Genomic DNA, 115,343 nt, shown 5'->3' with positions numbered 1-115,343 from the left:
CGATGTGCCGGAATCCGCCGACTGGTACAACTCCGGCTACATCATTGCCTGGGGCTCCAACGTGCCCCAGACTCGTACTCCGGACGCTCACTTCTTCACCGAGGTGCGTTACAAGGGCACCAAGACCGTCGCCATTACTCCGGACTACGCCGAAGTCTCCAAGCTGTCCGACGAGTGGATGAACCCCAAGCAGGGTACCGACGCGGCTCTCGGCATGGCCATGGGCCACGTGATCCTGAAAGAGTTCCACGTCGACAAGCCCAGCGAGTACTTCACCGACTACGTGCGTCGCTACACCGACATGCCTTACCTGGTCATGCTGGAAGAGAAGGATGACGGCAGTTTCGTGCCGGGCCGCTTCCTGCGCGCCAGTGACCTGGTGGACGGGCTGGGTGAAGAAAACAACCCCGAGTGGAAAACCATCGCCATTGATGAAGCCTCCGGTGAGCTGACGGCTCCCAATGGTTCCATTGGCTACCGCTGGGGCGAGAAGGGCAAGTGGAACCTGAAGCAGACCGCCAAAGGCTCCGACGTCAACCTGCAGCTGTCCATGGTCGAGAAGCACGATGACGTTGTGGACGTCGCCTTCCCGTACTTTGGTGGTATCGAGCACGACCACTTCAAGCACGTGGAAATCAAGGACATCCTCAAGCACAAGCTGGGTACCCGTAAGGTCAAGCTGGCAGACGGCTCCGAAGGGCGTGTGGTTACCGTCTATGACCTGATGGTCGCCAACTACGGCATCAGCCGCGGCCTGGGCGAGGATGACGGTGCCACTTCCTATGACGAAGTTAAGCCTTACACCCCGGCCTGGCAGGAAAAGATCACCGGCGTCCCCGCCGAGAAAGTGATCCGCATTGCCCGTGAGTTCGCCGATAACGCAGACAAGACCAAAGGCCGTTCCATGGTCATCGTCGGTGCCGGTATGAACCACTGGTACCACATGGACATGAACTACCGCGGCCTGATCAACATGCTGATCATGTGTGGCTGTATCGGCCAGAGCGGTGGCGGCTGGGCCCACTACGTTGGCCAGGAAAAACTGCGTCCGCAGACTGGCTGGCAGCCGCTGGCCTTTGGTCTGGACTGGCAGCGTCCGCCCCGGCACATGAACTCCACCTCCTTCTTCTACGCCCACTCCGGTCAGTGGCGTTACGAGAAGCTGGGTGTCGACGAGATCCTGTCGCCGCTGGCAGACAAGTCCAAATTTGGCGGCAGCCTGATTGACTACAACGTGCGCGCCGAGCGCATGGGCTGGCTGCCGTCTGCTCCGCAGCTCAACCGAAACCCGTTGGGTATTGCTGCTGAGGCGGAAAAAGCCGGAATGGAAGTGTCGGACTATGTGGCGCAGTCCATGAAAGACGGTTCCCTGGCGTTTGCCAGTGAGGATCCGGAAGCGCCCCAGAACCATCCGCGCAATATGTTTATCTGGCGATCCAACCTGCTGGGGTCCTCCGGTAAGGGCCATGAGTATATGCTCAAGTACCTGCTGGGTACCAAGAGCGGCCTGCAGGGCAAGGATCTGGGCCATGAAGGTGGCGCCAAGCCGAAAGAGGTCAAATGGCATGACGAGGCGCCGGAAGGCAAGCTCGACCTGCTGGTGACCCTGGATTTCCGCATGTCCACCACCTGTCTGTATTCAGACATCGTTCTGCCGACGGCCACCTGGTACGAGAAGAACGATCTGAATACCTCCGACATGCACCCGTTCATTCACCCGCTGACCGCAGCCACCGATCCGGCTTGGGAAGCGCGCAGTGACTGGGAGATCTACAAAGGCATTGCCAAGGCGTTCTCCAAGGCCACCGAAGGCCACCTGGGTGTCGAGAAAGACGTGGTCACCCTGCCGCTGCTGCACGATGCGCCGGCGGAGCTGGGCCAGCCGTTCGATGTGAAGGACTGGAAGCGGGGCGAGTGCGACCTGATCCCGGGCAAGACCGCGCCCAACTTCATTACCGTTGAGCGGGATTACCCGAACACCTACGCGCGCTTCACCTCCCTTGGCCCGCTGATGGACAAGCTGGGTAACGGTGGCAAGGGCATCAACTGGAACACCGAGAAGGAAGTGAAGTTCCTGGGTGATCTGAACTACAAGCACATCGACGGAGCCAACGCCGGCCGTCCGAAGATCGAGAGTGCTATCGATGCCGCAGAAGTGATCCTCACCCTGGCCCCGGAAACCAATGGCCAGGTGGCGGTAAAAGCCTGGGCGGCATTGTCCGAGTTTACCGGCCTGGATCACACCCATCTGGCAAAGAACAAGGAAGAGGAAAAAATCCGCTTCCGGGACATCGTGGCGCAGCCGCGCAAGATCATTTCCAGCCCGACCTGGTCTGGCCTGGAAGACGAACACGTGTCCTACAACGCCGGATACACCAACGTCCATGAGCTGATCCCCTGGCGCACCCTGACCGGTCGTCAGCAGTTCTACCAGGATCACGAGTGGATGCGTGCCTTCGGCGAAAGCCTGCTGGTGTATCGCCCGCCGATCAACACCAAAACCGTGAGTCACATGATTAATCAGCGCAGCAACGGCAATGCCGAGAAAGCGCTGAACTGGATCACACCGCACCAGAAGTGGGGTATTCACAGCACCTACAGCGACAACCTGCTGATGCTGACCCTGTCGCGCGGTGGCCCGATCGTGTGGCTGAGTGAAGACGACGCCAAAGAACTGGCCATCGAGGACAACGACTGGATTGAGCTGTTCAACGCCAATGGCGCCATTGCAGCCCGGGCGGTTGTGAGTCAGCGGGTGATGCCAGGCATGGTGATGATGTACCACGCCCAGGAGCGGATCGTGAACATTCCGGGCTCGGAAATCACCGGTACCCGTGGCGGTATCCACAACTCGGTCACCCGGGTGTGCCCGAAGCCGACCCACATGATCGGCGGTTACGCCCAGTATTCCTACGGCTTCAACTACTACGGCACCGTAGGTTCCAACCGAGACGAATTCGTGGTGGTTCGCAAGATGCACAACGTCGACTGGCTCGACGGTGAAGGCAATGACACTGTTCAGGAGGCTGTAAAATGAAGATCCGTTCCCAAGTCGGCATGGTGCTGAACCTGGACAAGTGCATCGGTTGCCACACCTGTTCAGTAACCTGCAAAAACGTATGGACCAGCCGTGAAGGCATGGAATACGCCTGGTTCAACAACGTCGAGACCAAGCCAGGTATTGGCTACCCGAAAGAGTGGGAGAACCAGGACAAATGGAAGGGCGGCTGGATGCGTGACAGCTCCGGCAAGATCCGCCCGAAGATCGGTGGCCGCTTCCGAGTACTGGCGAACATATTCGCCAACCCGGACCTGCCCCAGATCGACGACTACTACGAGCCGTTCGATTTCGATTATCAGCACCTGCATACCGCCGGCGACATGAAACACCAGCCGGTGGCCAGGCCACGCTCGCTGATTTCCGGCCAGCGCATGCAGAAAATCGAATGGGGCCCGAACTGGGAAGAGATTCTCGGTACCGAGTTCGCCAAGCGCCGCAAGGACAAGAACTTTGACCAGGTGCAGGCGGATATCTACGGCCAGTTCGAAAACACCTTCATGATGTACCTGCCGCGCCTGTGCGAGCACTGCCTGAACCCGGCGTGTGTTGCCAGCTGCCCGAGTGGTGCCATCTACAAGCGTGAGGAAGACGGCATCGTCCTGATCGACCAGGACAAGTGCCGTGGCTGGCGGATGTGTGTCTCCGGCTGCCCCTACAAGAAGATCTACTTCAACTGGAAAACCGGCAAGTCCGAGAAGTGCATTTTCTGCTACCCGCGGATCGAAGCCGGCATGCCCACCGTGTGCTCCGAAACCTGTGTTGGCCGGATTCGCTATCTCGGTGTGTTGCTGTACGACGCAGACCGCATCGAAGAAGTGGCCAGCGCCCCGGGCGAGCATGAGCTTTACGAAAAGCAGCTGGAAATCTTCCTGGACCCGTTCGACCCGAAGGTGATCGAGCAGGCGAAGAAAGATGGCATTCCGATGAATGTGATCGAAGCTGCCCAGCAGAGCCCGGTGTACAAGATGGCGGTGGACTGGAAGCTGGCCCTGCCTCTGCACCCGGAATACCGCACCCTGCCCATGGTCTGGTACGTGCCGCCTCTGAGCCCGATCCAATCCGCGGCGGAAGCCGGCAAGGTCGAATTCGACGGCATACTGCCCAAGATCGAAAGCCTGCGGATCCCGGTGAAGTACCTGGCCAATCTGCTCACCGCTGGTGATGAGAAGCCGATTGTCCGGGCCCTCAAGCGGATCATGGCCATGCGCCTGTACAAGCGTGCCGAGACAGTTGAAGGCAAGGAAGACCTGCGCGCCCTTGAGGAAGCCGGTCTGACCAAGGCCCAGGCGGACGAAATGTATCGCTACCTGGCCATCGCCAACTACGAGGATCGCTTCGTGATTCCCACCAGCCACCGTGAGCTGGCGAAAGAAGCCTTCCCCGATGCCACCGCCCATGGTGAGCGCAACGGCTGCGGCTTCAGCTTCGGTGAAGGCTGCAACGGCGACAGCAAATTCAACATGTTCGGTGGACGCAAGCAGACCACCAGCATGGTTCAGAAGCTGTCGACCGTGAAGCAGGTTGACCCGAAACAGCTGCAGGAATAAGGAGGCCGAGATGCAACTTTTAAAAGTACTGGCACGGGTGCTTGAGTACCCGACCGAAGAACTCCAGGCCTCCAAAGACGCCCTCATTGCAGCTGTCCTCGAGGACAGCCGGCTGCCGAGGCAGAACAAGGAGCAACTGCTGCGCTGTGTGGAAATGGTCTGCGATGGCGACTTGCTGGACGTGCAGGAAAACTACGTCGGCATGTTCGACAAAGGCCGGGCCACGTCCCTGCTGCTGTTCGAACACGTGCACGGGGAATCCCGGGATCGTGGCCAGGCCATGGTGGACCTGATGGAGGAATATCGCAGCAACGGTCTGGAAATCGACGCCAGGGAACTGCCGGACTACCTGCCACTGTTCCTGGAATACCTCTCCACCCGTCCCTGGGACGAGATCCGGAACTGGCTGGAGGACATCCACCACATCCTGGGCTTGCTGGGTGAGCGTCTGTACCAGCGTGAAAGTTTCTATCACGTGGTGATGGATTCGCTGCTGACCCTCTCCGGGCGCGCGGCAAACCGCCAGGAGCTGGCCCGGATCGTCGCCTCGGAAGAGCGCGACGACACCCCGGAGGCTCTGGACAAGGTCTGGGAAGAGGAAATGGTGAAGTTTGTTGATGATCAGGGCAGCTCCTGCAGTACCGGCAGTGTTGTAGGCCAACGCCGCCGGGAACTGGAACAGACCCAGACCATTCACCTGAGTGATCAGCTGATGACGGACGCAACACCCCGTCAGGCAGGGCGCGCCTGAGGGCGCAGGAGGAAACGGAAATGATGTCCTATCTCAATACACTGTTGTTCGGGGTTTATCCCTACATTGCTATCGCGATCCTCGTGATTGGCACCTGGGCTCGCTATGACCAGGGCCAGTTCACCTGGAAAGCCCATTCCAGCCAGATGCTGCGCAAGAAAAACATGGTGATGGCCAGCGTGCTGTTCCATGTCGGCGTACTGGTGATCTTCTTCGGCCACCTGGTGGGCCTGCTGACCCCGCACGCGCTCTATGAGCCGTTCATGACCCCTGGCACCAAGCAGGTGATGGCAATCGTGGTGGGCGGAATCGCCGGCGTGATGGCGATTGTCGGCGGCGGTATGCTCGCATGGCGCCGGCTGACCGACCCGCGCGTTAAGGCCAGCAGCACCTTTGCGGACAACATGATCATCGTCATCCTGGTCATCCAGCTGGCACTCGGCCTGCTGACCATTCTGCCCACCATGGGCCACCTGGATGGCAGCACCATGCTCAAGTTCTCCGCCTGGGCCCAGGGTATTGTCACTCTCCAAGGCGGCGTGGCTGGCTATATTGCCGACGTGCACTGGATCTACAAGACCCACATCTTCCTGGGCCTGACCATCTTCGTGCTCTTCCCGTTCACCCGCCTGGTGCACATGCTCAGCGTGCCGGTGGAGTATTTCGGTCGGAAGTACCAGGTGGTTCGCAAGCGGGCGTAATTGTTTGAGTTGAGGTGACGGTGAAGGTGTCGGATTACGCGTGGCGGGGCCACGCTAATCCGACCTACCCGAACCCGAGAGCACAAATGGAGATCGGATTTACCGTCGAGCGGCACAATGAGCGAAGCGTAATCCGACAACCAGATCAAAAGGTAACCATCATGCAACTGATCCCCGTTGGCGACGCCGAAAAGCCCAGAAACCAGTTCCCGCCGGTCTACGTGGGTGAAACCCTCATCGGCGAAGACGACATCGCGCGGGAAATGCAGCATCACCCGGCCGAAGAAGTGGCCGAAGCCTGGCACGACGCTGCCAGAAGCCTCGTCATCCGCGAGCTCCTCCTGCAACAGGCCAGCCACCTCAAGCTCGACGACATCGCCGACGAAGAAGACCGCATTGCCCGGGTACTGGAACTCGAGCTTAACGTCCCGGACCCCACCGAACAGGACTGCGAACGCTTCTATAACGCCAACCCGGCCCGCTTCCGCAGCCCCACGCTGATGGCCGTCAGCCACATCCTCCTCGCTGCTGCCCCGGACGACGTCCAGGAACGCATCCGCCAGGAAGGAGCCGGCCAACAGTTACTGTCGTCCCTCATCGACGGCCGCTCACAGTTCGCCGAACTGGCCAAACAATACTCCGCCTGCGAATCCCGCCACCAGGGCGGCAGCCTCGGCCAGATCAGCAAAGGCCAGACCGTGGAAGAATTCGAACGTCCCGTCCTGTCCCTGGAAGAAGGCCTTAACCCGGAACTGATCGAAACTCGCTACGGCTGGCACATCGTCCACGTTGACCAACGAATCGACGGCCAGCAGCTCCCGTATGAACACGTCAAACCCCAGATTAGGCAGTACCTGAGCGAGAGCGTAACCCGACGGGCATTCCGTCAGTACCTGCAGGTTCTGGCAGCGGAAACCGGGGTAGAAGGAGTAGATCTCGAGCTGCCCGACTCGCCACTAATGCAGTAAGCAGGATGATCTGAAGGTTAACTCTTCGGTTTGGAGGATGGTGGGCCGATTAGCTTTCCAAAACTGTGCGGAGCCATGGATGGCGGAGCCCAAGCGTCACAGGGATGTGCCGCAAGGAGCGTGTTTTGGAAAGCTAATCGGCCCACCATCCTGTGCTCCCAAGTCTAAGTTTTAGTCCCCGAATAGTTAGCAAAAAAACACTTTGAGTTAGGTCAATTACTCCCGAATAACCCCCAAACTACCCCCATGGGGGGAGCGATTTTCACCCCGTATCCTTCTACTATTTAAATCATGATTTCGAATGCATGAATATGCAGAGAGGATACACCAATGGCACTGACCCAAACGGCCGAAACCCGCTACACCAAACCCGTGCTCGTCGCCATCAATAAACCCTTTGACGACGAAGACGGCCTCCAGGCCCTGCGCAGCCATCCACTGTTCTCGGAACTCAATGGCAAAGACCTGCAGCACCTGATCCATCAATCCCGAAGAATCCGCCTTGGCCATCACCAGTTGCTCTATCGCCAGGACATGCCGGCGCACCATTTCTTCTTCGTGATCTCCGGTCGCTTGCGTCTTTACCGTTTGGACTCCTCCGGCATCGACCGGACCCTCGACAGCATCGCCCCCGGCGACTGCTTCGCCGAAGTCATGATCTACGCCGATCCGCCCCGGTACGCCTGCTACGCCGAGGCCCTGAAATCCAGCGAAGTTCTGATGATCCCCGTCAAGGCCTACCAGGACATGCTGGAAAGCAACCCGAAATACGCCCAGGCAGCCCTGCGGCATTATGCCAAACGCGCGGTTTCCCGGTTCCATGACCTGGAAATCATGACCGTGCAGAACGCCCGTGACCGCCTGATCCGCTACCTGATCGACCTGCTACCCAACGGCGCGGAAGAGGGCGGAGAGGTGGAGTTGCCGCTGCCCAAGTGCCTGGTGGCCTCCAGGCTTGCCATGCAGCCGGAAACCTTCTCCCGGATTCTGGCGGATCTGAAAGCCAACGGCCTGGTTCGGGTTAACCGAAGCCGATTGTTTATTTCAGACCCCCAGCGCCTGATTGAGATCAGCCAGTAACTGACCACATTCAAGCCTCCAGGCTTTTTGGAAAGGAGGATACGTGACCGCGAGAAAGCAACGCCCACTGATCTACTCATGTTCCGGCTGCTCTGATGTGGCGCAGCTGGCCAACAACGTGGCAGTAAGGCTGGACCATGCCGGCGAATTCGAAATGTCCTGCATCTCCGGCGTCGGCGGCAAGGTGCCGTCCCTGGTGAAAACCGCCAGATCCGGCCGCCCGATCACGGTTATTGATGGCTGCCCGTTGCACTGTGCCCGGGCCTGTCTCGAGAACATCGGTGTGGAGCCCGATGAGCATGTCCGGCTCTACGACTTCGGCTTCAAGAAACATTATGGACAGAGCTACGGCGAAGACGCCGTGGAAGAAGTCTGCGACGAAGTTCGCAGGCTCACCTCGTCCGACCAGCCCATTGCCCGCCAGGCGTAATCCGCAGCGGCCCGGTACCAGTAAGGATTCACCAAGATGATCAGCAGTTACAGTGACCTGATTCAGGCCTCCCACAGCCAGCAGGAACCCCAGCGTCTACTATTCGTGTTTTGCCGTGCGGAGTTGCCGGATGAGGCCTCCCCGGAAGAAAAAGCCGCTTTTGAGCGCGGTGAAGGCGGCGCCCTGACGCCGGTGGTCTGCGTCGACAAAACCCCTGATGAAGCACCGGATTTCGATGTCCTGCACGAAGAATCCCGTGCCACCGGCCAAGCCTGGGATGTGGTGTTCGTTGCCGCCATGTCCGGCCGCGGGGGTACGCCTCCATCCACTGACGAAGCGCAGCAGCCGCTGACCATGATGGTGGAGTCTATCCGCCTCGGTCATATCAGTAATTACCTCCCGCTCGATTCAAACGGAAACGCTGTCAGTCTGGGCTGACAGCGTGTACCTGACCGAACCATCAGTCAGGTGTATTCAATAAGAGGTATTTGATTTTCCTCTAATTTGCCTAGGCTTAAGCAATCAGGCGCTTTTTCTCAGGGAGTCTTCCGTGTCTGTTTTTTCCCGCTTCGTTTTCCTGGTTTTCACATCGATCATGGCCATGGCTCTGAATGCAGCGCCTCTGGCCAAATATGAGCCCGCTGCCGGTCGTCAGGTCATCAAGCAGACGTTTCCGGATGTCACCCGGGTCATTCCCCGAAAAGGCAATCGAGCCATCCAGGAGCTCTATGCGCGCAAGGAGCTGGTGGGCTACGCCTATCAGTCCCTGGATTTTGTCCAGACACCCGCCTACTCGGGCAAACCGGTCAATGCCATGGTGGTGCTGGATACTGAAGGCACCATCAAGGCCGCCAAGGTAATTCACCACGATGAACCCATTCTTCTGGTGGGTATTCCCGAGAGCAAGCTGCACGCATTCACCGATCAGTACACGGCCCTGAAAGCCGACCAGCGGGTAACCGTGGGCGGAACCTCTTCGGAACGCAAGGTGGCCGTTGACGGGCTGTCGGGAGCCACGGTTACCGTGATGGTCATCAATGAAGTGATCATGCGCACCGCCCATCGGGTGGGAGTGGAACTGGGCATGGTTGAGGGCGAGGATGGAACCCGTCCGCCGGCGGCTACCGTCGATAAACAGGCCTTCGAGCAGAAAACCTGGCAGGAACTGACCGGTGACGGGTCGGTGCGCCGGTTGATGCTTACCAAGGGCCAGGTGGATGATTCCTTCAAGGGGACGGAAGCAGAGGGTGTTGATACCGCGGGCCCCGAGGAACGCAAAGAGCCGCTGATTGATCTGTATGCCGCTTACCTGGATGCGCCCACCATTGGCCGGAATCTGCTGGGCGAGAGCCAGTACCAGTGGCTGACATCCGAGCTGGAGGAGGGCGAGCATGCCATTGCCGTGATGGCCAACGGTGAATACTCCTTCAAAGGTTCAGGTTATGTTCGCGGCGGCATCTTCGATCGCATCCAGATCCGTCAGTTCGGCGACACCTTCAATTTCCGTGACCTGGACTTCTACCGGCTGAGTGATGTCTATGCCGAGGGCATGCCGGAGTTCACCGAAATGGCGATCTTCATCATTCGCCAGCAGTACAACTTCGATCCCGGTACACCCTGGACACTCGAACTCACTGTGAAGCGCCAGACTGGACCACTGGACAGCGAGTTTCAGGTGTTTCCGTTGGAGTACCAGCTTCCGGAGCAGTATTACAACCGTCCGGAGCCTGTCGTTTCCGAGGAAGAATGGCTGGAAAGCCAGCCCATGTGGGTTCAGGTTTGGTACCAGCGGGAATTCCAGATTGTGGTGCTCGGTATCGGTATCGGCGTGCTGATGTTCATCCTGTTTTTCCAGGACTGGCTGGTGAAAAAACCCAGGATCATGCGCTGGATCCGTCACGCCTTCCTGACTTACACGCTGTTCTTCATCGGTTGGTATGCCATGGGGCAGCTGTCCATCGTCAACGTGCTCACGTTTGCGAACAGCCTGATCAGTGGCTTCAGTTGGGAAACCTTCCTGATCGACCCGGTGATTTTCATTCTCTGGGCTGTGGTGGCAGGCATCATCCTCCTCTGGGGCCGGGCGGTTTACTGTGGCTGGTTGTGCCCGTTCGGCGCGCTACAGGAGCTGCTGAATGAAATTGCCCGCAAGCTGAAAGTACCCCAATACACCGTGCCTTTTGCCGTGCACGAGCGGCTATGGGCCATCAAGTACATCATTCTGCTGGTGTTGTTCGGAGTGTCGCTGGATTCCATGGCGACCGCCGAACGGCTTGCCGAGGTGGAGCCGTTCAAGACCGCGATCACGCTCAAGTTTGATCGTAGCTGGCCGTTCGTGACCTACGCCGTCCTTCTGCTGGTGGTCAACCTGTTCACCCGCAAAGTGTTCTGCCGCTATATGTGCCCGCTGGGTGCAGCTTTGGCACTGCCGACCAAACTGCGAGTGTTCGACTGGCTCAAACGCCGCAAGGAATGTGGCAATCCTTGCCGGCTGTGCGATCACGAGTGTGAAGTTCAGGCGATCCACCCGGACGGCCACATCAACTACATGGAATGCCATTACTGCCTCGATTGCCAGATGACCTATTTCGATGACCACAAGTGTCCGCCGCTGATCGTCAAGCGACGCGGCAAGCGCCGGGGTCATAACGCACCGGGCCACCCGGAGGAAATACCCGTGGTTCAGGTGTCTTGAGTAGTCCCATAAAAAGAAAGCATGAGAAGTAAAACCGCCATTACCAATAACGGAGTTGGATGTTATGAAAAAAAGAGATGATCTGACCAAAGACCTGCAAGAGCTTCCGGAAAGCGGCCAGAGCCGCCGTCGGTTTATGGGGGCTGCAGCGCTGGCGGGTGTCGCCGGTGCAACCGGGCTTGGCACTGCAGTGATGTCGCGTGAGGCATTCGCGGCCGCGGCCGAGGAGGCCCGCAACAAATATGTGATCCATCCGGGAGAGCTCGACGAGTACTACGGCTTCTGGAGCGGAGGTCACTCCGGTGAAGTACGGGTTCTGGGTGTACCCTCCATGCGGGAACTCATGCGTATCCCCGTGTTCAACGTGGATTCTGCCACGGGGTGGGGGATCAGCAATGAAAGCAAGGACGTTCTGGGCCATGATAATACCCACCTGAACGGCGATTCCCATCACCCCCACATTTCCATGACGGATGGTCGTTATGACGGCAAATACCTGTTCATTAACGACAAAGCCAACACTCGTGTAGCCCGGATCCGCCTGGACATCATGAAGTGCGACAAGATCACCACCATTCCGAACGTCCAGGCCATTCACGGCCTGCGTCTTCAGAAGGTTCCCAAGACCAAGTACGTGTTTTGTAATGCCGAGTATGTCATCCCCCATCCGAACGATGGCAGCGACACCAGCCTTGAAAGCAGCTTCACCATGTTCAACGCGGTAGACGCGGAAACCATGGAAGTGGCCTTCCAGGTGATTGTTGACGGTAACCTGGACAACACCGACGCGGACTATACCGGCAAATACGCTTGCTCCACCTGTTACAACTCCGAGAAGGCACTGGATCTGGCCGGTACCATGCGCAACGACCGCGACTGGGCGGTAGTATTCAACATCGAGCGCATTGAGCAGGCGGTCAAGAATGGCAACTACAAGACCCTGGGAGACTCCAAGGTGCCTGTGGTAGACGGTCGCGCCGGTTCGGAACTGACCCGTTACATTCCGGTTCCGAAGAACCCGCATGGTCTGAATACCTCCCCGGACGGCAAGTACTTTATTGCCAACGGCAAGCTGTCACCAACGGCCACCATTATTGCCATCGACAAGCTGGATGATCTGTTCGATGGCAAGATTGAGCCGCGGGATACTGTGGTAGGTGAACCGGAACTGGGCCTCGGGCCCCTGCACACAACCTTCGATGGCCGTGGCAATGCCTATACCACCCTTTTTATCGACAGCCAGGTGGCCAAGTGGAACATTGCCGATGCCATCAGGCACTACAACGGCGAGGACGTGAACTACATTCGCCAGAAGCTGGATGTGCATTATCAGCCGGGCCACAACCACGCGTCTCTGACCGAATCCCGGGATGCCGATGGCAAGTGGCTGGTGGTGCTGTCGAAGTTCTCCAAGGACCGGTTCCTGCCGGTTGGACCTTTGCATGCGGAGAACGACCAGCTGATCGATATCTCCGGCGAGGAGATGAAGCTGGTTCACGATGGCCCGACCTTTGCCGAGCCCCATGACTGCATTCTGGTACGTCGTGATCAGATCAAGACCAAGAAGATCTACGATCGTGACGATCCTTTCTTCGCCTCTGCCGTTGAGCAGGCCAAGAAGGATGGTGTGACTCTGGAAGCCGACAACAAGGTTATCCGCGATGGCAATAAGGTTCGTGTTTACATGACCTCAATTGCGCCGCAGTACGGGATGACGGAGTTCAAGGTGAAGCAGGGTGATGAGGTGACGGTGTATGTGACCAACCTGGACACCATTGAGGATGTGACCCACGGTTTCTGTATGGTGAACCATGGTGTGAGCATGGAGATCAGTCCGCAGCAGACGGCTTCGGTGACCTTCAAGGCGGATCGTCCCGGGGTTCACTGGTACTACTGCAACTGGTTCTGTCATGCGCTGCATATGGAGATGCGGGGTCGCATGATTGTAGAGAAAGCCTGATAGGCCTCTCTTTCGCCGGGACTCCTTTTGGGAGTCCTGGTGATTTCCAACTTCGGAGAAGCAACCCAAGAGGAGAACCCTTTCCAAAACACGCTCCTGGCGGCACATCCCTGTGGCGCTTGGGCTCCGCCATCCATGGCTCCGCACAGTTTTGGAAAGGGTTCTCCTCTTGGCTTGCCGTACCTAGGGCGGTGGCTTCGGGCCTGCTTCACTTATAGAGAATTATAGATGTATCCACTGTTGCGTTATGGAGTGGCCCTGACAGTCGCTCTGTTATCGCTGACCGCGCAAGCGGACCTGCAAGAACAGCTAGATGCCCTGGAACCGGGCGCGAGCTTTGAGCTTCCCCCTGAGCAGATTTCGTCTCTGGCAATCCGGGTGCCCGGGGTGTCTGTGTCTTGCCATGCCGAGACGGTGATTGACCCGGGCGGGCAGGGCAATGCGGTGGATATCGTCGCCGAGGGGGTGACGTTTTCCGGCTGTTCCGTTCGCAACTGGGGGAGCAATCTTAACGAGCTGGATGCGGGGATTTTTGTGGCTCGGGAGGCCAGGGGTGCGGTGGTTGAGAACAACCGTTTGCAGGGGCCGGCGTTCGGGGTGTGGCTGGACGCAACGCCGGATGCGACGGTCCGCGATAATAGGATTCGCGGTGATGACAGTCTGCGTCCGAATGACCGTGGCAATGGAATTCACCTGTTCAATACCACCGGCGCGCTGATAGAGGGCAATGACATTCGTCGGACGCGAGATGCGATTTATATCGAGACGGCGAATAACAATACGATCCGGGGTAATGAGATGGCGGATCTGCGTTATGGCATCCATTACATGTACTCGATGAATAATCTGCTGGAGAACAATGTCACCCGTAACACGCGAACTGGTTATGCGCTGATGCAGAGCAAGCGTCTGAAGGTGATTAACAACCGGTCGGTTAATGATGAGAACTACGGGATTCTGATGAATTTCATTACCCAGTCGGAGCTGCGAGGGAATGTGGTGACGGGTGTGTCCCAGGGGCAGACCGCCGGTGTTGCCATTGAGGGGGCTGAAGGCAAGGCGGTGTTTATCTACAACTCGTTGTACAACACCTTTGAAGGCAATGTCTTTGCCGACAGTAATATCGGTATTCACCTGACCGCCGGTTCGGAAGACAACGAGGTTTTTGGTAACGCGTTCGTGAACAATCAGCGCCAGGTCAAGTATGTCGCCACCCGCACCCAGGAGTGGTCAAAAGACCGGAAGGGAAATTTCTGGAGTGACTATCTGGGCTGGGACCGGAATCAGGATGGCGTTGGCGATGTGCCCTATGAGCCCAATGACAACGTGGACAGGCTGCTGTGGAAATACCCGGAAGCCAAGGTTCTGATGTTCAGCCCGGCGGTGGATACCCTGCGCTGGGTGCAGGATGCATTTCCGGTGGTCAAGTCCGCCGGTGTGACCGATTCCCATCCCTTGATGCGGATGCCCGCAGAGCTTCAACCGGAGAACCGATGAGCTGTTTTCGTCTTGAGAATGTGAGTTACCGGTACGACAAGACCCCGGTCCTTACCGGGATCGACCTGACTCTGGAGCCGGGGGAGATTCTGGGGTTGTTTGGCCATAACGGGGCCGGTAAGACAACCTGTATCAAGCTGATCCTGGGACTCATGACCCCCAACCAGGGATCGGTTTCCGTACTTGGCGGCCATGCCGGCGATCCGCAGGTAACCCAGCACATCGGTTACCTGCCGGAAAATGTGATGTTCTATCCGCAGCTGACCGGTCGGGAAATTCTGAACCATTTCGCGCGGCTGAAGGGCGCGCCCCTGCAACAGGTGCCGCAACTGCTTGAACAGGTTGGCCTTGGTGATGCGATGGATGCCCGCACCAAGACCTATTCAAAAGGCATGCGCCAGCGTCTTGGTCTGGCCCAGGCGCTGTTGGGCAAGCCGAAGCTGCTGATGCTGGACGAGCCTACCGTGGGTCTGGATCCGGTCGCCACGGCAGATCTGTACCGGCTGCTCCGGGAACTGTGTGAGGGAGGCACCGGCATTGTGCTTTGTTCCCATGTCCTGCCCGGTGTCGAACCCTACATTGATCGTGCGGCCATTCTCACCGATGGCGCACTGAAGGCTGCCGGCGATCTGGCCGCGTTAAGGCGACAGGCCAATATGCCGGTAACCCTGTCTCTGGATCCCGCCAACAGTATCTCGGCGCTGGAACACGTGATCGACAGCGCTTCGAGCAGCATTGGCCTGATCATCAAGTCCGATAGCGGGCGCCTGCGGGTGGATGTGCAGCCAAGGGATAAAATGGCCTTGCTACATGCAGTGATGGCGTCGGGTGAAGTGGCAGATATCAGCATTCATCAACCCAGCCTGGAAGACATCTACGTGCACTTTATCGGTTCGGGTGGCCTGGCCCACCGGGGAGGGAGCCAATGAACAGTATCTGGACCATTGCCCGCAAGGAACTCAGTGACAGCCTTCGTAACCGCTGGCTGATGGCCATTTCCCTCGTGTTTGCGACTCTGGCCCTGGGCATTGCCTGGTTTGGCGCCGCCGCCTCCGGCCAGGTGGGATATGCCTCCACGCCGGCCACCATTGCCAGTCTCGCAAGCCTTGGAATCTTCCTGATCCCGTTGATTGCACTGTTGCTGGCTTACGATGCCATAGTCGGGGAAGAAGAGGGTGGAACCCTACTGTTACTGTTGACCTACCCGCTCAGCCGCAGCCAGTTGCTACTCGGCAAGTTCCTGGGCCATGGCCTGACCCTGGCTCTGGCCACCGTGATTGGTTTCGGCGTCGCCGGCGTGGCCATTGCGGTGCTGGTGGAAAACGTTGCCATCGCCAGTCTCGCGGCAGCCATGCTGCGGTTTATTGGTTCCACCGTGCTGTTGGGATGGGGCTTTATTGCCCTTGCCTACGTGATCAGTGTGCGGGTCAGCGAAAAGCCCATCGCCGCCGGCCTGGCACTGGCGATCTGGTTCTTCTTCGTGCTGATCTTCGACCTGATGCTGCTGGGCACCCTCGTGGCGAGCGAAGGCCAGTTCAGCGCGGAACTCTTGCCCTGGCTGTTGATGCTCAATCCCACGGATATCTACCGCCTGCTCAATATCGTTGCCTTCGGCGATACCGCCCAACTCAGCGGCGTCCTCAGTCTCGGTGCCGATCTGCCCATCGGCGCCACCGGCCTGTGGATCGGCCTGGTGCTGTGGTTTGCCATCCCGCTGGCGGGTGCCCTGTTACTTTTCCGAAACCGCCGTATCTGAACGGAGTTATCCCGATGAACAGAAGTAAACTCAACTGGCTCCTCGCCGCCCTGGCAGTCCTCACATTGACAGCCTGCTCAGGTAGCGAGGAACAAACGACTGCCAAAGCCGCCCCGGTCAATTTTGCAACTGGCGATGAATGCCACGTCTGCGGCATGGTCATCACAAACTTTCCGGGTCCCAAAGGCCAGGCGATCACCGAAAAGGACCAGCACGTCAACAAGTTCTGCTCCACCCGAGACATGTTCGCGTGGGTGCTCCAACCAGAGAACGTTAACCGAAATCACACCGTGTACGTTCACGATATGGCCGAGACTGAGTGGGAAAGCCCGGACGACACCGCTCTTATTGACGCCCGTGAAGCCTTCTACGTTGTCGGTTCCAGCCGAAAAGGCGCCATGGGCCCAACTCTGGCATCATTTGCCAGTCAGGCTGATGCAGAAAATTTTGCCAACGAACAGGGTGGCGAGGTAATGGCTTACAGTGAAATCACCATGGATCACCTGAATACCGGCATGGCGATGCATAGCATGGATGGAATGGACCACTAGAAATGAAAAAGGGGTCAGACGAAAGCTTTCATCTGACCCCTTTTGTTGTGCTAGTTGTTGTGCCGGCCGCTTAGCCGCCGGTCATATTCATGAACCGAAGAATCTGCACATCCCCATTGGTGGAGAAGTGATGCCGCTCCGGCTTCAGATCCATGGCATTGATAATGGTTTCCCGCAGCTTGTCATCGGTCACCGGATTGCCCCGCAGAACCCTGCGTAGATCCACCGAGTGCTCGTTGCCCAGGCAAAGAAGCAGCCGACCTTCAACGGTCACCCTTACCCGATTGCAGGTAGAGCAGAAGTTGTGGGAATGGGGGGAAATGAAACCGACCCGGGTCTCGCTATCCTCCATCCGGTAATACCGGGCGGGACCGCCGGAATCTTCGGTAGCGGGTACCAGCTCATGGTGCTTTCGGATAATGTCCCGCACCTCTTCGCTGGTGCACAGCGCCAGACCCCGGTCGTGCTCGGAAATCTCGCCCAGGGGCATCTCTTCAATAAAGCTGATATCCACCTGCTTCTTGCGGGCGAACTCGATCAGCTCGGGAATCTCTTCGTCGTTGCGGCCCTTCATCACCACCGTATTGATCTTGATGCCCCGGAAGCCGGCCTCCCGGGCGGCATCAATACCGTCCAGCACCTGTGAAAGCTTGCCGGTGCGGGTGATGTTGCGGAATTTGTCGGCGTCCAGGGAATCCAGGCTGATGTTCAACCGATGCATACCGGCCTTGCGCAGAGGCTCGGCCATGGTGGTGAGCTGGCTGCCATTGGTGGTCATGGCAAAGTCGCGCAGCCCGTAGGTGCCGATTTCCTTTACCAGCTCCAGGATGTCTTTGCGCACCAGAGGTTCGCCGCCGGTCAGCCGAATTTTTTCGGTACCCAGGTCAACGAAGTTGCGGGCAACGCGGGCGATTTCTTCCAGGGTGAGAACCTGCTGGCGGGGCAGGAAAGTCATGTCCTCGGCCATACAGTACACGCAGCGGAAGTCGCACCGGTCAGTGACGGACAGACGCACGTAGTTAACGGTGCGACCAAAACGGTCTGTCAGCTTGCTCTGGGGCATCGGGTTGGTCCTGTTGCCGATTGTTTTTTAACCTGAGTATAGACCAAGTATTGCAGATCGGATCACCAAATTGCGATACCCCTCGGGAGGTAAGCCTACCATCAGGTAGGTCAGAGTGGGCCTTCCCTGGCCCGCGCTCTGGTCGATCAGGCGCTCAGCTCGCTGGCAGCGCCGCTTTCATCGGTTTCAAGGGCGACCGGCTCCAGATCCGGGAAGAAAACACCCTTCACGACCTGCCAGGTTACGGCGAGGGCGCCGACGATGAAGACAACGTCGCCAATGGTTCTGACCCAGCGCAGGGTTTGCAGGATGTCGCTCTGCATGAAGGCTTCACTGCGTGCATACCACAGGCCCTCGCTGGCGCTGGCAATGAACTGGATAAAGCCGACCGGCAACAGGCTGGTGAACAACATCAGGACCAGCCCAATGTTCAGCCACCAGAAGCCGACTTTCATCAGCCGCTCGTCAAAGACGATGCGCGGACGGATGTAACGCAGGATCATTAGTGCGAAGCCCAGGGCGAGGAAGCCATAGACACCGAACAGGGCCGCGTGGGCGTGGGTGGGCGTGGTGTTCAGGCCCTGAATGTAATACAGCGCGATTGGCGGGTTGATCATGAACCCGAGCACGCCGGCACCCAGCATGTTCCAGAAGGCGACCGCCACAAAGAAGGTTAGCGGCCAGCGGATATTTTCCATCCAGGGGGCACGGGACTTCAGGCGCCAGTTTTCCCAGGCTTCGTAACCGAGTACCACAAGTGGTACCACTTCCAGCGCACTGAAGGTGGCGCCCACAGCCATGACCGGTGTCGTGGTGCCGGAGAAGTACAGGTGGTGGAAGGTGCCGGGCACACCCCCGAGCATGAACAGGCTGGCGGAGGCCAGGCTGGCAGACGTTGCCACGGTGCGGGATACCAGGCCCATGCTGCAGAAGATGAAGGCCAGGGCAGTGGTTGCGAACACTTCAAAGAAGCCCTCTACCCACAGGTGGACAATCCACCAGCGCCAGTACTCCATGATCGAGATATGAGTACGCTCCCCATAGAAGAAGCCGGCGCCATAGAACAGGCCGATGGCAACCACCGAAGCGGTCAGCAGGGCCAGCAGGTTCTTGTCACCAGGCTGGCGAAGGGCGGGAACAATACCGCGCAGCATCAGCACCAGCCAGAACACGATGCCGAGGAACTTGCCAATCTGCCAGAGGCGGCCAAGATCTACATACTCGTAACCCTGGTGGCCCAGCATGAAGCTGAGGTTGGCTGGCATGATCTGGTTGATGGCGAGGAAGTTGCCAATAAACGAACCGGCAACCACAGCCACCAGGGCCCAGAACAGCACATCAACGCCCAGTTTCTGGAATTTCGGATCCTTGCCGCCATTAATGATAGGGGCGAGGAACAGACCAGCGGCCAGGAAGCCGGTGGCAATCCAGAACATGGCAGACTGAATGTGCCAGGTACGCATCAGGGAGTAGGGGAACCACTCAGAAGTCTCGATGCCGTAGAAACCCTGACCTTCAACCGTATAGTGGGCAGTAAAGCCGCCCAGCATGACCTGGAAAGTGAAGAGGCCAACAACCAGCAAAAGGTATTTGCCCAGTGCCTTTTGGGAAGGGGTCAGCCCAGCCTCGCTGAGAGGGTCCTTGAGTGGGGCCTGTGGTTCTTCATCTTCTTTGCGAAGGAAAGCCCAGGCCCAGACCAGGCCACCGACACCGGCAATCAGGAGAACCACACTTATTAACGACCAGACCACGTTCTCGCCGCTCGGTCTGTTATCGATAAGCGGCTCGTGGGGCCAGTTGTTTGTGTAGGTGACGTCACTGTCCGGGCGCTCGGTAGCGGCGGCCCAGGCAGTCCAGAAGAAAAACTCGGTCATCCGCTCACGACGCTCGGCGCTGGGCAGAGTGTTTTCCTTCATGGCGTAGTTTTCGCGGGTAGACTGCAGTTCCGGGGCGTCGCTGAACAGGCGGCTGTAGTAGTCCGCTGTTTTGGCAATAGCTTCGGTCCTGCGCTCGGAAAGGTGCAGGGTGCTGGTACCGGCATCGTAGGTATTGGTGCGGTACTCGTTTTTCAGGTCGTACTGCAGGGCGTTCTGCTGCTGCCCGCTGAGGCTGTGCCAGTCCTGTCCGTACTCTTCCCGGGCTGCGATGTCCAGCCAGGTTTCCAGTTCCCGGTGCAGCCAGTCGGCGGTCCAGTCCGGTGCCTGGTAGGCACCATGACCCCAGATCGAGCCAAGCTGCATACCCCCGACGGACTGCCAGGCAGTCTGCCCGTCAAGAATGCTCTCCTCGGTCATCAGGGTGTCGCCGTCGGCGGACACAACGAGATCCGGAATGGGCGGCGCTTCGCGATACACCTCGGCACCGAAATACCCCAGTAGTGTGAAGGTTACTGCCAGAATCCCGATCAACAAAAACCAGAGTCGGCGGTACTTAGCCATGGTGCGCTCCTCCCAGTCGGGTCGGGTAGGCGTCTTGCTGTTTCATAACACTGTCTCCTCGATAAACATTTATTTAATATAAATCTTTATTCCGGAATTTTGATTTGATGCATTTGAGGTGTCAAATTTATTTTTGGGTATATCGAAAGGCTTATATGGGGGTGAGGGGTGGTTTCATGTGGGTGCAATTCTACGGTTTGATTTTTCCCTGGAGCCGACTTAGTATTAAGATGTATTCAAAGGAAATGTTATAGGTGAGTTCATGAGTGACTACGAAAAGTGGCTTTTCACAGCAAACAGCACCCTGGGACTGTCAGTGTTGGGTTTGATGGTTACAATTCTGCTCGCATACCCGTTGGCGGGCGCGCTTGCGCTGTCTGTGCAAATTGCCGCCCACATCGGAACCCTGATTTTTGCGGTCGGTATCAAGGTTGCCTACGTGGCGCGTCTGGTTTTTCTTAGCCGTTTGGGCAGACCTGTTCATTGAATCCCGGTAGAATAGATGCAGTTATGAACCTTGGTGAGAACCCCGCGATGGGCGACCGTTTTGGGAAAACCGGATTCCGAATTCTTGCGTATATGTCAATTGCGCTGGCTGCTGCCGGAGTGGTGTTGCCGCTATTGCCCACAACGCCTTTCGTTCTGTTGGCCGCATTCTTTGCCAGCAAGGGGTCTCCGGCTTTTGCTCAGTGGCTTGAAGACCATCCCAGGTTCGGCCCTGCCATTGATCAGTGGCGCACACGCAGGGCAGTGCCGGCACGGGCGAAGCTGCTGGCTTGCAGCATGATGGCCCTGAGTTGGGGAATGCTGTTTGCGCTTGGAGCATCAGGGATGGTGTTGGGCATTTCTGGCGTTTTTTTGTGCGGCACCGCGTGTTACCTGGTGACGCGACCCTCTTATTAAACGATTGCGATAACGACTGGAGTTTTGAATGCACATCACCCGCTACACGGATTATTCACTTCGAGTACTGATATATCTGGCAGTTCAGGGTGATCGTCTGGCGACCATTCAGGAAATCGCTGACAGCTATGACATTTCTAAAAACCACCTCATGAAGGTGGTGCACCAGCTGAACAAGAAGGGCTACATTGAGACCATCCGGGGCAAGAAAGGGGGAATGCGTCTGCACCGTTCGCCTTCGGATATCAGTATCGGCATTCTGGTACGGGAAACCGAACAGGACCTGAGCATTGTGGAATGCTTTTCGTCCAAGAATGCCTGCAAGATAACGCCTGTGTGTGGCCTGAAATCGATGTTCGGTGAGGCGTTAAAGGCCTTTCTGGAAGTGCTCGACAAATACACTCTTGCTGACGTCATCCAGGAACAGCACCGGCCGCAGTTGTTGAGGCTGCTGCAGATCGCGTAAGCAGTCGATACAGAAACTTACGAATCAAATCCCTTTTTTACGCCAGGCACCCGGCGGGTCCGATAATATGGACCTGGATTCATAAATTACAATAACAGTTGTCGGGGCCGGTTTGATTCATATTGCCTTGCTGGTGTTGCTGGCGCTGTGTTCGGCAGGGGCGTCTGCAACCGGAACACCGGACAGTTTTCCCGTTGTACTGAGCGAAGGCAGCGGCAGGCTCGATATTTCCCGGCATTTAAGCTACTACGAAGATCCATCCTCCAGCCTCAATATTTCCCAGATCGCCAAGCGGTGGCCGAAAATCGGGTCCAAAGGTGTTCCCGACGACGCCTATAACTTTGGCTTCACCGATTCCACGTACTGGTTTCATACCCGGGTTATCAATAACTCGAGTCCGAATGATCGGTGGGTAATTGAAGGCCTGTATCCGATCATCGATGAAATGGAACTCTTCATCGTTCGGGAAGACGGGAATATTGGCCGGCAGATAGCTGGCGACTCGATACCTTTCTGGCAACGCCCCAGGGATCATCACAACATCAATTTCCTGCTAACGTTGCCGACCGGGCAGAGCGCCGATCTCTTTTTCCGGGTCAAGACTTCCGGTGCTGTTCAGATGCGCACGCTCCTGTGGCATTCGGACAACTTCAGCGCGACGGACCATCAGGAAAGGTTCCTGCTGGGGCTCTATTACGGGCTTCTCGTGGCCATGGCGATATTCAACTTACTGATCTTCGTTTCCTTCAGGGACACTAACTACCTTTGGTACGTGTCTTATATCCTGTCCTATGGCCTGCTCCAGTTCACTCTCAATGGACTGGCGTTTGAACACCTTTGGCCGGATTCGCCGTGGTGGAACAACCGTGCAGTCGCGTTCCTGATTGCTGCCGGCATGTTCTGCGTTCTCGGCTTTTCCCGGTCGTTCCTGGCACTCAAGGAAAATGCGCCCCGTCTTGAGCGGATTTTCGTGGGGCTTATGGCCTTTTTCGTGGTTGCCGGAGCAGGCGCTCTGATGTGGCCGGACTATGGTCCTGTCATTCGGTTGAACACATTCATGGCCGCCATTTCGGTGGGTTTCGTCATTCTTGCGGGTGGCCTGTGCCTCTATCGCAGGTTCCGTCCAGCACGGTATTTCATGGTGGCCTGGACGGCCCTCCTGTCGGGGATGCTTTTATATACGCTTAAGACCTTTGCGATTGTTCCGGCCAACTTTGTTACCGAGTTCGGGATCCAGATTGGGTCGGCCTTCGAAGTCATTCTGCTGTCCATCGCTCTCGCCGATCGCCTCAGGCACATGTCCATGGAAACCCAGAGAATCCAGCGTGAAATGAATGAGAAGCTGGAGTCCAGGGTCGCTGAGCGAACCTCGGAACTGGAATCCGTCAACCAGCAACTGGAGGCCCTGAGCTCAACAGACGGATTGACCGGAGTTTTCAATCGCCGTTATTTCGATACCCGTCTGGCCGAGGAGGCTGCCCGCAGCCGTCGTCAGGGGGCCCTGTCTCTGATCATGATTGATGTCGATCATTTCAAACTGCTCAATGACAACCTGGGCCATCAGGCCGGGGACGCCTGCCTGCGTCGTCTGGCAGATGTCCTGATGACTGTTGTCAGGCGGGAGACAGATATTGTCGCCCGCTACGGAGGCGAGGAATTCGCAATTGTTCTTCCCTATACCGATGCCGCCGGCTCCCGTGCCCTGGCCGACAAGCTCCGCACGATGGTTGAGCGTGAGCTTCGCTTTGAATGGGAGCAGCAACTGGTACCGGTAACCGTCAGTATCGGTGTCGCGACGGCTCCAGGCGGGCTTTTCGTGGAGCCGAACGAGCTGATTGCGGCCGCGGATGATGCCCTGTACGCCTCCAAGCAGGCTGGCCGGAACAAGGTGACGTTCCGGTCACCGGGAGAGCGGCCCTCAGACCGGTTTGAGCCGGCTATGCCGTAGTGGCGTCGCCGGTGAGGCGCTCTGGCAGGGAATGCCGGAGTATCCGCTTTACCACCGTGCCGTACTGCTTCAAAAAACTGCCGGTGTTGTAGTGAATGCCGTGCTTTCGACACACTGCCTGTACCTTCCCGGATATTTCCGGATACCGGTGTGCGGGCAGGTCCGGGAAAACGTGGTGCTCCACCTGATAGCTAAGATGGCCGCTCAGGATATGCATCCAGCGGCCCCCGGTGAAGTTCGAGGACCCGGTGAGCTGGCGCAAGTACCAGTGGCCCTTGCTCTCACCCTCGCATTCCTCCTCAGTGAAGGTTTCCGCATCCTGGGTAAAGTGGCCACAGAAAATCACCGTGGAAGACCAGAGATTTCGGATCAGGTTGGCTCCCACGTTTCCCGCCAGAACAATCGGAGCCACCGGAAAGGTGAGCAGCGGGAAGAAAACGTAGTCCTTGAACGCCTGCCGGCCGCCCTTGCGGGCGAACTCTTTCAGAAAGGGAAGTTTTTCACGCCAGCTGATTTCCCGGCTGCGCAGTTTCTCCGTTTCAAGTTCGTGCAGTCCCACGCCCCACTGGAAAAATACACTCAGCAGGATGTAGTTGATGAACTGCAGCGCGTGCCAGGGTTTCCAGGGCTCGTCATCAGTGAGTCGCAACACGGCGTAGCCATAGTCTCGATCCTTTCCGATGATGTTGGTGTAGGTGTGGTGCTCGTAATTGTGGGTGCGGCGCCAGGAGTCGCCGGTACATACGGTATCCCACTCGTAGGTCTGGGAGTGGAGGCTCGGGTCGTTCATCCAGTCATACTGGCCGTGCATGACATTATGGCCGACCTCCATATTCTCCAGAATTTTGGCAATGCCCAAGGTTGCGGTGGCGGCAACGAACACCGGCGGCAGGAACCCGAATGGCATCATGATCCGGCCGCCCGCTTCGAGACTCCGGTGCAGGCGGACCATCCGCCGGATGTATCGTGCGTCCCGTTCACCGAGGTCTGCAATCACCTCATCCCGGATCGCGTTCAGATCGGTTTCAAGTTCTGCGAGTTGCGCTTCGGTCATCTTTTTCATGGTAATACTCCCTGCGGAGCACTGGGGCTCCGCGATGAAATCGGGTGTTAATTCCTAAAGGTCCAGTGACACCGGGCCCCGCGGGACCGAGATACAAAGCTGGATGTTCTCGTCACCGGGGCCAGAGGCTTTTCCGGTCAGGCGGTTGATGACGGTCCCCGTGGTTTTCCGGCAACTGCATTGGTGGCAAATACCCATACGGCAGCCGTGGCGCGGGGTCAGGCCGGCGGCCTCGGCGATTTCCAGCAAGGTGGCATTGCCTTCGGAATCGACTTCAAGCTGGCTGCCTTCAAACTGAACCTGACCACCGAGCGTTTCGTTATCCAGATTGGCGCTTGCAGCGGAGAAGAAAGTGCTGTGGATATCCGAATCAGCAAAGCCTCGTTTGTAGAGAAGATCCTGGGCCAGATCCATCAGTCCCTTTGGGCCGCATAGATAGACCTGCCGTGCCTTGATGCCCGGTACCGCGTCCAGATCCTGGTCGCGCAGATAGCGAGGTTCTTTTGACTCGTTGGTGGCAATGATATTAAGAGTCAGGGCGCTGTAGCGTGTCTCCAGGGCCAGCAGCTTTTCCCGGGCAATAACGTCATCACTGGTTCGAACGAAATACAGCAATGTCACCGGTGCCCGGTAATCCAGCGCCGCCATGGTTTCAAGCTGGCTCAGCACCGGCGTGATGCCACTGCCGCCGGCGATGAACAGGACCGGCTGGGCCGGTTCTGGTGTCTGAAAGTCGCCAAAGGCCTCGCCCAAACCGATGACTGCACCGGTTTGAAGGTGATCGTGGAGCCAGTTGGTCACCAACCCGCCGGGAAGGCGTTTGATGGTCAGTGTGACCCGTCCCTGCTCCTGCCAGAGCAAGGGTGAGCTTGAGAGACTGAACGTACGGTTGCGGCGGATTCCGTCAACTTCAACACAGATGTTCACATGCTGACCCGCGCGAAAGCCGGACCAGCGTCGGGCCGGCTTCAGAACCAGGGTTTTGGTGTCCCTGGTCTCAGAGAGGATCTGCTCGACCCGGGCCGGTGTGTACTCTTGTACCCACATAGGGTTGATGCGTTCGATCAGAGGGTCGAAAAATGCCTCTGGATCGTTCCGGTTGAACAGCTGCCTGCCAAGCCATTGCAGGGCTTTATGCTGGGTGTGTCTCGCTAACATACTGGGTGCCTCCCTGAGGCTTTCGGTTATCCGTGTGTACAAGTGTTCACTAATGTGTACGAATGTACACACGGATGTCTCCGACTACAACGGTCCGACTGGTAATGGCTCAAAATGACAAGCATTCTGTACTTTTATTTTTTTGGATGTGTACACTTGTGAACCTTGGTTGACGGCAGACGGTACAGACACAAGATGGCGGAAAAACAACGAAGAAAGCCCGGTGAAACCCGTGAGAAACTGATGACTGCGGCGTTGACGCTGGTAGGCAAGGGGCGGCATTTCGCCAGTCTTGGTATCCGGGAAGTGACTCGTCAGGCAGGTGTGGTACCAACCTCGTTTTATCGGCATTTCCGCAATATGGACGATCTGGGGCTTCAGCTGGTGGATGAGCTTGGACTGGTGCTGCGCAGGATGATGCGGGAGGCCCGCGCGAATGTGTTGCAGGCGGACAAACTGATTGAGGAATCGGTAGCCATCTTTATCAGTCACGCCCAGGCCAACCGGAGTTTTTTCCTGTTTATGGCTCAGGGGTTGGCGGGTGAGAGCCGGGCTGTGCAGGAAGGCATTCGCAGTGAGATGCGTTTCTTTGCCAGTGAGCTTGCCAACGATCTGCGCCGATTGCGGCTGGTGGACCACCTGACCGACCAGGATCTGGACATGACCTGTGATCTGGTGGTGCGAAGTGTTGCCTTCAGCCTGACCGATCTGCTCGGTGTATCAGCCGATGACGACTATCAGATTGAGCAGATCCGGAAGCGGACCACCCGCTTCCTTCAACTGATCTTCGTGGGTGCTGCCCACTGGCAAAGCGCGGGCTGATCGTCTGCTCGATCAGTCCGCTTTACTTTTTCTCGTCGCCGGCTTTCGTGGCGTCCTGGGCTTGTCCGCAGTCTTTGCCTTGGCCTTTGGCGGTAGAACCAGGCTTTCCAGTTCGTCCAGTGCCTCGCCGGTATAGACAGCCAGCCTCTGCATGCTTGGCAGGGTGTCCCGGCAACCCGTGTACCCGAAGTTCAGTGAGCCGTCATAGCTCAGACAGGTAATGTTCAGTGCGCCCCCGTGGGCAATCAGGGACACCGGGTACATGGCTTCCAGTTTCGCACCCTCGTAGTAGAGGGTTCTCTGGGGCCCTGGCACATTGGAAATCGTGACATTGAATACCGGCCGCATCCTTCCACCCAGGCCGGACATCAGTTGCAGGATGTAGGGCGACATCAACAGCATGGTGTACTGGGTCAGAGCGCTTTTAGGCAACTTCTGGAGATGCTCTTTTGCCCTGCGGGTGGAGGACTTGATGTTCTGGAGGCGGGTTAGCGGATCCGCCTCGTCGGTTGCCAGGGAAGCGATCATGAAGCTGATCTGGGTGCCCACACCCTGGTCATCAGACGGCCGAATATTGACCGGGATGCCGGCCGTGAGTGGGGTGTCCGGCAGTTCATCCTGTTCCAGCAGAAAACGCCGGAGGGCGGTGCCGCAAAGATACAGAACAATGTCATTCAGGGAGCCGCCGGATATATGGGCAAGCTCCTTGATCCGGTCCAACTGGTAGTGCTGGGTGGCGAACCGGCGCTGGCCGGTGACCCGGTGATTGATCTTGGAAACGGGCCCGGTAAACGGCGCGGTGAGGCCATCCTCGGGATGGCGAACAGAATGCACCAGCCGGTTGCCTGCCTGCCATAGTCGTGGCGCCATGTCGGCTTGCAACTTCAGCGCCTCCATGGCCTGTGAAACTGCGCCGGGCACGCTGGCCTCGGAGTCGGATTTGCTGCCGCGACGACGCTCCGGACGCACCGACCAGGGTGGCGGCATATCCCTTTTATCTGGATCTGTCGTCAGCACCCGTTGCATCAGGCGCACACCGCTGATGCCGTCAATCATGGAATGATGCATCTTGGTATAAAGCGCAAACCGGTTGTTTTCCAGCCCTTCGATAACGTGGCATTCCCAGAGCGGGCGGGCAAAATCCAGGGGGTTGGAGTGCAGTCGCGATACCAGAATACCCAGTTCCCGTTCACCGCCGGGGCGGGGCAGCGCGGAGTGACGCACGTGGTAGTCCAGGTCGATTTTCTTGTCGACTTTCCATGCCGGGGCCAGTACCCGACCCAGCAATCCGGACCAGGCAAGCTTGTAACCCCAGGGAGGTGCTACGTCACCGGTTTCCTTCATGCGGGTCACCATGTCCCGAAGGAAGGTTTCAGGGGCGCCCTCCGGTAGCGAAAAGATCTGCAGGTTGCCCACGTGCATGGGGGTGTCTTCAGATTCTACGGCCAGCCAAGAGGCATCCAGGGTTCCCAGGCGTTTCATTCCTTGTGTGTCTCCACGAGTGTCCAGGTATTTTAATTGTCTGATGCAAGTATACTTGCAACTGCTTCGGGACACGATGCTTGCGGCCAGAAACTTCCCGGTTTTGCAGCGTTTAACCGTTACACGCTGTTGCCGTTGAAGGCTCCCGAAAGGGAGCAGTGTGTGCTACTTTTCATCGGTTGGTCGCAGTAAAAACAAAAACATCCGGAGGCGTTGTGGAATCCAGCCCGCTTATCTCGGCAGGTCTGCCGATTGCTCTGTTCATTATCATGATCGGTATCGGCATGACCTTGACGATACGTGACTTCCGCCAGGTGGCGGTTTATCCGAAAGGGATGATTGTCGGCACCGTTGCCCAGATCCTTGTCATGCCGCTCATCGCCTTCATGCTGGCCACGTTGCTGGCGGTTCCGCCGGCCATCGCCGTCGGACTGGTGATTATTGCCGCCTGTCCCGGGGGCACCACCTCGAATCTGTTTGTGCTGCTCTCACGGGGTAATATTGCGCTCTCCATCGTGCTAACCGTCAGCGCCAGCCTGATCACCATCCTTACCTTGCCACTGTTCACCAACATTGCGCTTCAGCACTACATGGGAACCGAAGAGGACATTGTGCTGCCGGTATGGAAAACCGTGGGTATGCTGATCGGCATCGTGCTCTTCCCGGTAGCCATCGGGATGGTGGTTCGTACCCGCAAGCCTGAAGTTGCCCGCAAGGCCGAGAGCATTGTGAGTATCTTTGGTGGTGTTGTGCTGGCGGTCCTTATTGTGGCGCTGGTGTACGGGGTTCGTGACCAGATCTGGGAGCTTCTGAAGCAGGCGGGGCCGGCCACCATCCTGTTGAATTTGGCTGGTATCGGGCTGGGTCTTGCAGCCGGCCGGGTGGCGGGTCTGACCCAGCGGGAATCGCTCGCGGTTGCGGTGGAACTGGGTGTGAAGAACGGTACCATTGCCCTCATGGTCACCCTGACGCTGCTGGAGTCCAGCGCCATGTCGATCCCTGCGGCGGTATACGGGGTGCTGATGTTCCCGATCGGCTTTGTTCTCGCCATGTACGGCCGGAGCATCATTCCCATTTCGACGGTACAGAGCAAAAACTGACTGGAGTCCTGCGCTATGCAGTTCCTGAACGGCATTACCCTGCTCCTGGTGTATCAGCTGGTGGGGGAGATTACAGTCCGACTGCTGGGCCTGCCTATCCCCGGACCGGTGCTTGGCATGGTGATGCTGTTCGTGACCCTGATGATCCGGGGCAAGGCACCGGACTCTGTGGATCAGGCATCTACGGCCTTGCTCAGCCATCTCTCACTTCTGTTCGTGCCCGCCGGCGTAGGCATGATGGCTCATTTTGGCCGCATCGCCGACGAGTGGGTTCCCATAACCCTGGCGCTTCTGTTGAGTACCGTTATAACCATGGTCGCCACTGCCCTGATAATGCAGGTGACTACCCGTTGGTTTGCCAAGCCCCTCACGGAAAAGGAGGGCGGCGATGAATGAGCCGGGCCTGAAAGACATCTGGGTTTACCTCTCCGCGTCACCGCTTCTCGGGCTTACGATTACCCTCGTGGCCTATGGTGTTGCCTACCGGCTGTACCTGAAAACCAACTCCAATCCGCTGGCCAATCCGGTGGTCACGTCCGTGGCCATGCTCATCATTGTGTTGCTGGCGACAGGCACCTCCTACGGTGATTATTTTGAAGGCGGGCAGTTTGTCCACTTTCTGCTGGGGCCGGCAACGGTGGCGCTGGCCGTTCCCCTGTATCAGCAGTTTTCCAGGCTTCGGCAACTCTGGTTGCCGGTAACGATTTCGCTCTTCTGCGGTGTTGTCATCGCCGCCGGCAGCTCCATTGGCCTCGCTCGTCTTCTGGGTGGATCCACGGAGATCCAGATGTCCCTGGCACCGAAATCGGCAACGGCACCGGTGGCCATGGGGATTTCTGAAAAAATCGGCGGGCTTCCGTCTCTGACGGCCGTATTGGTGGTCATCACGGGTATTACAGGCGCCGTTCTGGGCACCAAGCTGTTTGACTGGATCCGGGTCAGGGACGATACCGCCAAGGGTATTGCCATGGGGGTCGCCGCACATGGTATCGGGACCGCCCGGGCGTTTCAGGTAAGCTCGCAGATGGGCGCCTTCTCCGGCCTGGCCATGGCGCTTTCTGCCTTCGCTACGGCCTTGCTGGTGCCCTGGCTGGTTGATCTGCTTGAAGCCTGGATCCCCGCCTGATTCTGCTACTTTGGAACCACTACCAAGATCCTATAAAAAGCAATTTAAATATTTATTTGAGAATGGCCTTCCGATGGGTTGAATGGGATGACACCATTTCCCCATCGCTGGCGTACCCGTTATCAAGAGAAATCTTGATTGGCGAACCCGGAGGAGGCCCTTTGAACAAGAATAACTACCTGGCAGCGTTTGTTCTGTCACCGGCGTGTATTTCGATCTCGCTTCCAGCGATTGCACAGTCGACATCGAACACCGATGAAGAGCTTGTGCTGCAGGTAACCGCCCCACGACTGGTTCGGGATTTGTATGAAACCCCCGCTGCGGTCTCTGTTATCAACGCGCCTGATATCCGTGAGGGCCAGCAACGTCTGCAACTGGATGAGTCCCTCAATACCGTCCCGGGCCTGTTCTTTCAGAATCGCTACAACTTCGCCCAGAACCTCAGGTTATCCACCCGAGGATTCGGGGCCAGGGCGCCCTTTGGCATTCGTGGTATTCGCATTCAGGTTGATGGCATCCCATACACGCTCCCGGACGGCCAGTCCCAGATCGATGCCATTGATCTGGATTCGGCCCAACGAATCGAGGTCATCCGGGGGCCAGCGTCGGTTCAGTACGGCAATGCCGCTGGCGGTGTCATCGATATTTCCACGGCGTTGGGTGATGAGCTTCCCGAGGGTGGCCGGCTTCGCCTTGACGGCGGCAGTGACGACTATCGCAAGGCGGCAATACAGGGTAACGGCGTTGAAGGTGATACCAGCGGCATAGCCACGCTCTCCTGGCTGACGGTTGATGGCCATCGGGAGCAGAGCGAGGCGGAAAAAGCGCTGTTCAACGCCCGTGTCGCACGGGATCTGGATTCTGGGAGACGGGTGACAGCCACGTTTAACGCCTTACACAACCCGAAATCCGAAGACACGGGCGGGCTCACCCTGGCCCAGGCGGAAGAGGATCCGGAGCAGGCTACCGCACTTGCCAAAAGGCTTGATAGTAGCCAGACCGTAAACCAGCAGACCCTGGGCGTGAGATGGGAAGATTCGGCGGTCCTGCCCGGCCAACTCACTCTCGATACCTTCTACATCCGCCGGGATTTTGCCCAGCAGCTGCCGTTCCCGGGCAGCAGCCGGGTGGCCTACGACCGGCACTTTTACGGTATCAGCTCCGAGTACCAGCAGGAATCGGCAGTCGCCGGGTTGCCCCTGGTGTGGGTTACCGGTCTTGATGTGCACCATCAGTCCGATGACCGGCGCCGCTATTCGGTGTCTATCGATGGCGATATCACCGGCCAGACCCAGGCGGAAAACCAGAGCGCTACTAATGTGGCGGTATTTGGCCAGGGCGATCTGGCGATTAGCGATGCACTCAACCTATCCCTGGGGGTGCGGTTCGACCGGTTGCGCCTGGCCATTGACGACGACTGGCTGCAAGACGGCGAGGATGATTCGGGCAACCGGACTTTCCGGGAGTACAGTGGTGTTGCCGGCATCAGCTACAAGCTGGCGCCCAGGCACCAGGTGTACGCCACCATCGGCACAGCGTTCGAATCGCCCACCTTTACCGAGTTTGCCAACCCCAGCGGCGGTGGTTTTAATCCCGAGCTGGAGCCTCAGCAGGCATTGAATCGCGAGCTGGGTATGCGCGGCATGCTGGGCGCCGGGTTGAGCTATGATATGGCCCTGTTCTCCATCCGGGTGGAAGACGAGATCCTGCCGTTCAATGTGGGTGACCAGACTTTCTACGAAAACGCGGGTGAAACCCGGCGCAATGGTTGTGAACTGGGCCTGGCCTGGGAACTTTCCTACGCCTGGCGGGTAACCAGCGCCCTCACTCTTGCCGATTACGAATTACGGGACTTTGTTGATGAACAGGGCAACGATGCCAGCGGCAATGCCATTCCCGGGTTGCCGGAACAGCTCTGGGTGAACGAGCTGGAGTGGCGCGGATCAGCCGGCCGTTTTGCGGCCCTGGAGTGGCAATATGTCGGGGAGTTCTACGCCGAGAACAGCAACCAGACCCTGGTGAGTGATTACTGGCAGGTCGGCCTGCGTGCCGGCGATTCCTTCCGGATTGCAGACCAGACCCTGAACCTGTATGCCGGCATCCGCAATCTGCTGGATCAGGAGTACTTCAGTAACGTCCGGATCAATGCCAACGCGAACCGCCCGGTGGAAGATCGGGGCTATTTCGAGCCCGGTCCCGGAAGAACTTTTTATGCGGGCCTGGAATGGGTATTCTGAGGGGCGATAACAACACAAACAGTAGGGATTTTTAATTCATGCAAACCAAGTTCCTTCTCGAAGAAAGCCAGATGCCGAAATACTGGTACAACCTGCAGGCGGATCTGCCTGAGCCGTTGCCCGCCGTGCTGCACCCGGGCACCCAGCAACCAGTGGGCCCGTCCGATCTTGAGCCGTTATTTCCGATGGCCTTGATTGAACAGGAAGTGACCACTGAGCGGGAAATCGAGATCCCTGAGCCGGTGCGTGACGTTTACAACCTCTGGCGGCCGGCGCCTCTTTATCGGGCGCATCGTCTCGAGAAAGCTCTCGGTACCCCGGCAAAGATCTTCTACAAATACGAAGGCGTCAGCCCGGCGGGCAGTCACAAACCGAATACTGCAATTCCCCAGGCTTTCTACAATCGTGAAGCGGGCATTCGCACCCTCACCACCGAAACCGGTGCAGGGCAGTGGGGCACGTCGCTGTCCTTCGCCGGCTCCCTGTTCGATATCGACGTAACCGTGTTTCAGGTGCGGGTTTCCTACAACCAGAAGCCCTACCGCAGGGCGGTCATGGAAACCTACGGCGCCAAATGTGTGGCTTCGCCCTCGGAGCTGACCGAGTTTGGCCGCAAGGTGCTGGCAGAGACTCCGGACCACAATGGTAGTCTGGGCATCGCCATCTCCGAAGCGGTGGAACTGGCGGTCAAGGACCCGAACACGAAATATGCCCTGGGCTCGGTTCTCAACCATGTGTTGCTGCACCAGAGTATCATCGGCCTGGAAGCCATGCAGCAGATGGAAATGGCGGACTGCTGGCCCGATGTGATTGTTGGTTGTACCGGCGGTGGTTCCAACTTTGCCGGTATTGCTTTTCCGTTTATGGGCCACGCACTGAGAGGTGGCGAGAAATCCCGGATCGTGGCGGTAGAGCCTTCAGCCTGTCCCACGCTGACCCGTGGCAAGTACGCCTACGATTACGGTGATACTGCCCACATGACCCCGCTGACCAAGATGCATACCCTGGGCTCCGGCTTTACACCGCCGGGTTTCCACGCGGGTGGTCTGCGGTACCACGGTATGGCACCGCTGGTGTCCCACGCCAAGGAACTGGGGCTGTTTGATGCGGTGTCCTACACCCAGCGGGAGTGTTTCGAGGCCGGCGTTCTGTTTGCGAGGAACGAAGGTATCGTGCCGGCTCCAGAGGCCAACCATGCGGTCAAGGGTGCCATTGACGAAGCCCTGCGCTGCAAGCGGGAAGGCAAGGAAGAGGTGATCCTGTTCAACCTCTGCGGTCATGGTCATTTCGATATGGCGGCCTATACCTCCTACTTCGCGGGTGAACTGAGTGACCACGAATACGACGAGCAGGAACTGGCGATGGCGCTGTCCGGGCTGCCCTCGGTCAACGTCTGATCAGTCGTCTGTAGCTCGCTGCTGAAAAACCGTACCCCCGCCGCCGGCATCCAGTTGCCGGATGGCGGTGGGCGCGCCTTCGTCGTCCAGCCGCACGTCTCCAATGCCTGCCCCGTTCCACAAGCGCTCTCCGGCCTCCCGGCCCTCGGGCAGTCTGGGTGAAATCCACATGCGCCGTCTCTTGGTGAACCAGTTCAGGGGCGACCAGGGCGCGAACAGCCAGCGATTGAGCCGGTCCAGCCATTCGAGCAGGGCGTTGGGGAATTCGTTCTTGATACCGCTACTGGTGATCTGCCAGACATGGGGGCCGTTCTGTTTGTGGCGCAGCCGTACATCGTAGGCAAACGAATAGTGGACATCCCCTGACAGAATCACGAAGTGTCTGGGCGTTCGGGGATGGCCGAAAATATTGAGCAGCACACTGGCGGCACCCCGATGTGCCATCCAGTTTTCAGCGTCCACCAGCAGCGGCTTGCCGAAGAAGGTAAACACCCGCTGGATCATTTCAATCAGCTTCACCCCGAACATGGGCGCCGGCGATACCACCACCACGGCGTCCTCGCCCATGATCTCGTGCTGGAAATCGGTCAGTGATTCCCAGTCCATCAGGCCGGACGGGTGACTGCGGCGGATTTCACTGCGCCAGCGATGGGTGCGTGTGTCCAGCACCACCAGTCGGGGGGATGTCGGCAAGCTGTAATGCCAGTGTTGAAAGTGGAACAACTGGTCGATCAGGTCATCATGAATGGCCTTGTCCAGCTCGTGCTGTTCGTTGCTGGACTCGAAAAGCTTCTGACTCTGCCCGATCAGCTCCCGGAAATTGCCCGGCTGGTTGCCCCAGCCCTGGCACAAAAGATAGCCCAGCAGGGCATTGCCGATGATGCGCCGGGAAAAGGGATGCTCGTAAGCGGTTGTTTCCCAAAGCGCGGAAAGGTTCCAGTCGTCCGTCACGTCATGATCATCAAAGATCATATAGACGGGTACGTTGGCCATGGCACGGGCTGCCCGGGGCAGGCTTCCGCGGAACTCGTCGATGGCGGCCTGTTCTTTCCGATAGCGCGCCAGTTCGTCCGGGTCATCTACCGGCTCGGCGCTGGTAACAAAAGCCCAGGGTTTCGGCGACCATACCAGCAGGTACATGGCCATCACCTCGGCAAACGAGATCAGGTGATTGCCGGCATTGGCGGTGGTGAAAACGGGTTTTCGGACGCCGCCGAAAAAACGCTCTGTCAGGTCCTCGTTGAATTCGGATTCCGGCAGCAGTTCATCCCGGTGGTAATAGGCATTCGCTACCGAGGTGAGTTCTCGGCTGTGTTTTAGCGAGGCGCCTTCCAGCGTTTCCTGGAACAGGCCCAGCTGGTGAATCACACACTGGATGGCATGCAGCATCGGGCCGGCGACATCATCGGCGTAGACCTGGTCGCCGGTCATCAGGAGCAGGGACGGAACGTCCTCAAGCTGTTCTGCCTTCTGCAGCTCCTCGTCCACCCGAACCAGCCCATCGCGTGAAGGATGGTGGGGTCTCCGGCAGGAGCCATGGAGTATTCGATCCAGTTTCGACTTCAGGGTAAAGCCCGGGCGTTCCCGGCCTTCGGGGCAAAGGTGGGGAGCCCAGCCCCGGATCCATTCCGGAGCCTCTGATCGCTCTCCGTTCAGTCCCAGGTCGTATTCCAGTCGAGTGTCACGGGGTAGGGCTGAATCCGGTGTGATGCTCAGCAGGTGCAGCCAGGCCCGGGTACCGACCCTTAGCCGTACCAGCTCGGAATCGGTCACCGGACGGTCCAGGAGCAGATGGTCTCCGTTAAACATCCGTACAGCGAGTACGACTGGCTCCTGTGTTACCAGCCATAGAACGATCGAGTCCGGCGCAGCATGACGTAGAACCGGGCCGGCCAGTACCGGCCCATATTTGTCACCAGGCTCCAGTTTCAGTCCTCCTCAACTTCCCTGGGCGGGCAGTGGTGGTCCTCCACGACAGTGCCATCGTCCACGCTCTCCAGATGCACATCAAAGCCCCACAGACGATGTACGTGGCGCAGGACTTCGTCGGTTTCCTTGCCCAGTGGCACGCGGTCTACCGGTATGTGACGCAGGGTCAGTGAGCGATCGCCGCGCACATCCACATTCCATACCTGGATGTTGGGTTCCCGATAACTCAGGTTGTACTGGCGCGCCAGTTTCTCTCGCAGGTCCCGGTATCCGGGTTCGTCGTGGATGGCGGTTACCCGGTACACGTCTTCCTGATCATCATTCTGGATTGCGAAAAGTTTCAGATCCCGCATTACCTTGGGGGAGAGGAACTGCTGGATGAAGCTCTCGTCCTTGAAGTTCTTCATCGCAAAATGCAGGGTTTCCAGCCAGTCGCTGCCAGCGATGTCCGGGAACCACTCACGGTCTTCGTCTGTTGGGTTCTCGCAGATCCTGCGCAGATCCGTAAATATGGAGAATCCCAGGGTGTATGGGTTAATGCCCGAATACCACGGGCTGTTGAATGGCGGCTGGTACACCACCGCCGAGTGGCTCTGGAGAAACTCGAGCATGAAGCCGTCGGTCACCAGCCCCTTGTCGTACATGCGATGCAGCAGGGTGTAGTGCCAGAAGGTGGCCCAGCCTTCATTCATGACCTGGGTCTGGCGCTGGGGATAGAAGTACTGTCCAAGCTTCCGCACGATGCGGATGATTTCCCGTTGCCAGGTTTCCAGTAAGGGCGCGTTCTTTTCAATGAAATAGAGGATGTTTTCCTGGGGCTCTTCCGGATAGCGCTTGCGGCGCCTTACCGGGTCGTCGTCTTCGTCCAGTTTCGGAATTGTCCGCCAGAGATCGTTAATGCGCCTCTGTTGGTACTCTTCTCGCTCTTTCTGGCGACGCACTTCTTCCGACGCCGATATTGGCGCCGGGCGCTTGTAGCGGTCCACACCATAGTTCATCAGGGCATGGCAGGAATCCAGTATTTCCTCCACGGCATCCACACCATAGCGCTCCTCGCATTCTGCGACGTAATGGCGGGCAAACACCAGGTAATCAATGATCGCGCTGGCGTCGGTCCATGTGCGGAACAGGTAGTTACCCTTGAAGAACGAGTTGTGGCCGTACGAGGCGTGGGCAATGACCAGCGCCTGCATCGGCAGGGTATTTTCCTCCATCAGGTAGGCGATGCAGGGGTTGGAGTTGATCACGATTTCGTAGGCCAGCCCCATCTGACCGCGTTGATAGCCCTTGGATGTGCTGAGAAACTGCTTGCCGAAGGACCAGTGATGGTAGCCAACCGGCATGCCTACGGAGCTGTAGGCGTCCATCATCTGTTCGGCGCTGATCACCTCGATCTGGTTGGGGTAGGTGTCCAGGCCGAACTCGGCGGCGCATTTTGCAATCTCGTCGTCGTATTTCTGGATCAGCTCGAACGTCCATTCAGACCCGGTTGAAATTGGTTCCCGGGCTCTGGGTTGGTCACTTTTCGGCAGATTGGGGCGGTCCATGAGGTTAGTCATGCGGCTTTCCTCTCGAACAACTGGCGGAACACCGGGTAAATTTCGCCGGGGTCGGCGATCTGCTGTAGGGCAAAGCTCTGGGGGAATCGCTCCTGGATCTTCTCGTATTCATACCAGAGCATCTGGTGGTCCTGCGGCGTGATCTCTACATAGGCGAAATACTGCACCAGGGGCAGGATATTGTCGGCCAGAATTTTGCCGCACACCGGGGAGTCATCGTTCCAGTTATCACCGTCTGATGCCTGGGCCGCGTATATGTTCCACTCGGCCGGGGAGTATCGGGATTCAATAATCTTGTGCATCAGCTTGAGGGCGCTGGAGACGATAGTGCCCCCGGTTTCCCGGGAATAGAAAAATTCTTCCTCATCCACTTCCTTGGCGCTGGTGTGATGCCTTATGAAGACCACTTCAATCTTCTTGTAGTTCTTCTTGAGGAACAGATACAGCAGGATGAAAAAGCGCTTTGCGATGTCTTTGTGCATCTGGGTCATGGACCCGGACACGTCCATAAGACAGAACATCACGGCACTGGTGGCCGGTTGCGGCTTTTTCACGTGCTGGCGATAGCGCAGGTCGATTTCATCAATGAAAGGAATTCGGCGCACATTCGCTTTCAGTCGCGCGATTTCCTCCTCGAGAACCTGGATCTGGTCCTCGTGGCTGAACGCCGGGTCCAGATCCTCCGGCGCCGACTTCAGCGCTTCCAGCTGCTTTTCCAGATCCCGGATCTTCTTCTTGCGCGCGCCTCCCAGGCCCAGACGTCGGGCATGGGCGCCACGCAATGAGCGCACCACATCCAGCTTGGCCGGTACCCCCTCGGTGCTGAAGCCAGAGCGGATATACTTGAAGGCCTCGGTATCCTTGAGTTTCTTGCGGGCGAGGTTAGGCAGCTCGAGGTCGTCGAACAGGAAATCCAGGAACTCTTCCTGGGTTATCTGGAAGGCGAACTCATCCATGCCCTCTCCGTCCGGGCTGGCCTGCCCCTGTCCGGAACCCTGGCCCCCGCCACCCTCGGGCTTGGGGATGGTGTCGCCGGCCACAAACTCCTTGTTACCGGGGTGCACCACCTCCCGCTTGCCGCCCTGGCCGTGGTGGAAGATGGGTTCCTCGATGTCGCGGGACGGAATACTGACTTTCTCGCCCCGTTCGATGTCTGTGATCGAGCGCTTCTGAACCGCATCCGACACCGCACGCTTGATGTGGTGGCGGTACCGGCGCAGGAACCGTTCCCGGTTCACTGCGCTCTTGTTTTTACCGTTCAGTCGCCGGTCGACTATGTGGGTCATTCCCATGGCGTTACTCCAGCTCAGTGAATGGTCACTGACTTAGTGAGACTTGCGAACCCGCAGGTACCATTCGGCCAACAGCCGAACCTGCTTCTCCGTGTAGCCTCGATCGACCATACGCTCGACGAACTGCTTGTGCTTGTTCTGATCTTCCTGGCTCGCTTTGGGGTTGAACGAGATCACCGGCAACAGATCCTCGGTGTTCGAGAACATCTTCTTCTCGATCACGGAACGCAGCTTTTCGTAGCTTAGCCAGGACGGATTCTTGCCCCCGTTGTTTGCCCGGGCGCGCAGTACGAAGTTGACCACCTCGTTGCGGAAATCCTTCGGATTCGATATGCCTGCTGGCTTCTCGATCTTCTCCAGCTCTTCGTTGATCGAGGAGCGGTCGAGAATTTCGCCGGTGTCCGGATCCCGGTATTCCTGATCCTGGATCCAGAAATCGGCATAGGTGACATACCGGTCGAACAGGTTCTGGCCGTATTCGCTGTAGCTTTCCAGGTATGCGGTCTGGATTTCCTTGCCGATGAACTGAACGTAGTGAGGCGCCAGGAATTCCTTGATGAACCTGAGGTATTTCTCATGGATTTCCGGCGGGAACTGCTCCTGCTCAATCTGTTTTTCCAGAACGTAGAGCAGGTGTACCGGGTTGGCGGCCACCTCTGTGGTGTCGAAGTTGAATACCTTGGACAGGATCTTGAAAGCAAAGCGGGTGGACAGCCCATCCATGCCTTCCATTACGCCGGCGGCGTCACGATACTCCTGAATGGATTTGGCTTTGGGATCGGTATCCTTGATGTTTTGGCCGTCATACACCCGCATCTTGGAGAAGATGCTGGAGTTTTCCGGCTCCTTGATGCGCGAGAGCACCGAGAACTGGGCCAGCATGTCCAGGGTGTCCGGCGCGCAGGGGGCGCCTTCCAGGGAGCTGTTGCTCAGCAGTTTCTTGTAGATCTCGATTTCTTCGGTCACTCGCACACAGTAGGGCACCTTGACGATGTACACTCGGTCAAGGAACGCCTCGTTGTGCTTGTTGTTGCGGAAAGTCTGCCACTCGGATTCGTTGGAGTGGGCCAGGATTACCCCGTCGAAGGGGACAGAACCCATGCCTTCGGTGGTGTTGTAGTTGCCTTCCTGGGTGGCTGTCAGCAGCGGGTGCAGCACTTTGATCGGTGCCTTGAACATCTCCACGAATTCCATCAGGCCCTGGTTGGCCTTGCACAGGCCACCGCTGAAGCTGTAGGCATCCGGATCATCCTGGGAGAAATCCTCCAGCATGCGGATGTTGACCTTGCCCACGAGGGCGGAAATGTCCTGGTTGTTGTCGTCCCCGGGTTCGGTTTTGGAGACAGCAACCTGGTCGAGTACCGAGGGGTACATCTTTACAACCCGGAACTGGCTGATGTCGCCGCCGTATTCATGCAGGCGTTTGACAGCCCAGGGCGACATGATGTTTTTCAGGTAGCGGGCAGGGATGCCGTATTCCTCTTCGAGGATCTGGGCGTCTTCAGACGGATCGAACAGGCCCAGCGGCGATTCGTTCACTGGCGAGCCCTTAATGGCATAGAAGGGCACTTTTTGCATCAGTGATTTGAGTTTCTCTGCCAGGGAGGACTTACCGCCGCCCACGGGGCCAAGCAGGTAAAGGATCTGTTTCTTTTCTTCCAGGCCCTGGGCGGCGTGGCGGAAGAAGGAAACGATGTTTTCTACGGCGTCTTCCATGCCATAGAACTCGGAAAACTCGGGGTACCGCTTGATGACCTTGTTGGAAAAGATGCGCGACAGCCTCGGATCTTTCGAGGTATCGACGAACTCTGGTTCGCCAATGGCAATTAACATTCTCTCAGCGGCCGTTGCGTAGGCCGTTGGGTCCTTTTTGCAGATCTCCAGGTATTCCTCCAGGCTGTATTCTTCTTCCTGGGTACTCTCATACCGGTCTTTGAAGTGCTGCAGTATGCTCATAGATTGCCCTCGCTCGCTGTATCTTCAGCTTTCAGTTCACGCAATTTCCCCGTTGCAGTCAGTTCCGCCCGTCCGGACGGTTTGTTTAGTTATGGGTGGAAGGAATGGATACTTACAAGCCTGTGCACGATCTGGTCGAGGTCGGCTTGCTTACTTTGAGCTTAGTTCACGGTTGGGGAGTTGGACAGTGGGTGAGTGGTTAAGGTTCATTAAATTATGTTAGGCGGGTGTGTTGGTTTTGTAGCTTGCGGGGTTTCTGGGGGACTGTGTGAGGGGGCTGGAGTGCACCGGGTGGCTTTCTGACAAAGAATTGGCAACTCGCTTCGCTCAGACATCAAATTCGTTGTCAGAAAGCCACCCGATACACTCCGATCAGGCCTTCGGGGGGATGGCCCCGGGAAGCTAGAGTTTGGTTAAACGGAAGACGCTTTCTGAGGCGTTTTCCAGGCCTTTTCGCTTGGTAAACGGATGATCCTTGGCCAGGGTGTTGGTCAGGATGTGTTCGATCTTGTAGTCGTCCTGGTAGAGTTCCCGCACTTCCTCGTCGCTGACGTTGAACGGCGGGCCCTTGATTTCAGTGTCGTAGTCCAGGGTGATCAGCAGGATCTTCGTGCCGTCGGGGATGATGGCGGTCAGGTGGTTTACATAGTCTTTGCGCATTTGTGGCGGCAGGGCGATCAGGGCGGCCCGGTCGTAGACCAGTCGGACGTGTTTCAGGTCATCGGGGACCAGTTGGAAGAAGTCGCCGCACCAGAGCTGCAGGTTGTCGTGTTTGAAGGTGATGAAGGGTTCGCCGGGATGAACTTTGGCTTTTTCGCCGGCTTCTTCGAAGAAGTCTTTGCAGGCCAGTTCGCTCAGTTCCACGCCGATAATGGGGTGCCCGCGGTCGTGGAGCCACCACATGTCATGGGCTTTGCCGCAGAGGGGCACGAAGACGGCGTCGGTGCCTTTACCGGCCAGTTCCGGCCAGTGGTCGTGGAGGTACTGGTTCACGGTGCCCTCGTGGAAACCGATTTCCTTTTTAGCCCAGCGTTCGTGCCAGAATTCATGTTCCATGTTTCACACCCTGTTCTTGCTTGGACATCTTGAGTTTTGGACGTTTATCTCAGTCTACCCTAATCTGTGGCCATCTGGATTCAGGAGAAAAGTATGAAAGCGGTGTTCCTTGACGCCAAAACCCTTGGCGATGATGTGGACCTCTCGCCCATCGAGTCGGTAACGGGCGGGCTGAAAAAATACGAGCGGACAGCGCCGGATGAAGTGCTGGAACGCATCCGGGGTTTCGATACCGTGTTGGTCAACAAGGTGGTGCTGAGCCGGGAGCATTTCGAGGCCTGTCCGGAGCTTGAAACCATCGCTGTGGTGGCGACCGGCTTGAACAATATTGACCAGGCGGCGGCGAAGGATCACGACATCAGGGTGATGAACGTGACCAACTACGGCCGCTCCACGGTGGCGCAGCACACCATGGCGCTGATGCTGGCGCTGGCCACCCGGCTGCTGGATTACAACCGGGATGTGCGGGCCGGACGCTGGGGCAAAAGTGACATGTTCTGCCTTATGGACCATCCGATTATGGAACTGGAGGGGCGCACTCTTGGTATTGTCGGCTACGGCGATCTGGGTGAGGGCGTGGCCGAGCGGGCGGCTGCCTTTGGTATGCGGGTTCTGCTCGGGGCCCGACCGGGTCAGGAGGCCGGAGAGGTGGACGGGTATTCCCGGATTCCCCTGGATGAACTGCTGCCTCAGGTGGACGTGCTGTCATTGCACTGTCTGCTCACCGATGAAACCCGGGATCTGATTGGTGCCCGCGAACTGAAAATGATGAAGCCGGACTCGTTGCTCATCAACACCAGCCGCGGTGGCCTGGTGAACGAACAGGCGCTGGCGGACGCATTGCGCGCCGGCGAGATCGGCGGTGCCGGGTTTGACGTGTTGACCGAGGAGCCGCCCCGAAACGGCAATCCCCTGCTGGCGGATGACATTCCGAATCTGATTGTTACCCCGCACTCGGCCTGGGCCAGCCGGGAGGCGCGGCAGCGGATTGTTGGGATTACTGCAGCCAATCTGTCTTCCGTTGCCTGAGCTATTCGCGGCCATACGCCCCCCTGTTCCGCCCTCAAATGATGACAGCCGTATGACGCGGCTGTTGTCCTTTCCTGCTTAAACTGCCCTTGCTCAAACAAAAACAAAAGGGCAATACACTATGTTCAGGAAAACACTGGCAGTTCTGTGCTGCGCGCTGCTTTGTTCCCAACCGGTGATGGCTTTCGAGCGGGGTGAACTGCTTGTCTGGATCAATTCAGACAAGGGATTCAATGGCCTGGCTGAGGTGGGCCGACGTTTCGAGCAGGAAACCGGGATTCCCGTTACCGTTGAAACGCCGGACGATCTTACCTCCCAATATGACCATTACGGCTATTCCGCTAAAGCGCCTGATATTGTGATCTGGCCCCATGACCGTTTTGGCAGCTGGATCAATGAAGGCCACCTGACGCCGATTGAACCTTCAGAAACCATCCGCGATTCAATCGCGCCCTTCGCCTGGCAAGCGGTGTCGGTGGGCGAGCGGGTATACGGTTACCCCATCGCCATGGAAGTCGTGAGTTTGCTGTATAACCGGCAATTGGTCGAGACTCCGCCCCGCACCCTGAAAGATGTCGCCGCTCTGGACCGCCGTCTCAAGAAACAGGGCATCGACGCCATTTCCTGGGATTACCGCAATGTCTATTTTTCCTGGCCGATTCTGGCAGGGTCAGGTGGCTACAGTTTTGGTGCCGAGGGTTTTGTTTATGACCTTTCTGACGTCGGCGTTGCCACAGAGGGAGCCATTGAGGCGGTTACTGGTATCCGCAGCATGATCGAACAGGGCGTGTTGGCCGGCGATGCCGATTACGGATCCATGATGGAAGGATTCAAGGCGGGCGACGTTGCGATGATCATTAACGGCCCCTGGGCCTGGAGCGAGCTGCGGGATGCCGGCATAGATGTGGGCATTGCCGATGTGCCGACCACCACCGGCGAGCCGGGGCGGCCATTTGTGGGTGTTCTGGCAGCGGGGATCAGTGCGGTCTCGACCAACCAGGGCATCGCCAGGCAGTTCCTGGAGGATTACCTGTTGACTGAGCAGGGGCTCCACGCGGTGAATAACGACAAGCCTCTGGGAGCCGTGGCCCATCTGGATGTGGTGAACACACTCCGGGAAGACCCGTTTATCGACCATACGTTTCGTTCTGCCAGTCGGGGCGAAATCATGCCCAATATTCCGGAAATGAAACGGTTCTGGGATCTGATGACCCATCGCTTCAGCAGCATGCTCAGTGGTGAAGACGCGGTGCGGCCTACGTTGATGGAAGCCGCCACGCGTTTGCAGAGGCTGGATGAGATGCGGGGGTGGACTCGCCGGCACTATGTCACCAACTGACAGGCCAGAATGGAAAAGCCCCGGGAATACCGAGGCTTTGGATACTTGCTTGGGCGTGGCTCAGTACTTCCAGCCCAGGCTGACCGCGGCGCCCAGCTGGTACATTTCCAGATCAATGGTCTGGTTCGGTGCCAGCGGGTTGGGACCGGTCACTGTCTTGGCCGGGGAATAAAAGGCCATGCCAGAGACATCGAGGTTTTCGCTGAAGCTGTGGGTGAATCCGCCGGTGAAGTGCCATTCCTGGACACCCGGTGCCAGGATATTGAAAAGTACATCTTCGTCTGAGATCGGGTTCTCGCCGTAGCTTACACCGGCCCGCCACGCGTGAGACGTTGTTTGCTGCCACTGCCAGCCAAGCTTGACGATGGTCATGTCATCCCAGCCAAAGCCGGCACCTGCATCATCGCCGAGCTGGGCGGTCTGCAGGTTGGGCAGGAGCGGATTGCCCACGCTGTTAATCTCGCTGTAGCGGATATGCTGGATATCCAGCAGAAACCAGTGATCTTCAATGCCGGACCAGGCGATGCCCGCGTTGAACATTTGTGGAATGTCGAAGTCGCCTTGCTCGGCAAACAGGCCGCGGTATTTGTCGAACTCGTTCATCTTCAGAATGTTGCGCCAGCTTACGCCGCCGCGGAGGGTGTCGGTGATTTCACCCTGCCAACCAATCTGGTAGCCATATCCCCAGGCGTCGTCAGTGCCATTGTTGGAAAGTGCGCTCGGCGCCGAAGAGAACGGCGCGAAGCTTTGCAGGCCTTCCGCCTCAAACCGCTGATAGGCAATGACTGGCGAAATGCCGATGGCCTGGTTGTCTGAGAATTCCCAGGACCAGGTGGGTGCAATAAAAAGCTGTTCGAGGTTTACGCCTGTACGGCCCGCGTAAAAAGGCCCACCGCTTTCACCGGAGTAATCGGTGTTCATGCCACCGTTGGCAAACACCGAAACGCCGAAGCTTGTGGTATCCGACAGTTCCCGATTAAAACCCAGGTGCGGGATCACGAATCCGTTGCGGCTGCTTTTGTAGGTGCCCGGCTGCAATGAGAACGCGGGGGGAGGAGAGAGCGGCCCCTCTACGGTGTATTCCCGCCTCGGAGAAAATACTTCGAAACCGCCATCAATGCGATTGCCAACAAAAGCCATGCCCGCCGGGTTGGTCGCCGCCGCAATGCTGTCCTGGGACAGGGCAGTGCCGGCGCCGGCCATGCCTTTACTAATGGTGCCATAGCCATGGCTGAAGTAGCCGTTGGTGGCCTGGGCGGTCACGGGAGAGAGGGCCGTCAGTGCGGCAACTCCCAGGGCAAGCTTGATTCGCATGGGCAAATACCTGATCAAAGGGACGTCAATTCGAGAGTGCCGGTCGTTTTACCGAAAATCTGTTATAAGAGGAAGTAACAAATGCTGATATGGTTATATTGGGGGCGGTAGCCTCGCAAACCGCGGCTAATCGACCATACTCTGGTTAGACCGGATATCTGACTGATAATCTGAACAAAACATGGAACGAAAGGACCAAAAGTGGCTTCATTCCAATTGAAAGACCGGCTCCAGGCAGCTGAAAGCTGGATTCTGGCGAATCCCAACCCGCCCCAGAGCTGGCCCTGGACCTGGCTGTACAAGGTCGGGCGCACCGCCTATGCCATGGCCCGGGACGTCCTGAGTGGGCAGCTCACTCTCCATGCCATGAGCCTGGTTTACACCACGCTGCTGAGCATTGTGCCCCTGCTGGCTTTGAGCTTTTCGGTGCTCAAGGCTCTGGGTGTGCACCAGCGGATGGAGCCTTTCCTGTTCCAGTTCTTTGAACCGCTGGGGCCCCAGGGGATAGAGCTCGCCGAGCAGATCCTTGGATTCGTGGATAACATGAAAGTCGGAGTGCTTGGTTCAGTGGGCCTGGCGTTGCTGGTCTACACGGTGGTTTCCCTGCTGCAGAAAATCGAACGCTCCTTTAACATGATCTGGCGGGTGCCAGACATGCGCTCCATGGCGCAGCGCTTCAGCAATTACCTGAGCGTAATCATGGTGGGGCCGTTGCTGATGGTTTCGGCCATTGGCGTCAGCGCTACCATCTTTTCTTCAACCATTGTCCAGAAGCTCATCGAAATCGAACCGTTCGGTTCGGTGATTCTTGTTGCCAGCCGTTTCACCCCGTTTTTCCTGGTGGTTGGCGCGTTCACCTTCGTTTATGTGTTCATGCCCAATACCCGGGTCAAGTTGCGTTATGCGGCCATTGGCGGTCTCGTTGCCGGGGTTTCGTGGCAAGCCGGCGGTATGCTGTTTGCGTCTTTTGTAGCCGGTTCCGCCAAGTACGCGGCTATCTATTCCAGTTTCGCCATCGGCATCATCCTGCTGATCTGGATCTATCTGAACTGGATGATCCTTCTTTTGGGTGCCAGCCTGGCGTTCTATCTGCAGAATCCGGGATCAGTGGCCAAGCGGCGGCAAGTGCAATTGGCACCGGAACTCCAGGAAAACGTGGCGCTTGCGACCATGTGGCTGGTGGCCAAGCCGTTCGCCGAGGGGAAGCCGGCGCCTCAGCAGGAAGTGTTGGAGCACCAGCTGAGAGTGCCAGGCGAAGTAACCCGTGCCCTCAGTGACAAGTTGATCCGGGCGGGATTGCTTAGCCTGGCAGGAAGCCAGGGAGATCGACTTGTGCCAGGGCGGGCACTGGATCTCATTACCGTGGGCGAGGTGCTCAAGGTTGTTCGCTACGACGAGGATCGGATCGTTGACCGGCTGCCGAAGGTCATCCCCGCTGAATTGGTGGGCTCGCGAAAGGTGGAGGAGGCGCGTACATTCGCCGAGTTGTTGCGGGCTGATGGTGGTCAGGAAAAGACCAGATCGTTTGCCGAACCCGAGCCTGTGTCAGCTCCTGACAGTTGAGCGGCCCCCCTCCCGGAGCATCTTCTGAACCGCGTTGCGAACGTTGCTGATTTGCTCTGGAGTCAAACGTACCAGTTTCGGCAGCTCCTCTTCGGCAAGATTCCGCTGGTGGGCGTGCCTGAGTACTTCCCGGGTACCAATGACCATGCCATCGGTCAGGGGCGTGTGCTTTTGCCTTGGCGCGGGCCGTTCCGCCGCCAGGAGATAGGCGTGATACTTGGGGGGAAGGTTCCATTCGTTCGCCAGTAACTGGCAGGTAGCCCACTGGTACCTCGCCAAGGCATGGCGGATAAGCGCAGGCTCCGGTTCGCCGGTGGCAGAAAGTGACCGGCAGATGCGTTGCAGTTCCCGACGGATGGTGATGTACGCAAGTGAAGGCAGCAAACCCACCATGAAGTGTGCACTGGTGTCCTCGCCCTGTGTTCTTGCAATCAATTCCGCTGATCGCGCGCAGGTCAGGCCCCAGCGCCAGGCGCGCTGCCCGAAAAGCGCCTCACGGCTGTTCCTTGCGGCCATCATGGGGCGCATTATTGCCGCGGAAATGACATTCCGGATGCCATCCACTCCAAGCACGAATACCGCCTGGTCTACCGATTCAATAGCATGGTCGCCGGTTCGGAAATAGGGGCTGTTGGCAATCTGCAGTAATTGATCGGTCAGCGACGGATCACCAAGAATGATTTCGGTCAGCTGATGGCGGTCGGTCGATTCATCGGACAGGGCCCGCATGAGCATGGGCAGGCTCATTGGTTGCCGTGGAAGTTCTTCCATCTTGTCGTTGGACAGGCGCTGATGGAGTTCTTCCAGCACCTCATCATAGGATGAAAGATCGGCCCGTAACGTTGAGGGTTCGGCGTCCAGCAGCCAACAGAACAAGTGCTCTTCCAGTTGTTGGGCCAGTTCCGGGCTTGTGTCCGGGGCGTCGGTGGCCGGTTTTTCCGGAGATGGGTTGAAAAGCCTCGCTTCCGGAGCGGGTGGTGCAGACTGTTTGGTTGCGAATAATCCTGAAATCCAGGAGAGAAAACCTGGCATCCGTTGCCTCCGGGTCGAACCTGTTCGAAGTAATGAACCTCCGTTTCTGAGAGTATAGATGTACGACGCATCCTTGCACAGGTTTTAAACCCGTGAATTACTGCGGGAATTTACAGGAACGATTCCCCGAACACGAAGACCAGTTGGCAGATGCCAGCGCCAAAGCCAAGGAAAGCGCCCACAAGAATCAGTTTGATCTCATCCTCCTGAAAACACGGCCGGAGAAGATCCTGGAATTCCTCGGAAGACAGGGCAATCATTCGCTCGACCATGATGGATTCTACGGCCTGGGCGCGATCCTTCTCGAACACCGGGTTGTTGAACGATGTCTGCGATATCTCGATGGCTTTTTCGCCAACCTTGTTTTTGAGGGTGGCAAAGCCGGTGGGCCCAAAGGCCATCTGGGTCAGCGCCTTGCCCATGCCGGCGGTCTCGTCCACCAGCGGTTTGATGTGCTTCTTGACCATGTTGCGGGCGCGGTCGCCTTTGGGGCCGTCCAGAATGGCGTTGATGATGTTGCCAACGGTGAGAATCTCGTGGGTCACGATGTGGCAGAACGACTCTGCCACGGCCGGCTGGCGTTTCAGGAACAGGCCCTGAATCCGGAAGGGACCGACTTTTTTGGCGTGCAGGGGCCGGAAAATCACATTCAGGGCAATCCAGTTGGTCGCCCAGCCCACCAGAAGACCGAAGAACGGCAGCACCCACCAGCTCGGATAGACATACCAGACTGCCATCTGGATCAGGCCGAACAAAAAGCCAAAATAGAGCCCCGAGTTGATGATGAACCGGAATTCCACCTCACCGCACTCGATAAAGATCCGGTTCAGCAGCTCCTTGTCGCTGGCCAGGCGCTCGATGACCATGCCCTTGATATCCAGCAGATCTTCAATGTTATCGGAGACATCTTCCACCAGATTGTCCACGAGCTGGGGCGTGGATTTGCGGACGCGATCGTAGACCATCTTCCGGGCCGAGGCCGGCAGGTTTTCCCAGAAGGTGGGGTATTCCTTGAGCATCATCTCGTCCACATACTCTTCGATGCGGGGTTCGACGGAGTGAACGATATGGGTGGCGAGGACTTTCGGATCGATCTGCTGGAAGATCTCCCGAACGGTGCCGATCTTTGAAATGGTGGCATCGACACTGATGGCTGCCATTTTTCGGGCCTTGGAGGGAATAATACCTTGCCAGCCAAGCAGCGGTGGTTTGCCGATGAATTCCAGAGGGTAGAAGGTCATCTTGATGGCAAGCCAGTTGGTGGTCCAGCCAATCAGGGCGGCAATGACCGGGATACTGAGGTATTGCCAGAATTCTTGGGTGCTTAGCAGGCTTGTCATCCCGTTACTCGCGTGTGATCGTTTTTTTTGCTTTCGGAGTCGACAGGGATAATGTTGTTGGTACCCCTTTATGTCAATGACTTGCGTGCCGACATGAGACGGCGGCACGGTCGGGATGATCAGCTGCCGATGTCACCCCACAGCCATTGGCAAAGCGCCATGGCCGCAACCGGTGCGGTTTCCGTTCTCAGTACCCGGGGGCCGAGGGCCACCGGCAGGAAACCTTCTTTTTCCGCCTGGGCGATTTCCTCGGGGGAAAGTCCGCCCTCGGGGCCAATCATCAGGGCGACGCGTTCGGGGGGAATAATGGACTTCAGGGCATGCTTGGTACGGTGGTGAAGGACAAGACGCACCTTGCAGTCCCGGCTGTGTTCCAGCCACTGGGAAACGGTCATCACCGGCAGGATCTCGGGCACCCGGGCGCGACCGCATTGCTCGGCGGCGCTGATGGCGACGGATTGCCAGTGGCGCAGGCGCTTGTCTTCCCGGTCGCCCTTGAGTTTTACGTCGCACCGTTCTGTGCTCAGCGGCACGATGCGGGTAACGCCCATTTCCACCGCTTTCTGCACTGCGTAATCCATGCGGTCACCCTTGGAGAGGGTCTGGCCGAGGACGATTTCCAGGGGGGATTCGGTGGCGTTGGGCTGGGGAGTGCCCACCTGGACTTCCACATTCTTCTTGCTGGCGCTGGTGATGGTGGCGGGGTAGTCGTTGCCATCGCCGTTGAAAAGCAGCAGTTCCTGCCCCGGCTGCATGCGCAATACCCGGCCGACATGTTGCGCGGCGTTGTCATCAAGTTCTGCGGTGCCGCCCTCGGTGAGGGCGGAATCAGTGTAGATGCGGGGTATGCGCATGGGCTGGTCTCTCAGGTTCTGGGCGGTTGTCAGTCGCGAACCGCGATCTCAATGCCTTCCGTTGCAACCTGGGCCAGGTGGCGGATCTGCTCTTCAGTGATCACGTAAGGCGGCATGAAGTAAACCACATTACCCAGGGGTCGAAGCAAGGCCTGGCGGGTTAATGCATGCTGGTATACGCGAATGCCACGGCGTTCCTGCCAGGGGAAGGGCGTTTTCGAGGCTTTATCTTTTACCATTTCCACGGCCAGGGTCATACCGTGCTGGCGGATGTCCCCGACATTGGGATGGTCTGCCAGATGGGCGACAGACTCGGCCATGCATGTGGAGAGCCCGCGGTTGCTCTCAATCACATTGTCATCCCGGAAGATATCCAGGGTCGCCAGTGCCACGGCGCAGCCGATGGGGTTGCCGGTGTAGCTATGGCTGTGCAGAAACGCCTTGAGGGTTTCGTAGTCGTCGTAGAAGGCGTTGTAGACATCATCGGTAGTCAGCACGACTGACAGCGGCAGGTAGCCGGCGGTAAGCCCCTTGGACAGGCACATGAAATCCGGAGTGATGCCCGACTGTTCACAGGCAAACAGGGTACCGGTGCGACCAAAACCAACGGCGATCTCATCCGCAATCAGGTGCACGCCATAGCGGTCGCAGGCCTCCCGTAGTTTGGTGTGGTAGATGGGATGGTGCATCCGCATGCCGCCGGCGCACTGGATCAGCGGCTCCACCACCACGGCGCAGATTTCGTCGTGCTTCTCGGCCAGCAGCTTTTCCATGGCCTCAAACTGGCGCAATGCATAGGCCTCGTCGGTCTCACCCGGCTCCTTGTTGAAGGCGTCCGGGGAGGGCGCTGTCAGCACTTCCATCAGTAGCGGCTGATAGGTGTCCTTGTAAAGCGATACATCGCCGAGTGCGAGTGCGCCCAGGGTTTCACCGTGGTAGCTGTTGCTCAGGTTCACGAAGTTCTTCTTGCCCGGTTTGCCGTGATTCTTCCAGTAGTGGAAGCTCATCTTCAGGGCAGCTTCGATGGCCGAGGAGCCGTTGTCGGCGTAAAAAACCTTGTTCAGGCCGGGCGGTGTAACTTCAATAAGGCGCTCGGACAGATTGACCACCGGCTCGTGGGTAAACCCGGCCAGGATAACGTGTTCCAGCTCGCCAATCTGCTTCTGGATAGCCGCGTTGATTCTCGGATTGGCGTGGCCGAACAGATTGACCCACCAGGAACTGACGGCATCGATAAAGCGATTGCCTTCAAAGTCTTCCAGCCAGACACCCTCGCCCCGCTTGATAGGCACCAAAGGCACGGCGCCTTCGTGGTCTTTCATCTGGGTGCAGGGGTGCCACACGGACTTGAGGCCACGGGTGACGAGGTCAGCATTGCGCATGATAATTCTCCGTCAGACGGTCTGATTCTGGGTTGTCGCTGTTAACCTGTGCGGATATTACAGTTAACAGCGGATATCGGCCACCCGGATTTCAGGTCGACCTAGCCCGGTATTGCCTGACGTTTCCTCGCTCTTGATTACATCACACTGTGAGATCGAAGGGTTTGGCTGGCAGAGTGCTTCAGTATAAACTGCCGGTTTACAGCCAAAGGGCCAGGATGGCCCGGAAAAACGCAAAGGACGCGACATGAGTAAAGCGATAGTTCTGCTCGGAGACCTTGGCTCCGATCACGAAGATTTCCCGCCCACGCCGGTGATTGCCGGTTCCCCCGATGTGTTGATCGATGGCAAGCCCGTTGCCCGAGTAGGCGACCCGCTGGCCCTCCATTCCAAACCCAAACATCCGCCCCATCCGCGCACCATCACTGGTGGTTCTGCAACGGTCATGATCAATGGCAAACCGGCGGCGGTGACAGGCGGGGCGATTTCGTGTGGCGGTGTGACTATTGGGTCGGGGTCGGTGGTTATTGGTGATACTCACACGCCGGCGTCATTTTCGGGAGTATCCAGCGCCCCTGCGAAGTTAGGCAGGATCTTTGATGCTGCAGAATCCAAGAGTGGAGTTGAGGGTCTTTTGGATGCAGAAATGAAGACTGGCCCGCCTCAATAATTTTGCCAGAGATAAATGAGCCGAGCCTGTCAACGTCGGTAGTTAGCTTTCGTAAGTTAAATGCGTTTCCTCGCGATATCACTGCAAGAGTCGGATTTATAGGATTATTCGATACTGTAGGAAGCTTCTATCTTCCCGGAAATCAAAATAACCTGGATTTTAATGTCAATCTCAGGCCGGACAGTGCCGACAGGATTGTTCATCTGACCGCTCATCATGAGATCCGTAGAAACTTCCCCCTTTCGAGTATCCGGGAACCTGCTGGACTTCCATCCAATTTCTCAGAGATAGCATTGCCGGGTGTCCACTCGGATGTTGGTGGGGGTTATGAAAATCCGGTTGGAGGTATCCAGAATCGCGAAATCTTCACTGTCAGAGTCTTTTCTGGTCACGGTATGAATTATCGGACAATCCAGAGTGCCCAGAAAAAAATTGAAGCGCTTAACCGAAATGATCACCGCAACATCCAGGCTCGCGTTGAGGGCACCGATGTAATCGCGGAGGAGAGGCGAGCAACTCGAAAGGAATTGGCGATTCATGCTCTTCACCTTATGTATGAGATGGCGGTATCAGAGGGCCTGCCCATGTCGCCTATGGATTTGTCAAACGCCAACCACAGAATCCCCGATGACCTTAAGAAAGCTATTGACGCTTGGCAGGAAGCTGGAGCCAACCTCTTTGCTGCTAGGAAGTATTTGGGGAAATACATGCATACCTCACATCGAGAGGATGTATTGCCTCACCTTGCTGAGAACTCTGGTAAGAGAAGGATCTTCTATAACAGGCCCTCGTTAGCCGTCCAACAACAAGAGGTCACTGCACGACCATGACAAAGCACGTTGCAAATTGTCTCGCCATCAGCCGCCAGATGGTGTTGTTGGTGTTGATCACTGGCCTTGTTGCCTGCTCTTCGGAGAGAAAAACCTATGAATACACCGTCATCGTCTCCGGGGGGCCATCCGGGTGGCCGGTCTGGGTTGAAGAGGTAACACTGAACGGCGACCGCAGAATACCCGGTGGAGCAATCAGTTACGGGTATGATCAAACGCCTCCAACTGGCGGCCGAATTGTTATAGACCCGGCACCAGTTCCGGAACTGGTCGAAGCCCGCTGGTTTTCGCACAGGGAGCAGAAATTTTACGAGGTCTCGCTACCCATGCCCGAGGAATTCAGTGAGACCGTTGCCGAGTGGTTCGAAGATTATCCGACGCCGAAGTATGGGCATTACTTTATCGTTGGCTTCTCAGGCAAAGGCCAGGCTCTGGCGTGGTGGCGAGCATCGTGTCGGGATTGCGCGGGTGACGAAGATTCAGGTTTTGCCGCCCCGGTAATCGACGAATCACGTGCTGAAGCTGCAAATGGTGACCCCTCCGGCTATCAAGCGCAGGTGCAGCATTACATTGACAAAGGGGTCATCCCTGCGCCCGCCAGGTAGGACGTTGAGCTGTCGTTACGCAAAAGAGAAATGCGTAGTGAAGGTGACTCCATGATGGGCACCAATATCACTTAGGTCATTGCTGATGATCGAGGCACTCACAGTTATTTCAGCGTTCTTGGGGATTGCCTCCATGATAGGCGGCTTACTGGGAATACTGTTTACAGTGACAGTAGCGTTTTCGAGGATACGCGTGGTAGAGGCCAAGATTGCCGCGCCCGGCGCCTACCTGGATATGACAAAAACTCTGTGGGGCGATGGCCCCTGGGGAAGGTGGATTCGTGCCATGAACGTCTGGTCCTTTTTCACCTACAGGAATCTCCCAGTGATCGGTAGCGAAGTTGCGTCGCGAATGGGTAAAGAGGATGGGGCGACGCCCAGGCATTTAAAGCTGTGGGCGCTTATTCCGGTCACCTTTACTTTTGCATGCGCAATGATATTTGCAATGTCGGCCATTTTTTTGGTTATTGCTGAGTGAAGAGTCGCCTACGGTGAACAACCCCTTTTCTCTTTCACAGTTGAGCTATTAGGCGCGCAACCGTGAGTGAGGAATGGCGAGTCTTTGCAGCGTGTGTGGTGTCAGGTTTATTAGTGCAGTCTAAATAAAACGCTCCCGCTGATGGCAAACTGCGAGGCTTGCCGGCATCTGCCGTGGCGCAAGTGTCCAAGATTTCGAAGTTTTTCAGGACGTGTCAGCAAATTCAAAACTGAAAAAGCAAGGAAGCTTAAACATGATTATCAAAACAATCCTCAACTTCACCGGCCTCTACGCAGCCTTCCAGCTCTGCATTATTACCATTGGTGAGGTATTCAACATCGAGATGAATTCCGGCATGCAAATCGGGGCGATGATCGGTGCCGCCTATGGCGCAATGGCCGCATCGGTTTCGGCGTTTGGTAGGGCGCCGACGCTCCGGGAGAACTGGATGATGTCCGTCTCTGTGAACATCAGTGCGCTGGTTGTCTCTTTCATTTCCCTCATCGCTCTGCTATTCGTTTCAGCCGACGCCCCTGCGATTGATGACCTCATGATAGCTATCTCAGAGCTTCCACTGGGGGTTCTGATGATCGGATTTGCGATTGCCGTTCTCTTGCAGACCTTCGTTTGCTTGTTGATCTTTGGCAAGTTGGCGCGCCGCCACCTCACGAAGCTGAATCCGGCCTAACTTTTCGACACAGCATGATTGTCATATGACAGCCATGCTGGGCGCGCTTCAGCGAGCGAAGAAAGCAGTTCCAGATAGACAACATTGCCTGAGATGCCGTCGCAAGACGGGCCATAATTAAAAAAGCCTCCGCAAGCGGAGGCTTTCGAGGCTGGCCTGGCTCAGTGTGCAAGAACCCTTGAAAGAAACGCCTGAGTGCGCTCGTTCTGCGGGTTGTCGAACACATCGTCCGGTTTACCCTGTTCCACAATCTGGCCCTCGTGGATGTAGATCACGCGGTCGGCCACTTCCCGGGCGAAGCCCATCTCGTGGGTGACGACCATCATGGTCATGCCTTCCTTGGCCAGTTCCCGCATAACGTCCAGCACTTCACCGATCATTTCCGGGTCCAGGGCTGAGGTTGGCTCGTCGAACAGCATCAGGCGCGGTTCCATGGCCAGGGCCCGGGCGATCGCGACCCGCTGTTGCTGGCCGCCGGACAGTTGGCTGGGGTACTTGTCGGCCTGGTTGCCGATGCCTACCCGGTTTAGCAAACGCTCTGCGGTGGCGTTGGCAACGGTTTCCGGAGCATCCTTGACCTTCTTGGGCGCCAGCATGATGTTTCTCTTCACGGTGAGGTGAGGGAACAGGTTGAACTGCTGGAATACCATCCCGACTTCCTTGCGGATTTCAGCCAGAGCTTTCGGGTTGCCGCTCTTGGGCGCGAGCTGCTGGCCGTCCACTTCCAGTGTTCCGGATTCATATTCTTCAAGGCCGTTCACACAGCGAATCAGGGTGGATTTGCCGGAGCCGCTGGCGCCGATAATAACCACCACTTCGCCCTGTTCAACGGTAAGATCAATATCTTTAAGGACATGCAGTTTCCCGAAGTACTTGTTCATGCCCTTCATTTTTACAATCTGAGTCATGGGTAACGTTCCTTCAGACAGAAGCCAGTCCGCGCCGCTCAACGAAGCGGAGAATGATGGACAGGGACAGGGTGATGGCCAGGTAGAGGATCGCCACCACAAAGTACACCTCAAATGCCGTAAAGGTGTTGGCGATGTAAATCTGACCTTGACGGACCAGTTCACCCACGCCGATCACTGAGAACAGAGAGGTGTCCTTGATGCTGACAATGGCCTGGTTGCCCAGTGGCGGAATCATGCGGCGGAACGCCTGTGGCCAGACCACAGACCAGAACGTCTGGGTGCGGGAAAGGCCAAGGGATAGCCCGGCTTCGGTCTGGCCCTTGTCGATGGACTGCACGCCACCTCGGACCACCTCGGATATATAGGCGCCGGAGTTCAGGGCGATGGCCGCGATGCCGGCCGTCAAGGGATCAATGGGACCGCCAATCAGGTCGGGCAGGCCGTAGAAGATAAAGAGGACCTGAACCAGGATCGGAGTGCCACGAAAGATTTCGATGTAGGCGGTTGCCGGCCACCGCAGGAACCACTTCTTGTTGATGCTCAGCAGGCCAAAGAAAATGCCCAGAGCAAAACCGATCAGAAGACCGCCGAAGGAAATCAGCAGGGTGTAGGGGATCCCTTTTATCAGAAAAGGGATAGAGTCGATGGCTGCCTGCCAGTCGAACTGAAACTGGAATTCCACAGTGAAAGTCTCCGCAGAGTTTTGGAGTCACGAATTGCCGGGGCAATGGTGCCCCGGCACAGGGAATCAGACCACTGGGGTCCGGGAGCCCTTACATGCCCTCGGGCATTGGGCCAAACCACTTCTCGTAGATGGTTTTGTAGGTACCATCTTCCTTCATTGCGGCGAGGGCGTCGTTAACGTCATCAACCCACTCACTGCCATTTTTCAGGGCGATGCCGTATTGCTGGCCTTCATACAGCGGGCCAACGGTTTTTACCTTGCCTTCACCCTTGGTGCGGGCAAAGTAGCCCACGTTCGGGGCATCGTAGAAAACAGCATCGATGGAGCGTGACATCAGCGCCATGTACATATCGGAGCTGCCCGGGTAGGGGGTTACGCCGTCATCGGCTTCCAGGTTCTTGACCAGGTAATCGTAACTGGTGCTGCCGATCTTGGTGCCGATTTTCTTGCCTTCGAGGTCGTCGAATTCGCTGACATCGCCGTTACTCTCGCGAACCAGAATACGGAGACCCGAATCGTAGTACGGGTCTGAGAAATCGACGATCTCTTCACGCTCTTCGGTAATGGTGATGCCGGCAATGGCAATGTCTACATTACCGGTTTGCAGGGCCGGTATGATGCCGTTGAAATCCATGGTATTGAGGTCAATCTCGAAACCGGCACGGTCGGCCACCTCGCGGATGATTTCCATGTCGAAACCGATCATCTCACCGGTCTCCTGGTCCATCATTTCAAACGGAACGAAACTGGGGTCAGTGACGACGCGCAGGGTTTCTGCGCTGACGGTTCCTGCGGCAACGGTCAGTGCCAGACTGGCGCTTACGGTCTTCAGCCACTTCGTGCTCATACATTCTCCTTTTCTTTCTTATGAGGCTCCATTTGCCCGGTAAGGCAAGCCGGACCAATCACTGCTGTTGACTGCGATCTCCGGGGAGCGTTGATGGAACTGCATCACATACACTTTAGACTATTACGCAGATGAGCACAGGAAATCAAATGCTTGGCGGGGAGGAGGCGGCCGGGAGGGCTGTTGGATTACGGTCCTGAGGACCTAATCCAACCTACGGATTGAGGCACCGGCAGATTGGTATGGTAGGTCGGATTAGGCCCAAAGGGCCGTAATCCGACACCAGCAAACTACATCAGAAAGCAATCTTCTCCCGCTCACTGATGCCCAGGTTCTTCCAGATGCTGATACTGGGTTCCACCTGGTTGAGGGTATAGAAATGCAAGCCCGGCGCGCCGGCCTTCAACAGCTTCTCGCACATCTCGGTGACCACTTCCTCACCGAACTTGCGGATGGAATCGCTGTCGTCGCCGTAGGCTTCGAGCTGTTTGCGAATCCAGCGAGGAATTTCCGCGCCGCACATGTCCGAGAAACGAACCAGGTTGGAGAAATTGACGATGGGCATGATGCCCGGTACCACCGGAATGGTAACGCCCATCTTCTCCAGCCGGTCGATGAAGTAGAAGTAGCTGTCCGCGTTGAAGAAGTACTGGGTAATGGCGCTGTTTGCACCGGCCTGAACCTTGCGGGCAAAGTTCTTCAGGTCTTCTTCGGCATTGCGGGCCTGAGGATGAAACTCAGGGTACGCCGCCACTTCCAGGTTGAAGGTGTCGCCGCTGTGCTCGCGGATAAATTCCACCAGCTCGTTGGCGTAGCGCAGCTCACCGGCGGCACCCATCCCGGAAGGCATGTCGCCCCGCAGGGCGACAATCCGGTTGATTCCGTGCTCTCTGTACAGATCCAGCAGCTCCCCGATTTCCTGGCGGGTGCCCCCGACGCAGGAAAGATGAGGTGCCGTGGAAATGCCCTGGCTATGCAGGTTGAGCACGGTCTCGATGGTGCGGTCCCGGGTGGAACCACCGGCGCCGAAGGTGACGGAGAAAAAGTCCGGGTTCACCTCGGCCAGCTGGTTGCGCACGTTCTGCAGCTTTTCCTTGCCCTGGTCGGTCTTGGGCGGGAAAAACTCAAAGCTGAAACGGCGCTTGAACTGTTTCTGGGATTGCATCTGTTTACCCGATCAGTACTTGTAGCTTTCTGGCTTGTACGGGCCTTCGACCGGTACACCGATGTATTTCGCCTGCTCCGGCGTCATCTTGGTGATCACGCCACCAAAGCCTTCCACCATGGCGCGGGCCACTTCTTCGTCCAGGTGCTTGGGCAGAACCTGAACGTAAACGCCTTTCTCACGGGCATCTTCCGGCAGGTCGGCGAACTTGCGCTCGAACAGGTACATCTGGGCCAGAACCTGGTTGGCAAAGGAACCATCCATGATCCGTGACGGGTGACCGGTGGCGTTGCCCAGGTTCACCAGGCGGCCTTCGGAAAGCAGGATCAGGTGATCGTTGGTGGCCTTGTCGCGGTAAACCACGTGCACCTGCGGCTTCACCTCGTCCCATTCCCAGTTCTTGCGCATGTAGGCGGTATCGATCTCGTTGTCGAAGTGGCCGATGTTGCACACCACGGCACCGCTCTTCAGCGCCTTGAGCATGTGCGCGTCGCACACGTTCATGTTGCCGGTGGTGGTGACCAGCAGATCGGTGTTCTGGAGAAGATCGCGGTTCACGGCAGCCTCGGTACCGGTGTTCACGCCATCAATGTAGGGAGAGACAACCTCGAAGCCGTCCATGCAGGCCTGCATCGCACAGATCGGATCGGCCTCGGTCACTTTTACAATCATGCCTTCCTGACGCAGTGAGGCGGCAGAGCCCTTGCCCACGTCGCCGTAACCAATCACCAGCGCTTTCTTGCCGGAAAGCAGGTGGTCGGTAGCGCGCTTGATAGCGTCGTTCAGGCTGTGGCGACAACCGTACTTGTTGTCGTTCTTGGACTTGGTGACTGCGTCGTTTACGTTGATCGCCGGAACCTTCAGGGTGCCTTCGCGCAACATTTCCTGCAGGCGGTGCACACCCGTGGTTGTCTCTTCGGTCACACCGTGGCAGTTAGCCAGAATTTCCGGATATTTTTCATGGAGCAGGGCGGTCAGGTCGCCGCCGTCATCCAGGATCATGTTTGGTTCCCAGCCATCCACGTCGGCACCGACGGTGCGGTCGAGGCACCAGTCGTACTCCTCGTCGGTTTCGCCTTTCCAGGCAAACACGGGAATGCCCTGCGCCGCGATGGCAGCAGCGGCCTGGTCCTGGGTAGAGAAGATGTTGCACGATGACCAGCGTACATTGGCGCCAAGCTCAATCAGGGTCTCGATCAGCACGGCAGTCTGGATGGTCATGTGGATACAGCCCATGATGTTGGCGCCTTTCAGCGGCTGCTCGGCTTTGTACTTCTCGCGGAGCTTTATCAGGGCAGGCATTTCGCCTTCAGCGATGTTGATTTCCTTCCGACCCCAGCCGGCCAGGGAAATATCGCGAACTTTGTAGTCGTCAAAGCTGTTCAGCTTTTCTGCGGGAGTGCTCATGGTGTTCTCCTGTCAGTTCAATCAGTTTGGCTTGGGCGTATGCCTGATGACATACGCCCGAAATCGGTTTAGATACCAGCAGCATCCTTCAGGGCCGCGGCGCGATCGGTCTTCTCCCACGGGAAGGCGGTAAAGGTCTTGCCGCCGACCGTCATTTCATAGGGATCGCGGCCGAAGTGTCCGTAGGCTGCGGTCGCCCGGTACATCGGGTGTAGCAGATCGAGCATGTTGGTAATTGCGTAGGGCCGCAGGTCGAAGTTGTCGCGCACCAGTTCAATGATCTTGTCGTCGCTGATCTTGCCGGTACCGAAAGTGTTCAGGGAGATCGACGTCGGCTGCGCCACACCAATGGCGTAGGACACCTGGATCTCACACTTGTCAGCCAGTCCGGCGGCGACGATGTTCTTGGCAACGTAGCGGCCTGCGTAGGCGGCGGAGCGGTCAACTTTGGACGGATCCTTTCCGGAGAAAGCACCGCCACCGTGGCGTGCCATGCCGCCGTATGTGTCTACGATGATCTTGCGGCCCGTCAGGCCACAGTCGCCAACGGGGCCACCGATTACGAACTTGCCGGTCGGGTTGATGTGGAACTGGGTGTCCTTGTGCAGCAGTTCAGCTGGCAGCGCGTGCTTGACGATCAGTTCCATCACCGCTTCTTTAAGGTCTTCCTGGGTCACGTCTTCATCGTGCTGTGTGGAAAGAACCACCGCATCAATACCGGCAACCCGGCCGTTTTCATAGCGGCAGGTAACCTGACTCTTGGCGTCCGGGCGCAGCCACGGCAGCAGGCCGCTCTTGCGGGCCTCGGCCTGGCGCTGAACCAGACGGTGGGAGAAGGTGATCGGCGCCGGCATCAGTACATCGGTTTCGTTGCTGGCATAGCCGAACATCAGGCCCTGGTCGCCGGCGCCCTGGTCTTCCGGCTTCTGGCGGTCGACGCCCTGGGCAATATCGACGGACTGCTTGCCGATGATGTTGATGATGCCGCAGGTGTCGCCGTCGTAACCCACTTTTGAGGAGGTGTAGCCGATGTCCTTGATCACGCCGCGCACCAGGTCTTCCAGATCGACCCAGGCACTGGTGGTGATCTCACCGCCAACGATGGCGACACCGGTTTTTACCATGGTTTCGCAGGCAACGCGGGCATGCGGATCGTCGGTCAGGATGGCATCCAGCACGGCATCAGAGATCTGGTCTGCCAGTTTGTCCGGATGGCCTTCAGAGACCGATTCGGAAGTGAAGATGTTGTAGTCAGCCATAACACATGCTCCTCTGTGAGCGATTCAAATTCAGTCCGGTAAGCGACTTTCTTAAAGCGCTTTCCGGTATCCGGTTTGGTGATCTGTGTAAGGATACGTAAAACTACGTATCCGTATATCAAAATTTGTTGATATTGCGATTCAGGTCGTCAAATCTGGCCGCCGTGTTTCCAGAATTCCCGAACCTGAATCTGAAAACCGTTGCGCAAGCCGATAAACAGCTGTTCTCCGGCAACCAGGCCGGCGTCCGCTGCCCAGGTGGTGAGCTCTTCCGGTTCAAAACCCAGCCAGAGATCACCGCAGTTTGCTTTTGCCCAGTCCTGGTCGTGACTGCACAGGTCGCTGATGACGAAGCAGCCGCCGTTATTCATCAGCGCCGCGGAATCCAGGAAGATGTCGGCGGGGCTGGGTACGTGGTGCAGCACCATGTTGGCAACCACCAGGTCAAAAGCATCGCCCCTGGCCAGCAGGGTGTCGGTAACGCCCTCAATCAGGTCGATGTTGTTCAGCCGTTCATCAATGCAGGTACGGGTTGCTTTTGCCAGCATGTCACGGCTGTTATCCAGGGCGACCACATGCCCGCAAAGCTCGGCCAGCACTGGCAGGAAGGCGCCCTCGCCGGGGCCGATTTCCAGCGCCGCCTGCCACTGGTGTTTGCGGGACCGCTTCCGGATCATTTCCGCCACCGGCTCTGCATAAAGATCAAAGGCGGCAATGAGCTCCTGTTGCTCCCGGAACTGCTCCGCGTGGCGAGCAAAGAAGGCTTGGGACTGATCCGCACGCTGGTTGCGGATGGCTTCAATTCGTTCCTGGAGATGCGGCGGCAGTGGCACCCGGTCTACCGCTTCGAATATCTGGCGTATCGTCTGGTCCGTCGGCTTGTCGCTGTCCAGGTGCAACGGGCGGCGATAGAAAATCGCGTTGCCCTCGCGCTGGGGCTCCAGCAGGCCGGCCTTGTTCATCACTTTCAGGTGGTGGCTCATACCTGACTGGCGCATATCAAACAGCTGGCTGAGCTCCAGAACCCCGAAGGTATCCCTTCTCAACACACGCAAAATCTCCAGACGCAAGGGATCCCCGCTTGCTTTGAAGATCGGGGCCAGTGCGTCCACGGAGGACAGGTTGTCGGCATGCGTGGTCATGGATGTCATGGGAACGAAGTGTAGGGTGCTTCGGGTGGTCAATCAATAGGCATATCAAAAAATTTTGATATAGATTTATCGTTCTTTGAAATCAGGCCCTTTCGGAAATCCGCAGGCAAACAATCGTGAAACAGGCGCATGCCGATTTGCCCCGGCACACACTAATCGGCGAAAATACGCGCCTCATTTTTGATCGCCCTTTAATCACTACGAATTCTTTTCCTGCAAAACACTGGAGAAACGTCAATGCCGTCTCGTAAAGATCTCGCCAACGCCATTCGCGCGCTGAGCATGGATGCGGTTCAGAAAGCCAAGTCCGGCCACCCGGGTGCGCCCATGGGTATGGCGGATATCGCCGAGGTTCTGTGGAACGATTACCTGAGCCACAACCCGGCCAACCCTCAGTGGGCCAACCGGGACCGCTTCGTGCTGTCTAACGGTCATGGCTCCATGCTGCAGTATTCCCTGCTGCACCTGAGCGGTTACGACGTTTCCATCGACGACATCAAGAACTTCCGTCAGCTGCACTCCAAGACTCCGGGCCATCCCGAGTACGGCTACACCCCGGGCATTGAAACCACCACCGGACCCCTGGGCCAGGGTATTGCCAACGCCGTTGGTTTCGCCATTGCCGAAAAGTCCCTGGCAGCGCAGTTCAACCGTCCGGGCCACGAGATTGTTGACCATTACACCTACGCTTTCCTCGGCGACGGCTGCCTCATGGAAGGCATCTCCCACGAAGTGGCGTCCCTGGCCGGCACTCTGGGTCTCGGCAAGCTTGTGTTCTTCTATGACGACAACGGTATCTCCATTGATGGCGAGGTCGAAGGCTGGTTTACCGACAACACGCCGCAGCGTTTCGAATCCTACGGCTGGCAGGTGATTCCCGCAGTCGACGGCCACGACGCCGACGCTATTCGCGCGGCCATCGAAGCGGCCCGTGCCAACACCGATCAGCCCACTCTGATCTGCTGCAAGACCATCATCGGCTTTGGCTCCCCGAACAAGCAGGGCAAGGAAAGCTGTCACGGCGCCCCCCTGGGTGACGACGAAATCACCTTGACCCGCGAGCAGTTGGGTTGGCAGCACGGACCGTTCGAAATCCCGGCCGACATTGCCAGTGCCTGGAATGCCCGTGAAAAAGGTGCCGCTGCCCAGTCCGAGTGGGAGCAGAAGTTTGCCGCCTACGAGAAGGCCGAGCCGGAACTGGCGGCTGAGTTCAAGCGTCGCATGGCCGGCGAACTGCCTGCTGATTTCGCCGAGAAGGCTCAGGCCTACATCCAGGAGTGCCAGGACAAGGCCGAGACCGTTGCCTCCCGTAAGGCTTCCCAGAACACCCTGAACGCCTACGGCCCGCTGCTGCCGGAACTGATGGGCGGCTCTGCCGACCTGGCCGGTTCCAACCTGACCATCTGGTCCGACACCAAGGGTCTAACCAAAGAAGACGCCAGCGGCAACTACATCTATTATGGTGTTCGCGAGTTCGGCATGGCAGCCATCATGAACGGCATCGCCCTGCACGGCGGTTTCGTACCCTACGGCGCGACCTTCCTGATCTTCATGGAATACTGCCGCAATGCCGTGCGCATGGCCGCACTAATGAAGCAGCGTTCCATCTTCGTGTTCACCCACGATTCCATCGGCCTGGGCGAAGACGGCCCGACACACCAGCCGATCGAGCAAATGGCCAGCCTGCGCGCCACGCCCAACATGAGCATGTGGCGCCCCGCTGACACCGTTGAATCTGCAGTGGCCTGGAAAGCAGCTCTCGAGCGCACCGATGGCCCGACAGCCATGGTGTTCTCCCGTCAGGGTCTGCCGGCACAGCCGCGCGATGCACAGCAGCTCGCGGATGTGGCCAAGGGCGCTTACATTCTGTCAGACAGCGAAGGCACACCGGACCTGATCCTGATTGCCACTGGCTCCGAAGTCGGCCTGGCCCAGGACGCTGCCGCCAAACTGCGGGAGCAGGGCAACAAGGTTCGCGTGGTCTCCATGCCGTCCACCGATGTATTCGATGCCCAGAGCGCCGAGTACAAGCAGCAGGTTCTGCCGCTGGACGTGACCAACCGCATCGCCATCGAAGCCGGTATTGCCGACTACTGGTACAAGTACGTTGGCCTGGACGGCCGCATCATCGGCATGACCACCTTCGGTGAGTCTGCCCCTGCTGGCGAGCTGTTCAAGGAATTCGGCTTCACCGTCGACAACGTTCTGGAAGTGGCTGCTGAGCTGCTGGACGCCTGATGACAGACTCTGCGCCTTTTCGTGTCGCCATCAACGGGTACGGCCGAATCGGCCAGTGCGTGTTGCGGGCGCTTTATGAAAATGGCTTCCGCGACCACCTGCAGGTGGTCGCTATTAATGAGCTGTCGGATATCGACACCATTGCCCACCTGACCCGATACGATTCCACCCATGGCCGTTTCCAGGGTGACATTTCGGTATCGGGCCAGGATCTCATGGTCAATGGAGATGCCATCCGTGTGTTGAGTCATGCTGATCCGGCAGAACTGCCCTGGCGTCTGCTGGATGTCGATCTGGTGCTGGAATGCTCCGGCGCCTTCTCTGATCGTGCCACGGCCCAGAAACACATCGATTCCGGCGCCAAACAGCTGCTGTTCTCGCAGCCGGCCGAGTCGGACGTCGATCGCACCGTGGTCTATGGTGTTAACCACGCCGATCTCACGGCTGATGATGTCATCGTTGCCGCTGCTTCGTGCACCACCAACTGTCTGGTGCCGGTGATCAAGGTGCTGGACGAAGCGCTGGGTGTCGAGCAGGGGAGTACCACCACGATCCACGCTGCAATGAACGACCAACCGGTCATCGACGCCTACCACCACCAGGATTTGCGACGAACCCGCAGCGCCCTGCACAACATCGTTCCGGTGGAAACCGGTCTTGCAAAAGGTATTGAGCGGTTACTTCCGAGCATGGAAGGCAAGTTCAGTTCGGTGGCCATGCGGGTACCGACCATGAACGTTTCCGCCATCGACATGGTAGTGAACGTGGCCAAAGCCACCGACGTGGCAGCGGTGAACAAACTGTTAAAAGAGGCCGCCAACGGCCCATTGAAGAGCATACTCGGCTATACCGACGAACTGCTGGCCAGCTCCGATTTCAACCACGACGCCCACTCCGGCGTTGTCGACGGCGGCCAGACCCGGGTAACCGGGGGCACCATGGTGAAAGTGCTGTGCTGGTTCGATAATGAGTGGGGGTTCGCGAACCGGATGCTCGATGTCAGCAAAAGCTGGTTAACCAAACATTCTTAATCTGAAATTTTGTTGAAGGGACGAACGTTATGGCCATCAAGAGAATGACCGACCTTAACCTCGCCGGCAAGCGAGTGCTGATCCGTGAAGACCTGAACGTGCCGGTCAAGGACGGCAAAGTCTCCAGCGACGCCCGCATTCGCGCGTCACTGCCGACTATCAAGGCCGCGAAAGACGCCGGCGCCAAAGTCATGCTGATGTCCCATCTGGGCCGCCCGGAAGAAGGCGTGTACGACGAAGCTTCCTCCATGAAGCCCGTCGCCGACCACCTGACCAAGGTTCTGGGCCAGGAAGTTCGTCTGATCAAGGACTATCTGGACGGCGTTGAAGTGGCCGATGGCGAAGTCGTCCTGTTCGAAAACGTACGCTTCAACAAAGGCGAAAAGAAAGACAACGAAGACCTCGCGAAAAAGTACGCGGCCCTCTGCGACGTCTATGTGATGGACGCCTTCGGCACCGCCCACCGCGCCCAGGCCTCCACCCACGGCGTAGCCAAATTCGCCCCCGAAGCCTGCGCCGGCCCTCTGCTGGCGGCCGAACTGGAAGCCCTGGGCAAAGCCCTGGATAACCCGGCCAAGCCAGTGGTGGCCATTGTTGGTGGCTCCAAAGTCTCCACCAAACTGGACGTCCTCAACGCTCTGGAGAAGGTCTGCGATTCGATCATCGTGGGCGGCGGCATCGCCAACACCTTCCTGGCAGCGGCTGGTCACCCGGTTGGCAAATCCCTGTGCGAACACGACCTGATCGACACCGCCAAAGAAATCGCCAGCCGCGTTGAAATCCCGCTGCCGGTCGACGTGGTTGTTGCCAGTGAATTTGCAGAAACCGCCACCGCAACGACCAAGAACATCGCCGACGTCAGCGACGACGACATGATCCTCGACGTAGGCCCGGAAACCGCCGGCAAGTTCGCCGACGTACTGAAGAACGCCAAAACCATCCTCTGGAACGGCCCGGTTGGCGTTTTCGAATTCGACCAGTTCGGCAACGGCACCAAGGCGCTTGCTCACGCCATCGCCGAAAGCGACGCCTTCTCACTGGCCGGCGGCGGTGACACCGTTGCCGCCGTTGACAAGTACGGCGTTGCTGACAAAATCTCGTATATCTCCACCGGTGGTGGCGCGTTCCTGGAATTCGTAGAAGGTAAGACACTCCCGGCAGTAGCAGTACTGGAAGAGCGCGGCGAGTAAACAAACAAAAGCGGTTCTGATCGGGTCCAACAACAAGACCAGAATCGCAAGGCAGGTGGGGGAACCCTTCCCGGGACTGTCTGCAGCAAGGATGCTGCAGTCAAGCGTACAGGGACGTATTAACAGCGTGTCCCGGGAAGGGTTCCCCCACCTGCCGCAGCAGACTCCCAGGCCAGACCAGAGGAGTCCTGCACAGAAACAGAATTCAACTACCCATAGTCCAAATGAAGGAGACGACCCATGGCCCTGATTTCGATGCGGCAAATGCTGGATCACGCCGCCGAGCATGGTTACGGTGTGCCAGCCTTTAACGTCAACAACCTGGAACAGATGCGCGCCATCATGGAAGCTGCCGACAAAACCGACTCCCCGGTGATTGTTCAGGCCTCCGCTGGTGCCCGTAAGTACGCCGGCGCCCCCTTCCTGCGCCACCTGATCCTGGCGGCCATCGAAGAATTCCCGCACATCCCGGTGGTCATGCACCAGGACCATGGCACCAGCCCCTCCGTGTGCCAGCGCTCCATCCAGCTGGGCTTCAGCTCAGTGATGATGGACGGCTCCCTCGGTGAAGATGGTAAAACCCCCACCGATTATGAATACAACGTCGGCGTAACCCGTCGCACCGTTGAAATGGCCCACGCTTGTGGTGTCTCCGTAGAAGGCGAGCTGGGCTGCCTGGGTTCCCTGGAAACCGGTCAGGCCGGTGAAGAAGACGGCATCGGTGCCGAAGGCACCCTGGACCACAGCCAGATGCTGACCGACCCGGAAGAAGCGGCGGACTTCGTCAAGAAAACCCACGTTGATGCCCTGGCCATCGCCATCGGCACCAGCCACGGCGCCTACAAGTTTACCCGTCCGCCCACAGGCGACATCCTGGCCATCGACCAGATCAAAGCCATCCATGCCCGCATCCCGGACACCCACCTGGTTATGCACGGCTCCAGCTCCGTACCCCAGGAGTGGCTGAAGATCATCAACGAATACGGTGGTGAGATCCCCGAAACCTACGGCGTACCGGTTGAAGAAATCGTAGAGGGCATCAAGCACGGCGTGCGCAAGGTCAACATCGACACCGACCTGCGCCTGGCCAGCACCGGCGCGGTCCGTCGCTTCCTCGCCGAAAACCCGGCCGAGTTCGACCCGCGCAAATTCCTGAAGGAAACCATGAAGGCCATGACCGAAGTGTGCATCGCACGCTACGAAGCCTTCGGTTGTGCCGGCAATGCCAGCAAGATCAAGCCGGTTAACCTTGAGCGCATGTTCGAGCGCTACGCCTCTGGCGAGCTGGACCCCAAGGTCAAGTAAGCTTAAGAGATCGGAACCTGATTGGCCTCCGCATTGCGGGGGCCTTTTTGTTTGTGGCGCCAGGCCGCAAGGAAAATGAGCAGCCCCAGGGTTGCCGTAGTAGCCCCGACGTATCCCGTCGATGACCAGCCGAACCCCGCTGTGATTGCCATACCCGCGAGCCAGGGCCCGAGGGCGTTGGCAACGTTGAAGGCGGCATGATGTGAGGCGGCCGCCAGGTTCTGGGCGCCATGGGCTACATCCATCAGATGGGTCTGCAGTGCCGGTCCCAGAGCACCCATCATAGCTACCAGGAAACAGGCAACCAGCAATATTGGAAGCGTGCCGGTGGTGGATGGAAATACCAGGAGAATGCAGGCGCTCAGCAACAGAATGACGCCGACCGCCCGAAATCCCAACCGATCGAACAACCAGCCGCCGAGCAGATTGCCGGTAAAGCCGCCCAGCCCGAACACTGCCAGGGCCAGGGGAATCCAGTACTCCTCAACCTTTGTTACTTCCAGCAGCGTGGGCGCCAGGTAGCTGAACACGGCAAACATACCGGAGAAGCCGATAGCGCCGATGGCCAGGGCGAACCAGATACCGGCCCGGTTGAAAGCCCGGATTTCGCTGAACGACCCCTTCCGTTGTTCCTGCGGATCCACCGGCAGCACCGAGATCACCATGGTCAGTGTGATCACGGAAATCAGGCCCACGAACATATACACGTAACGCCAGTCCAGCGACTGCCCCATCCAGGCCGCCATGGGGTTTCCCAGCAGCAGCGCCAGAGTCAGGCCCATCATGACGCGGCTGACCGCTTTCGCCCGTTGATGGACCGGTACCAGGGATGCCGCCACCAGGCAGGCTACGCCGAAATACGCCCCATGAGGGAGGCCGGCCACAAAGCGCGCAATCATGACCCCGGTATAGTCTGCCGCCAGGGCGCTCGCCAGATTCCCAACCGCATAAAAGCCCATCAGCCAGATCAGCAACTGGCGCCGGAAAAAGCGGGCGCCGATCACTGCCAGGAGCGGAGCCCCCACCACAACCCCCAACGCATAGGCGCTGATCAGGTGTCCCACCTGCGGTTCGGTGACACCGAGATCCTGCGACACATTGGGCATCAGGCCCATGATGGCGAACTCCCCGGTACCGATGGCAAAGCCACCCAGGGCCAATGCGAATTCGATCAGGAAAATCCGGAGTCGTGTGGCTGGTTCGCTGCTCAAAAAGCACTCCCTGAAGCCGGTGGAAAGAGTAAAACCGGCAATTGTCACCTTTCCCGAAACAAGATGCTATACGAATTACCACAGTGGGCATGGCCACAAGTTCCGCCGCGTTTGATCTATCGCAACTGGGCATCACTGGGTGCTTGTATTTTCGCTGCCAGCGTCAAATATAGGTATCAGAGATCAATAATTGATCATGCATGATGATCAGTAACGAGGAGTGCCATGGACTTCAAAGACTATTACGCCGTACTCGGTGTCAGTGAGTCTGCCTCCGCCGAGGAGATTAAAAAGGCCTACCGAAAGCTGGCACGGAAATACCATCCGGATGTCAGCAAGGAAGAGGATGCCGACACCCGGTTCAAAGAGGTTGGTGAAGCCTACGAAGTACTGAAAGATCCCGAAAAACGGGAGGAATATGACCAGCTGCGTAAATACGGCGCCCGTGCGGATGGTTCCTTCGAGCCACCTCCGGGCTGGCAGAGTGGGGCTGGCTTCGGTGGTGGTGGTTATACCGAAGCCGACGCCCGCCAGTTCAGCGAATTCTTCGAAGAGATTTTCGGTGGTGGCCGCCGGGGCGGTTTTTCCGGTGGCTTTGGTGGGGGCGGTTTCCGCCAGAACATGAAAATGCGCGGTGAGGACGTGCACGCCAGGATTGCGCTGTTCCTGGAAGAGGCGTTTCACGGCTGTGAAAAACAGGTGTCTTTCGCGGTCCATGAGGCCGATGAGCATGGCCGGGTGATTCCCAGGCAAAAGACCCTGAAAGTGAAGATCCCGGCCGGCATGCGCGAAGGCCAGCATATCCGCCTCAAAGGCCAGGGCGCGCCGGGTTTAGGCGGTGGTGAGCCGGGCGATCTGTTCATCGAGGTGGAGTTTGCGCCGCACCCACACTTTGCCGTGGAAGGTCGGGATGTCCTGGTTACTCTGCCGATAGCGCCATGGGAAGCGGCCCTGGGTGCAACGGTGACCGTGCCAACCGTTGGCGCAAAGGTAAATCTGAAAGTACCGAAGGGCTCCACCAGTGGCCGGAAGCTTCGGCTCAAGGGCAAGGGCTTCCCGGGCAAACATCCGGGTGATCAGATTGTCATTCTGCAAATCGCCATGCCCGAGAAACACAGCCCGGAAGCCGAGAAGCTCTACGAGCAACTGGCAGAGGCAGAGAAGAACTTCAATCCACGCAGCAAGCTTCACGTTTAAGCGGGAGTAAGGTATGAGCAAGCAAGATCATATTCTGACGGTAGAGGTGCTCGACCAGGATGGCAGCACCTTCACCCTGCGTGAAATCTGCGAGCGTGGCGAGTGCCATGCCGAGTTTGTCATCAAACTGGTGGACTACGGGATTATTGCCCCGCTTGAGGACTCTCCAGAGGCCCGGCAATGGGAGTTCGATATCGCTGCCCTGAGCCGATTGCGCAAGGCTCAGAGATTACAAAGGGACCTGAAAATGAATCTGCCCGGCCTTGCCATGTCACTCGAGTTGCTCGACGAGGTGGAGGAAATGCGTCGGGAAGTCGGTCGTCTCAATCACCGCATCCGGCAATTGATGGGGGAGTAAACGCTCCCCCGCCTATTTCTTTTCTTCCAACGCCTGAATCTCGGCGTAGATCTTTTCCGCCTCCTCCATGAGCGTTCCATGAGTTCTCAGATCGCCATTGCGCTGAGCATCCAGTGCCTTGGCGAGCTTCGCCTCGTATTCCTTCTGCAGTTTTTTCTTCGGATCGCCTTTCAAGAATCCCAGCATGGTTTTGACCCTGTTTTGACTGACTGTTCAAAGATTTACGTTTTCCACTCCATAAAGTTCACAAAATTTTCATGATCAAAAACTGGACAGCCTCAAAAAATGGGATTAAATTCCCAAATCATGGATTGGGAAAAATATCCCAATTTACGATTGGGTGGTTAAGCGTGGTCGCCCGCGGACGCAATAACAAGCCTGGAGAAGAACGATGAATCGCAAACCTTTAGCAATCGCAGTGAAGTTGGCCATGACCGGGGCTCTGGCCGGTGCCCTTGTCGCTTGTGGTGGCGGTGGCTCCGGAGACACCTCCATCAGTGGCACCTCATCGGGTACCAGTGTTGGGGCGGTTTCCGGCTTCGGCAGTGTTTACGTCAACGGTACTCGCTTTGAAACCAATGGCAGCGTTAGCAGCGACGATGGCCTGGAGCGTGAGGATCAGCTCGAAAAGGGCATGATCCTCAAAGTTGAGGGCGACTGGGATGACCGTGGCCAGGGCCGGGCCGACAGGGTCAGTTACGACGATACCCTGCGCGGGCCTATTTCCGGTATGAGCTGGGACGATGTAACCCGCACCGGAAGCCTCACGATGCTGGGCCAGACAATCTCATTGGACGGCAAAACTGTCTTTCGTGGCGTGACTCCGACGACCCTCGCTGGTAACCCCCAGGGATATCGCGTAAGGGTCAGCGCCTGGCGTCTTGAGGATGGCAGCTTCCGCGCCAGCTTTGTTGGCGCCCGGCAAATCGGCGTGGATTTTGATGATGATAATGAAGTCGAGATTGAAGGCATTGTCGCCAATCTGGATACAAGAGCCGAGACGTTCACCATCAACGGTTTTCTGATCGATTACACCAGTGCTGTCGGCGATGACGACTTCTCCCTGGATGATCTGGCAGACGGAATCGTGGTGGAAGTGGAAGGGACTCTGAACGGCAACACCATCATGGCCGAAGAAATCGACGATGAGGATGACCTCTTCGACGATGATGACGACGTCGAAATCTCCGGAAGCATATACGACTATGACTCTGCCAGCCGTCAGTTCTCGGTAAATGGGGTGCGAGTCCAGATTAACGGGGGTACCGAGTTCGACGATCTCCGCGAAAGCAGCCTGGCCGATGGCCTGTTTGTGAAAGTGGAAGGGGATTTCCGCAATGGTGTCCTTGTGGCTGAGGAGATCGAGGGCCGGGAGTCCGACGCCGAACTGGATGGCCTTATCGAATCCATTGATCTGGCCAATGAATCCATGCTCGTCAGTGGCGTTCGGGTTCAGCTCACCAGCAATACCCTGATTGATGACGACGACGATGATGACGATGAACGGCGCAGTCGCGTTCAGGATGTCCAGAGCCTGCAGGTGGGTGACTATCTCGAAATTGAAGGCCGCCAGCGCAGCAGTGAGGGCGGATTCCTCGAAGCCCTCAGCGTTGAGCGCGAGGATGATGACGACGATGACGATTTCGAACTCGAAGCACGGGTGACTGCGATCGGAGCCGACTCGATCACCATCATGAATCTTGAGGTGCTCCGCAATGGCTATAGCCTATCCGGTGCCCAGGTTGGTGATGAAGTGGAAATCGAGTACCGCCAGACCAGCGGTGGTCAGTACGAGCTGACCGACAATGTTGAAGTCGACGACGATAGTGACGACGACAGTGATGATGACAGTGGTGATGATTGATCAGTGAGCCGAAGGCGCGGGCCGGACTGTTGTCGGCCCGCCTCCTGGCTTTCGACGTGGCTATGGGAATACAATCCCAAACATGAAAAAGTCCAACCCCCTGCATCAAGCGCTGTTTCGCATTCTGCGCCCTCTGGCGAGGTTGCTCTTGCGAAACGGCATTCCCTTCGGGGAGTTCTCCGAGCTGGTGAAACGTGCCTACGTGGAAGCCGCCCTGGAGGACTTTACCGACGGCCGGCGAAAGCCCACGGATTCACGCGCCGCGGTTATGACCGGGCTGACCCGCAAGGAGGTGAAGCGCCAACGGGAGATCCTGGCAGGGGAAAATGCTGGGAGCCGCGATGTAATTCATGCCAACCGGGCGTCCCGGGTGGTATCAGGTTGGGTTCACGATGCGTTCTTCCAGGCCAAAGACGGCGAGCCAGCCATGCTGTCTTTCGACGGCCCGGGGAGTTTCAGTGAACTGGTCAAGCGCTACAGCGGTGACATGCCGCCCCGCGCCGTGCTGGATGAACTGCTTCGGGTAGGCGTGGTGTCGGTAGACGGTGAATCGGGCCGACTGATACTGCAGCAAAGGGCTTATGTACCGGCCGGAGACAGCGAGGAAATGCTCCAGATTTTCGGCGAGGACGTATCAGATCTCATAGCGACCATTGATCATAATCTGGTCAGTGGCGAGTCCGGGCAGCCACCACTGTTCCAGAGAACCCTGACCTACAACAACATTCCTCCGGAAGTGATGGAGAACTGGCGCAAGCATGCTGCTGCCCAGTCCCAGGCATTGCTGGAACAACTGGACAAGTGGCTTGGTCCCCATGATCGCGATATAGCGGGGCAGAAGTCTGGCAGTGACTCCGGGGACCCGGTCCGCACCGGCGTGAGCATCTTCTTCTTTGAAGAGCCTGCCGGGAAAGAGCCGAAAGGAGATTGAGTGCTATGAGTCTCACGAGGCAGCCGAACATCATTTGTCGCTGGGAGCCAACGGAGCTTGCAAGCACAATACTTTCCGCATCGTCCCGGCAGGTGATTCGCTCCTGGATCAGCTCCAGCGAGTTTCTCGATGAGCATCACCACCCTGTCATGCTTATGACCGACAATCGTTCATCGAACTCTTTCAGCTATCTGGTGCGGGCGACCAACCCGGATTTTGCACCGACAGTGGTGCTGAATGAACTGCTTCGTAAGGGCGTAGTTGAGTCCCTGGATAACGGTTACCTCTTGCTTAGACGCAGCGTTTACGCGCCGTCGCAGCCCCGCCTGCATGGTGAGTCACGGATCAACAAAGTGTTCAGGCATGAAGACGAAATTCCTCGCAGGCGTTATAACGATGTTTACTGAAGAGCACCGGCCGGGAACGCCGGGCAGGGAGAAGAAAGCTATGAAACGGCAACTCCGCAATCGTGTTTTCGGGCTGGCAGCCGGTACGGTGGCCTTTGGTGCTATTTCCGCCTGCGGTGGCTCGGGAGGCGGAGGCCTAGATATTGCCGATGGCGGGATCCGGGGTACAGGCTCAAGCGTTGGTCCGGTTTCCGGGTTCGGGAGTGTGTTTGTTAATGGTGTGGAGTTCAGCACCGATGACATTCCGAATCGGGAAGTTGAAAGCAACGATGGCATTACCGCTGAGGGCCTGCTGAGCGAAGGGATGATTCTCAGGGTCGAAGGCGAGTGGCGTGATGATGGAACGGGGACAGCTGAAAAGCTCAGTTACGACGATACGCTGCGCGGTCCGGTAGGTCAGGTGACTCCTGATCCGAGTGGTGCCGGTGAATTCGTTACCCTTGCAGTCATGGGACAGTCAGTGCGGGTAGATCGCCAGACGGTGGTGCGCGGTACAACCTACGCCACTCTGCTTGAAGGATCCCCAATTGCCGATCATGTCCGAGTCAGCGCCTGGCGCCAGGCCGATGGCTCCTATCGGGCTGGCTACATCAGGACAATCGATCCGGATCTGACCGATATTGAATTGGAGGGCAGCGTATCGGCGGTGGATACGGCGATCAATGAGTTCACAATTGGCACGATCACCGTTCAATATGATGATAACAGCGTCAGTTTCGGGTCAGGACTGACAGAGGCGGACCTGATCGATGGAACTGTTTTGGAAGTAGAGGGAACCCTGGCAGGAAACGTGTTGACTGCAGCTACGATTGACCGGGATGACGCTCGACGCTTTAGTCGCAGCAGTGAAGACGATATCGAATTCACCGCGACAATTGATTCCCCCTACACCCCTTCTGGCGGCGCCACGCGGCCGGGCGAGTTTACGATGGGAGGTCTGACAGTTCGGGTGACAGATGCGACTGAACTTGATGACGGTATCACTCTCGAGGACCTCATCGAGGGGCTTCTGATTCAGGTGGAAGGGAAGTTCCTCTCGGATACGGTTATTGAAGCAGATGAAATCGAACTCCGGGACGGTAATGCGAAGGTTAAGGGCGTGATTTCGTCAGCGGCAGATAACACCTTCATCATAGGTGGCGTTGAAGTTCTGATTTCTCCGACCACAGCTTTCACCGTTGAAGACGGCTCCGGTATCTCATTTCAGACTCTCCCCATTGGCAGTACCACAGTGGAGGTCGAGGGGATCGAGAGAGGGCAGGGCGCAGACGCCTTCATCGAAGCTTTGAAGGTGGAGGTGGACGACGAAATCGCTGATTCCGACGACCTTGATCAGTATGAGCTTGAAGGGAAGCTTATGAACATTACCCCCAGCTCTATCACGATTCTCGGTGTGTCTATGGATGCTGGACCAGGAGCCTATGATAATAATTCTCAAGATGAGATTATTGACCGCTTCGATGAGGGTGAGCTTCTGATCCTCGAAGTTGAATATTCCGGGGACCTGAACAACTTCATCGCCGAAGAAATCGAACTCGAAGAAGACGATGACGATTAACTACAAAACCCGTACATAAATGCGGCCCACTCCGGCCCGGGTTTTGCTATACATACGGACATGCTATGCAGGGACGCTGTTGCCGACTGTGCAGGATGCATGAAGCACACATGCTAGCGGAGTCCGTATGTCACTCAGTTTTATCCGGCGGCTGATCTCAAGCAGCCTTCTCCGACCGGTTTTCATCGTTCTGGTGGTCGCCGGTCTGGTTCAGGTGGTGGTGAGCCAGTGGCTGATTTCCAGTCAGGTGGAACGTCTGGTCAATACCGCAGGCTCTGCCCTTGAGGCCAGCAGCCAACAGGTCAGCACTTCCTTCGGGGATACCCGCGAGGATGTCCGAACCCGCCTGGAGACCATGCGGCAGAAGACCACCGAGGAACTCTCCGCCGAACTCACCCGCCAGCAAACCGCACAACAGGAACGCGTTGCCGGCAACGTTCGAACCGCTGTCATGGCCGAAGCCCAGGGGCTGGCCGATGTGCTGGCTGCCGTCGCTGCTCCGCTGATCTGGGATCGGGATGTACCCCGCCTGACCGATCTGGTGGAACTGGCCGACGCCCGGGAATCGGTGCTGTTCGCGGTGTATTACGACCAGTACGGTGATCGCCTGACCCGTTATGTGGATCGCACCGATGACCGCGTGCGCACCTTAATGGAGCAGGGGGAAGGCCGTGGTGCGGCAAATAAGGTCCTGGATGCGGCAAGTCGTGACCCCAACGTGGTCATCATCACCGCTGATATTGCACCCCAGGGTTCCGCCATTGGCCAGCTGAAACTCGGATTGTCCCTGGAAGGCATTAATCGGGATCTGGCCGCCCTGGAACAGGAATTCAGTGCCACGATTACCGGCAGCATTGATGCCCTTCGCGACACTCTGGAGGCGGAAACCGAACAGGTGAACCAGCGCCTTCAGCAGCAGCTGGCAGGCATGGATTCAGATACCCGCTCCAGAATCCAGAGCACGGTTGAAGCGCTGAATGCCGAGGCTTCGAGCCTCTCTGCCAACCTCAGTATGTTGGCGATTGGTTCTGTCGTGGTTCTGATCCTGCTGGTGGCGCTGGTGCTGGGTGGCGGGTTGCTGCCACGAGTGTTCCGTCTAAGCTCCGCGATCTGGGGTATCGCCGATGGTGAGGCTGATCTCACCCGGCGGGTGTCCATGAAGGGCAAGGATGAGCTCACGGAAATGGCGCAAGGCGTGAACCGCTTTATTGCTCGAATCCAGGAGCTGGTCTCCGACGTCAAAGAGTCCGCCGAATCGGCCGCCGGTCAGGCTCAGGCTCAGGGCGACATCAGCCGCAGTGCGGTGGCCGCGGTGAATCGTCAGGAGCAGGAGGTGGCCGAGGTGTCCGGCACCATGGAGGCCATGTCCCACAGTATTTCCGAGGTGGCGGAGAACATTCAGGACATCGCCGGCTCGGTCAGCAATGTCAGTTCCGAAAGCGAGGCCACCGCCGGTATTTCCCGGGAAGTGCGGAACCGGCTGGATCAGGTGGTCCGTAACGTTGAACAGGCAGTAGAAGCCGTGAATCAGCTGGACCACCAGAGCAAGGAGATCGGATCAGTGCTGTCGGTGATTGGCGCCATCGCAGAGCAAACCAATCTGCTGGCACTGAACGCCGCCATCGAGGCGGCCCGTGCCGGTGAATCCGGCCGGGGCTTTGCCGTGGTGGCCGATGAGGTCCGCACCCTGGCAAGCCGGACCCAGGAATCCACCACCGAAATCCAGTCCATCATCGAACGCCTGCAGCAGGGCAGTCGACAGGCGGTCAGCGCTATCGGTGAGGTTTCTGGCCAGGTTGCGGAATCCTCCGCGGAGTTCCGCCGGGCCGATGAACATTTCGATCGGATCAACCAGTTGCTCAGCAGCCTTCAGGATCGGGCCCTGGCGATTTCATCCGTGGCAGAAGAGCAGGGCCGGCATGCCAGTGAGGTCAGCGTGAGCGTAAGCGATATTGCCGGCTCCTCCCGCCAGATGGTTGAAGCCATTGAGCGCTCTGATGAGGCTAGCGGCCAGATTGCCCGGACATTGACCTCGCTGAAGGACAAAGCTTCACAGTTCCAGGTTTAGGAGCCTGAAGATAGCAGGCGTTCCCGGGCGCTTCTGTATTCGTCGGTCAGACGGCCCACCAGGTCCGGGACGGTCAGCACATCGTGGATCTGGCTGACCCCCTGGCCGGCAGACCACACGGTTTTCCAGGCCTTGGCTTCATCATCAATGGGCTTCAGCTTTTCCCCGTAGTTGATCTCGCCGGCCTGGTTTAATTTGTCCATGGGGAAGCCGGCCGCCTCCAGACTCTGTCGCATGAAGCTGGCGGGCACACCGGATACCGCGGGTGTGTGAATAATGTCGCCAGACACCGCCTCAATGATCATGTTCCGGTAGGCTTCGTCGGCCTGGGACTCGAACGTGTTGATAAAACGGGTGCCCAGGTAGGCCAGGTCCGCGCCCAGGGCCTGGGCGGCCAGCAGGTCCTCACCATGGGAAAGCCCACCGGCGAGCAGAATCGTGCCATCAAAGACTTCCCGGATTTCGTGCACCAGAACGAACGGGTTGGTGGTGCCCGCATGGCCACCGGCACCCGCCGCCACGGCGATGATACCGTCAACCCCCGCCTCCGCTGCCTTGCGGGCATGCTTCTGGTTGGTCACGTCATGGAACACTACACCGCCGTAGCTGTGCACCGCCTCCACCACCTGGCTGGCGGCACCCAGTGAGGTAATGATGATGGGTACCTTGTGCTTTACGCACAGTTCCAGGTCCGCCTGCCAGCGAGGATTGGTCCGGTGCACGATCAGGTTAACGGCGTAGGGCGCCGTTGTGACATCCGGATTCGTACTTCGAAAGGCTGCCAACTCTTCATTCATCTGGATCAGCCAGTCTTCAAAGCCTTCGCTGGTGCGTTGGTTCAAAGCCGGGAAACTGCCAACGATGCCTTGCTTGCAGCAGGCAAGCGCCAGTTCCGGTCCAGAGATCAGGAACATGGGAGCGGCTACCAGAGGCAGTGAGAGAGCGTCTTTCAGGGAAGCGGGCAACGGCATGAGGATTCCTTAATTTTTGTTGGAACTTTTGTAGGATATAAAGGATCTTAGCGTGCCACGCCCGATCTGAAAACGGTCGCGAGCTAATTAATTCCGGAAACCAGAAACACAATAAGGAGTCCCTCCATGGGTGAAGCAAAACGTCGCAAGGAAACCGGTGCACCGCCTCCCAAAAAAGCAAAAACCAACAAGCCGCTATATGCAGGCATTGGTCTGCTGGTTCTGGCCGCCGTGCTTCTCGGTGTCTTTTTCCTGACCGCCGCACCCGAGCCGACCTCTGACGAACTGCCAGTCGCGGCGCCCAATGCCGACGATTTCCCAGCCCAACTGGACCAATACGGCGTCTCTGTCGGCCCCGAAGATGCCCCGGTGGTGGTGCGTGAATTTGCTGATTACCAGTGCCCCGCCTGTGGCAACTTTTCCTCTGCCAGCAAGCAGCTGAAACAGGAATACGTGGACGCCGGCAAGGTTCGCTTCGTCTATTTTGATCTGCCGTTGCAGCAGCACCAGAATGCCATGCCCGCCGCCCAGGCAGCACGCTGTGCCGGCGACCAGGACGCCTACTGGGCCATGCACGATCGCCTGTACGATTCCCAGACCGAGTGGAGCGGCTCGAACGATCCGGTTGCCACCTTTACCCGCTACGCCGGTGATCTTGGCCTTGAAGAACGGCGCTTCCGCCGGTGCATGACTACCGAGTTGCACCGTGAAGCTGTCGAGCAGAGCCGCCAGGTTGCCATGCAGCTGCGGGTCACCAGCACACCCACAGTTCTGGTGGATAACATTCGCCTGACACGTCCCGGCTGGGGGCAGCTCTCGGCCGTAGTTGAACGTGAGCTGGCCAATGAGGCGGACTGACGCTGTGATCCCCGGGTAACCCCGAACTTGATTGTGAGCCTGAGTTGGTTAAAATTTGCGCCCTCTCAGGCTCCAGCCTTTGATGAACCCCGAAACCATGCTCCGGATTTACGGTCCGGCCCGCAGGAGAACATGATGAGCAACAACGTTGTCGTCTGCGCACTGTACAAGTTCGCAGTCCTGAATGATTACAAATCCCTCCGCCAGCCCTTGCTGGATCTGATGCTTGAGAAGGACGTGCACGGTACTCTTTTGCTGGCGCGTGAAGGCATCAACGGCACCATCGCCGGCAGCCGTGAAGGCATTGATGCCGCAAAAGCCTGGATCGCCAGCGACGAGCGGTTCAACGGCATTGATTACAAAGAGTCCTTTGTGGACATCCAACCGTTCAAACGCACCAAAGTGAAGCTCAAGAAAGAGATCGTCACCATGGGTGTGGACGGTATCGATCCGAAGCGGATTGTTGGCACGTATGTGGATCCGAAAGAGTGGAACGATCTGATTTCCGATCCGGATGTGGTGCTGGTGGATACCCGCAACCAGTACGAAGTGGAAATTGGCACCTTCAAGAATGCCGTCAACCCGGCGACCGATACCTTCCGGGAGTTCCCGGAATACGTGAAGCAGAACCTGGATCCTTCGAAGCACAAGAAGGTGGCTATGTTCTGTACTGGCGGTATCCGTTGTGAGAAGTCCACTGCGTATCTCAAGGAGCAGGGTTTCGAGGAGGTCTATCACCTCAAGGGCGGCATTCTGAAATACCTGGAAGAGGTGCCAGAGGAGCAGAGCCTGTGGCACGGAGAGTGCTTCGTGTTTGATGACCGGGTAACGGTCAACCATCGGCTGGAGCGTGGCGATTACGACCAGTGCCATGCCTGCCGCAGGCCGATTACCGAAGAAGACAAGCAGCGCCCCGAGTATGAGCAGGGTGTGAGCTGTCATCAGTGCATCGATTCGCTGACCGAAGAGCAGAAAGCCCGGTTTGCCGAGCGGGAACGCCAGATGCGTCTGGCGGAAGAGCGCGGCGAAGCCCACGTTGGCGGTGAAGCCGCGCGCATCATTGCCGAGCGCAAGGCCCGGAAAAAGGCTGAAAGAGAACGTCAGGCCCGGAAAAGCCTGGATGGCGAGAGGGCGAGAAGCACCGACGGGGCCTGACCAACCCAGAAAGGAGACTTCATGGATTTACGACAGGCTGTAGCCATTACCGCAGTTGCTATCGCGCCCTTTGCCAGTGCGCAGGAGGCCGACAACTGGAAGGGCGAAACCGAGCTGGGTGTGCTGATCACCTCGGGCAATACCGAAGAGACCAACATCAAGGGCCGCCTGGGGCTGGTCCATGAAGTCGAAACCTGGCGCAACACCGGCGAATTCCGCACCAATTATTCAGAGACCGACGACGAAACCACCGCCGAGAAATATCTTGCCGCCCTGGAAACCAACTACAAGTTTTCAAAGAATCAGTACTGGTTTCTCCGGGGCTCCTACGAGGACGACCGCTTCTCCGGCTACGATTTCGAATCCTCAGCAACCACCGGTTATGGAAACCGGGTGTGGACGTCCGGCGAGCGTTCCTTCCTGGATCTTTCAGTCGGTGGCGGTTACCGCTACAACAAACTGGAAATGGTGAATGCCCAGGGCGAGGATGCCGAAGAAGAGGCGATCGCCCGCCTGGCCGGCCAGTTTGATTACGCGCTCTCGGAAAACTCCCTGTTCCGCCAGAAGCTGAGCACGGAAATAGGCCTGGATGAGAACAACATGGTGACTGAATCGGAAACGTCACTGCAGGCGAACGTGGTGGGGAATCTCTCCATGAAGGCGGCGTTCCGGGTCAAGCATCTGTCGGATCCGCCCTCAGGCTCTGAAGACACCGACACTGAAACGTCGCTCTCGCTAATCTACGGATTCTGATGGAACTGTCGAACCTGGGATGAAATGAAAAAGGGGTCAGATGAAAATGTCATCTGACCCCTTTTTCATCTGACCCCGATTTCAAACGTTGTTTCTAAGGCCAAGCTCATCCGGGTAAGGCGTGAGATACTGCTGGGCATGCAGGTAGTCCACCGGCTCCCTCCGCTGAGCCATGCGCAGCAGGGTCATCGGCACCACCAAAGGCACCTCGCCCCGGCGGTAAGCTTCCATCTGTTCCATCAGCACCTTGCGATCTTCGTCACCCATGGAATCCCGCAGATAGCCCATCAGGTGCTGCATGGCGTTCATGTGTGAACCCCGGCTCACCTTCTTGCTCATGGCTTCCATGAACAGCTGGATGTAGCGCTCTGCAATGTCTTCCAGCGGTTCGGATTTCAGATCTCCAAGCATTGGGCCCAGCTGGCGGTAAATCCTTTCCGAGTGAGCCAGAAGCTGGAACTTGTGCCGAGTGTGGAACTCGATCAGCGCCTTGGCGGAGAGCTTGTCGCCGACCACGTTCTGCATCCAGTCGTCGTAGGCAAACACCCGCTCAATGAAGTTTTCCCGGATCATGTCATCATTGAGGCGTCCTTCCTCCTCCACCGGCATCAGCGGATAGGCTTGCAGCAGCGCCTCGGCGAACATGCCCCGGCCATCCCGGCGGGTCACGTTGCCTTCCTCGTTATGGACCTTGATCCGCTCCATGCCACAGCTGGGTGACTTGGCCATCAGGATATAACCGCGGAGGTTCGCCAGGGTGGGCATGATCTGCTCGATAAAGCCCTTCATGGCGTCGGTATGATCCGCTGCCCCTTTGGTTTCAATCAGGCGCAGGCCATCGCTGTATTCGCGCAGGTGGATGGCGGGGCGGGGCACGCCCAGGCCGGCTTCCAGCTCCGGGCAGATGGAGCGGAAGTCAAAGTGCTTTGAAAGCACCTGGGTGCAATAGCGGGAATGTTTATGGCCGCCATCATGGCGAACTTCTTTGCCTAGCAGGCAGGTGCTGATTCCGACGGGGATGCCGCTCACGTTAGTCTCCGATAATTCAGTCGGTCCGATGCCTAAAACTGTCTTTTTAATACGTGAATTCAGTCTAGCCCGATCAGGCCGCCGCGAAAAACCGTAACCCTACCTATTCGGATTGGCTTGCCGAGCCTTTCCGTTTCTTGGCAAACATGGCCAGGGTGGTGGCGTAAATGGTGCGAACATCACTGGCAAACTGCTCCACGGAATAGTCCCTGGCAAACTCCAGGGCCTGTGAGGAAAGTTTGTCACGCAGTTCGTCGTCTTCCAGCAGTTTTTTAACCTGCGCCTGCCACTGGTCCTGTTTCTCCGGCGTCTTGAAGCCGTTGAACCCGTGCCGGACCACGTCCTCAATACCGCTGGAACGAACCGCCACCACCGGCAAGCCGGCCGCCATGGCCTCCAGGATTACCATGCCCTGGGTTTCAGATATCGAGGCAAACAGGAAGGCATCACCCAGCCGGTACCAGATGGCCATTTCGTCCGGCGGAACGGCGCCGACCAGGGTGAAGTGTTGTTGAAGCCCAAGGTCTTCAATCTTCTTCTGCAGCCGGTCTTTCTGGTGGCCATCGCCGATCATCAGGAACCGGAACGGCACATCGGTTTCCTGTCTCAGGGCATCAATGGCCTCGATCATGAAGTCGATATTCTTCTCGTTGGAGAGCCGGGAAACGCTGACGAATACTTTCTCATTCTTCAGCTGCAGCTTCTCCCGCAGCTCCTCAACGTCCTTCTCCTGAACCTCCTGGAATTTGTGGTATTCGATGCCCGTGGGCTGCACGAAAGTCGGTGTTTTTACCCCGATCATCCGCAGGTATTCCTCGGTGGAGTAGGTCGGCACAATCACCCCGTCGCACTTGTTGGCAAAGCGCTTGATCAGGGCGTGGGAAATCAGGTTCCGGAACAGCATGCCCGGCAGTGGCACAAAGTGGGCGTAATGCTCCAGACGGGTATGGTAGGTGTAGATGGCCGGTATCCTGAGGGTGCGCGCCACAAACAGTCCTAGCGACCCCAGCCAGAACGGATGATGCAGGTGGATAATATCCGGCTTGAACGCCCGGACCCTCTTGCGGATCCGACCCAGGAAAATATTGGCCAGCCGGAATTCCCGCTTCTCTCCCATGGCCAGAAGTGAGGGTACCCGCAGAACGTGGGGCTCTGCCTCGGGCTGACCCTTGTAACGGGGCGCCACCACAAGCAGTTTGTCGCCCAGCGCTTCCAGGCCGCGCCTCAGGCGTTCGATCGAAATCGGTACACCGCCGATAAAGGGCAGATAGTTGTTGGTGAACATCGCCACCCGCATCGGTTTCTCGAGCCAGGGGGCCGGGTCCAGGTCGTAGTCCGGATAATAATCCTTGCCGATGAAAATGGCGCCGTACAGTTTGATGGCAATGGCCGCAAACACGGCGACGATCAGAATGAAGTTCAGATAACCGGTGTAGAACAGTGAGTAGATAAAGAACCAGAGACTTTCCAGCCGCTTCAGAATCGGGTGCTGGCCCACTTCCAGGCGCTGCAGGCTGTGTGTTACCTCGCCATCGGCGTCTACATTTACCTGCACGTAGTGGTAGAAACTGGTGTCGTTGTTCATGACCAGGCCACCGGCGCCGCCGGTAGTGACAAAGGTGGTATCTCCTACCTGCTCCTCTGCATAGAGTGAAAGATTGGAGGAAAACACCCGTCGAACGTCATGCTCCTCAATTGCCTCCAGGAGTGCGTCCCGGAACTCGGGCGGTGCCAGGTAATCGTCTTTCTGATCGAACGGGGCATTCTCGTCCGGATGAAGGGGAGGGTGACCGATAAACAGGATTCTCGCCTTCGACGAGTCCTGGGCCAGCAGATCTTTCAGCCAGCGGATCTGCCAGCGCCAGGGAGTTTTGCCGGTGCTGTCCAGGAAAATCAGCCGGCTGTTGCCAGCCTCAATACTGAAGAAATGCGGGCCGAAGTGATCGTAGAAACGGAAACTGCCAAAATCCTCGAACTCGTGGGCGCCGAAGGTCAGCAGGTATGGAATCTCCAGATGGCTCAGAGTGCCGTAAAGGGCCCGGTACTTGTCCTCGCCGCCGCCACTGACCGCGTTACCGGCCGAGACCAGAAAATCGAGCCCGGACCGGTTCAGTTCCGGAATAATGCGGTCTTCGAAAATCCCCACCGAGTTGTTGATGTTGCCCACCACTGCAAAGCTGAACGGCTCTCCGGGGTCAAGCTTTCGATGGATCTGCTCTACCTGTTCGGTATGAACGCCCTCGAAATCTTCCGTGAACAGGTTCAGGTAGGTCTTGTAGCCAACCAGCAGAACCACCACCAGAAGACAGAGGTAGAACAGAAGCTTGAGTGGGTTGCGGAAAATCATCCTGCTCTCCTGCGATTGGCAACGAGTTCCTTCTGCAGCACCACCAGCCCGACAATCATGCCCAGGTAAATGGTCAGCAGCCGCCAGCAGACAATGACCAGTATCAGGTGGTTACCGGAGAGGATATCCCGGAAAAAACTCCCGAAAACACCCTCGGAAACGCCAGAGGCACCTGGTGTGGGCGAGAAATACATAACGAAGGTGGTGACAACCAGCAACCCCACCGAAACCACATAGTCCACACTGTAGTCCAGGCTGTGCATCAGCAGCGCGGGGAAGCTGAACAGGCTGAGCAGAAATACCGCAGTGAACAGAACAGACAGCCACACGAACATGGGGGCGCCGCGCAGGTAATCGCCAAAACTTCGGGAAAGCCGCAGCATCTCCCGGCGCGCCTTGAACTGCCAGCGTTGATGGCGGCGTTCGCTGATCAGGTGAAGCCGGCGTGCGGCTGTTAGCAATCGGGTCAACGGGCCGATCAGCCAGCGGGTCCGGAACAGCAGCACCAGGAAAAACCCGAGGTATAGAACAATCAGAAACGCCAGCGCGGTGCCGATATCGCCGACAATCGAGTTGCCGTCCAGGGACTTGAGCGTGAGCAGGAATACCGGCGTGAGCGAGAAAATGAACAGCACCGCCAGTACCGTTCGAATCGTTGTGGCTGCCGTGGCCCTGCCAACCGGAACGCCATGCTGGCTAAGGAACCAGATCTGGGCGAAGCCGCCCCCGGTGGCCATGGGAGTGATGTTGGAGAAAAACAGATTGATAAATACCAGCCGGAACATCGCCGGCAATGGCAGCCGGTGCCCCAGCGCCCGCAAGGTAAAATACAGCCGAAGGCCATCCGAGATGAAATAGACCAGCAACAGGCCAACCACCGATAACAGGGTTTCCGGAGCGATCAGCCTGGCGTCGAAGGTAAGGGTACGCTCGGCAAACAGATCGTAAACGGCATACAGCCCGGCAGCGGTAAGCGCCACGAATAACAGACTGAACATCACCAGCCTTTTACCCGAGGCGCGCTTCGAATAGTTGATGTCCGTGGAGTGAGTCATGGGCTGCCCGTCAGAGTGAGACGGGCAGTTTACAGGGTAGGGTGTGGTTGGTGTCCAGTGTCTGGCTAGTGGCCATACACCATCATGGTGGTGTTGGTGATGGCGAAGTCCGTGAACTGAACGCTTCCAATGCTGGTGCCGCCCATCTTGAAGACCGGCATATCGATATCCGCCCGGAACTCAACATCATGCACCGAAAGCCCTTCGTTGCCTGAGGCAGAACTGGTGCCCCGTGACAGTTTTGCAGTGGCACTTGCCATACCGAAATGCCCCAGCGTGTCATCGCCCCGCCGGTTGTGAATCTGCAGGCCCTCAATACCGACTGCGGCAAAGTTGAACAGCAGAATCACATCCGCTGCATCCCAGTTGAGGCTACCGTTGGTAATCTCGAAATGGGTATCCAGCTGCAGTTCCGAGCCAGACACCTCGTTGCCGTTCGCCAGAGTGCGAGTAGAACTACCCCCGTTACGAATCACCAGATCCGTTGGCCCGATGTGCCCTTGCAGCAGGATATCCGAGAACAGCGTGGCGGAGCCTTCACTGCCTGAGGTGGTCACACTGTCCACCGCCAGCTCAAAATCCACCGCCTGCAGATAATCATCCAGGCTGCTTGGATCGCCATAATCCGTCGCACCCAGGTGCATCACCAGATCACCGCTATTGAACTGCTTGCCAAAAGAGCCCGCGACGGAATACTTCGCCAGAGCATCGGCCACATCCGGGTCATTCTGGTCCAACAACCCCGCCTGTGCCCGCCGGGCAATCTCCGAAAACCCGTGCTCCAGCACCTCCCCATCGCCGGCAATATCGATCGTCAGCTTCATGTTATCCAGCACCGTATCGTTGTGCCCGGACAACCTCAGCCCATTCACATTTAACGACCCTTCATCAATCCAGCTGAACCGATCAATGCTGAGCTTGGTCTCCAGCTCAATCGTTACCCCCGCCTGCCCGGTTACACCAGACAATGCACCATCATCTAACGGCCTGAACTCCGCCATAGCTGGCAGCGGAAGCGACAGGGCGAGCACCCAAAGCGAGAGCGTGGAAGATGTGGTGTTTCGACGACAGGCAAGTGACTGAGTCATGGTGGCCCCAAAAGTCTGGTTTATTGTTTTTAGCGGGGAGTGTTAAACACTCCCCGGGCCGCAGGGGGACAGCACAACCAATGCAGCAAAAACTTTGGTTTGTTACAGACTGTTACGATAGAGGGCGAAACCTTCTAGATCCGTGCTCTCTGTCACAATCGAAGCATCGAAAAGGTAGGGGTGGAGGGGATGGTCGGGCTTTCCAAAACCGTGGAGCGCCAGGGATGGCGCGACCAAGCGTACAGGGAGGTATTCACAGCGTGTTTTGGAAAGCCCGACCATCCGCTCCGCTTGCACCAAACTACGAAGCGAGGGCTTGCTGAATGAGAGACTTCTGGTGCTCCGCAAACTCCCGAATCAACGCCTGCGCCTTATCCGAATCCCTCGCCAGAACCGCCTGCGGCAGATTGGCAAAAAATTCACTGGTCTGCGCCAGACCCCGCCGATACCGATCAGCGCTCAGGTAATAGGCCCGACTGACCGCCGGCTTGAAATTCGACAAAGCCTCCGTGAGATAAGGATTCCCCACCACCTCACAGCAGGCATCCATCACATTGAAACTCGCCTCAACCACCCCGGAAATGTCGCTGGACGAATCCTTTATCTGTTCAACAACGTTACTGACCGCCCCCAGCATCCGCGGCTTATCGCTCTCCTGCCAGCGCTCACAGAGCCGCACCGCCATCATCATAAGCAAATGCATATACACATCGTAAAGCTCGGAAGCATGGGCCGCGTCCAGCCGGGTTGCCGAAGCACCTTTGCGGGGCGTGATCTCCACCAGATGCCAGCGCTCCAGGGTATAAAGAGCTTCCTTGACCGACGCGCGGCTGACCTTCAGCTCGCCAGCCAGGGTGGCCTCCTGAATCCGCTCACCGGGGCGAATCTGCCCGGTCATGATCCGCTCTGCCAAGTAATTGGCAATCTGCTCGGCCAGAGTGTTGGGCACCTGAAAATCCATAAAGGCTCTCTGAACAGGTCGTAAAAACCGGTCGGCTGCTGCGGTTATCCGGCCGGCATGGGAGTGTGTGCGCATGAGTTTATCACAGCCTCTGAGTCTTACAGTCACAACGCCTTGATCCGCCGGGGATTCCTGACAATTGTCAAAAAAACTCCTCTCGAGCGGTTGACGGCTGATGTATTGTAGGACAATAATGCAGAAAACAACAGGTGATCAGAGTTTCACCAACACGCATTCGATGGAGAGAGCCCAATGAGCACAACGCAGTTATCGGTGGACCGCGAGTCCACCCGCCGGCGGATACTGCTGACCCTGAAGAAGTACAGCTACCTGATAGCCATGGTCCCCCTGGCGTTACCGCCCCTGCTGCTGGCCGCCGGCCACGCAACCGATCTGGTAAACCTGTTTTCCTGGGGCGTTCCCGTCGTTGTCTTCGGGATCATCCCGGTGCTGGACATGCTGCTGGGCAAGGATTTCCTGAACCCGGACGAAGAAACCGACGTGCCACGAATGGTCGGCGAGCGGTTTTATAAAGCCATCACGCTTGGCTGGGTCGCCGGTTTCGCGGCCTTGCTGGTCTGGAGCATGCTGGAACTGGCTTCCGACACATTCAGCCTGATAGGAAGTATTGGCTGGATCGTCTCCATCGGCATCGTCGGCGGCCTCGGCATCAACGTCGCCCACGAACTCATCCACAAAGACGAAAAACTCGAAACCCGGGCTGGCGGCTTCCTGCTGTCACTGGTCTGCTACGCCGGCTTCAAAGTCGAACACCTGCGCGGCCACCACGTACACGTCTCCACCCCCGAAGACGCCTCCTCATCCCGCTACAACCAGTCCCTCTACAACTTCCTGCCCCAGGCCTACGTGCGCAATTTCCTCAACGCCTGGAAACTGGAAGCCGAACGCCTACAGCGCAAAGGCCACAAAGCCCTCAGCTGGCACAACGAACTGATCTGGTGGTACAGCATCAGCGCCCTGGTACTGGCCGCCTTCACCATCGCCTTCGGCTGGCTCGGCGCCGTCTTCTTCCTCGGCCAGAGCTTCATTGCCTTCACCCTGCTGGAAATCGTCAACTACCTCGAACACTACGGCCTGCACCGGAGAAAACTCGACAACGGCCGCTACGAACGCACCGGCCCCGAACACAGCTGGAACAGCAACTACTTCCTCACCAACGTCTTCCTGTTCCACCTCCAACGCCACAGCGACCACCACGCCTGGGCCAAGAGACGCTACCAGATCCTCCGCCACCACGAAGTGGCTCCCCAGCTACCGGCCGGCTACTCCGCAATGATCGTCCTGGCAATGTTCCCCCCACTCTGGCGGCGGGTAATGAACCCAAGAGTGGAGGCTTATTACGAAGGAGAAGAACACCAGTTGGCCTGAAAGCGGGCCACTCCAAAGGTTCGGTCGGCAGGGGTGTGAGGGGGTTCTTTCTGCAGGGAAACGACTGTCTGAGCGAAGCGAGTTCGGATTCCCGGAAGAAAGAACCCCCTCATGGCCCTGCCAGCCACAGATCTTCAGAGCGTCTCTGAAGAAACGCCGGCCTAAAAAACCGGCCCTCAAGACCCCGGCGGTTAGTCTCTGGCCCCGGGGGCTTTTTTATGCCCTTGAAATCCCCCTGAAACGCACACAGGTATATTGTTTGAACTCCACGGAAAAAAGGGAAAACCAAAATGCCCAAGCATTTCGAACAGGCCCCCGGCCTACACGAAGACCCCGTTCCCGAAACCGAAGGCTACGTATTCAACCAGACCATGATGCGCATCAAAGAACCCGAGCGCTCCATGGACTTCTACACCCGAGTGATGGGCATGCGCCTGGTGCGCAAACTGGACTTCCCCGAAATGAAGTTCACCCTGTATTTCCTGGGTTACCTGGATGATCGTCAGGCCGGCCTCGTGCCCCACGACGACGCCCACCGCACCACCTTTACCTTCGGCCGCGAAGCCATGCTTGAGCTGACCCATAACTGGGGCACCGAAGACGACAACGACTTTGGCTACCACAATGGCAACGACGAGCCCCAGGGCTTTGGCCACATTGGCGTAGCCGTGCCAGACGTCTATGCCGCCTGCGACCGCTTTGAAAAGCTTGGTGTGGATTTCGTGAAAAAGCCGGACGACGGCAAGATGAAAGGCCTGGCCTTTATCAAAGACCCGGACGGCTACTGGATTGAAATCCTGCAGCCGGACATGCTCGAGAAGCAGCGTAAGGAAGACTGATCCTCCTTAATCCGCAGCGGCCTCCTGGCCGGCTGCGGGTTTACGGCCGTAGCGGGAAGCCACAATCACCGCTGCGGTCAGAATCAAGGCCCCGGCAATACCAATCGGCCCCAGAATCTCCTCCAGGAACACCCAGGCCAGCAGAGCCACAAACAGCGGTTCCAGGGTCACTATGATGCTGGAAAGCGTTGCCGGTGTTGTTTTCATGCCAGTGAAGAAGCACACATACCCGATGCAGGTTGGCACCACGCCCACATAGACCACCATCAGCCAGTGCCCGAACTCCAGGCTTTCCAGCCCCTCGAATCCGCCACTCACGGCCACGACCGGCAACAGAATCAACGCCGCCGTGAAGAAACAGATAAACGCCGTGGTAAACACCGGTGTACCGGCGGAGCTGTAGCGGCTGGTGAGTGTGAAACCGGTATATACACAGGCGGCCAGTAACGCCACCAGAATGCCGGCCAGCCGCAAGGTGCCGCTGGTGTCCATATCACTGAGTACCAGCATGGCCGTGCCGGCAATGGCAGCAAACAGGGACAGAACCGTCAGCAGGCCGGGTTTCTCTCCCAGCAAGGGCGCAGCAAGAATGGCCACCAGCACCGGGGGCAGGCAGAGCGCGATCAGGGTGGCAATGCCGGCCCCGGTCAGATCCACGGCCAGAAGGTAGCTGCCCTGGTAAAACGCCTGGAACAGCCCAAGCGCTGCCAGCGGAATCAGGGTTTTGCGGGTGAGGCTCCGTAGCGAGCTGCCGGGTACACTGGCGCCCGGGTTTGCGCGCTCAAGGCGTGCCTGCTCCCGCCGCATCAACAGCCAGAAAAACGGCAGGGCCACCGCCAGCCTCAGAAACCCCAGGGTGATGGCCTGGAGTTCGGTACCGGTAAACAGAAACTTTGCAACGATGCCCGTGGTCGCCCATAGCAGGGCAGCCAGGGCGATCAACAGGGCGCCTTGGATCATTCAATCATCAACACAATCAGCTCTTTGGGACCGTGAACACCGTAAGCCAGGGTTTGCTCGATGTCGGCGGTTTTGGAAGGGCCAGAGATTAGCAGGGCATTGGTCGGCATGCCAGCGGCCCAGTTCTGGGCCTGCATGGCTTCATGGAAGGTTGTGTAGAGTTCCGAGGCCCTGAGTACGGCGATGTGCACCGGCGGCACCAGGCTCATAAGCCGGGGCTCATCATCGTTCGGCCACAGGATTAACGAGCCGGTTTCGGCAATACCGCCACGTGTGGAAGTAATGCTGGCGTCCACCTCGTTGAACAGGTGGGCCTGCCAGCTTTCGATCGGCTCGTCGTAAATCAGCAGTTCCGGCAGATCATCACGGCCGGCATCGCGAAGGGCCCGGCCGATTTCGTGTTGCTTCGGAATCAGCAGATTTCTGGCACCGCGGGTGTTCAGCACCTCGGCCAGACGATCCATCCACATGTCTTCGGTGCAGTGGTGCACCTCGCCGTGAACCGATTCGATCATCTTCTCGAACCGCTCGATACGCTCCTTTATCGACCAGTCATCCCGAACCAGAACCGAGAAGTCACATTCCGGCACCGTCAGTTCGCCGCCGGTTCGGTTGCGCAGACGCTGAAGAATCGTTTCCCGGGAACTCATTGGCCACGCTCCTTCATCCGCTGGTGCAGGGTTTTGGCGGCCAGTTTGGGCGCCGTGCGGTAATCGGTCCAGGCGCCGGCTTTCGAGGGCTGTAACACCCTGAACTTGCTGGCGGCACCGGTGCCGAAACGGTAAATGCCGGGGCTGGCATGCATCCAGGCCCAGCCCTTCCAGATCATCGCTTCCATGGAACTTCGCTTGGCGCCATGGCCACGGACCTTGGCCGGGTGCAGTTTGTCACCATCCACCGATTCCTGGCGCAGCCGCACCAACAGATCGGGTATGGGAATCTTCACCGGACAGACCTCGCCACAGGCGCCACACAGGCTGGAGGCGCTGGGCAGATGCCGGCCCTCGTCCAGGCCAATCAGGTGCGGCATCAGGATCTTGCCGATGGGGCCCGGATAGGTTGTTCCGTAGGCATGGCCGCCCACCCGCGTGTACACCGGGCAGTGGTTCATGCAGGCGCCGCAGCGGATGCAGCGCAGGGTGTCCAGCAGTTCGTCATCCTGGTAGATGGACGAACGGCCGTTATCCACCAGCACCAGGTGAACCTCTTCCGGCCCGTCCAGCTCCTCGGCCTTGCGGGGGCCGGAGATCATGTTGAAGTAGGTGGTGATGTGCTGACCGGTGGCAGAGCGGGTCAGCAGCGCGAGCAGGGCAGAGACGTCCTCCATGCTCGGTACCACCTTCTCGATGCCGGTAACGGCAATGTGGCACTTGGGCACCGTCGTGGTCATCCGGCCGTTACCTTCGTTTTCCACCAGGCACAGGGTGCCGGTTTCCGCCACCGCAAAGTTAACCCCGGAAACGCCCACATCGGCATTCATGAACTTTTCCCGCAATTGCAGGCGGGCACTGGCGGTGAGGTATTCCACATCGTTGGAGAGATCGGTGCCGGTTTTGTCATGCAATAACTGGGAGATCTCGCCGGTGTTCTTGTGAATCGCCGGCATGATGATGTGCGATGGCGTTTCATCCGCCAGCTGCACAATGTACTCGCCCAGGTCCGATTCCAGGGCTTCGATGCCCTGTTCCTCCAGGTAATGGTTAAGCTCCATTTCCTCGGAGACCATGGACTTGCCCTTGATCACCGTCTTGGCATCCCGGGCCTTGCAGATATCCCTTACGATCCGGCAGGCCTCGTCGCCGTCCACCGCCCAGTGCACCTTGATGCCGTTCTCGGTCAGCTTCTTCTCGAGCTGCTCCAGCAAGTCCGGCAAGTTGGCGAGGGCCCGCAGGCGAACGTTGGCGCCCAGATCCCGCAGGGTTTCCAGGTCCCAGCCCTCGAACGCCGTCTTGCGCTTGGACATCAGCCCGTCCATGGCGCTACGGAAGTTCTTGCGGATCTTGGGGTTGTGAATGGCCGCCTGAGCCCTCGGGTGAAACTGTTTTACATCGATATGATGGCCAGTGTGCTCGGCTGTCTCGCTCATGACTACTGCCCCCCTTTGCCCTGGGTTCGCGCCCACAGGAAACTGAGAATGTGCTGGCCTGAAACCGGCTTCTGGTTCTTCTCGGCGTAGCCGGCAATGTTCATCAGGCAGCCGCAATCGGTGGTGACAAATTCTTTGGCGCCGGTGTCCACAAGGGTGTCCACCTTCTCACTGACCATGGCTCCGGAAATCTCCGGGTGGCGAACCGCAAAGGTACCGCCAAAGCCGCAACATTCCTCCGGCCGAATCTGCTCCACCAGATTCACATTCTTCAACTGGCCCAGGAGCTTCGGCCCCACCTCGGCCACGCCCATTTCACGGCGGGCGGAGCAGGAGGTGTGCATGGCCACCGTGGTGGGCTCGCCCAGGTCTTCCAGCTTGATATGGCAGACGTTAAGCAGAAAATCCGTTAGCTCCCAGACCCGGCCGGCCACCTCGGCGGCTTTCACTTCGTCCGGCGTGTCTTTGAACAGATCCGGGTAGTGCTTGCGAATCATCCCGCCGCAGGAGCCGGACGGCACCACGATGGGCCAGTCGCCGGGAAACAGATCGAGCTGGGCTTTGGCTACTGATCGGGCCTGGTCATGATAGCCGGAGGTATAGGCCGGCTGGCCGCAGCAGGTCTGGTCTTGCGGAAACAGCACCTCAATGCCCTCCCGCTCCAGCAGCTCCACGCCGGCAATGCCCGCATCCGGGTAGAACATGTCCACCAGACAGGTGCCGTAGAAATAGACTTTCGCAGGTTTGGACGGATAAACCTTGATCGGATCAACCATGTGCGGATGCTCAACGGTTTTTGAATTGTTATCCAGCAATAATAGGGTGGCGGGCGCGGTGTTGCCAGACGACTTTATGGGCAGCCGGAAATAGAAAGCGGGGGATGAGGCAGGAAGGGGAAGGGCAGCGGCAGCGAGCCACTGCCCGGGGTATTACTTGACGGTCAGGCGCGCGGCGTTCTTCTCAATGGTGCGCTCGCCGATTCCTTTCACGTTCGCCAGGTCTGCGGTTACTGCAAACGGACCATTGGCTTCGCGATAGGCAACAATAGCTTCCGCCTTGCTCTGGCCAATGCCGTTAAGGCTGGCGAGGGTAGCCACATCGGCGGTGTTGATATTGATAGCGGCTTCCTGGGCGTAAGCAAAACCGGTAACCAGGCTGAACAGCAGAACGAGTGTTGCGAAAAGCGGTGTGCGCTTCATGGGTGTAAGCTCCTGAGGCTAATTTGCGTTATTGGTGTGGTGCCAGGGCGCAAAGCAGCAGAAGCGAAATGTAAGAAGAGAGCAGAAATGTCTGTGGGAGTGGGGAGTGCACGGACGGGACCACTTTCCTTGTGATCCCCGATTCCGTGGCTGACCCCTGCCTGATCCTTCAGGCGTGCGACTCATCCTGAGCGCGTCTTCCCTGTGGTCATCCCTGTAAGCCCTGATCCTTTGGGCAACTCCTGAGCCGTGGAGGACTCTTCCCTGGAGTTCTCGTCCTTGAGCCAACGTTCCTTGCTGGCTTGTCATCCCTGACACTGACCATTCTACTCGGGATCGAATTCCTACCTATCGGAGAATCGCTTCGGGGTTTGTGCGATATGTCTTACAGATTTGTAAGCATTTCGGCGGCGGCGAAAATGAACGCGAGTTCAGTATTTACGCGCCCTGGGAGGCAATTTGTTGCCCGCTGCGATGGGCTTCAGCGGCCTCGCGAATCCGTTCCATGGTGATTTCGCGAACCGCCTTCTGGCTGGCCCGGATATGGCGGGTCAACCGATCCGCCGCCTCGCTGGCCATGCCGTTGCGAAGCGCCTCCAGAATCGCGGCGTGTTCCACGTAGGTGGCGTCCACCCGGTCATCGCGAGTGAAGTCCAGGCGACGGATAATCCGCAGCCGATCGGTGATCTCCCGGTGAATCCGCGTCATCTCCCGGTTACCGGCTGCCGCCACCAGGTCACAATGGAAACTTTCATCCAGCGCCCGAACGGTACTGCCCACGGCTCGCTCAGAGGGGTGATCCGGGTTCCAGATGGCGGTCAGCATGCGGATTGCCGAGGGTTCTTCATCCAGGCCACAGATCTTGTGCATCGCCGCCCGCTCCAGGGTAATCCGCAGGTCATACAGCTCCTCCACCTGCCGGAAATCAAACGGCTTCACCTGCCAGCCACTGCGGAACAAAACCTCCACGTAGCCTTCCCGCTGCAATCGGTAAAGGGCCTCCCGAACCGGCGTGCGGCTGGCTTTCAGGCGCGTGCCTACATCGCCCTCGCTGAATTTGTCACCAGGGATCAGGCGGAACTCAAAGATGTCGTCCTTAAGGGCTTCGTAAACCCTGTCTGCCATGGACTCTTTTCTTTTGGTGTTTGTTGCCATTGTTCTTTCCCTTATTTTCGGGAGGTCTCTTGGTTTGGTCCATTGGCTCGGTGATTGACCGCTGGGCCGTCTGGCGGGGTGCGGGTTTCAAAAGACGCCGTGAACCCATCCATGGGGCTTGATCGCAGCATCCATGCTGCTCACACTTTTGAAACCCGCACCCCACCAGCCGCCCCGACTCCCTTTGCCTGCCCCCATCGGCGCAACTCCAAAGCATGCAGCCAGAGGAGAGCAATCTCCCAAGCCAGACCAAGCCCTAGATCTTGATGCTCAACAAAGGCTCCCCGGGAGTAACAGCCTTGCCAGGCTCCACATGCATCGCGCTGATCTCCCCGGCCTGGGTTGCGTTTATCTCGAATTCCATTTTCATAGCCTCCACGATCACCAGCGGATCACCTTCCGCCACGGTATCACCCGGCTTCACCAGGCATTTCCAGATGTTACCGGCAATCTCCGCACTCACCAGCTCGCCGAACTTCGCCAGGTCGGATATGTCCGCTTTCGGCGGGGCCTTGGCCAGTTTATCCAGTTCCTCGGCTTCGCTGTCTTTCCACAGGGCCACCTCTTTAGCATAGGCCGCTTGCTGCAGTTCGCGGAATTCGGCGATGGAGTCGGCGCTGGCGTCCAGGAAGGCCTGGTGGGATTTCAGGTCGAAGGTTTCTTCCTCGATTTTTACCGTCAGCTGGCCGGCGCGGAACTGGTCGCGCATTTCGTCCAGTTCGGCTTCGGTGACCGGGTAGTAGCACACCTGATCGAAGAACCGTAGCAGCCAGGGGGCGCCTTCAGCGAACTGTGGGTTCTTCAGGTACTTGTTCCAGATCGGCAGGGTGCGACCGACAAGCTGGTAGCCGCCGGGGGAGTCCATGCCGTAGATGCACATGTACACGCCGCCGATGCCCACGGTGCCCTCCGCGGTGTAGGTCCGGGCCGGGTTGTATTTGGAGGTGAGCATTCGGTGCCGTGGGTCCAGCGGAACAGCGCAGGGGGCGCCGAGATAGACGTCGCCCAGGCCCAGCACCAGATAGCGGGCCGAGAACAGGATGTCGCGGACGGCCTCGCGGCTGGGCAGGCCGTTGATGCGTTGCATGAAGTCCACGTTGTTGGGCAGCCAGGGGGCGGTATCACGCACGGACTGGCGGTATTTATCCACCGCTTCGAGGGTGGCGCTGTCTTCGAAGGCCATGGGCAGGTGAATCACCCGGCTGCGGACTTTCAGTTCATCCGTGGGCGGCAGGGTGGCTTCCAGGTCCAGCAGGTACTCCATCAGCGCCGCCTGGGGCAGGATGCGGGCGTCGTACCGGAGCTGCAACGAGCGCACGCCGGGCGAGAGTTCCAGTAGGCCGTTGGGTTGCACGTCGGCGATGGCTTCCATCAGGGCGTGAATGCGCAGGCGGAAGCCCAGGTTCATCACGTTGGGGCCGTATTCCAGCAGGATGTACTGGTCGCCCGCCTGCCGGTAGGTCACTTCCGGGCGGCCGTCGGTTTCTTCCAGATGGGCCAGGATCGTCGCGGAAAGGTCGTTTACCGGAGCCAGGTCCGGCTTCACCAGATCCACCATCGGCGGTGCCATCAGGCTCTTGATAGCCAGTTCCTGGCGTTCGGAGAGTGCCACGGCGGTGTCGTTATCAATGGCCACAAAGCGAATCGTGTCGCCGGGTTTCACCTGGCCGACTTTCCACAGCTCTGCCTTGGCAATGGTCACCGGGCACACGAAGCCGCCCAGGCTGGGGCCATCCTTGGTGAGGATCACGGGCATGTCGCCGGTGAAGTTGATGGAGCCGATGGCGTATTCGCAGTCGTGGATGTTGGAGGGGTGCAGGCCCGCTTCGCCGCCGTCGGCCCGGGTAAACTCCGGCTTGGGGCCGTTCAGGCGGATGCCCAGGCGGTTGGAGTTGTAGTGCACTTCCCAGTCCTGCTCGAAGAACTTCTCGATGGACTTTTCGGTGAAGAAATCCGGCGCACCATGGGGGCCATAGAGCACTCCGATCTCCCAGTGGTCCGGATAGTCCGGAATCAGGTCCGGGTCCGCCGGGGCGGGATCGTGTGTCGGTGCCGTGGTGGTGCAGGCCGGCAGGTTGATCTGGCTGATGCCGAGCATATCGCCTGGGCGCAGGGGCCGGCCACCGTGGCCGCCGAACTGGCCCAGGGCGAAGGTGGAGCGGCTGCCCAGATAAACCGGTACATCAAAGCCACCGCGCACGGCGAGGTAGGTGCGACAGCCCTTGATCGCCTTGCCCACCGCCAGAACCTGGCCGGCTTTCACGGTGATGGGTTTCCAGAATTCCACCGGCTTGTCATCGAGAGTGGCTTCGGTAAGGGCACCGGTCAGGGCGACGACCGAGTCCTTGTGGAACTTCAGGCTGGGGCCAATCAGGGTGGCTTCCAGGCCGGCGGCCTCGCTGTGGTTGCCGACGATGCGGTTGGCAATCCGGAAGGCGTAGTCATCCATGGGGCCACTGGGCGGCACGCCGATGTTCCAGTAGCCCACGCGGCCAGGGTAATCCTGCACTGTGGTGTAGGTGCCGGGTTTGACGACCTCGGCCACGGAGGGTTTGAACTCGAAGCTCTCCAGTGCCCGGGTGGAGACAATGCCATCGGCAAAGCTCTGCTGGGCCACCACCTGGCGCAGGTAATCCAGGTTGGTGGCAATGCCCATCAACCGGGTTTCCGCCAGGGCGGCTTTCAGTTTGGCCAGGGCGTCGTGCCGGTCTTTGCCGTGCACAATCAGCTTGGCAATCATCGGGTCGTAGTGGGCGGACACTTCGCTGCCGTTTTCCACCCAGGTATCCACCCGAACATCGTCTTCCGGCCAGTGCACGTCAGTCAGTTCACCGGGGGAGGGCTGGAAGTCCTTGAGGGGATCCTCGGCATAAATGCGCACTTCCATGGAGGCGCCGTTCAGTTCCGGCTCGAAACCGGCCAGGTCCGGGCTTTCGCCGGCGGCGATCTTCAGCATCCATTCGATCAGGTCCAGACCAGTGACAGACTCGGTCACCGGGTGCTCAACCTGTAAGCGGGTATTTACTTCCAGGAAGTAGAACTCGTCCCGGTCGGCGTCGTAGATGTATTCCACGGTGCCGGCGGAGCGGTAACTCACCGACTGGCCGAGGGAGACGGCGGCATCCAGCATCTTCTGGCGGGTGGCGGCCGGCAGGTTCGGCGCCGGGGTTTCCTCCACCACTTTCTGGTTCCGGCGCTGCAGGGAACAATCCCGTTCGCCCAGGGCCACCACATTGCCTGCGCCGTCACCGAACATCTGCACTTCCACATGGCGGGCCCGGGCGATGAAACGCTCCAGGAACACACCGCTGTCATTAAAGAAGCTCTGGCCCTGGCGACGCACGGTTTCAAAGGCGTCCCGCAGTTCGCTTTCGCTGTTGCAGCGGGTCAGGCCGATACCACCACCGCCGGCGGTGCTTTTCAGCATCACCGGGTAGCCCAGCCGGTCGGCGGTTTGCAGGGCTTCGTCCAGGCTTTCCAGCAGGCCGCTGCCGGGCGCCAGGGGCACACCGGCGGCTTCCGCCAGTTCCCGGGCCCGGTGCTTCAGCCCGAACTCGCGCATCTGGTCGGGCGTGGGGCCAATAAAGGCAATGCCATCGGCCTCGCAGGCCTCGGCGAAGTCGGCGTTTTCGGAGAGAAAGCCATACCCCGGAATAATCGCCTCGGCGCCGGTGTGCTTCGCGGCCGCCAGAATCTGGGCCTTGTCCAGGTAGGTTTCGCTGGCGCCGTTTCCGGTCAGGGCTACCGATTCATCGGCCAGGGTTACATGCAGGCTATGGCGATCCTGGTGGGAATAGACAGCAACACTGCCAACGCCCATGGCCTTGAGGGTGCGAATAGTGCGGACCGCGATTTCGCCTCGGTTGGCGATCAGTACTTTGCTAAACATGATGGCGGTTCTCCTTATGCCGTGCCGGATTTAAGAGCGGTGATGTAGGCGCGCCAGCCGCCGAATTCGGTAACATCCCGGGCGCCGTCGAAGCCGTAGCCCTCACAGATAAAACCGTTTACCCAGCGGCCATCGGCCAGTTCCACGTTGCCGATGCCCAGGGGCGCGGGAATCAGATCCACAAAGGAGCCGAAGGCCGAGGCGGGCATTTCCCACACTTCCACGATGATTTGCTCGCCTTCGCCCGCTGCTACCCGTTTCAGGCCGGGTTTTGGCGGTGTGGTGTTGGGCAGGGCGTAGAGCCGGTAATTGGCGGAGGTGGTGGTTTGCTCCAGCAGCACCGAGAAGCGCTCGGTGAGCTGGGTGTTCAGGGGCATGCCGCTGAGGTGAGCGCCAACCACCGCCACCTGAACCGTGGGCGTTGAAATGACTGCGCCCGGGGTTTCTTCCGGGCGGTCTTTATCGGTGGCGCCCAGGGGCGTCGGGTGGGCGTTCAGCCACTGGCAGGCCAGGTGCTGCAGTTCGGTGTCTTTCCAGGCGCCGCTGATCAGCGTTACGCCAAAAGGCAGGCCGTCGTCCCGGAAGCCGGCGGGGGTCGCCAGGGCGCTCATGTCCGCCAGGTTCACGAAATTGGTGTAGGTGCCCAGTTCGCTGTTGAGGGTAACCGGGTCGGCGTTGACCGCTTCAATGGTGGGTGCGGTCGGTGCAGTGGGTACCAGCAGGGCATCCACATCGACCAGCAGTTCATCGATCTGGCGTTGCAGCTCCTCCTTGCGGTACTGGGCCTTGAAGGTATCCGTGGCGCTGAACTTGCCGGCGTTGCTGATAATGCCTTTAACCACCGGGTTCATATCATCGGCGTGGCTGGCCATGAACGCTTCCACGGCGGCGTGGCGCTCGGCCACCCAGGGGCCCTCATAGAGCAGCGCCGCCAGTTCCAGCATGGGGCCGAAATCCATGGGAACCAGCTCAACATCCAGCTCGCGCCACCGGCTGATGGCGGTGTTCCAGGCCGCTTCCGCCTGCTGGTCACCGAACCACTGCGGATGTTCTGGAATGGCGAGCCGCCTGATCGGGCCGGGGCGACGAAGGGCGGGGCCGTCCAGGGGCAGGGCGTAAGGCGCCTTGCGGGAGAACGCATCGCCGGCGTCGAAACCGGTCATCACATCCGATACCAGCCCGGCATCGTTAACGGTAAGCGCAAAGATGGAGACGCAATCCAGTGAACGACAGGCCGGCACCACGCCGCGAATACTGAACTGACCTTTGGTGGGCTTCAGCCCCACCAGGTTATTCAGCCCGGCCGGTACCCGGCCGGAGCCGGCGGTGTCGGTGCCCAGGGAAAACGGCACCAGGCCCCGGGCCACCACCGAAGCCGAGCCGGAACTGGAGCCGCCGCTGACCACATCCGGCTTGAAGCTGTTGGGCACGGCTCCATAGGGCGAGCGGGTACCCACCAGGCCGGTGGCAAACTGGTCCAGGTTGGTCTTGCCAATTACTACCGCGCCGGCGGCCTTCAGGCGTGCAATGGTGGTGGCGTCTTCTTCCGGGCTATAGGCGAAAGCCGGGCAGGCAGCGGTGGTTTCGAGGCCCTTCGCATCAATGTTGTCTTTCGCCGCGAACGGAACGCCATAGAGCGGCAGCGCGGCCTTGTCGCCGCCGGCGGCTTCCAGGGTCTGTTCCAGTTCAACCAGGGCGGCGGCCAGGCCGTCGCCATCCAGCAGGGAAATCCAGGCCACGTCTGTGGTATCCAGCCCCGTCAGTAACTCATCCAGCAATGACGCGGGCGAAGCGCCTTCTCTATAGGCGTTCTGCCAGTCCTTTATGGTCCATCCGAGTGTTGAAGGCATTGGTCGTCCTCATGTGCGTTATCAACTTGTATACATGTGGAATGGCAATGCCTGTGCCATTTGCGAAAAATTCTGGATAAATCTTTAAAAACAGGTGGTTAGTGATTTCTGGCTCAGAAGTGCTCCGGCGCAGGGCGCCCAAGGCCGGTGCGGGCGCACCAAAACTGAACGGTAAAACAGGGGTTTGGCGGGGTGTTGATGGCTCCGTGGCAGCTCGGGTTCGGCTTGTATACTAGATAACTGTTTGTTTTGTATCGATATACATGGAATGTGGAACAGCAGATGCAGTGGCTCCTGTGCGTTTCAAGACGAACTGCAACCTCGAACCCAAGACCCAACTAAAGAAAAGGACGCACAACATGAGCCTCAAAAAACACGTGAAACTGGGCCTCTCTGCACTCGCACTTTCCATCTCTTTCAATTCCGTAGCCGCGGAAGACCCCATCAAGGTGGGCATCCTGCACAGCCTCTCCGGCACCATGGCCATCAGCGAAACCGTTCTGAAAGACACCGTTGAAATGCTGATCGAGCAACAGAACGCCAAGGGCGGTGTACTGGGTCGCCAGATGGAAGCGGTTGTTGTGGACCCGGCTTCCAACTGGCCGCTGTTCGCCGAGAAAGCCCGGGAGCTTCTGGCCCAGGAAAAAGTCGACGTGATCTTCGGTAACTGGACCTCGGTTTCCCGTAAATCCGTACTGCCGGTGGTGGAAGAGCTGAACGGCCTTCTGTTTTACCCGGTTCAGTACGAGGGTGAGGAATCCTCCGAAAACGTCTTCTACACCGGCGCTGCGCCCAACCAGCAGGCGATTCCTGCGGTGAACTACCTGATGAATGAAATTGGCGTGGAGCGCTGGGTACTGGCGGGTACTGACTACGTTTACCCGCGTACCACCAACAAGATCCTTGAGACCTACCTGATGGACATGGGTGTGGCCAAGGAAGACATCATGATCAACTACACGCCTTTCGGTCACTCCGACTGGCAGAACATCGTCTCTGACATCAAGCGCTTCGGTTCCGCCGGTAAGAAGACCGCCGTGGTTTCCACCATCAACGGTGACGCCAACGTGCCCTTCTACCGGGAACTGGGTAACCAGGGCATCGCTGCCTCCGATATCCCGGTTGTTGCTTTCTCCGTGGGTGAGCAGGAACTCTCCGGTATCGATACCGCCCCGCTGGTTGGCCACCTGGCCGCCTGGAACTACTTCATGAGCGTGGATAACGACGCCAACTACGACTTCATCGACCAGTGGATCGAGCACACTGGCAACGAGCAAGCGGTAACCAACGACCCGATGGAAGCCCACTACATCGGCTTCAACATGTACGTGGAAGCGGTCAAGAAAGCCGGCACCACAGATGTTGACGCGGTAAAAGACGCCATCATCGGCGTAACCGTACCCAACCTCACTGGTGGCTACGCTGCCATGATGCCCAACCACCACATCACCAAGCCGGTATTGATTGGCGAGATCCAGGACAACGGCCAGTTCTCCGTGGTCTGGGAGACCCCGTCTCTGGTTGCTGGCGATGCCTGGTCTGACTACCTGCCGGGCTCACGGGACATGATCGCCGACTGGCGCAAGCCCATGTTCTGCGGAACCTTCAACACCGCAACCGGCACCTGTGGTGCGTCTGCCGGTGAAATGGCGGCTGCTGACGAATAAGGCACAGCAACCGACATCGCAATACAGGCAACCCGGGGGTAGCGATGCTGCCTCCGGTTGCCACCCCGCACCACGCTTTCAACAGACAGGACACACTCATGAGCATCTGCCGATCGCTCACATTGCTGCTTATCGCCCTGGTTTGCCTGTTGTCGCTGCCCGCAACGGCGCAGGAAGACGACCCTGGCAAGGCTCTGCTGATCAACCTGGCAGACGCGCCAGCGAGCAAAGTGGAAGAGGCGGTGAACGCCATCGTCAGCAGCGGTGATGAAAGAGCCAGGGGCTGGCTCGAAGCCTACGGAAACAACCGCCTGAGCCGGGTAAAAGACACCGGGCAGGTGGTACTGGTACTGAATAACCGGGGCAGGGACTGGGAAATCGCCGACCCGCTGACCGGAGAGAACATGGGTGAAATGTCCCGCCGAGAGCTGGACAGAGTCGCCATCAACAACCGCATACGGGGACAGCTTGAAGGCATACTTGCCATGCTGGACCTGAATGCCAAAGACCCGGATGTGCGTGAAGCGTCCGCACAGGACATGATGGGCAAAGTGGATGCCTCGCTGGTTGCGCCCCTGGAAGCGCGGCTGGAGCAAGAAGAAAACGCCGCCGTGCGCAATCGCATTGAAGAGGCCCTGGCCATCTACCGGGTAGGCGAGGGCAACCTGGAGGCGGTGGATGTGCTTGCTGGCAGCCTGCACCCGCGCGCCCGCGCCGCCCTGAACGAAGCGGCCCGCAGCGATAACCAGGAACTGGCGGCAAGCGCCACCAAAGCCCTGGAAAGCATCGAACAGAAACTCAAACTGAACCGCGCCGCCGAGACCCTGTATTTCGGGCTCTCCCTGGGTTCGGTTCTGGTGCTCGCCGCCATCGGCCTGGCCATCACCTTTGGCGTGATGGGCGTGATCAACATGGCCCACGGCGAACTGATCATGCTGGGTGCCTACACCACCTGGGGCATGCAGCAACTCTTCCCCGGCCAGCCTGGCCTGGCATTGATTCTCTCGATTCCCGCCGGCTTCATGGTTGCCGCCACCGCCGGCATCATCATCGAGCGCAGTGTGATCCAGTACCTGAAAGGCCGCCCTCTGGAAACCCTGCTGGCCACCTTCGGCATCAGCCTGATCCTGCAGCAGCTGGTGCGCACCGTGATCTCTCCCCAGAACCGCACCGTGGTAACCCCGGACTGGATGAGCGGCTCCCTGGTGATCAACGACGCGCTTTCGCTCACACTGAACCGCCTGTACGTGCTCGCGTTCGCACTGATTGTGTTCGCGGGCCTGATGCTGATCATGCGCAAGACCCGCCTGGGCCTGGAAGTGCGCGCCGTTACCCAGAACCGCGCCATGGCCCGTTCCATGGGCATCCGCGCCACCCGGGTAGACATCATGACCTTCGCCCTGGGCTCCGGCGTTGCCGGCCTGGCCGGGGTGGCGCTGTCCCAGCTCACCAACGTGGGCCCCAACCTGGGCCAGAACTACATCATCGACTCGTTCATGGTGGTGGTGTTCGGCGGCGTGGGTAATCTCTGGGGCACCCTCATTGCCGGGCTCTCCCTGGGCACCATCAACCAGCTGCTCGAACCCTGGGCCGGTGCCGTACTCGCCAAGATCATCGTGTTGGTGTTCATCATCCTGTTTATCCAGAAACGGCCGAAGGGGCTCTTCCCCCAGAAAGGCCGGGCTGCGGAGGGCTAGGGTGTCCCGTCTAGCCAATTCTTTAATCCACTGCGAGGCGCGTGCGCCTCGCCCTTCGGGAGCCTCTGAACGCCTCGATAGCCGCGTTGCAGCGCCTCGATTTGGAACCACCAAACCTTCGCCACTGCGCCTTGCTCTCAAGGCGTTCAGAGGCTCAGTGAATCAAATAATTAGCCAGAAGGGACACCAGTTATGTGGTTAACAAGACCCTTACAAGAGCGATCCACGCAAGTTTTCCTGGGTGTACTGTTCGCGGCCCTGGTGGTGGTGACCTTCCTGCACCTGTTCATGCCCCAGGACAGCGCCCTGCATGTCAGCGCCTTTACCGTCACCCTGCTGGGCAAATACCTGTGTTATGCCCTGCTGGCGGTGGCGGTGGACCTGGTGTGGGGCTACCTCGGTATCCTCAGCCTGGGCCACGGCGCCTTCTTTGCCCTCGGTGGCTATGCCATGGGCATGTACCTGATGCGCCAGATCGGCGACCGGGGCGTGTATGGCGACCCGGTGCTGCCAGACTTCATGGTATTCCTGAACTGGCTGGAGCTGCCCTGGTTCTGGCACGGCTTCGAAATGGCCTGGTTTGCCTTCATCATGGTGCTGCTGGCCCCGGGCCTGCTGGCGCTGGTGTTCGGCTTCCTGGCTTTCCGCTCACGGGTAACCGGGGTATACCTCTCCATCATCACCCAGGCGCTCACCTTCGCTCTGATGCTGGCCTTCTTCCGCAACGAGATGGGCTTTGGCGGCAACAACGGCCTTACCGACTTCAAAGACATTCTCGGTTTCAACCTGCGCACCGACGCCACCCGCCTCGGGCTGTTCATCGCCACCGGCATTGCTCTGGCCATTGGCTACGTGATTTGCCGGGGCATCGTAACCAGCAAACTGGGCCGGGTGAGCGTGGCCTGCCGGGATGCCGAGGCCCGTACCCGTTTCCTGGGTTACCGGGTGGAGCGGGTGCAGCTGTTCGTGTTTGTGGTTTCCGCCATGCTGGCGGGTGTGGCCGGGGCGCTGTATGTGCCTCAGGTAGGAATCATCAACCCCAGTGAATTCTCGCCACTGTTCTCCATCGAGATCGTGGTGTGGGTGGCCCTTGGTGGCCGGGCAACGCTCTACGGTGCGGTGATCGGTGCCATCCTGGTGAACTACGCCAAAACCGTGTTCACCGGCATCATGCCGGACGCCTGGCTGTTCGCCCTCGGCGGCCTGTTTGTGTTGGTAACCGTGTTCCTGCCCAAGGGCATTGCCGGGCTGCTGCAGAAACGCCGCAAAGCCAAAACCGATAACGACACACCCACCGGGCAGGAGGCCACCGCATGAGCATTTTTCAGGAACTGACCGACCGCGAACACGTGTTCGAGTTTCTGACCCAGGTGCAGTCGCCGGTGGACGTGCGCCACGGCCCCATCCTGTATCTGGAAGACGTGAACGTGAGCTTTGATGGCTTCAAGGCCATCAATAATCTCAACCTCACCATCGACGACGGTGAGCTGCGCTGCATCATCGGCCCCAACGGCGCGGGCAAAACCACCATGATGGACATCATCACCGGTAAAACCCGGCCGGACACCGGCTCGGTGTGGTTCGGCAGCCGCCACAACCTGCTCACCATGAACGAGCCGGACATCGCCTCCCTGGGCATCGGCCGCAAGTTCCAGAAACCCACGGTGTTCGAAGCCCTCACCGTGTTTGAAAACCTGGAACTGGCCATGGCGGCGGACAAGCGCGTATTCCCCACGCTCACCGCCATCATGAAACCCGAATACCGGGACCGCATCGACGAAGTGCTGGAAATGATCGGCCTGAAAGACCTGCGGGACCGCCTCGCCGGCATCCTCTCCCACGGCCAGAAGCAGTGGCTGGAGATCGGCATGCTGCTGATGCAGAAACCCCGCCTGCTGCTGGTGGACGAACCCGTGGCCGGCATGACCGAACAGGAAATGGAACGCACCGCCGAACTGCTCACCAGCCTCGCCGGCAAACAGTCGGTTGTGGTGGTGGAACACGACATGGGCTTCGTGCGCTCCATCGCCCGCAAAGTGACCGTGCTGCACCAGGGCAGCGTGCTGGCCGAAGGCACCATGGACCAGGTCTCCAACGACCCGGAAGTGATCAAGGTTTACCTGGGGGAGGAGGCGTAATGCTGAAGATCCAGAAGCTCAATCAGTTCTACGGCGAAAGCCACACCCTCTGGGATCTGGACCTGGACGTACCCCAGGGCCAGTGTACCTGCGTAATGGGCCGCAACGGCGTGGGCAAAACCACCCTGATGAAATGCATCATGGGCGAGGAAACCACCAAAAGCGGCAGCATTGAATTCGCCGGGGATGTGGGGCTCACCAAAAAGAAAGTGGAAGACCGCTCCCGCCTCGGGATTGGCTACGTGCCCCAGGGCCGGCAGATCTTCCCCCTGCTGACCGTGGAAGAAAACCTACGCACCGGCCTGGCTGTGCGCAAGGACGGCAGCAAGAAGATACCGGAGCGGGTGTATGAGCTGTTCCCGGTGCTGAAGGAAACGCGGCATCGGAGAGGCGGTGACCTTTCCGGCGGGCAGCAACAGCAACTGGCGATTGGACGGGCGCTGGTGATTGAGCCCCGACTTCTCATTCTCGACGAGCCGGGGGAGGGGATTCAGCCGAATATTGTGGCGCAGATCGGGGAGGTTATTCGGAGGCTGATTGAGGAGGATGGGCTGACCGTTCTTCTGGTTGAGCAGAAGTTGCCGTTTGCGAGGAAGTATGCGGATCGGTTTGCGATTTTGGATCGGGGGAGGAGGGTTGCCGAGGGCATTATTGAGCAACTGACTGACGAATTGATCAAAAGGCATCTCACTGTATAGCCGACGCTCCGCCTTCTGAGGACTTCATAGTCCTATCTTTCGAAACACCACGTCCGGAGGTTCCCGACGTGGAGTTTTGTATTTTTGTAACTAACGCAGACAAACTGCTAAGTGATGGTCTAGTGTAGGTAGCTAAGTGCTAGCTATGACCGATTGTTAGGGATGACAACCATAAACCTTTCTACCTCGATTGAAGCCTTTTTTGGAGCTTTGCGGCTTTCCTGTCTTTACTTGCTAAAACCGCATACTGCAAGTTGTGGCGAGCTTGACGATATTGAGCTTTGATTATTCCTTTTTCGCGCTATCAATTAGGTCGATGTAAATACAGTCTGTCCCTTTCGCTGTAGGTTGCTGGCTGTAATTGTGGGCCTCAGATAGAAAACCAGAGGGCGTCAGAGAGATAAGCTGATAGGCTGCAATATAGAATGGAAGGGAGAAAATGTGTCTGTAGATACTAGGTCAACAAAGGTAAAAACAGGAAGCCTGCTTTTAGACCCCAAAAATACGAGGATTCCTTCAGACCGGCGATCGGACAGCCAGCGTCAGTTACTCCACGAACTTCTAGCTCATGAGGACGTGAAAAGTTTGGCAGCGTCGATTGCCAAGATAGGCTTGTTTGCTAACGAGCGCCTGGTGGTCGTGCCCTCGGGCCGATGCTTCACTGTACTCGAGGGTAATCGACGTTTAGCCGCGATAAAACTTTTGCTGAGTCCAGAACTTGCACCAACAACTTCACTGGTTAAATATTTCAGGTCTCTCTCCGCTAAAGCGGACTTGGCTTCCTTGGGAAAAGTCGACGTCGCAGTTGTGCCTGATCGATTGTCAGCTGCTCCAATCATTGCTGCTCTCCACACAGGAGACTCCAAGCGTCGTTGGTCTTCTCTTCAGCAGGCACGGTTCTACCATGAGCTTTTAATGCAAGGGCTACAACCCTCGGAAATTTCAGATCAGTTAGGTATCTCCCTTGCCCAGATCCGCAGCTTTCTACGTACTGAAAAGCTCCACAGAATTGCCTTGACCCTTGATTTAGATGCCGATGTCCGAAAGCGGGTCGAAGATCCGCGCTTTCCTTTGACCACTTTGGAGCGTTTTATCGACTCGCAGATAGGTCGCAAGTTCCTAGGTGTAGAGCTTGATGATGAGAAAGGTTTTGTGGGCGTCGCCCATCCCGAGCGATTCAAAGCGGTTCTTGCTAGAGTCGTCGCTGACGCAACAACCAAAGGGATGACCCGAAAAATAAACGACAAAAAAGGTTTTCAAGATTATATAAAGCAAGCAGAAACGGCGCTGCCAAGAACCAAAAAGCGCGGATCTTTTGATCCTGATGCATTTGTTGTTGACGGCGATGATGCTAAGCGAGACGATTCTGGAGGGCAACGGGAGCGTCAGCATACTTCGCCAAAAACACCCAAACCATCAACATCAATTGTGCCACGAGGTTTTGTTTGTCGATCGAAAACCACGAAAGTATCTTCGATCTTTAAAGAACTTAAGTCTCTGAGAATATCAGAGCAGCGTAATTCAACTGGAGTTATGCTTCGAGTGCTAATGGATGTGGCCCTGTGGAGTTATATAAAACAAGAAGGACATGCAAAAGCAGTTTGTGATCATTTCGATAAAAATGGGAAAAAAAGAAATTATAATCCAGATTGGACACCGCCCCTTCGCGATCTTATAAGCTACGCTGTCGATAAGCGAATTCTACATGGAATGGCGGCTGATGGATATAAAGCCGCAAGATCTCTTGCCGCAAAAGATGGCGACTACTTTATAACCATCGATGGGTTTAATGAGTTTACTCACAATCCGCACGTTACCCCAACGGAGGGAGATCTCCGGGCGTTGTGGGATAGAGCCGAGCCGATGCTTGAGATTATTTTGAGTTAATTTTGTTTCTTAGGATGATACATGGCTGAACATTACAGTCCGCTCCGTTACCCAGGTGGCAAGGCGGTTCTTTCTGAGTTTTTGATTGCGCTGATGGCGCACAACAAGATTATAGAGCCTCACTACGTGGAGCCATACGCAGGCGGTGCGGGTGCCGCGCTTAGACTACTATTTGAAGAATACGTTGAGGCAATTACCATAAACGATGCAGATCCACGGATCAGTTCATTCTGGTTAGCTGTTACTGAGTATAATGAGCAGTTTATTAACATGACTCAGTCTGTGGATTTAAGTGTTAACGAGTGGCGTCATCAGCGTGCTATCTATAATGAATGTTCACTTTCTGACCCTCTTAGTCTGGGCTTCTCGACCTTCTACCTTAACAGAACCACTAGGTCAGGAATTGTTCATAATGGAGGCCCAATAGGAGGCTACGATCAAAGGGGCAACTACAAAATTGATGCAAGGTTCAACAGGGAGGGGCTTTGCGACCGTATCAGAAGGATAGGGATATATTCAGATCGAATTAATGTGTCTCGTCAAGACGGGACTCGGCTGCTCAAACGTATAAATAGAGAGCACGGTCGAGAGCAAGAATATTTCGTCTATTTAGATCCCCCCTATTATGTTAAAGGTGCTGAGCTTTATATGAACCGGTTCTCTGAACGGGAGCATTATGAGCTTTCAGAAGCATTAAATTCTGGAGTCAAATTTCCCTGGATAATGACATATGACGATGTTCAGCCTATACGGGAACTTTATTCCAGTCTGCCTCATCGAGAGTTCTACCTTAGTTATAGCGCATATAAGCGGCGCCGAGGGAAGGAAGTGTTGATTTGGCCATATGAAATTGAGGTTCCGACTAATGTTCGGGCAGCGCTTCCCGCAGTAGCTTAAAAGCTTGCGAAGACAAAAGGGCAATTATAGATAAGGTTTAAGAATTAAAAGCCTGTATTCGGGTGGGCGACTAAGTCTTGTTGTTGAGAGCTATAAAAGCTGAAGTTTTAATGAAATACCTTTCCAATTAAGGGTTAGCATGGATTACATAACCAAAAAAATCGGTGAAAAATCTGAATTGAATGCCTTTACAGGCCGTTACAGAGACGCCGCGACGCAAGAGCAATCAAGGCTAGAGTATGTGTTAATTCTCCTGTTAGCGTATCTTTGGAACAAGAATGTTGATCGTATAGCGGAAGAAAGTCGTGTTCATTTCCAGAAAATGATTGTGCGCCCTTCAATTGGAAGTATTTTGAGCCTTTCAAGATCTTTAGATGTGGATAGTGAGGTTTTTGGAAAAGGTAAGCTTAAAAAATTCCAAGCAAGTATAAACAAATATCCTACTATCAGAAACGAAAAGGTTGGACATGGGTTTTCATTTGAAGATGATTCAGAGAGCCTGTTTCATATATTGTCAGAAATATATAATACTATTTGTGATGAAGGACCTTTTTTTCTAAAAAATGAAGTTGAGATAGTAAGTGTGTTCTCATCTGATGATGTTGCTTCAAAAGGAATATCATACAAACCTAGTGGTGAGTATTCTCCAATTTCTGTTTCTAGAGAGTCTGAGAAGTTGGAAGTTGATGGTGTTTACATTAAGTCGGGTGCGAATTTTTATAAGGTTTCGCCATTCATCAATATTAGTGATATAGATGATTTTTATATCTATTCTTATGTAGAAGATAAGCTTGCGTCGCGAGCGGTATTTAATCAGCTCATAAAAACTGGTAGGAAGTATTTTTCTGTATGCGGTTTAATTGACGATGTTGTCGAGCTAGACGAAAGTAGGGTTAAATCTGCTAACGGAACTATAATCAATAGATTTGAGAATAATTATAAAAAATATATTGATACGCTAATAGTAAAAAAAATTGTTCACTTTTTGAAAAAGAATAAGTCTACTGTTTTTTCTACGTTGTGGGGGCATGGCGGGGTCGGCAAGACGGCTTCAATTCAAAGGGTTTGTGAGACCCTCTTAAATGAAGAGGAGTCTGTTTTTGACTATGTTATATTCATTTCGGCCAAGGATAGGAAGTATAATTACCATAAGGGAGTGATTGAAAGTCTCTCAGGTGGGGTGGATTCCTATGAGGATGTTATTAGATATATAAATAGCATTGCTTTCGGGATAAATAGCTCTGATTCGTCAGGTATTGTTGAGTTTAACGGTCGAATGCTCATTATATTGGATGACTATGAGACATTTGGTTCAGACGAAAAAGATAAACTTCTGGAATTCATAAAGTCTCTTAACATAATTAATCATAAGGTCGTTATTACCACGCGTTCTGCGAGTAATATTACCGGTGAAGAGATAGAAGTAAAGGAGCTGTCACCGAAAGAGTCACTTTCCTTCTTTGATAGTGTTTTAGAAAATGAATTGTCCATTGATAGCCGGCTCTATAAAAAAGGGAGAGATTTAGAGGTATTAGCTAACTCTATTCATGAGGTGACAAGTGGTAGGCCCCTGTTTATATTTCAAAGTGCCATGGTATATGGGCAGGATGGTTCAATATCTGCAATGTTCGAGGCTAATATAAAGGATAATTCGAACGCGATTGATTTTCTGTATGGTCGAATTATTGAGTATTTGTCTCCAAGCGCTCGGAAAATTTTTGGTGCCATGGGGCTTCTTACTTCAGATAATGATCTAAGTAATTTGTTGAGTAAATTGCAGTATATCTTAAATATGGAAAGAGAAGAGCACCTCTTCGATAAATCGATTGAAGAGTTGGTTAAGTTGAAAATAATAACGGTAATTGATGAGAAATATTTTAAAGTTTACTCTAGCGAGATAGTTCCTATCATGAAAGATTCGTTCCAAGAGGATGGGTCTGTCACTAGTAGGCTGCAAATGGTAGGTAGGGATAAGAACTTAGATAATGATCTTTCACTACTTGATGATGCTGACAATTCTAGATTGACGAGAAAACCAAGCGAAGTCAAGCAGAAGTATAGGGCTTTGATTTCCCGTAAAGCTACGCCAGAAGAGATTAGAATTCAAGCAATAATAAATCTTGCCCAATATTTGGTTGAGGATAATGGTAGCTATGACGAAGGGGTGTCGGTTCTTGATGAACATCAGCATGCATATGCCGCCTCTCCCAGATTCATTAAAACCTATGCGACCTACCTTTGGCGTGGTGTAGACCAAGAAAAAGCGAAAGCCGTAGATCTTATAAAAAACCTTCTGAGGCTCGACGCGCTCAAGGACGATAATGAAAGGTTAGAATTTTTATGTATTCTGATGAGGTATGAAACGACGATCCTTATAGATGCGAGAGAGGAGCTTAAGGATAGCTTTCGACTTAAGGATGTCGATAAAACGGAATATAGGCGACTATTTTCTGAGCAGCGTCAAGGGTTTTATAGGATTTATAACTTTCCGGGCTGCGAGATTTTTAAATGTATAAAATATGATCAGCTTAAGGGTTTTGATCACGACGTTAAAGTTAAAGCTCTAAATGGTCTCTCTTATTTTATTGAGGTCTGCCTCAGACGGAAAAAGCATGATGATATTGATGAAGTGTTGAGGTATGTTTTTAATAACCTCAAGTATAATTATCATGATGTGTTCAAGAGGAAGGTGGATAGGATCAATAAATCGAAGGAGAAGAATAAGATGAGTTATGATGATTATATAGAGCGAGGGAGCGTTGGTGATAGATTTGTAAATGTCAGAAAGCATAATATGCCGATGGGTGCTTTGGGTAGAGCTCTCTCAGAGGCCTTGGATCCAGATAGTTAGGGTGTCGAAAACTGGGGCAAATCTTTCTTTTCAGGTGCTCAGGCAAGCATTGGGAGAAAACTGGGACGGATTTATTATTGCGGTTTCCCTGATGGTTCAGTCGTGATTTGTTTGACTATCCACACCTTGGCACTTCGGTCAACATTGGGTCTGTGCGCACATGATGGATCCCGCGCCTGAAAAGTAGGAGACGCTGGTGCCAAGACGGGCCAGGGTGATTGTGCTCGGTTTTCCCAACCGTATTGTTCAACGCAGTAATAACCGCCAACCAGGATCTTTAAAATAGTTCTGTCCCGGTTTCGCCGTCGTGGTTTCCTCGTAATTGATACGGTGTGCCCATTTTATGAGAGTGAGTCCATATTCGGGGTTTAATTAAAGCTTGATTAGGGAGCCTACTGCGCTAAAGCTCACGTTGCTCAACCGCCAATCCTGACTCAGCGACATCTCGCGCGATGCCGATAATAGTTCCGCCAATGACGAAAGCGAAGACAAAGCAAACGGCTGATGATTCCAGCAGAAAAGACAAATCTAAAGGGGTCAAATTTTTGTCAGCGAAACTGGTTCTCATCCCATGGTGAGCAATGAGGCAAATCCACAAACCTGTCAGAAGAACAAAGCCCAGCGCGATACCATCACTAATATGTGGTTGAATGTCACGTCTCCTTTTTGTCAGCGGATTGATGCGTGTTAATAACGCAATGCCTGTTGCGAACATAAAAGCCGGGATAGACCAGGGAAAACGGGAAATCAAATCGGTGGTAATGAAGAACTCAATTTCCTTCCAAAACTCGACAAGGCCATTCGTGGGTTTCGGCGAAAACCGTGTCAGCATGGTCACGCTTAGCCATGCGCACCACCCGAGAAAACCTGCCAGAAAATACCAGCCCCATGGTATCTCTTCACTTACTTTTAAGCGACGGCTTGAACCTATCAATGCCCCACAAAGCGCTGAAAAAGCATAAATAATTCCGATGTTGATGCTGAGAATAAAGGCTTTCTCGGACGGCATCTCCGAGAAGCTGGCAAAACGGATATAGAATAATACCAAGGCGCAGGTAAAAACAGCCGCTAGCACCAAGATGATTTTATGGAACGTAAGTTCCCGGAAGCTTCCGAGCCCCTGAAATCCTGAGTCAACCAACTGCTTGAGCCTCCTTCCGGAGTCTGGGCCTGAGTATATTACGTAGTGCGCTGCTATTGCAGAAAGGGCCGACATAAGTTTCTTGTAATCAGCGATCAAATATTTGGACAGAAGCTTGCTAGTCCGATTGAGTTCCTCAGACGTCAAGATCAGAGCCGCATGCTTTTCCTGATCAGGCACTTTCTGGAGCGGGTGAGGATGGTCGACTTGTTGTTCTATACCTTGGAAGGTCTCCGCTGATAGTTTAAGTCGCAACATTTGGAGTGCTACGCCCGTGCGGCGTGTATGTTCCTCCCGAAGTTCATCGAGTTGTGCCTTAAACCGCGTATCCTTGTCCTCAGCTGAGCAAGCATCACAAAAGCGAATAAGCGTAGATACCTTTCGCCACACCGTGATCGAATCTCCGGAATGCAGGTCTGTTGGTTCTTTTAAAGGATTTGACACAAAGACGTCGAAGTCCTCCATCAATTTCATGTTTGCTATGAGCTCCACTCTAGAGGGAAAAAAGTCGACGTTCTCAAGTAACATTTTCAGTTGGTGATAATCCTCGGCAAGGTGATTAGCACTCAATAGCCGATCAACGATGAACCTATCGAGCTGACGAAAGAATCGCATATCGTGCGCTTTGTACAGCAATGCAGCTGAGAGTAAAGGGGGAATGAACTCCGGGGATCCATCAAGAACTTTTTTTAGATCATTAGGAAGGTATGGCGCAAGTTTAGCTATCAATCCAGTCGATATTAGAAATGCCATAGTCGCCACAACAAACAAGACTAGATAGTAACCGGAATAGGTAAGCGCAACTAACCAAAAAAAATTCAGCTGTTTACGGTATGGCAAGAGCCTGTAAACCAAATTGTGTAACTGCCCACGACTGAGTAATC

At 57.2% G+C, this 115,343-nt stretch carries 95 protein-coding genes and 1 pseudogene (1 of these 96 running past the window's edge); 56 read left to right on the top strand and 40 right to left on the bottom strand.

What is annotated here, in order from left to right; translation table 11 throughout:
• The 14 genes from A8B84_RS16355 to A8B84_RS16290 form a co-directional block, all read left to right on the top strand.
• Positions 1 to 3,037 carry the 3' portion of a nitrate reductase subunit alpha gene (locus A8B84_RS16355; protein WP_064227621.1) on the top strand. It extends 707 nt beyond the left edge of the window, so 3,037 of the gene's 3,744 nt are visible here — the last part of the coding sequence; the start codon falls outside the window, past its left edge; its stop codon occupies positions 3,035 to 3,037.
• The gene (narH, locus tag A8B84_RS16350; protein WP_064227622.1) at positions 3,034 to 4,608 is read left to right on the top strand and encodes a nitrate reductase subunit beta; all 1,575 of its coding nucleotides are present in this window, start codon (positions 3,034 to 3,036) and stop codon (positions 4,606 to 4,608) included. The genes A8B84_RS16355 and narH overlap by 4 nt, the downstream gene beginning before the upstream one ends.
• A 10-nt stretch (positions 4,609 to 4,618) precedes the next feature.
• Positions 4,619 to 5,359 (top strand): nitrate reductase molybdenum cofactor assembly chaperone, encoded by a 741-nt coding sequence (gene narJ / locus A8B84_RS16345; RefSeq protein WP_064227623.1) that lies wholly within the window; start codon positions 4,619 to 4,621, stop codon positions 5,357 to 5,359.
• A gap of 23 nt (positions 5,360 to 5,382) precedes the next feature.
• A complete protein-coding gene (gene narI, locus A8B84_RS16340) occupies positions 5,383 to 6,060 on the top strand; it encodes a respiratory nitrate reductase subunit gamma (protein ID WP_064227712.1) in 678 nt (225 codons plus the stop codon).
• Positions 6,061 to 6,221: 161 nt separating this feature from the next.
• Positions 6,222 to 7,028, top strand: a complete 807-nt coding sequence (locus A8B84_RS16335; protein ID WP_064227713.1) for a peptidylprolyl isomerase — start codon at positions 6,222 to 6,224, stop codon at positions 7,026 to 7,028.
• 330 nt (positions 7,029 to 7,358) lie between these two features.
• Positions 7,359 to 8,108 (top strand): Crp/Fnr family transcriptional regulator, encoded by a 750-nt coding sequence (locus A8B84_RS16330; protein ID WP_064227624.1) that lies wholly within the window; start codon positions 7,359 to 7,361, stop codon positions 8,106 to 8,108.
• A 43-nt stretch (positions 8,109 to 8,151) separates the two neighbouring features.
• Positions 8,152 to 8,538 carry a putative zinc-binding protein gene (locus A8B84_RS16325; protein ID WP_064227625.1) on the top strand — a complete coding sequence of 129 codons (387 nt, stop codon included), beginning with the start codon at positions 8,152 to 8,154 and terminating at the stop codon, positions 8,536 to 8,538.
• A gap of 36 nt (positions 8,539 to 8,574) precedes the next feature.
• Positions 8,575 to 8,976, top strand: coding sequence for a hypothetical protein (locus A8B84_RS16320; RefSeq protein WP_064227626.1), 402 nt, complete (start codon positions 8,575 to 8,577; stop codon positions 8,974 to 8,976).
• Between the two features lie 157 nt (positions 8,977 to 9,133).
• Positions 9,134 to 11,233: a transcriptional regulator NosR gene (gene nosR, locus A8B84_RS16315; RefSeq protein ID WP_082905206.1), complete on the top strand. Its 2,100-nt coding sequence runs from the start codon at positions 9,134 to 9,136 to the stop codon at positions 11,231 to 11,233.
• 64 nt (positions 11,234 to 11,297) lie between these two features.
• The gene (gene nosZ, locus A8B84_RS16310) at positions 11,298 to 13,193 is read left to right on the top strand and encodes a TAT-dependent nitrous-oxide reductase (RefSeq protein ID WP_064227627.1); all 1,896 of its coding nucleotides are present in this window, start codon (positions 11,298 to 11,300) and stop codon (positions 13,191 to 13,193) included.
• A gap of 228 nt (positions 13,194 to 13,421) precedes the next feature.
• Positions 13,422 to 14,690 (top strand): nitrous oxide reductase family maturation protein NosD, encoded by a 1,269-nt coding sequence (locus tag A8B84_RS16305; protein ID WP_064227628.1) that lies wholly within the window; start codon positions 13,422 to 13,424, stop codon positions 14,688 to 14,690.
• Entirely contained in the window at positions 14,687 to 15,619 is a 933-nt protein-coding gene (locus tag A8B84_RS16300; RefSeq protein ID WP_064227629.1) for an ATP-binding cassette domain-containing protein, read from the top strand. The genes A8B84_RS16305 and A8B84_RS16300 overlap by 4 nt, the downstream gene beginning before the upstream one ends.
• Positions 15,616 to 16,446, top strand: a complete 831-nt coding sequence (locus tag A8B84_RS16295) for an ABC transporter permease (RefSeq protein ID WP_064227630.1) — start codon at positions 15,616 to 15,618, stop codon at positions 16,444 to 16,446. Before A8B84_RS16300 ends, A8B84_RS16295 begins: the two co-directional genes overlap by 4 nt.
• A 14-nt stretch (positions 16,447 to 16,460) precedes the next feature.
• A complete protein-coding gene (locus A8B84_RS16290) occupies positions 16,461 to 16,997 on the top strand; it encodes a nitrous oxide reductase accessory protein NosL (protein ID WP_064227631.1) in 537 nt (178 codons plus the stop codon).
• 70 nt (positions 16,998 to 17,067) lie between these two features.
• On the opposite strand, the gene moaA is transcribed toward A8B84_RS16290, so the two are convergent.
• Together moaA and A8B84_RS16280 are read right to left on the bottom strand one after the other, a co-directional pair.
• A complete protein-coding gene (moaA, locus tag A8B84_RS16285) occupies positions 17,068 to 18,060 on the bottom strand; it encodes a GTP 3',8-cyclase MoaA (protein ID WP_064227632.1) in 993 nt (330 codons plus the stop codon).
• Between the two features lie 146 nt (positions 18,061 to 18,206).
• Positions 18,207 to 20,498: a nitric-oxide reductase large subunit gene (locus tag A8B84_RS16280; protein ID WP_064227633.1), complete on the bottom strand. Its 2,292-nt coding sequence runs from the start codon at positions 20,496 to 20,498 to the stop codon at positions 18,207 to 18,209.
• A 262-nt stretch (positions 20,499 to 20,760) separates the two neighbouring features.
• Between A8B84_RS16280 and A8B84_RS16275 the strand changes: the two genes are divergently transcribed.
• The 4 genes from A8B84_RS16275 to A8B84_RS16260 all read left to right on the top strand — a co-directional run bounded on the left by A8B84_RS16275 (position 20,761) and on the right by A8B84_RS16260 (position 23,815).
• Positions 20,761 to 20,985: a hypothetical protein gene (locus tag A8B84_RS16275; RefSeq protein ID WP_064227634.1), complete on the top strand. Its 225-nt coding sequence runs from the start codon at positions 20,761 to 20,763 to the stop codon at positions 20,983 to 20,985.
• Positions 20,986 to 21,008: 23 nt separating this feature from the next.
• Positions 21,009 to 21,401: a YbaN family protein gene (locus A8B84_RS16270; protein ID WP_082905197.1), complete on the top strand. Its 393-nt coding sequence runs from the start codon at positions 21,009 to 21,011 to the stop codon at positions 21,399 to 21,401.
• A gap of 28 nt (positions 21,402 to 21,429) precedes the next feature.
• A complete protein-coding gene (locus tag A8B84_RS16265) occupies positions 21,430 to 21,867 on the top strand; it encodes an RrF2 family transcriptional regulator (RefSeq protein ID WP_014578197.1) in 438 nt (145 codons plus the stop codon).
• A 112-nt stretch (positions 21,868 to 21,979) separates the two neighbouring features.
• Complete coding sequence (locus A8B84_RS16260) at positions 21,980 to 23,815, top strand: diguanylate cyclase (protein WP_064227635.1); 1,836 nt, start codon at positions 21,980 to 21,982, stop codon at positions 23,813 to 23,815.
• Here A8B84_RS16260 and A8B84_RS16255 read toward each other — a convergent pair.
• Both A8B84_RS16255 and A8B84_RS16250 read right to left on the bottom strand, forming a co-directional pair.
• Positions 23,805 to 24,878, bottom strand: coding sequence for a fatty acid desaturase family protein (locus tag A8B84_RS16255; protein WP_064227636.1), 1,074 nt, complete (start codon positions 24,876 to 24,878; stop codon positions 23,805 to 23,807). The two genes, A8B84_RS16260 and A8B84_RS16255, sit on opposite strands and share 11 nt — an antisense overlap.
• Before the next feature lie 54 nt (positions 24,879 to 24,932).
• A complete protein-coding gene (locus tag A8B84_RS16250) occupies positions 24,933 to 26,036 on the bottom strand; it encodes a ferredoxin reductase (RefSeq protein WP_064227637.1) in 1,104 nt (367 codons plus the stop codon).
• A 195-nt stretch (positions 26,037 to 26,231) separates the two neighbouring features.
• On the opposite strand from A8B84_RS16250, the gene A8B84_RS16245 reads away from it, so the two are divergent.
• Entirely contained in the window at positions 26,232 to 26,858 is a 627-nt protein-coding gene (locus A8B84_RS16245) for a TetR family transcriptional regulator (RefSeq protein ID WP_014578194.1), read from the top strand.
• 12 nt (positions 26,859 to 26,870) lie between these two features.
• Here A8B84_RS16245 and A8B84_RS16240 read toward each other — a convergent pair whose 3' ends face one another.
• The gene (locus A8B84_RS16240) at positions 26,871 to 28,340 is read right to left on the bottom strand and encodes a WS/DGAT/MGAT family O-acyltransferase (RefSeq protein ID WP_064227638.1); all 1,470 of its coding nucleotides are present in this window, start codon (positions 28,338 to 28,340) and stop codon (positions 26,871 to 26,873) included.
• A 215-nt stretch (positions 28,341 to 28,555) separates the two neighbouring features.
• Here A8B84_RS16240 and A8B84_RS16235 point away from each other — a divergent pair, with 215 nt between their 5' ends.
• The 5 genes from A8B84_RS16235 (at position 28,556) to A8B84_RS16215 (ending at position 34,200) form a co-directional block, all read left to right on the top strand.
• Positions 28,556 to 29,440 (top strand): bile acid:sodium symporter family protein, encoded by an 885-nt coding sequence (locus tag A8B84_RS16235; RefSeq protein ID WP_064227639.1) that lies wholly within the window; start codon positions 28,556 to 28,558, stop codon positions 29,438 to 29,440.
• A 15-nt stretch (positions 29,441 to 29,455) separates the two neighbouring features.
• Positions 29,456 to 29,836, top strand: coding sequence for a CidA/LrgA family protein (locus tag A8B84_RS16230; protein ID WP_064227640.1), 381 nt, complete (start codon positions 29,456 to 29,458; stop codon positions 29,834 to 29,836).
• Positions 29,829 to 30,566, top strand: a complete 738-nt coding sequence (locus A8B84_RS16225; RefSeq protein WP_064227641.1) for an LrgB family protein — start codon at positions 29,829 to 29,831, stop codon at positions 30,564 to 30,566. Before A8B84_RS16230 ends, A8B84_RS16225 begins: the two co-directional genes overlap by 8 nt.
• Before the next feature lie 161 nt (positions 30,567 to 30,727).
• On the top strand, positions 30,728 to 32,803 hold the full coding sequence (locus tag A8B84_RS16220; RefSeq protein WP_064227642.1) for a TonB-dependent receptor family protein: 2,076 nt from the start codon (positions 30,728 to 30,730) through the stop codon (positions 32,801 to 32,803).
• 38 nt (positions 32,804 to 32,841) lie between these two features.
• Complete coding sequence (locus A8B84_RS16215) at positions 32,842 to 34,200, top strand: TrpB-like pyridoxal phosphate-dependent enzyme (protein ID WP_064227643.1); 1,359 nt, start codon at positions 32,842 to 32,844, stop codon at positions 34,198 to 34,200.
• Here the strand turns inward: A8B84_RS16215 and A8B84_RS16210 are convergent, their stop codons facing one another.
• From A8B84_RS16210 to tmpT, 5 genes are all read right to left on the bottom strand, one after another.
• Positions 34,201 to 35,973 carry an alkaline phosphatase D family protein gene (locus tag A8B84_RS16210; protein ID WP_227512673.1) on the bottom strand — a complete coding sequence of 591 codons (1,773 nt, stop codon included), beginning with the start codon at positions 35,971 to 35,973 and terminating at the stop codon, positions 34,201 to 34,203.
• A 155-nt stretch (positions 35,974 to 36,128) separates the two neighbouring features.
• Positions 36,129 to 37,688: a SpoVR family protein gene (locus A8B84_RS16205; protein WP_064227645.1), complete on the bottom strand. Its 1,560-nt coding sequence runs from the start codon at positions 37,686 to 37,688 to the stop codon at positions 36,129 to 36,131.
• Positions 37,685 to 38,980, bottom strand: coding sequence for a YeaH/YhbH family protein (locus tag A8B84_RS16200; RefSeq protein WP_064227646.1), 1,296 nt, complete (start codon positions 38,978 to 38,980; stop codon positions 37,685 to 37,687). Before A8B84_RS16200 ends, A8B84_RS16205 begins: the two co-directional genes overlap by 4 nt.
• Before the next feature lie 33 nt (positions 38,981 to 39,013).
• On the bottom strand, positions 39,014 to 40,936 hold the full coding sequence (locus A8B84_RS16195; protein WP_064227647.1) for a PrkA family serine protein kinase: 1,923 nt from the start codon (positions 40,934 to 40,936) through the stop codon (positions 39,014 to 39,016).
• Between the two features lie 402 nt (positions 40,937 to 41,338).
• Positions 41,339 to 41,992, bottom strand: a complete 654-nt coding sequence (gene tmpT, locus A8B84_RS16190; protein ID WP_064227648.1) for a thiopurine S-methyltransferase — start codon at positions 41,990 to 41,992, stop codon at positions 41,339 to 41,341.
• A gap of 93 nt (positions 41,993 to 42,085) precedes the next feature.
• Here tmpT and A8B84_RS16185 point away from each other — a divergent pair, with 93 nt between their 5' ends.
• Both A8B84_RS16185 and malE read left to right on the top strand, forming a co-directional pair.
• Positions 42,086 to 43,021, top strand: coding sequence for a D-2-hydroxyacid dehydrogenase (locus A8B84_RS16185; protein WP_064227649.1), 936 nt, complete (start codon positions 42,086 to 42,088; stop codon positions 43,019 to 43,021).
• Between the two features lie 121 nt (positions 43,022 to 43,142).
• Positions 43,143 to 44,360, top strand: a complete 1,218-nt coding sequence (gene malE / locus A8B84_RS16180) for a maltose/maltodextrin ABC transporter substrate-binding protein MalE (RefSeq protein ID WP_064227650.1) — start codon at positions 43,143 to 43,145, stop codon at positions 44,358 to 44,360.
• 60 nt (positions 44,361 to 44,420) lie between these two features.
• On the opposite strand, the gene A8B84_RS16175 is transcribed toward malE, so the two are convergent.
• On the bottom strand, positions 44,421 to 45,674 hold the full coding sequence (locus A8B84_RS16175; protein ID WP_064227651.1) for an OmpP1/FadL family transporter: 1,254 nt from the start codon (positions 45,672 to 45,674) through the stop codon (positions 44,421 to 44,423).
• Between the two features lie 201 nt (positions 45,675 to 45,875).
• Between A8B84_RS16175 and A8B84_RS16170 the strand changes: the two genes are divergently transcribed.
• Complete coding sequence (locus A8B84_RS16170) at positions 45,876 to 47,237, top strand: YihY/virulence factor BrkB family protein (RefSeq protein ID WP_064227652.1); 1,362 nt, start codon at positions 45,876 to 45,878, stop codon at positions 47,235 to 47,237.
• Here the strand turns inward: A8B84_RS16170 and A8B84_RS16165 are convergent.
• The 4 genes from A8B84_RS16165 to A8B84_RS16150 form a co-directional block, all read right to left on the bottom strand.
• Complete coding sequence (locus tag A8B84_RS16165) at positions 47,220 to 48,269, bottom strand: HDOD domain-containing protein (protein WP_064227653.1); 1,050 nt, start codon at positions 48,267 to 48,269, stop codon at positions 47,220 to 47,222. The two genes, A8B84_RS16170 and A8B84_RS16165, sit on opposite strands and share 18 nt — an antisense overlap.
• A 110-nt stretch (positions 48,270 to 48,379) precedes the next feature.
• Complete coding sequence (locus tag A8B84_RS16160) at positions 48,380 to 49,609, bottom strand: DUF445 domain-containing protein (RefSeq protein WP_064227654.1); 1,230 nt, start codon at positions 49,607 to 49,609, stop codon at positions 48,380 to 48,382.
• Between the two features lie 119 nt (positions 49,610 to 49,728).
• A complete protein-coding gene (locus tag A8B84_RS16155) occupies positions 49,729 to 50,463 on the bottom strand; it encodes a 16S rRNA (uracil(1498)-N(3))-methyltransferase (RefSeq protein ID WP_064227655.1) in 735 nt (244 codons plus the stop codon).
• A 29-nt stretch (positions 50,464 to 50,492) separates the two neighbouring features.
• Positions 50,493 to 51,845: an adenosylmethionine--8-amino-7-oxononanoate transaminase gene (locus A8B84_RS16150; RefSeq protein WP_064227656.1), complete on the bottom strand. Its 1,353-nt coding sequence runs from the start codon at positions 51,843 to 51,845 to the stop codon at positions 50,493 to 50,495.
• Between the two features lie 247 nt (positions 51,846 to 52,092).
• Between A8B84_RS16150 and A8B84_RS21355 the strand changes: the two genes are divergently transcribed.
• Together A8B84_RS21355 and A8B84_RS22000 are read left to right on the top strand one after the other, a co-directional pair.
• A complete protein-coding gene (locus A8B84_RS21355) occupies positions 52,093 to 52,515 on the top strand; it encodes a type VI secretion system PAAR protein (RefSeq protein ID WP_082905196.1) in 423 nt (140 codons plus the stop codon).
• A 2-nt stretch (positions 52,516 to 52,517) separates the two neighbouring features.
• Positions 52,518 to 52,790, top strand: a pseudogene (locus A8B84_RS22000) (hypothetical protein); the annotation flags it as partial.
• Positions 52,791 to 52,796: 6 nt separating this feature from the next.
• On the opposite strand, the gene A8B84_RS21995 reads toward A8B84_RS22000, so the two are convergent.
• Positions 52,797 to 53,054, bottom strand: a complete 258-nt coding sequence (locus tag A8B84_RS21995; protein ID WP_064227658.1) for a hypothetical protein — start codon at positions 53,052 to 53,054, stop codon at positions 52,797 to 52,799.
• Positions 53,055 to 53,341: 287 nt separating this feature from the next.
• Here A8B84_RS21995 and A8B84_RS16130 point away from each other — a divergent pair, with 287 nt between their 5' ends.
• The 3 genes from A8B84_RS16130 to A8B84_RS16120 all read left to right on the top strand — a co-directional run bounded on the left by A8B84_RS16130 (position 53,342) and on the right by A8B84_RS16120 (position 55,116).
• Entirely contained in the window at positions 53,342 to 53,950 is a 609-nt protein-coding gene (locus tag A8B84_RS16130) for a DUF2931 family protein (RefSeq protein ID WP_064227660.1), read from the top strand.
• Between the two features lie 85 nt (positions 53,951 to 54,035).
• The gene (locus tag A8B84_RS16125) at positions 54,036 to 54,428 is read left to right on the top strand and encodes a hypothetical protein (RefSeq protein WP_064227661.1); all 393 of its coding nucleotides are present in this window, start codon (positions 54,036 to 54,038) and stop codon (positions 54,426 to 54,428) included.
• A 253-nt stretch (positions 54,429 to 54,681) separates the two neighbouring features.
• Positions 54,682 to 55,116 (top strand): ABZJ_00895 family protein, encoded by a 435-nt coding sequence (locus A8B84_RS16120; protein ID WP_064227662.1) that lies wholly within the window; start codon positions 54,682 to 54,684, stop codon positions 55,114 to 55,116.
• Positions 55,117 to 55,277: 161 nt separating this feature from the next.
• On the opposite strand, the gene A8B84_RS16115 is transcribed toward A8B84_RS16120, so the two are convergent.
• From A8B84_RS16115 to A8B84_RS16085, 7 genes are all read right to left on the bottom strand, one after another.
• Positions 55,278 to 56,024: an amino acid ABC transporter ATP-binding protein gene (locus tag A8B84_RS16115; RefSeq protein WP_053112931.1), complete on the bottom strand. Its 747-nt coding sequence runs from the start codon at positions 56,022 to 56,024 to the stop codon at positions 55,278 to 55,280.
• Positions 56,025 to 56,037: 13 nt separating this feature from the next.
• Positions 56,038 to 56,709, bottom strand: coding sequence for an amino acid ABC transporter permease (locus A8B84_RS16110; protein WP_014578168.1), 672 nt, complete (start codon positions 56,707 to 56,709; stop codon positions 56,038 to 56,040).
• Positions 56,710 to 56,800: 91 nt separating this feature from the next.
• Positions 56,801 to 57,559 (bottom strand): transporter substrate-binding domain-containing protein, encoded by a 759-nt coding sequence (locus A8B84_RS16105; RefSeq protein ID WP_053112929.1) that lies wholly within the window; start codon positions 57,557 to 57,559, stop codon positions 56,801 to 56,803.
• 295 nt (positions 57,560 to 57,854) lie between these two features.
• The gene (gene metF / locus A8B84_RS16100; RefSeq protein WP_053112927.1) at positions 57,855 to 58,724 is read right to left on the bottom strand and encodes a methylenetetrahydrofolate reductase [NAD(P)H]; all 870 of its coding nucleotides are present in this window, start codon (positions 58,722 to 58,724) and stop codon (positions 57,855 to 57,857) included.
• A 12-nt stretch (positions 58,725 to 58,736) separates the two neighbouring features.
• Positions 58,737 to 60,131, bottom strand: coding sequence for an adenosylhomocysteinase (ahcY, locus tag A8B84_RS16095; protein ID WP_064227663.1), 1,395 nt, complete (start codon positions 60,129 to 60,131; stop codon positions 58,737 to 58,739).
• Positions 60,132 to 60,199: 68 nt separating this feature from the next.
• Positions 60,200 to 61,390 carry a methionine adenosyltransferase gene (metK, locus tag A8B84_RS16090; protein WP_053112926.1) on the bottom strand — a complete coding sequence of 397 codons (1,191 nt, stop codon included), beginning with the start codon at positions 61,388 to 61,390 and terminating at the stop codon, positions 60,200 to 60,202.
• 149 nt (positions 61,391 to 61,539) lie between these two features.
• The gene (locus tag A8B84_RS16085) at positions 61,540 to 62,541 is read right to left on the bottom strand and encodes an ArsR/SmtB family transcription factor (protein WP_064227664.1); all 1,002 of its coding nucleotides are present in this window, start codon (positions 62,539 to 62,541) and stop codon (positions 61,540 to 61,542) included.
• A gap of 237 nt (positions 62,542 to 62,778) precedes the next feature.
• On the opposite strand from A8B84_RS16085, the gene tkt reads away from it, so the two are divergent.
• The 4 genes from tkt (at position 62,779) to fba (ending at position 68,305) form a co-directional block, all read left to right on the top strand.
• Entirely contained in the window at positions 62,779 to 64,779 is a 2,001-nt protein-coding gene (tkt, locus tag A8B84_RS16080) for a transketolase (RefSeq protein ID WP_064227665.1), read from the top strand.
• The gene (gene gap, locus A8B84_RS16075; RefSeq protein WP_064227666.1) at positions 64,779 to 65,810 is read left to right on the top strand and encodes a type I glyceraldehyde-3-phosphate dehydrogenase; all 1,032 of its coding nucleotides are present in this window, start codon (positions 64,779 to 64,781) and stop codon (positions 65,808 to 65,810) included. The genes tkt and gap overlap by 1 nt, the downstream gene beginning before the upstream one ends.
• Positions 65,811 to 65,839: 29 nt before the next feature.
• Entirely contained in the window at positions 65,840 to 67,000 is a 1,161-nt protein-coding gene (locus A8B84_RS16070; RefSeq protein ID WP_064227667.1) for a phosphoglycerate kinase, read from the top strand.
• Between the two features lie 240 nt (positions 67,001 to 67,240).
• Positions 67,241 to 68,305 carry a class II fructose-bisphosphate aldolase gene (gene fba, locus A8B84_RS16065; protein ID WP_064227668.1) on the top strand — a complete coding sequence of 355 codons (1,065 nt, stop codon included), beginning with the start codon at positions 67,241 to 67,243 and terminating at the stop codon, positions 68,303 to 68,305.
• A 2-nt stretch (positions 68,306 to 68,307) separates the two neighbouring features.
• On the opposite strand, the gene A8B84_RS16060 is transcribed toward fba, so the two are convergent.
• Positions 68,308 to 69,516 (bottom strand): MFS transporter, encoded by a 1,209-nt coding sequence (locus A8B84_RS16060; RefSeq protein ID WP_064227669.1) that lies wholly within the window; start codon positions 69,514 to 69,516, stop codon positions 68,308 to 68,310.
• Between the two features lie 225 nt (positions 69,517 to 69,741).
• On the opposite strand from A8B84_RS16060, the gene A8B84_RS16055 reads away from it, so the two are divergent.
• Positions 69,742 to 70,713: a DnaJ C-terminal domain-containing protein gene (locus A8B84_RS16055; protein ID WP_064227670.1), complete on the top strand. Its 972-nt coding sequence runs from the start codon at positions 69,742 to 69,744 to the stop codon at positions 70,711 to 70,713.
• Positions 70,714 to 70,726: 13 nt separating this feature from the next.
• On the top strand, positions 70,727 to 71,071 hold the full coding sequence (locus tag A8B84_RS16050; RefSeq protein WP_064227671.1) for a chaperone modulator CbpM: 345 nt from the start codon (positions 70,727 to 70,729) through the stop codon (positions 71,069 to 71,071).
• 12 nt (positions 71,072 to 71,083) lie between these two features.
• Here A8B84_RS16050 and A8B84_RS21540 read toward each other — a convergent pair whose 3' ends face one another.
• Complete coding sequence (locus A8B84_RS21540; protein WP_104321698.1) at positions 71,084 to 71,257, bottom strand: DUF6435 family protein; 174 nt, start codon at positions 71,255 to 71,257, stop codon at positions 71,084 to 71,086.
• 205 nt (positions 71,258 to 71,462) lie between these two features.
• Here A8B84_RS21540 and A8B84_RS16045 point away from each other — a divergent pair, with 205 nt between their 5' ends.
• From A8B84_RS16045 to A8B84_RS16025, 5 genes are all read left to right on the top strand, one after another.
• Positions 71,463 to 72,935 carry a DUF5666 domain-containing protein gene (locus A8B84_RS16045; protein WP_064227672.1) on the top strand — a complete coding sequence of 491 codons (1,473 nt, stop codon included), beginning with the start codon at positions 71,463 to 71,465 and terminating at the stop codon, positions 72,933 to 72,935.
• Between the two features lie 82 nt (positions 72,936 to 73,017).
• Complete coding sequence (locus tag A8B84_RS16040) at positions 73,018 to 73,866, top strand: DUF6502 family protein (protein WP_064227673.1); 849 nt, start codon at positions 73,018 to 73,020, stop codon at positions 73,864 to 73,866.
• A gap of 5 nt (positions 73,867 to 73,871) precedes the next feature.
• Positions 73,872 to 74,273, top strand: coding sequence for a hypothetical protein (locus tag A8B84_RS16035; RefSeq protein WP_064227674.1), 402 nt, complete (start codon positions 73,872 to 73,874; stop codon positions 74,271 to 74,273).
• Between the two features lie 40 nt (positions 74,274 to 74,313).
• Positions 74,314 to 75,831 (top strand): DUF5666 domain-containing protein, encoded by a 1,518-nt coding sequence (locus tag A8B84_RS16030; protein WP_064227716.1) that lies wholly within the window; start codon positions 74,314 to 74,316, stop codon positions 75,829 to 75,831.
• Positions 75,832 to 75,958: 127 nt separating this feature from the next.
• On the top strand, positions 75,959 to 77,899 hold the full coding sequence (locus A8B84_RS16025; RefSeq protein WP_064227675.1) for a methyl-accepting chemotaxis protein: 1,941 nt from the start codon (positions 75,959 to 75,961) through the stop codon (positions 77,897 to 77,899).
• Here the strand turns inward: A8B84_RS16025 and A8B84_RS16020 are convergent.
• On the bottom strand, positions 77,896 to 78,870 hold the full coding sequence (locus A8B84_RS16020) for an NAD(P)H-dependent flavin oxidoreductase (protein ID WP_064227676.1): 975 nt from the start codon (positions 78,868 to 78,870) through the stop codon (positions 77,896 to 77,898). The genes A8B84_RS16025 and A8B84_RS16020 overlap by 4 nt on opposite strands.
• 126 nt (positions 78,871 to 78,996) lie before the next feature.
• On the opposite strand from A8B84_RS16020, the gene A8B84_RS16015 reads away from it, so the two are divergent.
• From A8B84_RS16015 to A8B84_RS16005, 3 genes are all read left to right on the top strand, one after another.
• Positions 78,997 to 79,728 (top strand): DsbA family protein, encoded by a 732-nt coding sequence (locus tag A8B84_RS16015; RefSeq protein WP_064227677.1) that lies wholly within the window; start codon positions 78,997 to 78,999, stop codon positions 79,726 to 79,728.
• Positions 79,729 to 79,863: 135 nt separating this feature from the next.
• On the top strand, positions 79,864 to 80,883 hold the full coding sequence (locus A8B84_RS16010; RefSeq protein ID WP_064227678.1) for a rhodanese-related sulfurtransferase: 1,020 nt from the start codon (positions 79,864 to 79,866) through the stop codon (positions 80,881 to 80,883).
• A gap of 21 nt (positions 80,884 to 80,904) precedes the next feature.
• Complete coding sequence (locus A8B84_RS16005) at positions 80,905 to 81,636, top strand: YdiY family protein (protein ID WP_064227679.1); 732 nt, start codon at positions 80,905 to 80,907, stop codon at positions 81,634 to 81,636.
• A gap of 81 nt (positions 81,637 to 81,717) precedes the next feature.
• Here the strand turns inward: A8B84_RS16005 and A8B84_RS16000 are convergent, their stop codons facing one another.
• The 5 genes from A8B84_RS16000 to A8B84_RS15980 form a co-directional block, all read right to left on the bottom strand.
• Positions 81,718 to 82,665: a YbgA family protein gene (locus A8B84_RS16000; RefSeq protein ID WP_064227680.1), complete on the bottom strand. Its 948-nt coding sequence runs from the start codon at positions 82,663 to 82,665 to the stop codon at positions 81,718 to 81,720.
• A gap of 103 nt (positions 82,666 to 82,768) precedes the next feature.
• Positions 82,769 to 85,012 (bottom strand): glycosyltransferase, encoded by a 2,244-nt coding sequence (locus A8B84_RS15995; protein ID WP_064227681.1) that lies wholly within the window; start codon positions 85,010 to 85,012, stop codon positions 82,769 to 82,771.
• Positions 85,009 to 86,067, bottom strand: coding sequence for a lysylphosphatidylglycerol synthase transmembrane domain-containing protein (locus A8B84_RS15990; RefSeq protein ID WP_064227682.1), 1,059 nt, complete (start codon positions 86,065 to 86,067; stop codon positions 85,009 to 85,011). The genes A8B84_RS15995 and A8B84_RS15990 overlap by 4 nt, the downstream gene beginning before the upstream one ends.
• Before the next feature lie 65 nt (positions 86,068 to 86,132).
• The gene (locus A8B84_RS15985) at positions 86,133 to 87,155 is read right to left on the bottom strand and encodes a DUF6160 family protein (RefSeq protein WP_064227683.1); all 1,023 of its coding nucleotides are present in this window, start codon (positions 87,153 to 87,155) and stop codon (positions 86,133 to 86,135) included.
• 301 nt (positions 87,156 to 87,456) lie between these two features.
• Positions 87,457 to 88,116: a GntR family transcriptional regulator gene (locus A8B84_RS15980; RefSeq protein ID WP_064227684.1), complete on the bottom strand. Its 660-nt coding sequence runs from the start codon at positions 88,114 to 88,116 to the stop codon at positions 87,457 to 87,459.
• A gap of 252 nt (positions 88,117 to 88,368) precedes the next feature.
• Between A8B84_RS15980 and A8B84_RS15975 the strand changes: the two genes are divergently transcribed.
• Entirely contained in the window at positions 88,369 to 89,505 is a 1,137-nt protein-coding gene (locus A8B84_RS15975) for an alkane 1-monooxygenase (protein WP_064227685.1), read from the top strand.
• Positions 89,506 to 89,795: 290 nt separating this feature from the next.
• On the top strand, positions 89,796 to 90,344 hold the full coding sequence (gloA, locus tag A8B84_RS15970; RefSeq protein ID WP_064227686.1) for a lactoylglutathione lyase: 549 nt from the start codon (positions 89,796 to 89,798) through the stop codon (positions 90,342 to 90,344).
• Positions 90,345 to 90,350: 6 nt separating this feature from the next.
• Here gloA and A8B84_RS15965 read toward each other — a convergent pair whose 3' ends face one another.
• The 8 genes from A8B84_RS15965 to atzF all read right to left on the bottom strand — a co-directional run bounded on the left by A8B84_RS15965 (position 90,351) and on the right by atzF (position 101,483).
• The gene (locus A8B84_RS15965; protein ID WP_064227687.1) at positions 90,351 to 91,304 is read right to left on the bottom strand and encodes a DMT family transporter; all 954 of its coding nucleotides are present in this window, start codon (positions 91,302 to 91,304) and stop codon (positions 90,351 to 90,353) included.
• The gene (locus tag A8B84_RS15960) at positions 91,301 to 91,954 is read right to left on the bottom strand and encodes a LutC/YkgG family protein (RefSeq protein WP_064227688.1); all 654 of its coding nucleotides are present in this window, start codon (positions 91,952 to 91,954) and stop codon (positions 91,301 to 91,303) included. The genes A8B84_RS15965 and A8B84_RS15960 overlap by 4 nt, the downstream gene beginning before the upstream one ends.
• On the bottom strand, positions 91,951 to 93,390 hold the full coding sequence (locus A8B84_RS15955) for a LutB/LldF family L-lactate oxidation iron-sulfur protein (protein WP_064227689.1): 1,440 nt from the start codon (positions 93,388 to 93,390) through the stop codon (positions 91,951 to 91,953). Before A8B84_RS15955 ends, A8B84_RS15960 begins: the two co-directional genes overlap by 4 nt.
• A gap of 2 nt (positions 93,391 to 93,392) precedes the next feature.
• The gene (locus A8B84_RS15950) at positions 93,393 to 94,166 is read right to left on the bottom strand and encodes a (Fe-S)-binding protein (RefSeq protein WP_064227690.1); all 774 of its coding nucleotides are present in this window, start codon (positions 94,164 to 94,166) and stop codon (positions 93,393 to 93,395) included.
• A gap of 153 nt (positions 94,167 to 94,319) precedes the next feature.
• Positions 94,320 to 94,589, bottom strand: a complete 270-nt coding sequence (locus A8B84_RS15945; RefSeq protein WP_064227691.1) for a ComEA family DNA-binding protein — start codon at positions 94,587 to 94,589, stop codon at positions 94,320 to 94,322.
• Between the two features lie 438 nt (positions 94,590 to 95,027).
• Positions 95,028 to 95,744 carry a GntR family transcriptional regulator gene (locus A8B84_RS15940; RefSeq protein WP_064227692.1) on the bottom strand — a complete coding sequence of 239 codons (717 nt, stop codon included), beginning with the start codon at positions 95,742 to 95,744 and terminating at the stop codon, positions 95,028 to 95,030.
• Between the two features lie 256 nt (positions 95,745 to 96,000).
• Positions 96,001 to 99,633, bottom strand: a complete 3,633-nt coding sequence (gene uca / locus A8B84_RS15935) for an urea carboxylase (RefSeq protein ID WP_064227693.1) — start codon at positions 99,631 to 99,633, stop codon at positions 96,001 to 96,003.
• Positions 99,634 to 99,647: 14 nt separating this feature from the next.
• The gene (gene atzF, locus A8B84_RS15930; RefSeq protein WP_064227694.1) at positions 99,648 to 101,483 is read right to left on the bottom strand and encodes an allophanate hydrolase; all 1,836 of its coding nucleotides are present in this window, start codon (positions 101,481 to 101,483) and stop codon (positions 99,648 to 99,650) included.
• Positions 101,484 to 101,842: 359 nt separating this feature from the next.
• Between atzF and urtA the strand changes: the two genes are divergently transcribed.
• From urtA to A8B84_RS15890, 8 genes are all read left to right on the top strand, one after another.
• Positions 101,843 to 103,150, top strand: coding sequence for an urea ABC transporter substrate-binding protein (gene urtA, locus A8B84_RS15925; RefSeq protein WP_064227695.1), 1,308 nt, complete (start codon positions 101,843 to 101,845; stop codon positions 103,148 to 103,150).
• 98 nt (positions 103,151 to 103,248) lie between these two features.
• The gene (gene urtB, locus A8B84_RS15920; RefSeq protein ID WP_064227717.1) at positions 103,249 to 104,847 is read left to right on the top strand and encodes an urea ABC transporter permease subunit UrtB; all 1,599 of its coding nucleotides are present in this window, start codon (positions 103,249 to 103,251) and stop codon (positions 104,845 to 104,847) included.
• A gap of 192 nt (positions 104,848 to 105,039) precedes the next feature.
• The gene (gene urtC / locus A8B84_RS15915; protein WP_064227696.1) at positions 105,040 to 106,164 is read left to right on the top strand and encodes an urea ABC transporter permease subunit UrtC; all 1,125 of its coding nucleotides are present in this window, start codon (positions 105,040 to 105,042) and stop codon (positions 106,162 to 106,164) included.
• Complete coding sequence (urtD, locus tag A8B84_RS15910; RefSeq protein WP_064227697.1) at positions 106,161 to 106,985, top strand: urea ABC transporter ATP-binding protein UrtD; 825 nt, start codon at positions 106,161 to 106,163, stop codon at positions 106,983 to 106,985. The genes urtC and urtD overlap by 4 nt, the downstream gene beginning before the upstream one ends.
• Positions 106,985 to 107,683 carry an urea ABC transporter ATP-binding subunit UrtE gene (urtE, locus tag A8B84_RS15905; protein ID WP_064227698.1) on the top strand — a complete coding sequence of 233 codons (699 nt, stop codon included), beginning with the start codon at positions 106,985 to 106,987 and terminating at the stop codon, positions 107,681 to 107,683. Before urtD ends, urtE begins: the two co-directional genes overlap by 1 nt.
• A 441-nt stretch (positions 107,684 to 108,124) precedes the next feature.
• Complete coding sequence (locus A8B84_RS15900; protein ID WP_201257903.1) at positions 108,125 to 109,570, top strand: hypothetical protein; 1,446 nt, start codon at positions 108,125 to 108,127, stop codon at positions 109,568 to 109,570.
• A gap of 21 nt (positions 109,571 to 109,591) precedes the next feature.
• Positions 109,592 to 110,467 carry a DNA adenine methylase gene (locus A8B84_RS15895; RefSeq protein ID WP_064227700.1) on the top strand — a complete coding sequence of 292 codons (876 nt, stop codon included), beginning with the start codon at positions 109,592 to 109,594 and terminating at the stop codon, positions 110,465 to 110,467.
• Between the two features lie 139 nt (positions 110,468 to 110,606).
• Positions 110,607 to 113,318, top strand: coding sequence for an NB-ARC domain-containing protein (locus A8B84_RS15890; RefSeq protein ID WP_064227701.1), 2,712 nt, complete (start codon positions 110,607 to 110,609; stop codon positions 113,316 to 113,318).
• Between the two features lie 400 nt (positions 113,319 to 113,718).
• On the opposite strand, the gene A8B84_RS15885 is transcribed toward A8B84_RS15890, so the two are convergent.
• Positions 113,719 to 115,343 (bottom strand): hypothetical protein (locus tag A8B84_RS15885; protein ID WP_227512676.1); only part of this gene is annotated, 1,625 nt, incomplete at its 5' end.

Source organism: Marinobacter sp. EhC06 (assembly GCF_001650915.1).
Lineage (GTDB): Bacteria > Pseudomonadota > Gammaproteobacteria > Pseudomonadales > Oleiphilaceae > Marinobacter.
Note: the sequence above shows the minus strand (reverse complement) of the source record. Positions and strands in the feature narration are given on the sequence as shown.

Bases quoted from the DNA above. Each gene is read 5' to 3' on its own strand.
- A8B84_RS16215 (WP_064227643.1), top strand. From the start codon at position 32,842: ATGCAAACCAAGTTCCTTCTCGAAGAAAGCCAGATGCCGAAATACTGG.
- A8B84_RS21355 (WP_082905196.1), top strand. From the start codon at position 52,093: ATGAGTAAAGCGATAGTTCTGCTCGGAGACCTTGGCTCCGATCACGAA.
- A8B84_RS16270 (WP_082905197.1), top strand. From the start codon at position 21,009: ATGAACCTTGGTGAGAACCCCGCGATGGGCGACCGTTTTGGGAAAACC.
- A8B84_RS15990 (WP_064227682.1), bottom strand. From the start codon at position 86,067: ATGACTCACTCCACGGACATCAACTATTCGAAGCGCGCCTCGGGTAAA.
- A8B84_RS15895 (WP_064227700.1), top strand. From the start codon at position 109,592: ATGGCTGAACATTACAGTCCGCTCCGTTACCCAGGTGGCAAGGCGGTT.
- malE (WP_064227650.1), top strand. From the start codon at position 43,143: ATGTTCAGGAAAACACTGGCAGTTCTGTGCTGCGCGCTGCTTTGTTCC.
- A8B84_RS21995 (WP_064227658.1), bottom strand. From the start codon at position 53,054: ATGAATCGCCAATTCCTTTCGAGTTGCTCGCCTCTCCTCCGCGATTAC.
- A8B84_RS16240 (WP_064227638.1), bottom strand. From the start codon at position 28,340: ATGAAACGCCTGGGAACCCTGGATGCCTCTTGGCTGGCCGTAGAATCT.
- A8B84_RS16245 (WP_014578194.1), top strand. From the start codon at position 26,232: ATGGCGGAAAAACAACGAAGAAAGCCCGGTGAAACCCGTGAGAAACTG.
- A8B84_RS16115 (WP_053112931.1), bottom strand. From the start codon at position 56,024: ATGACTCAGATTGTAAAAATGAAGGGCATGAACAAGTACTTCGGGAAA.
- A8B84_RS15950 (WP_064227690.1), bottom strand. From the start codon at position 94,166: ATGGTTGATCCGATCAAGGTTTATCCGTCCAAACCTGCGAAAGTCTAT.
- A8B84_RS15975 (WP_064227685.1), top strand. From the start codon at position 88,369: ATGAGCACAACGCAGTTATCGGTGGACCGCGAGTCCACCCGCCGGCGG.
- A8B84_RS16175 (WP_064227651.1), bottom strand. From the start codon at position 45,674: ATGCGAATCAAGCTTGCCCTGGGAGTTGCCGCACTGACGGCCCTCTCT.
- urtA (WP_064227695.1), top strand. From the start codon at position 101,843: ATGAGCCTCAAAAAACACGTGAAACTGGGCCTCTCTGCACTCGCACTT.
- A8B84_RS16150 (WP_064227656.1), bottom strand. From the start codon at position 51,845: ATGCGCAATGCTGACCTCGTCACCCGTGGCCTCAAGTCCGTGTGGCAC.
- fba (WP_064227668.1), top strand. From the start codon at position 67,241: ATGGCCCTGATTTCGATGCGGCAAATGCTGGATCACGCCGCCGAGCAT.
- A8B84_RS15965 (WP_064227687.1), bottom strand. From the start codon at position 91,304: ATGATCCAAGGCGCCCTGTTGATCGCCCTGGCTGCCCTGCTATGGGCG.
- gloA (WP_064227686.1), top strand. From the start codon at position 89,796: ATGCCCAAGCATTTCGAACAGGCCCCCGGCCTACACGAAGACCCCGTT.
- A8B84_RS16105 (WP_053112929.1), bottom strand. From the start codon at position 57,559: ATGAGCACGAAGTGGCTGAAGACCGTAAGCGCCAGTCTGGCACTGACC.
- moaA (WP_064227632.1), bottom strand. From the start codon at position 18,060: ATGCCCCAGAGCAAGCTGACAGACCGTTTTGGTCGCACCGTTAACTAC.
- A8B84_RS16025 (WP_064227675.1), top strand. From the start codon at position 75,959: ATGTCACTCAGTTTTATCCGGCGGCTGATCTCAAGCAGCCTTCTCCGA.
- A8B84_RS16225 (WP_064227641.1), top strand. From the start codon at position 29,829: ATGAATGAGCCGGGCCTGAAAGACATCTGGGTTTACCTCTCCGCGTCA.
- metK (WP_053112926.1), bottom strand. From the start codon at position 61,390: ATGGCTGACTACAACATCTTCACTTCCGAATCGGTCTCTGAAGGCCAT.
- A8B84_RS16275 (WP_064227634.1), top strand. From the start codon at position 20,761: ATGAGTGACTACGAAAAGTGGCTTTTCACAGCAAACAGCACCCTGGGA.
- A8B84_RS16195 (WP_064227647.1), bottom strand. From the start codon at position 40,936: ATGAGCATACTGCAGCACTTCAAAGACCGGTATGAGAGTACCCAGGAA.
- A8B84_RS16330 (WP_064227624.1), top strand. From the start codon at position 7,359: ATGGCACTGACCCAAACGGCCGAAACCCGCTACACCAAACCCGTGCTC.
- A8B84_RS16040 (WP_064227673.1), top strand. From the start codon at position 73,018: ATGAAAAAGTCCAACCCCCTGCATCAAGCGCTGTTTCGCATTCTGCGC.
- A8B84_RS16005 (WP_064227679.1), top strand. From the start codon at position 80,905: ATGGATTTACGACAGGCTGTAGCCATTACCGCAGTTGCTATCGCGCCC.
- A8B84_RS16185 (WP_064227649.1), top strand. From the start codon at position 42,086: ATGAAAGCGGTGTTCCTTGACGCCAAAACCCTTGGCGATGATGTGGAC.
- A8B84_RS15890 (WP_064227701.1), top strand. From the start codon at position 110,607: ATGGATTACATAACCAAAAAAATCGGTGAAAAATCTGAATTGAATGCC.
- A8B84_RS16335 (WP_064227713.1), top strand. From the start codon at position 6,222: ATGCAACTGATCCCCGTTGGCGACGCCGAAAAGCCCAGAAACCAGTTC.
- urtC (WP_064227696.1), top strand. From the start codon at position 105,040: ATGTGGTTAACAAGACCCTTACAAGAGCGATCCACGCAAGTTTTCCTG.
- uca (WP_064227693.1), bottom strand. From the start codon at position 99,633: ATGTTTAGCAAAGTACTGATCGCCAACCGAGGCGAAATCGCGGTCCGC.
- A8B84_RS15940 (WP_064227692.1), bottom strand. From the start codon at position 95,744: ATGGCAACAAACACCAAAAGAAAAGAGTCCATGGCAGACAGGGTTTAC.
- A8B84_RS16300 (WP_064227629.1), top strand. From the start codon at position 14,687: ATGAGCTGTTTTCGTCTTGAGAATGTGAGTTACCGGTACGACAAGACC.
- A8B84_RS15980 (WP_064227684.1), bottom strand. From the start codon at position 88,116: ATGGATTTTCAGGTGCCCAACACTCTGGCCGAGCAGATTGCCAATTAC.
- A8B84_RS16070 (WP_064227667.1), top strand. From the start codon at position 65,840: ATGGCCATCAAGAGAATGACCGACCTTAACCTCGCCGGCAAGCGAGTG.
- A8B84_RS15955 (WP_064227689.1), bottom strand. From the start codon at position 93,390: ATGAGCGAGACAGCCGAGCACACTGGCCATCATATCGATGTAAAACAG.
- A8B84_RS16250 (WP_064227637.1), bottom strand. From the start codon at position 26,036: ATGTTAGCGAGACACACCCAGCATAAAGCCCTGCAATGGCTTGGCAGG.
- A8B84_RS16120 (WP_064227662.1), top strand. From the start codon at position 54,682: ATGATTATCAAAACAATCCTCAACTTCACCGGCCTCTACGCAGCCTTC.
- narJ (WP_064227623.1), top strand. From the start codon at position 4,619: ATGCAACTTTTAAAAGTACTGGCACGGGTGCTTGAGTACCCGACCGAA.
- A8B84_RS16255 (WP_064227636.1), bottom strand. From the start codon at position 24,878: ATGAAAAAGATGACCGAAGCGCAACTCGCAGAACTTGAAACCGATCTG.
- A8B84_RS16305 (WP_064227628.1), top strand. From the start codon at position 13,422: ATGTATCCACTGTTGCGTTATGGAGTGGCCCTGACAGTCGCTCTGTTA.
- urtD (WP_064227697.1), top strand. From the start codon at position 106,161: ATGAGCATTTTTCAGGAACTGACCGACCGCGAACACGTGTTCGAGTTT.
- A8B84_RS15945 (WP_064227691.1), bottom strand. From the start codon at position 94,589: ATGAAGCGCACACCGCTTTTCGCAACACTCGTTCTGCTGTTCAGCCTG.
- A8B84_RS16290 (WP_064227631.1), top strand. From the start codon at position 16,461: ATGAACAGAAGTAAACTCAACTGGCTCCTCGCCGCCCTGGCAGTCCTC.
- A8B84_RS16230 (WP_064227640.1), top strand. From the start codon at position 29,456: ATGCAGTTCCTGAACGGCATTACCCTGCTCCTGGTGTATCAGCTGGTG.
- A8B84_RS16280 (WP_064227633.1), bottom strand. From the start codon at position 20,498: ATGGCTAAGTACCGCCGACTCTGGTTTTTGTTGATCGGGATTCTGGCA.
- A8B84_RS16125 (WP_064227661.1), top strand. From the start codon at position 54,036: ATGATCGAGGCACTCACAGTTATTTCAGCGTTCTTGGGGATTGCCTCC.
- A8B84_RS16045 (WP_064227672.1), top strand. From the start codon at position 71,463: ATGAATCGCAAACCTTTAGCAATCGCAGTGAAGTTGGCCATGACCGGG.
- A8B84_RS16160 (WP_064227654.1), bottom strand. From the start codon at position 49,609: ATGACAAGCCTGCTAAGCACCCAAGAATTCTGGCAATACCTCAGTATC.
- urtE (WP_064227698.1), top strand. From the start codon at position 106,985: ATGCTGAAGATCCAGAAGCTCAATCAGTTCTACGGCGAAAGCCACACC.
- A8B84_RS16130 (WP_064227660.1), top strand. From the start codon at position 53,342: ATGACAAAGCACGTTGCAAATTGTCTCGCCATCAGCCGCCAGATGGTG.
- A8B84_RS16030 (WP_064227716.1), top strand. From the start codon at position 74,314: ATGAAACGGCAACTCCGCAATCGTGTTTTCGGGCTGGCAGCCGGTACG.
- narI (WP_064227712.1), top strand. From the start codon at position 5,383: ATGTCCTATCTCAATACACTGTTGTTCGGGGTTTATCCCTACATTGCT.
- A8B84_RS21540 (WP_104321698.1), bottom strand. From the start codon at position 71,257: ATGCTGGGATTCTTGAAAGGCGATCCGAAGAAAAAACTGCAGAAGGAA.
- tkt (WP_064227665.1), top strand. From the start codon at position 62,779: ATGCCGTCTCGTAAAGATCTCGCCAACGCCATTCGCGCGCTGAGCATG.
- A8B84_RS16295 (WP_064227630.1), top strand. From the start codon at position 15,616: ATGAACAGTATCTGGACCATTGCCCGCAAGGAACTCAGTGACAGCCTT.
- A8B84_RS16010 (WP_064227678.1), top strand. From the start codon at position 79,864: ATGAGCAACAACGTTGTCGTCTGCGCACTGTACAAGTTCGCAGTCCTG.
- A8B84_RS16265 (WP_014578197.1), top strand. From the start codon at position 21,430: ATGCACATCACCCGCTACACGGATTATTCACTTCGAGTACTGATATAT.
- gap (WP_064227666.1), top strand. From the start codon at position 64,779: ATGACAGACTCTGCGCCTTTTCGTGTCGCCATCAACGGGTACGGCCGA.
- A8B84_RS16020 (WP_064227676.1), bottom strand. From the start codon at position 78,870: ATGCCGTTGCCCGCTTCCCTGAAAGACGCTCTCTCACTGCCTCTGGTA.
- A8B84_RS16165 (WP_064227653.1), bottom strand. From the start codon at position 48,269: ATGCCAGGTTTTCTCTCCTGGATTTCAGGATTATTCGCAACCAAACAG.
- A8B84_RS15995 (WP_064227681.1), bottom strand. From the start codon at position 85,012: ATGATTTTCCGCAACCCACTCAAGCTTCTGTTCTACCTCTGTCTTCTG.
- A8B84_RS16050 (WP_064227671.1), top strand. From the start codon at position 70,727: ATGAGCAAGCAAGATCATATTCTGACGGTAGAGGTGCTCGACCAGGAT.
- nosR (WP_082905206.1), top strand. From the start codon at position 9,134: ATGGCCATGGCTCTGAATGCAGCGCCTCTGGCCAAATATGAGCCCGCT.
- A8B84_RS15960 (WP_064227688.1), bottom strand. From the start codon at position 91,954: ATGAGTTCCCGGGAAACGATTCTTCAGCGTCTGCGCAACCGAACCGGC.
- A8B84_RS16200 (WP_064227646.1), bottom strand. From the start codon at position 38,980: ATGGGAATGACCCACATAGTCGACCGGCGACTGAACGGTAAAAACAAG.
- metF (WP_053112927.1), bottom strand. From the start codon at position 58,724: ATGCAATCCCAGAAACAGTTCAAGCGCCGTTTCAGCTTTGAGTTTTTC.
- A8B84_RS16015 (WP_064227677.1), top strand. From the start codon at position 78,997: ATGGGTGAAGCAAAACGTCGCAAGGAAACCGGTGCACCGCCTCCCAAA.
- nosZ (WP_064227627.1), top strand. From the start codon at position 11,298: ATGAAAAAAAGAGATGATCTGACCAAAGACCTGCAAGAGCTTCCGGAA.
- ahcY (WP_064227663.1), bottom strand. From the start codon at position 60,131: ATGAGCACTCCCGCAGAAAAGCTGAACAGCTTTGACGACTACAAAGTT.
- A8B84_RS16320 (WP_064227626.1), top strand. From the start codon at position 8,575: ATGATCAGCAGTTACAGTGACCTGATTCAGGCCTCCCACAGCCAGCAG.
- A8B84_RS16035 (WP_064227674.1), top strand. From the start codon at position 73,872: ATGAGTCTCACGAGGCAGCCGAACATCATTTGTCGCTGGGAGCCAACG.
- urtB (WP_064227717.1), top strand. From the start codon at position 103,249: ATGAGCATCTGCCGATCGCTCACATTGCTGCTTATCGCCCTGGTTTGC.
- tmpT (WP_064227648.1), bottom strand. From the start codon at position 41,992: ATGGAACATGAATTCTGGCACGAACGCTGGGCTAAAAAGGAAATCGGT.
- A8B84_RS16085 (WP_064227664.1), bottom strand. From the start codon at position 62,541: ATGACATCCATGACCACGCATGCCGACAACCTGTCCTCCGTGGACGCA.
- A8B84_RS16055 (WP_064227670.1), top strand. From the start codon at position 69,742: ATGGACTTCAAAGACTATTACGCCGTACTCGGTGTCAGTGAGTCTGCC.
- narH (WP_064227622.1), top strand. From the start codon at position 3,034: ATGAAGATCCGTTCCCAAGTCGGCATGGTGCTGAACCTGGACAAGTGC.
- A8B84_RS16205 (WP_064227645.1), bottom strand. From the start codon at position 37,688: ATGACTAACCTCATGGACCGCCCCAATCTGCCGAAAAGTGACCAACCC.
- A8B84_RS16155 (WP_064227655.1), bottom strand. From the start codon at position 50,463: ATGCGCATACCCCGCATCTACACTGATTCCGCCCTCACCGAGGGCGGC.
- atzF (WP_064227694.1), bottom strand. From the start codon at position 101,483: ATGCCTTCAACACTCGGATGGACCATAAAGGACTGGCAGAACGCCTAT.
- A8B84_RS15985 (WP_064227683.1), bottom strand. From the start codon at position 87,155: ATGACTCAGTCACTTGCCTGTCGTCGAAACACCACATCTTCCACGCTC.